This window comes from Ignatzschineria sp. 22MB058224 (assembly GCF_058188435.1).
The window spans coordinates 1,152,501-1,267,843 of the sequence record NZ_CP187366.1; the positions used below are offsets into that span (position 1 = coordinate 1,152,501).

Below are 115,343 nucleotides of genomic sequence, written 5' to 3' on the forward strand. Positions count from 1 at the left end.
GGTAAACTTTTTATGCTCATGAGTGATGAAGAAAAGAGCCGTCTTTTTGAAAATACAGCTCGTAATATGGGTGATAGTGATGAGCACATTAAAAAACGCCATATCAATCATTGTTATCAAGCTCATCCAGATTACGGAAAAGGCGTTGCAAAAGCACTCGGGATTGACATTCATACAGTGATCTAAAAGTAGCACGCTTATCAAAATCACACTTAAAGCCCTTCTCATCTGAGAAGGGCTTCTTTTTGCGACTAATTCACTTGAAACACTTTTACGCTCAGCAATGATAGAATATGCTTTTTAAAGCAGAGATACATTTCACATTTAATTTTTTATTACGACTAAATTTAGTAGCCGTAATATCATTCGTTTAATAAAAGAGAAATCGATATGTACTATCAATTAGCCAAACATCGTATTTTAGAAACTGAAAGACTTATTCTTCGCCCTATTACACTTGAAGATGCGCAAGATATGTTTGAATACGCAAGCGATCCTGAAAATACTAAAAATACATTTCCTCCACACCAGTCAATTGATGAAACCCAGTGGCTCATCGCTAATCTTTTTATGAAATCGCCGCTTGGAAATTTCGCAATAGAACTCAAAGAAAATGGAAAAATGATTGGTACTTGTGATCTACGCGTCAACGAAAATGAAAAATCTGCTGAGCTTGCCTACGCGATTAATAAAAAATATTGGGGAAAAGGTTTTGCTCCCGAAGCAGCTCAACATCTAGTTAATTTTGCATTCAATACGCTAAAAGCAGAGCGTGTATGGGCTAAATATGCATCAGAAAATGTAGCTTCTGGACGAGTCATGGAAAAAATTGGTATGCAAAAAGAAGGTGTTTTACGCCATACAAAAAACTTATGCGGTGATTATGTCGATCAAGTTGTTTATAGCCGTATTTCAAAATAGTTAGTGAATCAATAAAAGGAATTGGTCATGATGAATCATGAGGACCGAGCAAATTATAATTTTCAAAAAATTATTCTATTTGTCGCGATTTTTCTATTCATTATCAAGTTTATTGCTTGGTATATCACATCCTCTGTTGCAATATTGACTGATGCGCTTGAAAGCATCACGAATATGCTTGCCGGCGCATTCACGCTATTTAGCCTCTACCTTTCTGCTAAACCTAAAGATGAAAATCATCCCCATGGTCATGGGAAAATTGAATTTGTCTCAGCAAGTGTTGAGGGAATGTTAATTCTTTTTGCCGGAATCATTATTATCTATGAAGGAATTAAGCGTTTAATAGAGCAAGATAGTGGTTTAAATAGCCTTGGATCAGGGCTAATATTAATTACTATTACTGCAGTGATTAATTATGTCGTCGGTTTTTATGCAATACAACGTGGTAAAAAATATAATGTACTTCCACTCATCGCCGGCGGCAAACATCTCCATTCTGATACTTACTCAACAGTAGGGATTATTGTTGGTTTAGTACTTGTATGGATTACCGGTTGGAAATGGTTGGATGCTGTGATTGCGCTCCTATTTGGCGCTATTATTATGCATTCAGGCATAAAAATTATCCGAGAATCGATTGCTGGCATTATGGATGAAGTGGATGAGAACCTCATTGAAGAGTTTGTAGAAGTTATAAATGAAAATCGTTCTCCAAATTGGGTAGACTTACACAAAGTCCGTTTTATTAAATATGGAAACCATGTTCACTTAGATGCGCATTTAACTTTACCTTGGTATCTTAATTTACGCGAAGCACATCTTGAACTAGATAAAATGAAGGCGATTCTTATCCATAAATTTGGGGATAAACATGAAATGTATATTCACACCGATGATTGTAAGGACTTCTCTTGTGAAATATGCCCACTACAAGAATGCGCACATCGTCAAAAACGATTTATTGAACGCATCGATTGGACTGCTAAGCTCATTGCAGAAGATCATCGTCATAGCATTAAAGATATTGCTCAGCAGCGCATTCAGGCATTAGATTTATAGTACTTAACCTTCATCACAAAGACTCAAGCTCTAAAACATAATCAATATAAAATCCCTGTACAGTGAGTACAGGGATTTTATATTCAAAGTTTCAGATTTGAAGATATACTTGATATTAGAGCAACCATTCAATAGGCAACCATGTTAAAAACTTCACAAAACCACGCTCTAAAACAGTTGTGTTAGGTTCGGTATCAAATGTTTTGATTAATGTATGGTTACTGTCAAATACTTGCCACTTTAACTTTCCATCTTCTAATACGACTTTATAAGATCGATCTAGTAGATGCTTTTTAATACGATCAGCAACATCTGCCGCAAGCTCAGAATTAAGAATTACCATCCCCATCTCTGTATTAATTTTTGCCGAACGTGGATCGAGATTAAGTGATCCTACAAATATTCGATCATTATCCACGACGAATGTTTTAGCGTGCAGACTCGAACCCGAACTCCCCACTAATCCTTTATCACGGATATCAGGAACTTCACCATCATAGCTCTTTTTAAGCTCATAGATATCGATCCCCGCTTCCACTAGCTCCTTACGATAATTAACATATCCCGCATGCACAAAGGCGACATCGGTCGCTTCATAGGAGTTTGTTAAGACAGATACTTCAATACCATCTGCAACCACATCTTTTAAAAATGCACTACCAGCTTTAGTTGGAACGAAATAAGGAGAGACTAAGAAAAGCTCTTCCTTTGCCTTTCCAAGTGCATCTTGTAATGGTTTATAAAAATCTTTTTCACTCCAAACACCAAGCGCTTTACTCGGAGGATCAGAAATCAAAAATGCTTCAGACCACTTCCAATCAATCTTATGATCCCGAAGTTTTTCTAGTAATTTTGATTGCTCTAGTGCTGTCTGATAAAGTTCAACATCAGCACGATATTTTACGCGGCGTAATTTTTCAAATGCAGAGACATGATCATCCCCATATTTTTTGGTGATAATTTGACTTGCAGGATACGATAAAACGCTATTCCAATAATTATCAAAATCACGCGACATCTCCGAAACAATATCGCCGATAGCGATCACATCAAGATCAGCAAAAACCATACCATCACCAGCAGCAAAATATTCATCACCAATATTGCGTCCACCTGTAATTCCTGCGATTCCATCTACAATAAGCGATTTATTATGCATACGATGATTAAGGCGCTTGAGATCGATTAAATACCCTAAAAACCGTAATTTACGATTGGTAAAAGGATTGAAAAGGCGTACTTCAATATTGGGATGATTATCTAAGACTGAAATCAAATCATCTAACCCACGTGTATTATTATCATCTAATAACAGGCGGACTCGTACACCACGTTCAGCCGCATTATAGATATCATACAAGAGCATAGTTCCCGATGTATCAGGCCGCCAAATATAATATTGAATATCGATCGACTCTTGTGCCAAATTGAGTAATGCTGAACGCGCTACAAATGCATCGAGCGGATCAGATAATTCCAAAACCCCTGTTAATGTTCGATCTTGGGGATACTCTTTTTTAAGCATCTGTGCGAGCTTTACATCTTCATTAACCGGCAGCGCATAACTCTCCACCTGCTCTAATTTTGGTAAAGGTTTTACAGCACAGGCCGCCAATACCCCTAATGCCACGGCGATAATGACCAAGCCAATAAAAATGAGTTTAATCACGTAAAATACGGTCACTTTTCTTGTCTCTTTATCCATAAATAATTGAATTAATCCGTAGTGATCAATATCACAAGGCTATGAGTGAAGTAGAATAATCTAGAGTACAACTCTAGAACTGATTTTAAAGAATAATGATATCGATTATTACGTCACAAAAAAAGGAAACTTACGCTTTTTACAAACAGATTTATTAAACAATATCAATTCGTTGCAGAAATTCTCTTCTCATCAACTTAAATATCTTTCATAATCAACTTCATTCGTTTTTGGTATTCACGAATTACAGGATATTGAGTTAAATCGATTTTTACACCCATCGCCCAACGCAACGTAACATAGAGATAGAAATCAGCTGCTGTAACCTTGTCTCCTGTTAAGAATAAATTCCCTGTTTTCGTGAGATATTGATCGATATATCGGTAACTCTGATCGATATTTTTATCCGCAACCGCCATCCAATCTTGTCCTACCTCAGTACCAAACAGCGCCCTAAACTTGGGTTGATAAAGCTTATGGATCTCTGTCGCAATAAAGTTGAACCATTCGAGCTGGATGACCAGCGATGTCCCTGATAAAGGAAACAGCGTCTGACTAGATACCAAAGCACAAAGATAAGCAGAGATGGCAACAACTTCCGTAATAACCTCACCATCACTGGTCACTAATACGGGGACATAACTTTTTCCTGCAATTTCTGAAATCGCATTACCTTCTGCTGTTTTACCGGTTTTAAGATCGACAGCAACTTTTTCAATGGTAATATCTAAATAGTCAGCAAGGCTCTCTATCACATCCGAACATGAGCCTGCGGAATAATATAACTTCATAATTATCTTCCTTTATTGATATTGCTTATCCACAGCATAAGAAAAATCTTATACAAAAATAAGAGGTTAACGATAAAATAAAGGTAACTCAATCAATCGATGCACGCAATATTGCATTTGATGTTTTCTATAAAAAGGAGTCAATAAATGAAATCTATGAAAGAAATTTCTGAACAACGTTATACCTGCAAAGAGTATGATTCTACTAAAAAGATTCCACAAGATATTCTCGAACAGCTCTATGCGGTTCTCCAAAATAGTCCCTCTTCTGTAAACTCACAGCCTTGGCATTTCATAATTATTGAATCTGATGAAGCAAAAGAAAAAATAATGCCAGCAATTTTTGAGTTTAACCGTCCACGTGTGCAAAATGCGTCACATGTTGTGCTCTTCTTAGCTCGTAATGATTTTTCAAATGATTATTTAAAAACATTGATTGACCAAGAAGATCAAGATAAACGTTTTCCGGAAGCGTCAATGAAAGAGGCAAATGATCAAGGTCGCCGCTATTTCGTGGATCTCAACAGTAAATCACCAGAGCAACTTGCTGATTGGCAAAATCGCCAAGTCTATATTGCGCTTGGTAATTTACTCTTTGCGGCAGCGGGTTTAGGAGTCGATTCAACACCGATTGAAGGTTTTGATGGTAAACAGCTCGATGAAATTCTCTCACTCAAAGAGAAAGGTTTTAGAAGTCTTGTAGTCGCATCACTTGGATACCGTAGTGAGAAAGATTTTAATGCATCATTACCCAAATCCCGCCTTCCATTTGAGGATCTTTTTACGGTTCTTTAATATTTTTAAACAGCTTTAAAATATTTACAAAATAACAATTGGAAACGCAAAATGCCCAAGTTGGTCTTGATTGATCAACTTGGGCTTATTTTTAAAAAGTGCAACACAGTAATATTTGCTAAATAGCTTGCTACATTTTAGAAAACACACTAAAATTCAGCCCTTGCTGTCGATCAAGAATAAGAGGCCTTTTAGACCCTTCCTTTTTACCATTTATAAAGAGTTTCGCTCTTTACTCAAATGCGGAGGCACTTATGCAACAAAGCCGTTTACATAAAAATGAACCTTGGCGCGATCCTAATTCCGTCCCCCACGTTGAAATTATTGATGTTGTTAAACGTTATGATGATCATCTAGCGGTAGACAATATTTCGCTTGATATCTATAAAGGAGAATTTTTCTCGCTTTTAGGACCTTCTGGGTGTGGAAAAACAACATTACTGAGGATGCTTGCCGGCTTTGAAACCCCAACTTCTGGTAAAATTTTGCTTGAAGGGGAAGATATGTCAAAAATCCCACCTTATGAACGTCCGGTCAATATGATGTTCCAAAGCTATGCGCTTTTTCCCCATATGACGGTTGAAGATAATATTGCTTTTGGATTGAAGCAAGATAAGGTTAAAAAACCCGAAATTCGTAAACGTGTTCAGCAGATGCTTGAGCTAGTACAAATGGAACGTTTTGCTAAACGTAAACCACATCAACTCTCTGGAGGACAACGCCAACGCGTTGCACTTGCTCGCAGTATTGCGAAAAAACCTAAACTTCTCCTTTTGGATGAACCCTTGGGTGCTCTTGATAAACGTCTCCGTGAACAGACACAATTTGAACTGATGACCATTCAGGAAGAATTAGGAATGACCTTTATTATTGTAACGCACGATCAGGAAGAAGCGATGACGGTATCAAGCCGCATTGCCGTGATGGATGCCGGAAGCCTTGCACAAGTTGCAACACCTGCAGAAATCTATGAGTTCCCAAATTCACGGTATGTTGCGGAATTTGTCGGCGATGTAAATATTTTCGAAGGGGTTATTTCGGAAATCTCTTCGAATCGTACCACTGTTGAGAGCTATGAATCCTTAACGCCGCTCGTCTGCGCACAGGGTGTGGGTGCGATCGTAGGTTCTCAAGCTTGGGTTGCGGTTCGCCCAGAAAAACTTGATATTTCTCTTACACCACCGGAAGATAGCTCAATTAACTGCGTACAAGGTGAAGTTTGGGATATTGGGTATATGGGAAATGTCTCGATCTATCACGTGAAACTCGATAATGAGAAGATGATTACCGTTTCACAAATGAATGATACCCGAATTATTGAACAACGAATTACCCACGAAGATCGTGTTTATGTGAGTTTTACTGAAGATTCAGGAATTGTACTCATCTCTTAATTGCTTTTTAATGGAGGTTTGACAATGCCCCATCGTCAACAAGAGATCGGAACATTTACCGGCAAAATGGCTGAGATTGTCTCTCGGATTAGTTTTGCTCATCGTAAATTGCTCCGTTTCGCCCCATACCGTTTTATTGTAAGCCTTGGCCACAGTCATCGCTTTATTATTGGCGTTCCTTTTTTATGGTTAACGCTCTTTTTCTTAATTCCCTTTTTAATTATCCTTCGGATTAGTTTCACCGAAGCTGAAATCGCATCTCCCCCTTTTTCAAATCTTCTTGCGTGGGTAGATGATGGGTTGTTACAAATCACCGTTAATTTTCAAAACTATATAGAGATTTGGAGTGATGGAATCTACATACATGCCTATCTTAATAGTGTCAAAATTGCATTTATCTCTACTATTTTTACACTTTTAGTTGGTTATCCAATAGCACTTGCGATGTCAAGAGCTTCAAAAAAGTGGCAACTCTTCTTAGTGATGCTGGTTATTTTACCCTTTTGGACTTCCTTTTTAATTCGCATCTATGCTTGGATTACCATTCTTTCGCCAACAGGTGTTTTAAATAATTTTATTAATTGGGTTGGAATGGGCATTGGATTGATCGATCCCAATAATCCTGTCACACTGCAAATTCTTCATACGGATTTAGCAGTCTATATTGGCATTATCTACGGTTACCTTCCCTTTATGATTCTGCCACTCTTTGCAACACTTATTAAAATTGATGAGACGTTAATTGAAGCAGCGCTTGATCTTGGATGCCGTCCAATCAAAACCTTCTGGACCATCACATTTCGACTTTCACTCCCCGGTGTCCTTGCGGGCTGCTTCTTAGTCTTTATTCCGGCGATTGGTGAGTTTGTCATCCCCGATCTTTTGGGCGGCTCGAATGTCACAATGATTGGAAAAGTGCTCTATGATACCTATCTCCAAGGCATGAATCTCCCATTGGTTTCGGCAATTTCAGTGATATTACTGATTATTGTGATTATCCCGATCTATATTTTCAACCGCATTCAAGCGAAACAATTTAACTAAAGGAGCGAATCATGCGTAAAAAAATGACAACGCTCAATTGGGCAGCCTTAATTCTCGGTCTATTGTTTCTCTATATCCCGATTATTTTAGTAATTATATACAGTTTTAATGAATCGAAGCTTGTGACCGTGTGGAGCGGATTTTCGACAAAATGGTATAGCGATCTCTTTGAACAAGAAGGCATTTGGTCAGCGACTAAAACAAGTCTACTTTTAGCAGTCGGCACTTCAACATTTGCAGTTATCCTTGGCACAATGGCAGCATTTTCTTTAGTCAAATTTCGCCGATTCAAAGGAAAAGCACTTTTTTCGGGAATCACCTATGCTCCGATGGTAATGCCAGAAATTATTATGGGTAGTGCCTTAGGTTTAACATTTGTTGCACTCAAATTTAGTACCGGATTTTTCACAATGATGATTGCACATATCACCTTTACCATGTGCTATGTCGTCGTCGTTGTGCAATCACGTCTTACAGGATTTGATCGCCATATTGAAGAGGCTGCCATGGATTTGGGTGCTGATGGAATTCGTACCTTTTTCTATATCACACTACCAATGATTCTACCGGCGATTATCTCTGGCTGGTTACTTTCATTCACGCTTTCATTAGATGACTTAGTGATTGCAACATTCACCACTGGCCCCGGCGGCACAACACTTCCGATTTGGATTTACTCCAAAGCACGTCTCGGCGTTAGCCCTAACATTAACGCGCTCTCGACTATTATGATCGGTATTGTTGCAACTGTGGTATTTTTAGTCACACTACTGAATCTCTACCTTGCAAAACGACGAGAAGAAGATGAAAAAAATGCGGCTAAAGAAGCTACGCTTTAAAATGAAAATGCCATTATTAAATTGACTAATAACGGCATTTTTACGGAAAATTTTAATAATCACGGTAAATTTACTGAATTTTTTTCTTAAATTACTTCAATAGTATTTGTCATTCAAAAAATTCAAACACAAGTTTACTCTAACCTTCAGGCCAAATAAACCAACCGGCAATTTCAGGATCTGTCTCAATAAAAGTTCGCATTTTGTCAGATTTAAAGGCCGCTTTTAGATCCTCAATCCATGATGCATTTTGATCTTCTTTTCTAACAGTGACTAAAAGCTCAAGATCCGGCAGAAATGTCTCATGCTCTAAGGCATATTCCGGTCCAATGCCGCTTAAAAGTGCAACACCGCCTGGCATAACACCATAATCCTGCTCCTCAAGCAATCTAGGAATTAGGGCTGAATCTACTTCAGTCAAGTGAAGGTTTTTATTATTTTTAGTGATATCTCTTGCCGTCACCACTGCTAAATCGACTTGAGGATCAAGCTCTATCCAACCAATTTTTTGTAACAATGCATAAGAGCGTGCCGCATTTGAAGGATCATTAGGAACCAATACAGAATCTCCCTCCTTTACCTCTTCGAGTGATTGATGCTGAGTCGAATAGATAAATGCAGGGATTGATGGAGTGTGAACAACAGATACTAACCCCGCCCCAGTCTCGCGATTATAAACATCAAGATACGCTTGATGTTGGGCGGTATGAAAATCAATCCCACCTTCAACTAAAGCGCTATTAGCGTCTCGTAATGTACTGAAATTACGAAAAATAACCTCATACCCTTTCGCCTCTAACTCAGGCTTTACAATCTTTTCCACTAAAATATTATGCGCACTCGGTGGCATTCCCACACGTAAAACTGTGTGATCTGTATCGGATGAGTCGCCGCAAGCCACTAATAAACTACCTAAGAAAAATAGCGCAATGATTTTCATTACCTGCTGTATTTTCTGCCAAATAGATACGTGTCGCGTATTTTTCACAAATAATGTATATCGCTTTATATGGTTATTATCCATATTTTTCTCTTTATTCATTGTATCCGCCTTGTCATTTTAGAGATTATTACCCTGTTCTATTTACTCTGAATATATTGATATTACGACTTATCATGCTCACTAAGTTCTTAAAAAAGAGATTAAATAGAGTAGAAATTAAACTAAACATGTATTTTTTGTATGTTAAATTAAATTAGCATGGTTTCTATAAAAAAAGAAGTTAATTCACAAGACGATCAAGTAGATAAAACCTCGAGATCAGTGCTTTCCTTATTGAATGATTTCTAAGCCGCCTGTGCGGCGGTTAACTGATTAAGCAAAATTGAGGGCATGCCGTTGATTTTCTAAGCCGCCTGTGCGGCGGTTAACGTACTCATCAGAAAAATGAGTTAAAAGAATCTTTTCTAAGCCGCCTGTGCGGCGGTTAACTCTCGCCATTGGCAATCTTTGTGATGGCTGTCTTTCTAAGCCGCCTGTGCGGCAGTGAACACCGTGCAGAAGAAGTACGAAAAACTGCCGATTTTCTAAGCTGCCTATACGGCAGTGAACTTCTTTGCAGTATAATAGACCTTGCCCTATATTTTCTAAGCTGCCTATACGGCAGTGAACTTTTTCATATGAAATTAATTCGTTCCCGTGTTTTTCTAAGCTGCCTATACGGCAGTGAACTCTACAATGACCGTTGTTATCGAACAATCAAATTTCTAAGCTGCCTATACGGCAGTGAACGCGTAATCGCTCTAATTCCTCTGAATTCTTTTTTTCTAAGCTGCCTATACGGCAGTGAACGAGTACAGAGATGAATATGAACGTAAGAAAATTTTCTAAGCTGCCTATACGGCAGTGAACGCGAGAACGCCTTGGGTTTTTCCAAACACATTTTTCTAAGCTGCCTATACGGCAGTGAACATGATGGTAGGTTTCCTGATTTTGTTGTTAAATTTCTAAGCTGCCTATACGGCAGTGAACTTGATAGACTTAAAAGACATTATTAATAAAATTTTCTAAGCTGCCTATACGGCAGTGAACAATTAAAAATAAAACTCTGATTAGTTCAGCATTTTCTAAGCTGCCTATACGGCAGTGAACTCGAACTAGAAACTTCGGCGATTATCGTTATGTTTCTAAGCTGCCTATACGGCAGTGAACCGTTTAAAGCATCGCCATAGCCGTAGCTGAAATTTCTAAGCTGCCTATACGGCAGTGAACACCTCATCTGAACTGCGGTGAATTTTGTGTGATTTCTAAGCTGCCTATACGGCAGTGAACAAGACAACAAAAAAGCCTACAAAATTTTTGTATTTCTAAGCTGCCTATACGGCAGTGAACTTAATAGTACTTAGAAGTTGCTGGCACAAAAATTTCTAAGCTGCCTATACGGCAGTGAACCAATGTTAACAACTCGATTTTATTAAAGTACTTTTCTAAGCTGCCTATACGGCAGTGAACCCCTATAAAATTGTTGCTGCTGGATAGGCTAGTTTCTAAGCTGCCTATACGGCAGTGAACCAATGTTAACAACTCGATTTTATTAAAGTACTTTTCTAAGCTGCCTATACGGCAGTGAACCCCTATAAAATTGTTGCTGCTGGATAGGCTAGTTTCTAAGCTGCCTATACGGCAGTGAACATCAACAGCGCAAAACAACTTAATGCACTTATTTTCTAAGCTGCCTATACGGCAGTGAACGAGAGGGCGTACTAGTATTTGAAGTTGATAAATTTCTAAGCTGCCTATACGGCAGTGAACGTTCGATTTTCTTGAGTTTTTTAACGATTTTTTTTCTAAGCTGCCTATACGGCAGTGAACATATAAAGATCAAAGTTCTTTAGGATTTTTGGTTTCTAAGCTGCCTATACGGCAGTGAACCTTGGAAGGCTAGATCGTCTTTCGCCGTAGCATTTCTAAGCTGCCTATACGGCAGTGAACGTGTTAAAAATATGATTTCAGAAAGAAGTTCGTTTCTAAGCTGCCTATACGGCAGTGAACGATGAAGCCGAGCCATTGCCGTACACTTGTGCTTTCTAAGCTGCCTATACGGCAGTGAACTTTTAGATGCTTTTGCAAGATCAAGAGTAGATTTTCTAAGCTGCCTATACGGCAGTGAACGCTCGTCAATGCCGATAAACGCCGCAAGTCTTTTTCTAAGCTGCCTATACGGCAGTGAACGGTTCAGAGATATCGCTAAATCTACAAAGAATTTTCTAAGCTGCCTATACGGCAGTGAACAATACCTGTAATTAGTTTATGTAGCCCGGAATTTTCTAAGCTGCCTATACGGCAGTGAACCAAATTACACAGCACAAGACTTACAAGCGTATTTTCTAAGCTGCCTATACGGCAGTGAACGTTAAAAGAGGAGAATAAAGGCTCTTGGAATGTTTCTAAGCTGCCTATACGGCAGTGAACCACCTCGCAATAACTCAATAAGCTCTTGTGATTTTCTAAGCTGCCTATACGGCAGTGAACTCAATAAAGATGAAGCTCTTTGTTTAGTTGCCTTTCTAAGCTGCCTATACGGCAGTGAACACATCAGCATCGCGAAAGTCCACCAAGATGGCTTTCTAAGCTGCCTATACGGCAGTGAACGCTTAATAGGCTCATATCAAGCTACCGCAGATTTTCTAAGCTGCCTATACGGCAGTGAACTGGAGCGTTGACTGAGAAGTTCCCAAAAACATTTTCTAAGCTGCCTATACGGCAGTGAACTTTAAGCTTTTCTAAACGCGCAAGTGCTTCTTTTTCTAAGCTGCCTATACGGCAGTGAACTTATAGATGTTGATAGAGAGGCATCATAAGCTTTTCTAAGCTGCCTATACGGCAGTGAACCATATAACTTAATCCAACCTGTTTGCATTTTATTTCTAAGCTGCCTATACGGCAGTGAACAAGTAGCTATTAAACTTTCTCCAGACATTAAGTTTCTAAGCTGCCTATACGGCAGTGAACAAGGCGGCAGAGTTGAATCAGGTCATTTTGCTTTTCTAAGCTGCCTATACGGCAGTGAACAAGTTACCAAAAGACTAGAAAAAGAGATGTTATTTCTAAGCTGCCTATACGGCAGTGAACGCGAAGTCCTACGTTTATGAACTCTGTGAATATTTCTAAGCTGCCTATACGGCAGTGAACACATTTTCAATATTACTCATTAATTGATTAATTTTCTAAGCTGCCTATACGGCAGTGAACGTACTCATTTAACTACCTATAAACGAGTAGATTTTCTAAGCTGCCTATACGGCAGTGAACGTTGTTGATAGCTACCGTGATGTTGTCAAAAATTTCTAAGCTGCCTATACGGCAGTGAACCCCTTGACGTTGAAAATTTTACAAGCCCTTTATTTCTAAGCTGCCTATACGGCAGTGAACAGAAGATTATAGACGTAATGGTTCAGAATATTTTTCTAAGCTGCCTATACGGCAGTGAACCAATGAAACTAAACTTTAAACACAGCTATACATTTCTAAGCTGCCTATACGGCAGTGAACATGTAGGATTCGATTTTGTATCTATTGGTTTATTTCTAAGCTGCCTATACGGCAGTGAACCTTTATTTTTAGTCATTGCAGGGTTCATTGTATTTCTAAGCTGCCTATACGGCAGTGAACGAACAAGTTTTACGCAATGATTTACAAATGAATTTCTAAGCTGCCTATACGGCAGTGAACGCAGGCTTTTTAAATGTGAGCGTTGACACTTTTTTCTAAGCTGCCTATACGGCAGTGAACGATGTGTTTAGATAGCCGTTTTTGTCGGGAGTTTTCTAAGCTGCCTATACGGCAGTGAACGCTTAATAGGCTCATATCAAGCTACCGCAGATTTTCTAAGCTGCCTATACGGCAGTGAACCACTCCGATTCTTCCCATCAGAACCACGCACATTTCTAAGCTGCCTATACGGCAGTGAACGCACAAATATCTCTGTGCTGACAGGCGGTATTTTTCTAAGCTGCCTATACGGCAGTGAACAAGAGATTCAATTTTCACAACTTAAAAGCGTATTTCTAAGCTGCCTATACGGCAGTGAACATACAAAGGACTGGTTTAATCTTACGCCGTTCTTTCTAAGCTGCCTATACGGCAGTGAACTTAATAAGACGTTTTTTCCGCCCATTCGAGGGTTTCTAAGCTGCCTATACGGCAGTGAACATCCATGCGCTAAGCCGTTGCCCTCAATGAGTTTTCTAAGCTGCCTATACGGCAGTGAACTTTTTAAGAGCTACTGGTCTCTATAATCAGTTTTTCTAAGCTGCCTATACGGCAGTGAACTTGTCCAATTTGTGATTGGAGAAGATCATTAATTTCTAAGCTGCCTATACGGCAGTGAACAACCCAAATCGGTACAACTACGATGCCTTTCGTTTCTAAGCTGCCTATACGGCAGTGAACTCTTTTTTTCACATAAGATTTGGAAGTATGTTTTTCTAAGCTGCCTATACGGCAGTGAACAAGTTCGTTAGTTGCGGCTGCCTGTGCCACTGTTTCTAAGCTGCCTATACGGCAGTGAACAATAGATTAAAATCCAAAAAGAAAGGAAAAATCTGGCTCAAGGGCTATTTTACCTTAAAATACCAATGATTTTCCCCTTTTTTATAACCTATTGAATTATAACTAATTTTTTAAAGAGCAAAAAATAATGGTTAAAACTCGGGAACAACTCCCCCAGCAGATAAACCATAGGTTGTAAAGAGTTGATTAAAACTATTATCTGAATCCACATTAACAATTTCTTTTTTAATAAAAAGTTTAAAGTTTTGATCAGATTGTAAACTTTTTATTTGGATATAAGGAAAATTGACTTCTCTTCTTTCCCAGTGAGAATATCTGTTTAAGGCTTCTTCGATAGAGACAGAGTTTTGTTGAGCGTAATGTTCAGCATATCCTCTTCTTTCCTTCTCTAACCGAGCATCCCCTTTAGACTGATAGCGCTGATATTTCGCATAACTCTCAATTTTATTAGGTACTTCCTTAATTGATTGAATATGAACATAATCCGACAATCGCTCTAACCACTTTGGAAGCATAAGAAGAAACAGTTCCTCTTTGGTCTCTGCAAAAATGCGAATTTTTTTCCCTAACCCAGACTTTTTATCTTCATGATAATATTCCGGAAAAGAGAGTCCATAACGGACTCTATTATCTTTTCCTTTTTGTTCAACAAATGCTAAATGCAGTTGTCCAAAAACACGAGACAAAATGAAATAGGGAGATATCTCTACATGATCAATTAAAGTAATCTCTTGATAATACTTCATAAACTCCCCTTATTTTGAACTACTAAATACCCCACCACGGATCAAATTACCAACAATATAAGATTGCTCTTCTATTGCTAGATCTTTACCATTAATCCAATCTACCATTAAGGAATATAGATCACCTTCCTTTTTATTTTTACGAAAAGCATCTCCAATTTGGGTTACAGCTCCAAAGGGTTCGATAGCAATAGGTGTTTTCATATCGTCATAACGAGTATACCAAGTATCTATTGTACGAATAGCATTTCCTATTTTAACATTATGCATTGCTGCACCGCCGCCTAATTGAAACAGGGTCTTCCCTTTTTCTCCCATATTCATCTCTTGAGAGGGGAAAACGTGCTGTAATTTCCCTAATTTTACAAATGCCTCGACTTCTATCAGTGCAAAATTTTGATGATCGCTCTTTAGCGCATCTGAGATAATAGCACCCAACTTTTGTAGTTCTTGATTTTCTTTATTTTTATCAAAATCAGTTAATGAAAAATCATAAGCTTTGAACTCAAACTTCTCATCTCCAACCTTTACTTTAATAAGAATCTCTTCTGCCCCAACGCGATTACGCCATAGAAATCGTCCATTTGCAATATTATAGGCATAACGATACCCAAGAATATCAATTCCTTCCCCGGCTTTAAATTCCGTCACTCTATCTTGTATAGCCTCACTAAATTCTGGTGAATTACAACCAAAGGGGATACCTAAATTACCAATAATTCGCATGCTAAAACTTACCCTTAGTGTATCGTGTTCTAATGGTAAATTAGCATCATCACTATCAGATGAAACTGGATTCGGCTGATTTTTCTTATCATCTGGAGTCCCCTCAGCACTTTGTGTAGACCGATTTTGCCGTTTAGTGATTGGAATTTTTTGCCAGTTTTTAATACTTGCAGCCTCTTTTTCATCTTGAAGATTAGAAATAGTACTCCAATCGCCTGAAAACATTAATGCATCTGAAGTTTCAAGTTTACGCTCAAAAGAGAGCATGCTAGGTAATTTAATAGCCATGTTATATCCTTTTATATCTAAATATTAATAATAAGCATCATCATCTAAGAGATATTCTGTTTCTGCTGTCATCTCAATGCTCGATGATTGTCTACATAAATACCACTTTAGGTCATGATAATAAGTCCATACACTTCTCTGCCAATCTGCTAATTCTTTCAAACGATGGACACTTTGCCACTCTCCAATCGAGTGAACTGATTCAACAAAACATAAATCTGTTTCTATATCTCTAGCTCCGTCAACTTCACCTGCGGGGAAAAGCTCAGTAATCGCCTTATAGCCCACCATAATAGGAACTAAAAATCCTGAATTAGGTTTTCTAACATATTCCCATTGAGCATCTGTTTTCTCGGTAGGCATTAAGTAATTTTGCCACTGCTCGTATAGTTTTTTATTAAATTGCTTGGAAAGTTGGTCTTGAATATCCTTTTCAGTCATTGCAATGCTTTCCTCTGTCGAGAAATACTCAATCAACTCTTGAGGTACCTCTCCCTTCCGGTAAGGTTTCTCTTTATGAGCCAACCATAGATCATTGAGTGCCAAAAGGACTTTAAGTTTCTCTCTCTCTTCTTGACTTTTTTCACGCAACTTTTCTAATACTCTTATTTCATCTAAAAAGTGACTATCTATTAAGTCGCAAACCGGTCTTGCTACCTGTTTTAATGCAATAAAATCAAACCAAGCATCTAACAAGTCGCTATTAGGATTATTTTTTTGAAGATTTAAGTAATGCTCTTCTAAATAAGTAGATCTGTCCTGTAATACAAAACCTGGTAATAATCTATTTCTAATAGTCTTCAAGTTATCAGGTTCTGATAACTCTACTAGTTCGATATTTTTAATCTCTAAAATAGTCCCGCCTGCTAGTCGTTGAATAAGACAAATTCTCTTTAGGAAACCAATGAATTCCTCTTGCTCATAAACACCACCTATATAACCTGATAGAGGAATAAGGAGGGAAACCGTCATATTCATTTTGGCTTCTTCGACAATGGCAGGGTCCTTTAAAATACCCTTTTCAAATTTCAGGCCTAAATATTGAGCGGTTTTATACTGAGTAAACGCCATTGATCTCCCTTCTTGATATGTGTGTACTTGTTGCTCATGAGCAATCACTACACACCCCTGAAGAGAGATTTCTTGAAAATTAGTTTCTTTATATAATTTGCGATTAAGATTATGAGTAAATCCTAAAAAATGAGTTACAGCAGGAAAACCCCAAGTAAACCCTGATACTGCATTCGCATTTTGTACTTTAACTCTCTCAATCAGTAGATACTGTCCCATCTTTATTGGCCCTCCTCGCTTGCAAGATACTTAATATTTAAAACATCTCTAAAATTGGTTTTGAATAATTTCATCCAAAGTTTTGTATGCGCATCTTGTGGCGTAAACTTCTCATTCGCTCTACGTAATCTATAATTAAGCCAATGAGCAAAATCTTGAATAATAACCTCTTCCCAATCAAAACTATTTCTCTCATGAATAAAAAATTCATCATCTCGATTACAATCTAATAATAATTGATGGGCGAGTTTAAGTTTAATATTTGCTGTTTTTGACCAACCTGCAGGTAATGTTTGAATAGTTTTAACATAAACTAACACCTCATCACTGAGGTTTTCCAACCAATGTTCCAACCACTTCATTCGTTTAGGATTTTTAATACTTAACTGTAAATTTTCAAATCGACTCAAAAAATCTGCTAAATATTGAATAATTTCTCTTACTTCAAAGCTTCGAGATAATTCATAAAAAAAACTACTTTTATAAATGGGTGGCTTTAATTGGCTTTGCCATATTGGTGGCTGACTTGAAACTAAATTTAAACGCCCCCCTCTTTTCCCATTAAGCTGAGAGGCATTGCCATGATTACTGGCAGTAATAGAAATATTTGCGCGATTTAAAAAGTTGAAAAATTCATTAGGTGAATATTTTCGATTGCTTTTTAATTTATAGTCTATATTTGTATTCCGACGCATAAACTCAAATATTGCCTGAGCTTGGGATGAAGAAACAACATTACAAAGTAGATGATACCCATCCTTAGCAATAGGAAAGTAAACTTGCTTTAAGAGCGAATGAGCAGTTGGTCGTCCAGTGCTTAATGCCGCAGAAAATCCTTTATTCCACTCTAAACTCTGCATTTTATCTCTTGCGAAATCTTCTAAAATATTTGTCTCTAAATCTTCAAAGACACTAGCTAATTTTTTTCCATTTCGTTCAAGTTCTAAAAATTGATAGACTGGCGCATATTGATTTCCTCTTACGGCACCATCTATCGCGATTGATTTTAATTTAGCAGTAGTCAGGTAGCTATCTTTATCCGCAGTTGTATTATCCAAAAAAGCACTACTATCAATAATTGAATGCGTTAATTTCGGAACATGTGTCGCAAAAACAACGTTTTGAGCATTTTTCGCCACCCACGTCAACCAGATTTCTGGATGATATTTTTGTTTAAGCTCCTGTTTCTTAACATTAATCTCCATTTTTTGAGATTCAAAATTTAAAGTCTGAGGCTTAATGTCCATTTCAGCTAACTTATCTAGTTGCGCCAAAATAAACTGAGATTCTAATTCTCCTTCTTCTCGCTTGTTTTTCCTTGTATTAAAAATAAAAGCTATCTCCTCGTCTGCGGTCAATTCTTCTTTTTGATAAGCTACCTCCACACTTTTAAATACTTCCTTTAAATATTTCACAAAATCAGTTTCAAATTTCTCTAGCAAAAAAGCTTTGATCAGACCTTGCCACATATTTTCACTATCCATTGTACTCATCCTATTACCTCTCGATAAATGCCAAAATTCTTCATATAACGATATTGATTGATATCATTCTTCTTGTAACTTACTAAGCGGATCTCTCCAAAACGTCGAGATATCTCCTCAAGGCTTACATTAAAATCCTGCGCTAACTGCTGATAGATATTGAACGGATTTAAGTCAAACCAAAAGCTAAATCCTATTGATAACGGTGGTTCTTCCTCTTCGACTATTTCAATGCCTGCACCTGAAATAGCACCCATTTTTGGAGGGTAAACTGATTCATCTAACCACTGCCAATAGAGCTTATGATCATCTGCTAAGAGATAAAGCGCTTCATCTTTTACAGATTCCCTAAAGGGCTGTCTTTTTTGTAAAACAGCTGACCAATGCGCTTGCTCCTTCCACCACAGGCTCGCTGATAAATCAGACCTAAAGAGCTGCATAAAAAGCGCCTTATGTTCAAGTCTTCCTAAATTGTCATCCGATCTTGTTTGTTTCTCTACCCGCTCTATCGCATTAATGTTTTGATATTGACTCTCTTCTAATATATCTAAAAGATGATGACTATTTAACTTTATCTCTAGGTGCTCAACCTCAAATCCTGGACGATTAAAACAACGAACACTACCTTTTAATGATTTGATATTTTGATTAATCAAAAGAATATTTTCTCGCTGAGGAAGAATATCTCGATGCCGAAGAATCCGTCCTGCTATTTGGATAATAGAACGCATAGAACTGGGCTCAACAACAGCCCAATCATAATCATGGTCGCGCCCTACCTCTGCTACTGGTGAAGCTAGAACAAGAAATATTTGCTGAGATGCATCTGTCTGCTCAATAAGCTCCATCATCTCTTTGGTCGGCCAATCATCTTTTCTATTCAACGCACCATCTAACTTTTCTTCCAAATAAGATCGCACCGCAAGCGGATAGCGACTATGATAAACAGCAAGATGAATATGGGTATCTACTGGCAATTGCTCTTGTATTAGATGTTTTGCTACTGCAACTAATGGATCAATATTGGCCATACGAACCAATCCAATAGAGATTTTTTTCCCTTTGAGCTCTGTATGATTATCTTGATGTAACTGTAAAACCCCTTGTAAAATTGTTTGAGCAAAATCGTGATAAATATCCCCTGTTCCTGTTAAATTCTCTAATATTTTTCCTTTATGTTTAACAAGTAAGTTTTCAAGAAGATATTGCACCCGTTTATTGACATAGCTATCGTAATTTGTTCGAAAAGTATTAAAATCTTTAACTTCACAAGAGACAGCGCCATTATCACGTTCATCAAAAAATGCACAATTAACAATCTCATTCCAATTATCTACATTGGTTTTGGCATATTCCGTCCAACCCTTTTGATAAGCTAAAAATGTGGCATATGCTAAATCTGGAGAAATAGTGGCTGTTGAAAGTAAAACTCGACTGCCCAACATCCCCGCCCAATAAACTAAACGACACAGTGCGGGTAGATCTTTTAAATCAAAATCATCTGGCTCATCAATCACTAAATCAGAGGTTAAAAGCCGGAGCATTGGTCCTATCTGTTTTCCGCCTTGTGTCCCTTCTGTTGCAGGCATTAAATGATCAATGGTACAAACTAAAGCGGGTGCTTGTATTAGCTTTTCAATACGCTTATTATTCTTCGTCCACAAATGAAGGGAATGTTCTACTTCAGCCACCTCATAATCTAAAAAGAGATTTGGATCTAGAAAGTCTTCAGCTGACTCACTACCACTAGAAAATTCTTCTTCCGCCTTTTTCTTCCGTTCACTATTTTCAAATAATGCCTTTGTAGCTACACCACCCACAGCAATTGCTAACTCTGCATCCGTTAAGCCTAATAATTTCCGATACTCTTTACCTGTTTGTAGCGTTAATGTCCTTAGACCTAAAGCTACGGTGAAACGGCAATCTTGCTCCTTATCCGCTAAAGCGTACATAATCTTGGCATTTGCCAAAGTCTTCCCTTTTCCAGTAGAAGCCATATTGATGCCGAAAAAACCTTGTTTTACACTGCTTTCACTGAGTGATTGAGCTACTTTTTGTGCTTTAATTTGCCAAGCATATTTAGGGGAAACAGTCCGGTGACTCTTTAAAAAATCATTATCCTCTATGGTATTTAATTCTCTTTTTAAACGTGGTAAAGCCTTCATTATTTCTAAGGCATTATGGGCAACACCAATGAGATGCTCATCTAACTGTTGCTTTAACTCTCCCGTATCTCGGTCTGTGTTAGCATAAACCTCGTAATCACTCGCTCTCCATTCGTTTGTAACTTCAGGAGTGGCCGAATAGAAATGATCCGCTAACATTAATACCATTCGACTGATATGCGTTGTAAATAACTCATCATGTAATAGATTTTGTTGCTTATCTCTTACCTTTCTGAGGGCTTGTAACGCTTGATCTGCAAATTTTATTGCTTTTAATCGCCATTTATAACTTTTATAAGGTAAACCTTTCGCATGAATTTTCCAGTTATCCTCATATAATTCAGGAGAATCTTCATCCTTAAAATTGTAAGAATTCCAATGGATACTTAACTCAATATCAAACCAAGTCTCTAATAGACTCTTTTTCTCTTCGCTATTTTTATCTGGCTTTTTAGGTCTAGTTTCCTGCACAAGCGTCTTCTTCCAACTTGGAACAACCGGCAATTTATGATGACTTACAATGAGCCATCCTACTAATTGTGCAAAAGGAGGCAGATCTTTCAATGGATGTTGCCTACCTTGACTAATACCATCTTTAAAAAACTGATCTTGGTGATTTTTCTCTATTTCTGCAAGCTTCAATAGCCACTCTTCATCGGTGCAATCCCCAACAAAAGCTTGAAATATCCGGAGAGAGACCCATTCATGCCTCACAGGCTCATAACGATTTTTACTTTCACCACGTAGCTTTGCTTGGAATAACGTATTCGCTTTACCAATATCATGAAATAATCCGGCAATAGCAACCGCGCTCTTCATGACCTCCAAGCTTTGCCACTGTTCATGATCCATAAATTGCTCAATATTTGCTTCTGTATAATTCACCGGCACATATCCCATCTCATTAAAGCGGTTACGATTTCCTACAACCCATAAGAGATCACTTCTTGAACGAGAGCGTATCCAGTGACAACTGACAGCTGTATTTTTAGAGGCGGTGCGACGCAGAAGTTTCTTGACCATTAATAAGCCTTCTTCTGTAATAATCGTTTGCCAAACATTATCACCAATGCGATTCGCGTAGGCATCTAATACACGTCGAGTACGATTTAATGCCTTCTTTTCACATTGACTAATAAAGGTTACCATCATAACTACTCACCTCGTTCCGCTTCTTCCGATCGATCAACGTCTTCCCACGAACGAAGCGCACCCTTTTTAACTTCCTCAAACATAAAATCGAGGCACTTATGTTGTGTAAATTTCTGCAATATCTGTTGCCTAAATTCTTGCTCTGTGGCTCGCTCTTTAGCACAGATAAAAGCCCATGGGAGTACTATCGAATCCTTAATGAGATCAGCTACATCAAAGACTAATGCGCCTCTTCTTGTCTTTCCATGCATCACTGCAAAACCATGAGGAATTCCTAATACCCAAAGCGTACAAGCAGCTAGCCCATAAGCAAGATAATTACCATGATTGAGGAAATCATTTGCATCATCATTTCCTTCATGATTACGGCTAAAGTCATGCAGGCCTGTCTGCTTTCCTACAATTTTATAGAGTTGCTTTGTTAGGAGAGCTTCTGCAAGAAGAAGATCTCCAACCCTATTTATTTTAGGAATCTTTGATTCAAATACGGATAAAGCAGCAGCTAAATCAGGAAGATCGAGTGTCAATCCCTCTTGATGTAGATCTCGATCTTTCGCCCAGACATGGCGAAGAAAATTGATACGTGACTCTTGAAAGGATTTTGCAATCACTAACCTTTTCTGTTCATCAAACCAAAATCCTAACCAACCTTGAAGATATTCCGTTGGTCGATACTCACTCTATGGTGTCATCCATTCAATCTCTGTCCCCATAAAAAGAGGCGTTCCCCCGCCACCACAAAAACCGATTAAGACACCAGCTGACGCAAGCATTCTAACTGCCGCTTGAGTGATAGACGTTCCCGTACCAAGTAGAATTACAGTCGTATTAGCAATCGGAATATTGTAGTAATGATTCTCCCGCTTCGCCTCTGTAAGATAGAGAACGCGTCCATCTTTCTGCATCACCCGGCAATATTCCAAGTAATAGATATTCGCACGTTTCGAGTGGAGAATCGCTTTTAAATCAGAACCGTGAAGATAGTCCATAATTGATCCTTAATAAAAAAAAGCTCTTTTATACTAACAGATTTTCATTGAGGAATATGGGTTTAAGTCATAAACTTTACAATTAAAATAAAAATATTATTGATATATATTATTAATAATTTTTACCATATAACTTTTGCATCCAGATACGTGATTGTAGTGGTTTACCATCTAAAAGAGGCGTTATTAAATAGCGCATCATATTCCGAAATTGAATGGATTCTTCACGATTAAGAAATGATTTTTGGGAAATTTTTTCTATTAGCGAACCACTAATAGCATAGGTATTTCGTAATTTAATGGGTAAAAGTCCCTCTTCAAAAGAGAGATAATATATTTTTGAAGACTTGATAAGATCTCCTGAAGCATCTGTTGTTAAATCAGGTAGAATCCCTAATTCCATTAAAAGCGTTAACTCAAAATCCCGTAAAAAAGGCTCAATCTCTTTTGATTCATACAATGCAGTTAAAGCTCGATAATAAATATTAAACAATTTTTCAGATGGCTGATCTTTGGGATAAGTGCGAAGTAATAATTCGTTGAGATAATACGCTGTCCAAATGGCTTTGCCAGAAAGGCGAAATGTATATCGATAATCCACTTCCTCAACAAAATAAAAAACAGCCCCCTCTTTTAAATGCCAAGCACTATAAGTAAAAAGTTCTAAATGGTTTAATGGCTTTTTAGCATTTGCTCGCCCTCGTGCAAAAAGCGTTATTCGTCCGAAATCTTTGGTAAAAAGTTCCACTAAAAAACCGGACTCTTTATAGGCTTGTTTCTTTAGCACAACCCCTTCAGTCCGGTTTAAAATATGATTCTGCATATTACAATAAATTTAAAAGATAAGATTTTCTAATCAAACAATCACAACCTTCAAAATTTAGTCCAAAAGTGATTTTGGTTTAAACGATGATTCTGCTGAATCGTCATCCGATTTTGAATCATCATTTTTGCTTCCACCACTAAAAGATGCCATTAATTGTCCAATTAAGCGCTCCATCACAAATGCATCCTGCGTCATGCGAATGCGATCCCCATTTTGCAGATCCTTCTCAGAACCACCGGGATCTAAAGCGATATATTGCTCTCCCACTAGGCCGGATGTATTTATTGCAGCAATAGTATCTTGTGGAATAGGTGTTGAACTATCCAAAGAGAGAGAAACAACTGCTTCGAAGTTATCAGGGTCTAACGCAATACCCGAAACTTGTCCCACACGAACTCCCGCAATCATCACCGGTGCTTTGACCTTTAATGAACCAATATTGGTAAATGATGCCGTAACATTAATAGGCTTACCTCCACCAAATCCTGTTGTTGCATTACTTGCATTAAATGCTAACCAACCGAATGCTACAATACCGCTGAGCACAAATAGACCAACAATAAAATCAAGCCATTTAGAATTCTTCATTTTTGACCTTTATCTATGAAATATTTCAACTATTCTACTATGTTTGGATCCCATTGTCTTTAACCCGACGATGAGAAAAACAGTATTCTAAGCTTTGTGAGCATCAAACAATAACTTTCTAATCGGCGCAAATGATTTTCGATGAATCTTCGTTATACCAAACTTTTGCAATGCTGCTAAATGCTCTTTTGTACCATATCCCTTATGTTTTGCAAAACCAAATCCAGGAAATTGCTGCTCAGCAGCTATCATTGACTCATCTCTTGCAACTTTTGCTAAAATTGATGCTGCACTAATTTCGGGGTAGAGTGAATCCCCTTTGATAACGGTTACAGCTCGGATTGAGCTTTGAGGATCTTGATTGCCATCCACGCGAAGTAACGTTGGCTGAATTGATAGTTTATCCACCGCACGACGCATCGCTAGCAAGGTTGCTTGCAATATATTAATAGTATCAATCTCCTCAACCGTACTACTAGCAATCGCCCATGCTTGCGCTTTTTCTTTTATCTCTTTCGCCAGGATCTCTCGTTTTTTTTCTGTGAGCTTTTTAGAGTCATCTAATCCATCTATGGGTCTATTTGGATCCAAGATAACAGCCGCGGCAAAGACATCTCCACATAATGGACCACGCCCTGCTTCATCAACACCCGCAATAATCTGTTCATCATTCATATCTTCAAAAAACAATAAGGTCTGCTCTATCATTAGTTGCGTTTCTTCTCTAGCAAAGATTGTACAGCTCTTGCTGCGGCTTCATCAGAATTTTTACGAAGCTGAAGATGCAATGCTGAAAACTCCGCTAAAGTAGCGCTATTTTCAGGCGTTTTCTGCATAATTTGATCAACTTCTTGGGCTATATTTTTCGGAGTCACCATACTTTGAAATAATTCAGTAACCAATGGTTCTTTTGCGAGGATATTGGGAAGGGAAAAATGGCTAATATTGACAATTTTGGGAGCTAACCATGCAGTAAACCCATTAAAACGATAACAAACAACCATTAGTTTATTCAGTAACATCGCCTCTAAAGCAGCCGTTCCTGAAGCTAATAAAACAGCATCAGCAGCTCCCATCACTTCGCGAGATTGCCCCTGAAAAAGAGATATTTTAGACTGTAAATTATTTGGAAGCGTATTTACTTGTGCTTGAATCATTTCTAACAAAGCAGGCGTTGCCGCAGGTATTAAAAATTGTAATTGTGGTCGTTGCTGACTAATCAATTGCAGTGATTGTAAAAATATCGGCAATAAACGAGAAATCTCCCCTCGCCGACTTCCCGGTAAGACAGCTAAATATTGACTATTTTCTGAAAGTCCTAGTTCTTTACGATAATCAGCACTATTGTAATCAAGAGAAATCTCATCCCCAAGCCTGTGCCCTACACAAACAGCATCGACCCCATGTTGACGATAAAACTCTACCTCAAATGGAAAAAGACAAAGTACCCGATCAATCACCTTACGAATGGTTTTTACTCGCCCTTCGCGCCAAACCCAAACAGAAGGTGAAACATACTGAAATGTTGTCATTCCAAGTTTTTTAAGATCTTTTGCTAGTCGTAAATTAAAATCAGGAGCATCAATGCCAATAAAGCAGATAGGCTGCCGCTCTTTCGCTTCATTCACTAATCGTTTTTTAACTTTGAAAAGTTTAGGAAGTTCTTTTAAAACCTCCACAAGTCCCATAATCGAGAGTGTTTCAAGCGGTTCAATAGAATCTAATCCTTCAGCAATCATTGAAGGGCCACCAATACCGAAAAAATACGCATCAGGATAGATTTGTTTCAATGAGCGGATCAATCCACCACCTAAAAGATCACCCGAAAGCTCACCTGCAACGAGCATAAAAGAAGGGGAAGATTCCGATTGAAAGCTTTTTACTCTACTTTTTTCAATCATTATCTTCCCCTTTGTTATTACATTTAATCATGTTTGATTAATCGTTCAGTGTAACCAAATACTAAAAAGTATAGTGTTACTTAGCGTACGATGCCGCGATCTTCAGTCTCTTCAAGAAATTTCACCATCTTTTTAAGATGAGGGGCTTCTTTGGCCAGTTCTTTTATCTCACCAATTGCTTCTTGCAATGGTAAATCTTTACGGTATAGCGCCTTATAAGCATCTTTGGTTGCCTTTATTGCTTCTGCTGAAAAACCACGGCGACGCAACCCTTCTGAATTTATACCCGATGGTACAGCACGGTATCCTGCAGCTGTAATAAATGGCGGCACATTGCGGTGGATTCCCGATGAGAATCCTGTAATCGCGCCTTCACCAATTCGACAACGCTGATAGATCATTGAGTATCCACCCAAAATAACGTCATCTTCAATAATTGCATGACCCGCTAATGATGCACCATTAGCAAAAATCGTACGGCTACCCACGATACAATCATGCGCAATATGACACGTTGCCATAATCCAGTTGTCATCCCCAATTTTAGTAAGTGAATGATCTTGAACCGTTCCACGACTAATACTGACATATTCTCGAATAGTATTACGATCTCCAATTTCCAAGAATACTTCATCACCTTCTTTAAACTTTTTATCCTGCGGCACTTCACCAATAGAGCAAAACTGATAAAAAGTATTATCTTCCCCAATTGTTGTAGGCCCTTGAATCACAACATGTGACATCAAAACCGTACCTTTTCCAATCGTCACATTAGGGCCAATAATTGAATAAGGCCCTACTTTTACTGTCTCATGAAGCTCTGCGGTAGGATCAATAATTGCAGTAGGATGGATTAATGGGTTACTCATTATTCAAAAGCCTCACGACGTGTACACATTAATTCTGCTTGGCAAACTAACTGTCCATCGACATATGCTTTTCCTTCAAATGCCCAGATTCCACGTTTTGCACGTAAAAATTGTACTTTTAAATCCAACGTATCTCCTGGCTCTACTGGGCGGCGAAAACGTGCTTTATCAATTCCCACAAAATAGTAGATTGATTGATCTGTTGAATCATAATCTTCAACAGATTTAAAACTTAAAATTCCAGTCGCTTGTGCAAGTGCTTCTAAAATCATTACGCCAGGCATAATTGGTTTTACTGGAAAATGACCTTGAAAAAAAGGCTCATTAAATGTCACGTTTTTTCGGGCATGTAATGTTTCGTTTGGGGTGTAATCTAGTACACGGTCGATCATTAAAAAAGGATAACGATGGGGCAAATATTGCATTATCTCGTTAATATCAATCACTCTATTTTCACTCATAATTATTATTCTCTTTATCTATGATTACTGATTATTCAACTGCAAGATTACCGTTTTCAAATGCTATCGTTAATCTATTTTTCTTCATGCTTATCAAGTTTTTTTTCAAGCTTTTTCACTCGGTCAAAAAGTTCGCCTAATCGCTTAATTCTTGCACTATTGTAACGCCATTCTTTATTCTCTAACACTGGGGGAATAGAAGAATAAACTTTGCCGGCCTTTAAAGGTTGGCTTACTTGCGTACCGCCCGTGACAATGACGTTATCTTCAATCTTCATATGACCGTTCATACCAACACCGCCACCAATCACCACATTGTTACCGATATCTGTTGAGCCTGCAATTCCTGTATAGCCCGCAATTACCGTATTTTCACCTACAATACAGTTATGCCCTAATTGCACATGATTATCGATTTTTGTGCCTCTACCGACAATCGTATCTTCAATTGCGCCTCGATCAATACAACTTCCAGCACCAATATCCACATCATCATGTAAAACAACTGCCCCTAACTGAGCAACCTTAATATATCCCTTTGAACTACGGGCAAAACCAAAGCCTTCAGCGCCAATAACCGCATTAGGATGCAAGACAACTCGATCTCCCAACTGACACTCGTAACGGACGGTGACACTTGAAAATAGGTAACATGCTTGTCCAATCTTAACATCTCGTTCTATCATACAATGCGCATCAATATAGGTATTATCACCAATCTCAACATTATCACCAATAATGCTATAAGCACCAATAGTGACATTTTTACCAATTTTTGCTGAAGGTGAAATAATCGCTCTAGAATCTAACCCAGAAAAATTGTGATAATTCTTTTGAAAAAGTTGAGTAACATACGCCCATGCTGCATGCGTATTACCACAAATAACTGCAGGTAAGTGAACATGTTCAAAATTGCGCTCGTCTACCAATATCGCCGCAGCTTGAGTATTCTCTAAATATTGTCGGTAACGCGGATTATGGAAGAATGAAAGTGTTTTATCTTTTCCATGTTGAATAGTCGATAATCCCTCAATTTCAACATTGCCATCTCCGTGAAGTTCAACTTTTTCACCTTTCTCCCGGAGATACTCAAATATTTCTTTTAATAACATTATTCTTCCTTGGACTTATCCACCAACGTTTGAAATATTGGTTCTGTCAAATAGAGCGCTTCTTTCGCAAAGAGAAGACCTGACTCCAAGATAAGATCATAGTCATTATCTTGCGCATATTGCAAAATAGCATTGTTAATTTCGCGCTGTAATTTATATAACTCTTCATTTTTACGAAGATTAAATTCTTGCCGAGTGTCATTACTCAAACGCACAAATTCACGCTCTAAATTCACAATATCCCGTTCAAGTTCACGTGTAGAATTCTGCTCATTACTGCTTGCTAGTAAATCGCGACGCAAATTTTCAATTTGATCACGTTTTTTTAAAAGATACTGATCTTGTGCGAAAAACTCTTCATTGAGTAAAGAGTAAATATCCTTCTCTTCAATATACTTTTCGAGCAGAATATTAATATCTACAACACCAATTTTTAGCTCTTTAGACAGACCAGAAGATGGGATAAAGACCAATGAAAAAAATAACAAAATAAATGTTAAGATTCTTTTTTTTTCTAAAAAACAATTAGTCATTATCTCACCTTCTTGCAAAGTTATACTCTGTCTTTAGCGACATTAATAAGGGATACCAATTGAGAATTGGAATTTTTGTTCCCGATCATCATCTTTTACTTTAAAAGGTTTCGCATATGAGAATGAAAGTGGCCCTAATGGTGAAATCCATACAAAGTTAATCCCCGCAGAATATTTCGTATCACCAAAATCTGGTTTTTTCACTTTCTCTGTAACATTCCCCGCATCAAAAAAGATGCTCCAACGTACATTATTATTATCGACAAAGCCAGGGACTTTCATAATCATTTCAGCAGTGGCATTGTATCTAAATGCACCACCCTTTGAATCATTAGTTCCAGGATATTTAGGACCGATAGAACTACCTCTAAATCCACGTACGGTTCCTAACCCTCCCGCATAATAATTTTCATAGAATGGAAGACTTTTTGTAGAACCATATCCCCAACCCGCCATTGCATCTGCACGTAAAGAGAATACATAATCTTCAGTATCTGTTAGTGGATAATAACTCTGATGTTTCAGGTGTAATTTATAAAATTTATCAGTCGATCCAGGTAAAGTTCCCGAGAATGTCGCGCTATTAAGCGTACCATCTGAAGCAAATACAGTTCTATTACGTGTATCACGGTATATACCAATATTCGCTCGATACAAATTACGCTTACTCTTATAAAGAGGCGTGTCATTCGGACAAAACGCACCATTCCCGCAGTTAATACCACTAATCGCTTCTACCACTTCGCTTGGTGATGAATGCGTCGTTTTGAGATTTAATCGCTCATAACCTATACCGGCACGAATACCTGAATACTCACTAATAGGGTAACCAAAGTTAAACATGAGAGCCAAACCATCGGCGATATAGTTACCTGTATCATCATAGTCATGTTTCTGTTTATTATAGCTTAGCGAAACCCCTGCACTTAGACCATCTTTTGTAAAATATGGATTGAGGTACTCAATGCTATAATAACTACCACTTTTATTAGTTTCGGCCTGTAGATTTAGCTCATTCCCTGTCCCCATGAAGTTCGGCTGATTAAATCCACCATTAATACCAAACTTACTATCCATACCATAGCTCAAACCAAATGTAATAGAACCAGCACTGCGCTCTTTTACCCGATAGGTAAGATCAACAACACCTTCGGTCACAGGTTCTGTCATTACTTCAACATCTTCCACATGGCTTAAACGCTGAATACGAATACGGGAACGCTCAATATCACTGGCAACAAATGCACCGCCTTCCATCTGACGTAACTCACGACGGAATACTTCATCTTGTGTTCGCTCATTTCCTACAATATTGATACGATTTACGTAATAACGCTCACCTTGGTCAATAGAAAATACATAGTTAACAGTATCAGTCGCTTCATTAATTCGAGGAATAGCATTGACACGTGCTTGTGCATATCCTTCATTTCCGAGACGTTCTTGAATCGCCGCAACACTGGCATTTACATCTCTTGCACGATATAATTTTCCATCTTCTATCTTGATTAAAGACATCAACTCTTCTTTATCAACACTTGGATAATTTCCAACGATATCGAAGGTTCCAAAATGGTATTTTTTTCCTTCATTAATATCAATATCAAGATAAATAGTCTCTTTATTAGGACTGATCGTTGCACTTGAATAGTTTACTTCCGCCTTCAAATAACCATTATTACGATAATAATTTTGCACATTATCCAATTCATCTTGAATGGTGTAAGGATCATAGCGGTCACCTGAAGAAAATATAGTCTTTAATCCGGACTCACGCACGCGCATCTGACGCAGTAATTTGCTATCAGAGATAGAATCATTACCAGTAAAATTAATTTTTTTGATTAAACCAGTACGCCCTTCAGAAATATCAAAAACAACTTCTGCACGATTACGTGGCAGCTCAATAATTCTCGGCTCAATTTTTACAGCATATTTCCCACGCGTTTCATAAGCTTTGAGCATATTATTTTTAGCATTTTCAAGGGCAGCCTCTTGCAAAGAATCACCCGCTCTTAGGTTAGCAGCTTTGGTTATCTCACCTAACTGTCGATCTTTAAGATCACGATTACCTTTAAATGAGACCTTCGATAACACAGGAAACTCTTCAAGCTCTATCACTAAGTTCGAACGAATAGTGGTCTCCCGTGGTTGGCAACGAGGATCTTCTAGAGTACAAGGGATTTCCTCATAAACATACTCGATCTCTGGTTCTTGTGACTCAGTACGAATATTACCAAATACACCACCTTGACTTACTGAAGACTGTTTAGGTCTTGCTACCTGTACAGTAATTGACTTTGGACGAGTTCTGCCAAGAATCTGACCATTCTCTGTTTTTACCGTAATATTTTTAAAAAGACCCGTTGCATAAAGTTTTTCAACGAGATCTCTAACGTTCCCCCGTTGTAATTCAGCATTTGGATCTAAATTGAGCGTCGTAAAGACTGCACCTGGATTGATCTGTTCGAGACCTTCAACACGAATATCTCTAACTTCATAATTTTGGGCCCAAGCCGCTGAACCTAAAATCATACTTGTTGCAAAAAACACTTTCTTTATATCGACAATCGCCATCTTAAAATTCTCTATTCATTTGGGCATAGAAATGCATCAGTAAACTGCGTTAATATACCGAATTACTCCAAAAAAAACCAATAATTATCCCTTTAAAACCATTTGATAACATCATAAAAAATCACAAACGCCATAAATGTAAATAGGAAGAATCCTCCTATTTGCATAACTAAAAGCGATATTCGTGGCGAAATTTTATTTTTACCAATAACAGCCTCAACCCCTAATCCAACCAAACGTCCACCATCTAAAACAGGAATAGGAAGTAAATTCAAAATACCTAAATTCACACTAAAAATAGCCATTAACTGAATAAAATAGATCCAGCCTGCATCTAATTTTTTTCCTGCTACATCAGCAATCGTAACGGGTCCTGCCATAACATTAGGGTGAACCTCTCCAGTAAACATCCGTCCTATAAATTTAAAAATTAAAAGTGAATTACGATAGGCATCCGTAACAGCATACTTAAATGCATTCACGACTGAATATTTTTGAACAGTCTTAATGGATTCTAACTCTGCGATCATTTCAGGTGTTAATTCACTAACCCCGACACCTAATAAAAATCGGCCATCCTCACCACGTTGTGTAACTATTGGCAATTCAATAAGCTCATTATTTCTTTCTATCGTAAAATTTAAGGTAACTTCATTACTATTAAGTCGATTAAGCTCTGCCATAAATTGTAAAAGATCTTGCCAAGTTCCAATAGCTGTATCATCAATCAATACTATCCGATCACCTGTTTGTAATTTCCCTCTAGCAGCAATACCATCAGGAGTGATCTTATCAATAATAGGTGGTATTTGTGGCATAAACAATGCAATACCGAGTTGCTCATCAATATATTCTCCTGCTCTCAAGCGCAAAGGATTTTCCATCTCGATGACCAATGGCACAATACGCCCATTTCTTAAAACCTCTACATTCGCTTGCCCATCATTAAGATACTCGACAAATCCCATCATCATCTCTTCAAACGTCTTTATCGATTGACCTTCAATAGTCACAACTTCATCGCCTCTCTGAAATCCTGCTTGCGCGAGTGTTGATTGTGGAAGAGGAGTATCTAATTTAGCTTTAAAAGCCGGCATACCGTAAAGATAAAGCCCAAATAATAAAGTTACTGCTAACAGTAAATTAACAAAAGGCCCTGCTGCAATGACTAATGCCCGTTTCCAAACAGGTTGTGCATTAAAGGTAAGATGTTTTTGCGCATCAGGCACATCATGCGCCCGCTCATCAAGCATTGCAACATAGCCACCTAAAGGAATAAGACCAATTCGGTAGACAACGCCATCTTTACCTTTTCTTGACCAAAGTTGCTTCCCAAAACCAATACTGAATGTAAGTACTTTAAACCCTAACTTTTTTGCTACCCAAAAATGTCCAAACTCATGCGCCGTTACAAGAACGCCCATCAAGAGTAAAAAACCAATAATGGAACTCAAAAAAGAAGCAATCATCTATTCAATTCACCTATTTAAAATATATTTTATATAATATCAATTCAGCATATTCGATGCGATCTGTCTAATTTCAGAATCATATTCTAATAATGCTTCTTTCGTTATTAATCGACTATTCGAAATCGAAACTTGATCTAATACTTTCGCCACATTATCAGCAATATCAACAAATCGGATCTTTGACTGTAAAAACTGCTCAACAAAAACCTCATTACTTGCATTTAATGCTACTAAGTGTGATGTTCCTTCATTAAGAGCTTCCTGAGCCAAACGTAATGCCGGAAAATTTTCCAAATCAGGCTCTTCAAAGGTCAGTGCAGATAGTTGAGTCAAATCTAATTGAGCGGCCCCCGACTGCACTCGACAAGGATATGCTAACGCATGCGCTATTGGAATTGCCATATCCGCTGCACCCATTTGTGAAAGCAGTGACCCATCAACGTATCGAACTAACGAATGAATCATACTTTGTGGATGAACGACCACTGAAATTTTTTCAGGATCGATATTAAAAAGATAGTGGGCTTCTATAAATTCTAAACCTTTATTCATTAAACTTGCTGAATCAATAGTAACTTTTGCACCCATGGACCAATTGGGATGTTTTAATGCATCTGCTAATGTCACTTTTTCTAACTGATCACGAGTATAGCCTCTAAAAGGTCCTCCTGATGCCGTTAAAATCAGTTCTTCTACGCCATCTAACGAATACGATTTATCATCTTTTTTAGGAAGAGATTGAAATAGCGCATTATGCTCGCTATCAATAGGTAAAATCGTAGCTCCATTCTCTCGAGCAACGCTCATAAATAACTCACCCCCAATAACAAGCGTCTCTTTATTAGCTAAAAGAATTGTTTTCCCAGATTTAGCAGCTGCTAAGCTTGATAAAAATCCCTTTGCTCCGACAATTGCAGCTACAACAACGTCAACGGAGTCCATCTCGACAATATCAATAACGGATTGATCACCCGCTAAAACAGTCGTTGACAACCCTAGCGCTTTCACTTTCAATGACAATTCTTGTGCGAATTGTCCATCAGTAAGAACCGCATACTTAGGTGAAAACTCCACACATAACGCCAGCATCGCTTCGACACTTTGATGTGCAACTACCCCAAATACCTCGAATCGTTCGGGGTTATGTCGTATAACTTTTAAAGTAGAGTTTCCGATAGAACCTGTTGCACCGAGAATAACGACCTGCTTTTTCATACAAATGATAGCCCCACAAAAAAGAGAGGAGCAGCGGCTGTTAAGGCATCAATACGATCAAGAATACCACCGTGCCCAGGTAATATTGTGCCACTATCTTTCATTCCTGCATGACGTTTTATAACACTCTCAAATAGATCGCCTGAAATCGATACTATCACCACTAATGCACTCAATGAGACGAAATTTAAAATTGTTACTATTCGATTTGACGAACTAAGTAATGCATTATCACCTGCACTCATAGAGACAACAAAGAGCAATGAAAAAAGTACGCCTAACAAAATCCCCCCCATTGCTCCTTCAATACTTTTACCGGGACTAATTGTTGGCGCTAATTTCCGTTTACCGAACTTGCGCCCTACAAAGTAGGCTCCACTATCAGCAACAATCACAAGTACAATAAGGTAAAGCAATAAAACGACCACTTTTTGAAGTGTGATCACCGTTACAATCAGCGCTGCTAGAGTAAGGATACTTGCAATAAATAAGAAGAAAGGATTTGTCAAAAAAACAATCGGTCTTCGTGCATATATAGATAAAATAAACGGCATACAGAGCCAAAAAATAGCAACAACTATTAGAAAACCATGCAGAAGATAACTGTTGAGAACAAAATACATTAGACTAAAATCACCCAGCGGTTCTGCTCCTTTTGCCCCTAGAAGCATCACTAATGTCACAATAAATAGCGTAAAACCACCTACTCCTAAATAGAGTAGTTTCTGGGATCCTTCAAATTTGAGTAGATTGCTCCACTCGTACAAGCCCATTAAAGCTATCAGAAAAATAACAAGTGAAAATAACAGGGTTGGTAAGCATAAAATAGCTAAGAGTGCGATAACCCCAAGAATAACCCCAGTAATAATACGTTGTTTCATAAAATTATCGTCCTCCGAATCGTCTTTCCCGATTACTAAATTCTTCTAATGCCGCCGTAAACTCTTTCTCTCCAAAATCTGGCCAATGACAATCTGTAAAGTAAAATTCTGCGTAAGCCAATTGCCACAATAAAAAATTACTCAGACGTTGCTCTCCACTTGTACGAATTAAAAGATCAACCGGTGGAAATTGGTGCAAACCAAGATGGGCGGATAATAAATTTTCATCAATCTCATCAAGCGTAATCTCAGAGTCGACAATTTTTTTACTAATAACCTTACAAGCATTCACAATCTCTTGCCGTCCACCATAATTAAGCGCCACGACCAAATCAAGCGTTTGATTATCTTTAGTCAATTCCAACGCGTTTTTTAGTTTCTCTTGCAAAGATGGTGATAATGTTGAAATATCGCCTATAAATGAGAGACGGACATCTGCTTTATGAAGATCGACTAATTGTTTCTCAATTGTCTGATGAAAGAGCTCCATTAAAAAGGAGACTTCATCTTTTGGACGTTTCCAGTTTTCTGTTGAAAACGCATAAACTGTGAGTACCTTCACTCGATGTTTAATTGCACTTTCAACACTTCGTCTAACAGCCTTCACTCCGGCGCGATGCCCTAGTGCTCGTGTTAATCGGTTTTTTTCTGCCCAACGTCCGTTGCCATCCATAATGATGGCAACATGTTGACAGTTTGAGGAGCTCCCATTCACGCGACAACTCCTACTAAATTTCCATTAGTTCTTCTTCTTTCTGTGCAAGCACTTCTTCTATTTTTTTGATAGTTGCATCTGTTAACTTTTGGATTTCATCTTCCGAACGACGCTGAATATCTTCAGAAATCTCACCCGCTTTTTCCATTGCCGAAATTTGGTTATTGGCATCACGACGAATATTACGTACTGCAACTTTTGCTTGTTCAGCTTCTCCACCCACAACTTTCACAAGATCTTTACGTCTCTCCTCTGTTAAAGGAGGAAGAGGGATACGAATTAATGTTCCCGTTGTTGCGGGATTCAGACCTAAATCACTATCAATAATTGCTTTTTCAATAGGTCCCACCATTGTTTTTTCCCAAGGTGAAACTCCTAAAGTTCTAGAATCCTGAACAGTTAAATTAGCCACTTGACTTAATGGCACCAATGAGCCGTAATATTCTACTTCGATATGATCTAAAATAGAGATATGCGCTCTTCCGGTGCGGATTTTCCCTAAAGCAACACTTAATGCCTCAACAGATTTTTCCATTCGTGATTTTGCATCTTTAATAATATTTTGTGTCATTTGTAAGTTTCTCCAATTTCTCTAAATAAGTAGACGCTCAAATGTAATGTCATAAGAGCGTCCCTTTTCAATATCTTTTAAAATTTAGTTAATAATCTCATTTCATCACTTCTTATTGATAACTATGATGATATTATCACAGTTATCAAACGGGCACTTCTTCTGAAACTAAGGTTCCAACATTTTCGCCCTGAACCACTTTCATTAAATCGCCTTCATTAAAAATGTTAAATACTTTAATGGGAAGATTATTTTCACGACACATCACGAGCGCTGTTGCATCCATAACTTCAAGGTTTTGAGTCAAAGCATCAGTAAAGGTAATGTGATTATAACGCGTTGCGCTTGGATCTTTTTTAGGATCCGCAGTATAAACGCCATCTACTTTTGTTGCTTTAAGCATAATGTCTGCATTAATCTCGATCGCTCTAAGCGCCGCTGCTGAGTCTGTTGTAAAGAAAGGATTACCTGTACCTGCGGCAAAAATTGTTACACGTTTTTTCTCTAGATGACGAACAGCTCTACGACGAAGATAATCTTCACACACTTCATTAATACGAATTGCACTCATAACACGGACATAAACATCACGAGATTCCAATGCATCTTGCAGAGCAAGTGAATTCATTACAGTTGCAAGCATTCCCATGTGATCACCTGCAACGCGATCCATTCCGGCTTCTGCTAGCCCCGCGCCTCGAAAAATATTTCCACCACCAATTACAACACCAACCTCGACACCAATACGATTCAGCGCTTTAATCTCATCTGCAATTCGTCCAATAGTTGCGGGATCAATCCCATAATCCGCATCTCCCATTAAGGCTTCACCACTTAACTTCAATAAAATACGCTTATATTTCGGGGCTTGACTCATAACTATCCATTCCTTTAACTTAGATTTGAGACTCGGTAAATTGGGAATATATTACTCTATTTATCGATAGTTGGGTAGCATTGAAAATTAGCGATTAGTTTCAAAATCTTACCCATTAAAAAGATCTTATAGGTGTTCATCCTTATCATTTAACTCAATCACAGCAGTCTCTTCGATAACCATTTCACCGCTATTTATAGTTTCGAGTTTCGCGATCATAGCTTCGAGCGCTTCAACTCTTTTTGTTAAAATCTCGAGTTTCTCTCGCGTCTTTAATAAGATCTTTTGTTGGATCTCAAACTCATCATACTTCACAAATTTAAAGTTCGATGTTGCAGAGTCAACGCCCTCTTTGACAAATCGCTCAATTTCACCTTGAGCATTTTTCACACCTTCTGGCAGAGCTTCTTGAATTTTATCGGCGATATCCTGAATAAAGTTTTTTGCCATATTGCGCTTTCTCCCTTAGAAAGTTGGTATAATCTCTCATTTTAAAATATTTTATATTCGTTTAATTTTACCACAAAGAGATCTGAATTAATGCAGTTAACAAATCCATTAGACGCGATCAAAATCGTGATGGTGAATACCTCTCACCCTGGAAATATAGGCTCTGCTGCAAGAGCAATGCGAGTAATGGGGCTCTATAATCTTACATTAGTGAATCCTCGTAAATTTCCTAACAGTGAGGCCATAGCACTTGCAAGTGGCGCTCTTGATGTTTTAGAAAATGCCGAAGTAACTGAAACACTACATGAGGCTATTAAAGACTGTCATTATATTTTTGGCACGAGCGCAAGAAGCCGACATAGCGCCAAGCCTGAACTCGCAATTAACGATGGCGCTACCGAAATCAATCAAATTTTAATGCAACAAAAAGATGCTAAGATCGCGATTTTATTTGGTACAGAACGTACAGGACTAACCAATGAAGAAGTTGATCTTTGTAAAAAACTTTTCTATATTCCTACCGAAAATAACTATAATTCGCTAAATATTGCATCAGCTATTCAGATTGTTGCCTATGAGTTGCGTAAAAAAACAACTAAAGACTCCCGCTTGGATGACAAAAAAATAACACAATATCTTGGCGAGCTACCGGCATCAAATGAAGCAATTGAAGGTTTTTTTGAACATCTAGAAAAAAATATGATTCTAAATAATTTTCTAGATCCTACAAATCCTAAACATCTTATGCGAAAAGTTCGTAATCTCTATCAAAAAGCGCAATTAACCCAAGAAGAAGTAAATATTCTTCGTGGCGCCTTAACGGCCTCTGAAAAGAAGCGAGGTTAAAATAATGTTCAAAACAATCAAAGACGATATCCAAAATATTAAGAAATTTGATCCTGCCGCACGTGGTACTTTCGAGATTTTGCTCGCTTACCCTGGTCTTTGGGCTGTTTGGATTCACAGAATTGCTCACACACTCTGGAATAAAAATATCAAAACCGTTGCTCGTTGGATCTCTACCTGGAATCGTTTTCTTACCGGCATCGAGATTCATCCCGGCGCACAAATTGGTAAACGGCTTTTCATTGACCATGGAATGGGAGTTGTAATTGGTGAAACGGCAATTATTGGCGATGACTGTACGCTCTATCATAGCGTTACGCTCGGTGGCACAAGTTTAGAAAAAGGAAAACGACATCCCACACTAGGAAACCACGTAATTGTTGGCGCGGGAGCAAAAGTATTAGGCCCGATTACGTTAGGAAATAATTCGAGCGTAGGGGCAAACTCTGTGGTAGTAAAATCAGTTCCGGACAATACGACCGCTGTTGGTATTCCAGCACGCTTTTCCAAACCCGACAAACCAAATCTCAAAAAAGAGATTGCAAATAAACTCTTCAATGCTTACGGCATGAGCCACGATATTGATGATCCTGAAGCTAATGCAATTAACCTTCTTCTCAATCACATTGAAAAATTGGATAAAGCGCTCTGTAAAATGCAAAAAGAACTCAAATCTCAGGGAATTTCGCTAGATATAGAATGGCCAACAATCCAAGATTGTTCATTTGATGATACAGGTCTTCATTTAAACAAAGAAATTGAAAAAAACGTACGCAAACAAGATGATACGAACATTGAGGATGAAGCTGCAAAAGATAATTAATATTTAGTTATAACGCATTAAAGAAAAGCGCCTATAATCCGGAGCTTTTCTTTTGCCAAGAATATAAAAATCACCAATTTAAATTGTAATAACATGATTAAGATTAACTGAAAAATTTAGCCTTTAGGGCAATACACAGTTTTTAGCAAATTGACAATATCCTCATGATGAGCCGCTAAAACATTTTCAACCTTTTCAAAATCTCGCGCCTTAAGGGCTTCTATAATTATTTTATGCTCTTGCACAGGCTTGACTAATTCGCCTTCGTTACGAGCATACATTTCGTTTTGCATAAATGCCGCATTCGTAAAAAAAGAGGGATAACGGTCAATCAAAACTCGACTTCCCGAGTATTGAATAAACTCAAAGTGAAATTGATAATTTAAAAACGCAATCTGAAAAATATATTCAAGCTGTTCTTCTATCTGCTGATTCCACATCTCTAATCGAGCAACTAACCCATCAATATCTCGATTTTCACGTAATTTAGAGAGTGCTTGCTTTTCAAGGAAAAAACGAATATTAAAAAGATCTAGCTGTTCTTCTAAAGTGTAGTCATTAAGGTATGTGCCCCTATTTTCAATCTTTGTCGCAATACCATCGCACACCAGCATAAAGATTGCCTCTCGTACAGACGCCCGGCTTGCCCCCATTTTTTTAGCATATTTTTCTTCAAGGATTTTTTGATTCGGGCGAATTTCACCCATCATAATATCTTTGATAATTTCATCTTTAATAGTATTTGGGAGCGTTCGCTCTTTTTTCTGGATCATAATTACGTCCCATTTTTGAGTAATTAGTAACTAATTATAACAAATAAATACATCTATAAAATGAATAATTAGCGTTTCAAATAACGCTAGATTCAGAGACTTTCTTGATACGTCGTAAAGCAAAATTTTCCAAAAAAATCGCCAAAACAGTCCCAACAATCAAGCCATTACTTAAAATCGATACGACTAAAATAGGTAAATTTGCAAAGGCAGTACTAGGTACAAACATAATACCAATACCGATGAACCATGCAACAGCCACCACAAAATTTCGCACTTCAATATTTTGAGCCAATGCTAACTGATTTTTAGCAATAATAATTGTTCCAAAACCAAATGTCGGTACTAAGGCAGCAAAACCAACGGCCGTCGGTAACGCCGCAAAAATAGCTGTGACTTTTGGCGATAAACTGATAAGAATTATCAAAATATTCCCTACAACAAAAGGGAGTTTTTGTATCATCCCCGTCTGTGCAACAAAAGCAGCAGACCCCGAAATAGGCACTGGTCCGATCGTCCCCAAAATACCCGATAATATATGCACAAATCCAGACATAATGCCTGACTGCTTCAAATGCCCATCAACTTTTACAGAAAATTTCTCTAACGTTACTTGAACCGCTTTAACACTTGCCATTAAATTCGTCATTAAAAGGATCGTCAATAGGATTACATTTGGAATCATGCTCCACTCAAAACGAGGAAGACCAAATGGTAAAATATCGGGGAATTGAAAATAATGAGTTGTTTCTGTGATCGCGTTACTTCGCCCAAAAGCAATAAAGAGCCCCCAACCGACGATAATAGAAACTAGCGTACTATAAGAAGCTAAACTCTTATAACGTTTAACATAAAAAGCGGCAGCTATTGTTACAATAGATAGTAACATCACAGTTAAATCAATCGACGCGTGACTCTGATCAATACCGAACATTCCTTTTATAAAAGTCCCCGATAATTGCACAACCATTAGCAATAGATAGATGCCAATAATCGTCGGTGTAAATAGTTTTGCCAACCTTTCAATCCAGCCAAGATACGCAAAAATAATAAAGACAAATCCGCTTAAAATAAAACAAAATCCTAAGACCCTCAATGTCTCCACATTATCATCATTGCCGGGACCAAACATAGATGCTCCCACACCTAAATAGAGCACAAAAACCGCCCACCAAACTCCAGCAGGCCCCTCAATAATAGGCATCCTGTGTCCGAAAAAAACCTGCAAAAGCCCAGCAACGCCTAATACAAAAAGTGTCCTTGAAACAAATGCAACTAAATCATCAGCAGTTAAACCATACATTGAGCCAACGGCGACCGGGACGACAATACTTCCCATTAGAATAAAGAGCATCCATTGAAATGACGCTAATGAAATTTTCACATCTCCTCCTACCATTTCCCCGTAATTTACCAATCACTTTGTCAAACATGTGAGAAATTTATATATTTTAAAAAAACATAAGTTAAATAGCCTTCAACATATTGTCGACAATATATTGTACTACTCAATAAAGGGCTTTTTGTCACATTTATTTTTTTTTACATTTTAAAAAGCCCCTCTGAAAAGACAGAAGGGCCACCATCATTTTAAAAATGACTATTTAAATTATCATTAAAGCTGTTTTACAGTAAAGCCGGCTTCCTCTAATGGTGCTTTAGGCCCTAAAACTGCCGTATGCGTATCACGATTAGCAAAATACTCTTTTGCTACGCGTTTAAGGTCATTAATTGTCACTTTTAAGACAGATGCTCGATATGCTTCAAGATCTTCAGGTGAACGGCCATAACGATTCATAAAGTATCGATCCCCATACTCTGCAGCGGGCGCTTTAGGGCGATCAATCGCACTTATAACACCCAAAATCGCCTCCTCAAGTTGTTGTTCATCATGATCCGTATTAAGTAACCAATCAATTGATGCATCAAAATCTTTTAACGTTTCAAGAAGACGAGGATCACGATAACTAAAGAAGCTAAAAGCCCCCGATGCAGCATTATAAGTTGCGCCACCACCATATGCCCCACCTTGCTCACGAATCGCACGGTGGAGATAACCATTGCGTAAAAATCCTGTTAAGACTTGGAAAACAGGAGAATCCTTATGATCACGGGTTACTGTTTTATAACTTTTGGCACAATAGAATACGGGTGCATTAATAGCCCAACCTAAATGGATTTTCTCTGCCTCTTTTGCTACAAAAGGAACCTTAAAGTCTTTTTGAGACTCATTCACCTGATGCGCCATCACTTTTGCAAAAAGATCTGCTTCGGTGCGAATATTTTCCGAGTCATTGAGAACAATAACTTCATAACGAGCCGATTGAAGTTTTTGTAGAAGTTTACTTAATTTTTCTCCAAATGCACGACATTCAGTCTCATCTTTCATCTTGGTTTCAATACCACGGAAGTCTTTGATAGATTGCATTCCACTCAAACGCTGATCGAGCTGCGAAATTAGTGAAATATTTTGACTTGCAACACCCATGGCATAACTATGGCCATTACTAACAATCCCTTGCTCTCGCCCGAGTTTAATTTGTGCCAAAATCTCTTGCATACGTTTTGTTTCATCGAATCGGGCATTGAAGAGGATATCCTTGAGAAGCTCACCAAGTTTTTGGTGATTTTCAAGCAACGCTTTTCCTGAAAGAACCCAGAAACCTTTAATATCCCCTTCGTGTGGTTGATACATCGTACGTGCAGAAACACCACCGGTAATAGCTGAAATACGTGCTTGCTGCTCAAGATAACTGCGATTACCAGCACCCATTTCAGTAATAAATGCGTCTAAAAATGGTAATATTTCCATCTCTTCTTCCGTCAATGCTGGAAGATCTACCACAATCGATTGATAAGTCATACCGTTTGTTGTCGGAGATCCCATAACAATTGACTGCTGACTATAATCGAGCTCTGGGAATGTGAGTTTTTTCGGAATATCATCACGCGTCACCATCGGTAGAATTGAATCATCATCTTCTTGTGATTGGCGTTTTTGTAATGCTTTCGCATCATCGATAATTTTTTTGATATCTGCATCAGTAAGATTTTTTTGAATATCCGCTAATTTTGTTTTCTCTGCTGCCACTAACTCATCGGCCATTGTATGACTAGGGTTAAGCGTTAACATCACTTTATGAGGATTATTGAGTAAGAGACGATCCACGAGATTAGGAATAAACTTACGATCTTGAATCTCTTCACGCATCTTTTTAAGTGACTCATCAAATGAAAGTGTGTCAAATGCCTCACCGCCATGCAGTACCGGCGTTAATGTATCGACAATCAGACGTAATCCATATGGATAACGATCCCCAGAAATCTCACGCGATGCAAGTTCTAACTGGTGAAGAGCAGACTCAATACTCGCCTGAGGAACACCTTCATCACGTACTTTCATCAAAGTATCCGTAATCAACTGATTAATCTTATCCGTATCTTCCCCATTAGCCCCTTCTAAACCACATGAGAAAAAGGCTTCTCTGGTACCCTCTTCTAGGCCACAAAACATCGATGGCGCAGTACCAAGATCTGTCGTTTCTAGCGCCAAACGAAGCGGTGAACTCGAATTATCAACTAAGACACTACTTAAAATACGCGCCCGCATCAACTCATCGGCATCGGTAATTTTATGCAACAACCATGAATTAATGACATGACTCTGTTTCTCTAATGGCTCTTCTTTTGGAAGTGGGTACTCTGCGGTGAATGATTTTGGCTCAGTAAAACGTTTTTCATCTGGCACACTAAAATCAAAATCTTGAAAATTGAACTTCGAAAGAACTTTCTCTTCAAAAACTTTCTGGTGCTCCAATGGATTCATATTGCCATAGGTCATAAAGACACTATTGGATGGATGATAATGTTTCTTATGAAAATTAACGAGCTGTTCATGCGTTAAATCGGGAATATCTTTAGGATCACCGCCCGAGTTATTGTGATAGGTAATTGTAGGGAATAACGCTTTCGTCAACTCTTGATAAAGCACCGAGCTAATCGAACTCATTGCACCCTTCATCTCATTGAATACTACGCCTTTATACACAAGTTCACTCTTAGGATTATCGATTTCCGTAAACTCTAGGCGATGTCCCTCTTGTAGAAAATCCAAGTAATCGAGTTTTGGAAAGAATGCAGCATCTAAATAAACATCTAAAAGATTATAAAAATCTTTTTTATTCTGGCTCGCAAATGGATATGCCGTCCAGTCAGATGAGGTAAATGCATTCATAAACGTATTGAGTGAACGACGAATCATCATAAAAAATGGATCACGCACAGGATAATTTTCGGAACCACAAAGCGCTGTATGTTCAAGAATGTGTGCTACGCCAGTTGAATCTTCAGGAACTGTTAAGAAGCCGACTAAGAAGACATTATTCGTATCATCACACGCTAAATGAATATGCTTTGCTTTCGTAACATTATGTTCATACTCTTGAAGCGTGATATTTAAGGATGGAAGAAATGTTTCTTTTGTTTTAGTAAATGCTTGTGTCATTAATCCTCTCTTCTCGTATTTTTAAAGATACGTTTTATAAATTCATTTGAAACGATGCGGGAATGATTCCCACTCTATTCATATAATGGCTTATCATAACAACATTATTGACAACAAGATATTCACCATTACATGTTCATTTTCACTTGTGTAGACCAATACAATGGGGCGTAATTCCAAAATCTCAATTCTTCACAACGTAAAATTCCTTCAAGAACCTTGGTTGAAATCTTATTTAGTGCTTAAAATCTCTTCCCTATAATTTTATTTGGTTATTTAAAATCTCACCTTAACCGCTTTAATTTGCTAAGATAGAGCTCTTTTAAAAAAAGATAATTCACCTTTATTACATAGAAAGAATCGATGAAGAATATTAGAAACTTTTCAATCATTGCCCATATTGACCATGGTAAATCCTCCTTGGCCGATCAATTTATCAAGATTTGCGAAGGCTTAAGCGAACGCGAAATGGAAGATCGCGTCCTCGACTCAATGGATCTTGAGAAAGAACGGGGAATTACGATTAAAGCACACTGTGTTTCCCTCGATTACAAAGCGGATAATGGTGAAGTTTATCACCTCAATTTTATCGATACACCTGGACACGTTGACTTCTCTTATGAAGTATCACGCTCACTCTACGCCTGTGAAGGGGCATTATTGGTTGTCGATGCAGCACAGGGGGTTGAGGCACAATCTGTTGCAAACTGTTATACAGCGCTTGATCAAGGACTCGAAGTTATTCCAGTTCTCAATAAGATCGATCTTCCAGCTGCCGAGCCAGATCGTGTTGCGATGGAAATCGAAGATATTATCGCCATTGAAGCAATGGATGCTGTACGCTGTTCTGCAAAATCAGGGATTGGCGTCCGCGATGTTCTTGAAGATATGATCAAAAAAATTCCCGCTCCTGTGGGTGAAGTCAATGCACCGTTAAAAGCACTGATTATCGATTCTTGGTACGATCAATATGTAGGCGTTGTCTCACTTGTCCGGCTGTTTGATGGTGAAATCCATAAGGGCGATAAAATTAAGATTATGAGTACCAAAGATACTCATGAAGTGACTCATGTAGGCGTTTTCACCCCGAATAGACTCGATAAACAGAAACTTTCTGCCGGCGAGGTTGGATTTGTCATTGCAGGAATAAAAGAAATTGATGGAGCCCCCGTAGGTGATACAATTACGCTTGAGAAAAACCCAGCATCCTCTCCTGTTCCGGGTTTCCAAACAGTACAACCTCGAGTATTTGCTGGACTATTTCCGGTGGATTCTGAAGAGTATGAGGATCTCCGCGAAGCACTTAAAAAACTCAGATTAAACGACTCATCACTCCATTTTGAGCCAGAAACATCGCAAGCATTAGGATTTGGATTCCGTTGTGGTTTCTTAGGGATGCTCCATATGGAGATCATTCAAGAACGTTTAGAACGAGAATATAATCTCAATCTTATCACGACAGCACCAACTGTAATTTATGAAGTTGAGAAAAATAATGGGGAAGTGATCTATGTCGATAACCCCGATGGTTTACCGAAAGTCACGCTGATTAAAGAGATCCGTGAACCTATTATTGAAGCGAATATCTTAACCCCACAAGACTATATCGGTAATATCATGAAACTCTGTATTGAAAAACGGGGTGTTCAGCTCGATATGGTTTATGCCGGTAACCAGGTACAGCTTCGCTATGAAATCCCGATGAGTGAAGTGGTTCTCGACTTCTTTGATCGTTTAAAATCAGTATCTCGTGGCTATGCATCATTTGATTACAAATTTGTCCGTTTCCAAGCTTCTGATCTTGTAAAAGTCGATGTCCTAATCAATGGTGAACGCGTCGATGCACTTTCACTCATTACCCATAAAGATAATGCTCAATATCAAGGGCGTAAACTTGTTGAAAAAATGAAAGAGCTGATTCCTCGTCAACAATTCGAAATCGCGATTCAAGCTGCTATTGGCGCTAATATCATTGCTCGTACCAATGTTCGCGCACTTCGTAAAGATGTTACTGCAAAATGTTACGGAGGCGATGTCAGCCGTAAACGCAAATTATTAGAAAAACAGAAAGAAGGTAAGAAACGAATGAAACAAGTGGGAAGCGTTGAAATTCCACAAGAAGCATTCCTTGCCGTACTAAAAGTTAACGAAGAGTAAACATTATGTCAATATTTGCCAACTTTACCCATTACCTCTCGATTGCTATTATTTTAGCAATTCCTATCACTGGTCTTATCTGGTTAATTGATTCCCTTTTTTATAAGAAAAAACGCCGTGCAGATAAAAAACTTCCATGGGTTGTTGACTGGGCAAAGTTCCTCTTCCCAGTTGTGCTTTTTGTCGGAGTACTTCGCTCTTTCATTGTTGAGCCCTATGTGATTCCATCAGGATCTATGCAACCAACACTCTATGCTGGCGATATGATTGTAGCCGATAAATGGTCTTATGGCATTCGTATGCCTATTACCAATCAACGGCTTTTCTCTGAACCTGGCGAGGGAATCGAGCGTGGAGATGTTGCAATCTTTAAATTCCCAGGTGATGAGCGCGTAAATTATATTAAACGCGTTATCGGCGTTCCTGGCGATATAATTGATTACAAAAACAAACAGCTCACCATCAATGGCGAGCCGCTGGAATACAAATATATTGGTGCTGCTCGTGAACCTGAAGAGGATGAGATCTTTGTCTCTGAACGCTTTCCTGTTGGGCCTGTTGGTAACAATGAATATAAAGAACACTTGATTCAAACATCAAAAACAATTACAGCAGCAGACCGAGGAATTGGTCTACATCAACGTTTTCCATTTACTATTCCTGAAGGAAAATTTCTCATGATGGGTGATAATCGTGACAATAGCTACGATGGTCGTTTCTGGGGATTGGTAGATGATGAAAAAATTCTTGGTAAAGCCCGTTATATTTGGATGAATTACAATTGTGTCACCTCTTTTGAAGATTGTGACCATATTTTTACCACGATAGACTAATATGCAAATTATTGAGCAAAAATTAAATTATACCTTTATGGATAAACGCCTTTTAAAAAGAGCCTTTATCCATCGCTCTTATTCACAAGATAATAATGAGCGGCTCGAATATCTCGGGGATGGTTGCTTAAACTTCATTATCGCCGAAGCACTTTTTCATAAGTTGCCTGATGCAAATGAAGGTGAGTTGAGTCAACTGCGTGCCCACCTTGTTAAAGAAGACACTTTAGCAGAAATTGCACTCAAATTAGAGCTGAATAAATTTCTGATTTTAAGTATCGGTGAAAAAAATAATGACGGTGAGTTTCGTCCGAGTATTCTAGCAGACTGTTTAGAGGCTCTTTTCGGAGCACTCTTTTTAGATTCTGATTTTGAAACCACCCAACTTGTCGTTCTCTCACTCTATGAACCCTATTTTCAATCAATTATTGAGAAAGCGAAGAAAGATCTCGGAGAGATTTTTAAAAGCCCGAAAAGTCGTTTACAAGAGAAACTACAAGCGCTTAATCGAGAAATCCCAAACTATGAAGTGATCGATATTTCAGGACGCGATCATGAAAAAGTCTTTAAAGTACTCTGTACTTTTGAAGATCTACATACAATTGCCGAAGGCACTACAAAAAAACGCGCCGAACAGCGCGCTGCAGAATTAATGTTGGAGAAAATTTAAGATGACAAAAGCCGGTTTCGCTTCCATCGTTGGTCGCCCAAATGTTGGGAAATCAACGTTAATGAACCGTATCTTGGGGCAAAAAATTAGTATTACCTCAAATAGACCCCAAACCACTCGCCATGCAATTACTGGCATTTACACCGATAAAGAGACACAAATTATTTTCCTCGATACTCCAGGGATTCATACCAACATGCAATCAGCACTCAACAAGCAGCTGAATCGTACAGCTATGAGTTCAATTGCTTCAGGTGATGTTATTATCTTTATTGTAGAAGCACTTAAATTTACTAAAGATGATGAAAAAGTTTTATCAAAGCTTAAAGGCATTGAAGTTCCGGTGATTCTTGTAGTCAATAAGATTGATCATGTTGAGAAAAAAGAAGATCTCTTCCCTTTTATTGCTGAGATGAGTGAAAAATTTGAGTTTGCAGATATTATTCCGCTTTCGGCAAAACAAGAGAAATCTGGCAATCTTTTAGTAGGGGTGATTGAAAAATATCTCACTGAACAACCATTCCCTTATAGCGAAGATGAAATTACCACCGTTTCAAGTGCCTTTTTAGCGGGCGAAGTACTTCGTGAAAAACTGACTCGAAGACTTAATCAAGAACTCCCCTACACTATTGCAGTAGAGATTGAAGAGTTTAAAATCGAAGGGAATCTCTACCGAATCTTAGCGGCTATCTCCGTGGAGAAAGAGAGCCAGAAGGGAATTGTAATTGGTAAAGGTGGTTCTGTATTAAAAGAAGCAAGTACACAAGCAAGAACAGAATTAGAACGTCTCTTTAATGCTAAAGTATTCTTGCGTGCCTTTGTTAAAGTACGTGAAGGTTGGTCTGATGATGAGAGAGCATTGAATGCTCTTGGCTACAAAGATCTCCTATAAATAGTCCTCATAAAAGATCTTCCCTCGGGAAGGTCTTTTTCGTTCACCTTTGCCAATCTTCTTTCTGAAGGTCGTTATGTTCCAGAAACTGCAATATCTTCTGCATCGCTATACTGACAATCAGCACTACACCTTACATGGTGCGGTATGGATGATTGTCGCTGGCATCACCTTTGCCGGAGCCAATGTTTTAACCCCGTTAATTTCGGAACACTTTGTTATTACCTCAAGCTGGATCGCTTTTTATCAATATTTCTTTGCATTGCTCTGCATGTTACCATTCCTCCTTAAAATGGGAATTTCAAAAATTCTTTATACTCAGCATTTTATGACGCACTTCTGGCGGATTATTGCCGCTGTCATTGGGATTCAATTTTGGGTAAAAGCTCTCTCCATCCAATTCCCTATTGGAGAAGGTGTCGCGTTACTCATGACTTCACCGCTTTTTGCGAGTTTAGGAGCATTTCTATTTCTACGGGAAAAACTGACCATCGCCCGCGTCATCGCAACAATGCTCGGATTTGGCGGCGCAATTATAATTCTCGCACCCAATAGTGCTCATTTTAATTCTGCTGCAATTTTTCCTATTTTAGCAGCGTTATTTTGGGCCATTCATGCACTATTAATGAAACATCTCTCTGATAAGGATCATCCATTGACGATGGTCAGTTATCTCTATATTTTGATGGTACCGATTAATCTTTTTATCGCATTCACCGATAACTTTTCCCATCTACCTAATCTGCTCTTCGTTCCAGATATCGATCTATTAGGACTCTTAATTTTATTAGGAATTTTAACTGCGATTGCTCAATATGCTATTGCAAAAGCTTATTCTCATGCTGATGTGATTTTTATCCAACCTTTTGATTATCTCAAGCTACCCATCAATACTTTTTTAGGTTGGCTGATCTTTGGTTGGGCAGTCACTACCCAGTTTTGGGTTGGGGCAATGATTATGATTCTTGCCCTTCTCTCCATTAGCTATTTTGAGATCAAAAAACGATAAATTTCTTCAATATTATTTCAGTGTAAAGAGATATAACTGCTATATGAATTTTTTAACAAAACCTGAAGCACTCACTTTGATGAATCAATTAGGGAGTGAAAAGCGACCTTTTTTCTTTATTATTTCCTATAATCAAGCGCAAAATATTGTCATTCCACTTGATAAAATCAATCCGCTCAATGTTGCTTTTGATTTTCATGGCTCAATTTCCAATTTTAACCAATTTCTTACCGCCTATCAGTTCGCAAATCACACGCCAAAAACTGTTCATTGGGAACGATCACCAATCGACTTTTCAATCTATTCTAGTGCATTTTCGCCCTTACTCTCCCTACTAAAATCGAAGGAAATACATCTCGCGAATCTTACATTTCCAACACCCATTACTTGTAATCTCTCACTTCCAGAAATCTTTTCGAGAACCGACGCAAAATACCGTATCTTTTTAAAAGATCATTTCTGCTCCTTTTCACCCGAAACATTTGTCACGATCAAAAATAGGAAAATTGCCACTTTTCCAATGAAAGGAACAATTAATGCAGCACTCCCAAATGCTGAGAAACAATTACTTGAAGATCCTAAAGAACTTGATGAACACAAAATAATGGCAAATGAAGCGGTAAATGATATTTCGCTTGTTGCAAAGAATGCTCATATCGCGCGCTTTCGTTATGTTGATCGAGTCACAAAAGGCAATGGAACAATTTTACAGACGAGCTCTGTTATTGAAGGAGATCTTTCGGATGATTACAAAATGCACTTAGGAGATATCTTCTTTACCCTTACACCCGCGAGCTCTATTACGGGTGCTGATCGACAAAAGGCCACCGATATTCTTAGAAAAATTGAGACTTATCAGCGTGGTTTTTATTCTGGTATTGCCGGTATTTTTGATGGCGAAAATGTCGATAGTACCGTTCTAATTCGTTACATAGAAACGTCCCAATCATCACCAAAGCTCGATAACAGTAATCAATGTGACAAAATGGTTCATCAATCACCGCTTGAACTCTTAACAGAAAATGAGATGATTTTTAACTATACCTTTAAAAGTGGCGGTGGAATTACTGCCCAAAGTGATGCTGAGAGTGAATACCATGAACTTATCGAAAAAATCTACTTACCTATTTCTTGAAACAATCCATCTTGAAGGAGGATTTTTTTCAGCTCTCTCTTATCATCAAGAACGGATGGATCGAACGCGTAACTCTTTTTATAAAAATTGCGCCCCCCTTTCGTTGCCGCTTGCATTAATGAAATCGGGTTCAATCCCCCCCAAAGGAAACTATAAAGTTCGTGTTGTTTATGGAGAATATATTGAGTCTATTGAATTTATCCCATATGAAAAACGTGAAATAACATCCCTTCGTTTAATAGAAGCGTCAATTGAGTATGCCTATAAATATGAACGCCGTGCAGAACTAAACACGCTTTTTCAACAAAAAAAGAAGTGTGATGATATCCTCATTTCTAAAGATGGATTTATCACCGATACCTCAATCGCTAATGTTGCACTATTACAAAATGACATATGGTATACACCCGAGACGCCGCTCTTAAAAGGAACAAAACGAAGCGCTCTACTGCATCATGGGCTTATTCAAGAACGCTCCATTCATCAAGATGATTTGTCTAAATACAGTGCTATCCGCGTGTTTAACGCTATGATTGAATTTGGTGAGATCGAGTTGCCTATAAAAAATATCGTGATCTAAAAGTAGCTTGTGAGAACCCAATAGGATAATAAAATCCCTAAATCATAAATGAATATAAGCCAGTATTTTTTAAAATACTGGCTTATATTCATCATTTAACGTATAACGACGCATAAGTTACTGGTTAATTTCAGGAAACGCTGATGTATCTGCAATAAAGCTTGCCAAACGTAACTGCATTTTTTCAGTCATTGCAGCATCCCAATCAAAGAATTTTGCCATCTCAGCAATCACTTCTGATTTTTCCTCATGAACAGCAGAAATATTAAAGAAGAGATTTCCAGTACGACGAATAAAGAAATCATCAGGATAAAGCACCGCCTCGTGATTCAATGCATACCAAAGACGCAGTGCCGTAAGTCGAGATAAGCCGGGTTTATCTTCATAAGGATGCTCTTTAAAATGTGCAAACAAGATATTAGAGTTAGTACCATAATAACGCGCTAAAAAACGACTCTCATCTTCATTGAGCCCGGCATTAACGCCTTTGGCTACTTGCTCACGAACAAATGATGGAAATTTATCCGAACCACCGACATCGCCACCAGAAATAGGTAGATGCTTGGTTTTACAACGTGGAAAAGAGCGTTGGTAATCGCGTTTTAATAATTCACTTAAACGATCCACGATCTCTTCCGCCATATGTCGATATCCCGTTAATTTACCACCAGCAATCGTCAACAGACCTGTATCAGATTCCCAAATTTCATCTTTACGAGAAATCTCTGATGGATCTTTTCCTTCTTCCCAAATTAACGGACGAATTCCTGCCCATGAAGATTCAATATGTTCTTTAGTAAGTTTAATCGTTGGAAACATATAATTTACCGCCTTGAGAATATAGTCTCGATCTGCACTCGTGGCAATCGGATGTGCCTTATCTGCCTCATAAACTGTATCCGTAGTGCCAATATAGGTTTTTCCATCACGAGGAACAGCAAAAATCATACGCTTATCATTTTCGGTATCAAAATAGACCGCTTGTTTTAAAGGAAAATTGGCTTGATCCACCACGAGATGAATCCCTTTGGTTAAACGAAGATGTTTATTATTCGTTTTCCCTTTATCGAGTTTTCGCATCTCATCGACCCAAGGCCCTGTTGCATTAATCACTTTTTTAGCTTTGATTGCAAAAGAGTGATCACTCACCAAATCTTTAACCTGTATCCCATCGACTTTATTACTATCATCATACAAAAAGGATTCCACTTGCGCATAATTGAGTATTATTGCACCAAGATCAACCGCTTTTTTCATTACTTCAATTGTTAAACGCGCATCATCTGTTCGATATTCCACATAATAACCCGCCCCCACTAAACCATCTTGTTTTACGAGCGGTGCTTTTTTAATCGTCTCTTCCCGATTAAGCATTGACCGACGTTCATCTTTTTTCACGCCAGCTAAAAAGTCGTAAACCATTAAACCAATCGATGTTGAAAAAGGTCCAAATGTTCCACCTTTGTGCATCGGAAGAAGCATCCATTCGGGTGTTGTAACGTGCGGCCCATTTTCATAAACAACCGCTCGTTCACGACCAGAATTACGTACCACGTTAATCTGCAACTGTTTTAAATAGCGTAAGCCACCATGAATTAATTTTGTTGAACGGCTGCTTGTTCCGGCAGCAAAGTCTTGCATCTCAACCAAAGCGACTTTCATTCCTCGTTGAGAGGCATCTAACGCAATTCCAGCACCCGTGATACCGCCACCGACGACCACAACATCATACATTTCTGATTCAAGCTTTTGAACAGTCTCCTGACGATGTAAAGCTGAAAAAAACATAGTTTACTCCTTTTGATACAGTCAATTGTATCGATATTCAAAATGATGATAGGCAAGCAGTATTCTCTGCACTCCACCTATCATCGCTATTTTACCCCAAGTCCTGACTGAAGGGCTATTCTGGTTTAAAAGCTTGCGTCGCTTTTATGGCGCATTGCCAGCCATGGTAGCGTTTTTGACGATCATCTTGCCCCATTTTAGGCATATATTTTTGATCAAGCGCCCAGATTTTTTCAATCTCTTCTAGTGATTCCCAATATCCCACAGCTAATCCCGCTAAATATGCTGCTCCGAGAGCTGTCGTTTCACTAATTTTAGGGCGATCAACCTCAACGCCTAAAATATCGCTTTGAAATTGCATTAAGAAATTATTCAGTGATGCACCACCATCAACACGAAGCGAACTTAAACTTAAACCTGCATCTTGTTCCATCGCTTTTAAGACATCACAAGCTTGATATGCGATTGATTCCAAGGTTGCACGAATAAAGTGCTCTTTTTCTGTACCACGAGTAATACCAAAAATTGCGCCGCGCGCTTCAGGGTCCCAGTAAGGCGTTCCTAAACCGACAAATGCAGGTACAACATAGACACCATTAGTTGAATCAACACGACTTGCATAATCTTCTGATAATCTTGCGTGTTGGAACATTCGTAGCCCATCACGCAGCCACTGTACTGCCGAACCAGCAACGAAAATCGAGCCTTCTAACGCATATTGAACTTTTCCATCAATCCCCCAAGCAAGCGTTGTTAAAAGGCCATTATCCGAACGGACCTGCTTCTCGCCGGTATTCATTAACATAAAACAACCTGTTCCATAAGTGTTTTTAGCCATCCCTTCTTTAAAGCAGGCTTGCCCGAAAAGTGCTGCTTGCTGGTCGCCAGCAGCGCCTGAAATCGTAATGGACTCACCAAAAAAATGTTGTGGTGATGTGGTTCCATAAACTTCAGAAGATGAGCAAACTTTTGGCAACATTGAAGCGGGAATATTTAAAATATCCAATAATTCTTCGTCCCATTTCAAATCATAGATGTTATACATCAATGTACGACTTGCATTGGAATAGTCAGTCACATGCACTGCACCGCCTGTCAACTTCCAGATAATCCAAGTATCAATCGTTCCAAAAAGTAGCTCACCTTTCTCCGCCCTTCTACGCGCACCATCAACACGATCTAAAATCCATGCAACTTTCGTTCCAGAGAAATAAGGATCGATTAAGAGACCGGTCTTAGATTTAAATATTGCTTCGTGACCTGCTTTACGAAGTGAATCACAGATCTTTTCTGTCTGACGAGATTGCCAGACAAGCGCATTATAGATTGGCAAACCTGTCGTTTTATCCCAAACAACTGTTGTTTCGCGCTGATTAGTAATGCCAATTGTCGCAATCTGTTTCGGACTAATACTATTTTCCGCTAAAACTTCGGTCACAACAGAAAGGACGCTCGCCCAAATTTCAGTAGGGTCATGTTCTACCCATCCCGGTTGAGGAAATATTTGGCGAAACTCTCGCTGAGATGTACCTTTAATATTGCCTAACTTATCAAAAATAATTGCTCGAGTACTTGTTGTACCTTGATCTATTGCCATTACATACTTTTGCATAGCCGCTCCTTTGTATCTTTGTCTTGCTAAGCAGATGATATTCTGCTCATATAAAATGCTGTTTCAATGGGATAATTCAAAATAAAAATCACTGCTTAATATTGATCAGGACTCTCTTCCACAACATGATATTCCTTAGCTTTCTGCTTAGCATATCGAAGTAATGCATAAGTTGCACCGATTCCAATCACTAACCATACTAAACTTTCAAAAATCCCCATTCCATTATCTGCGCCAACACGATAAACAAGTCCGTAGAGCGACGAACCTAAAATAGTCCCTACAATCGGTCCTAAAACGGGTACAAATGCATATCGCCAATTAGAATCTGTTTTCCCAGGAATTGGTAACAGTGCATGCATAATGCGCGGACCAAGGTCTCGAGCGGGATTAATTGCATACCCTGTTGTTCCACCTAAACTTAAACCAATTGCCATAATTAAAAACCCAACCACAACAGGTTGTAAACCGCCGGTAAATTCATTGATTCCGATAAAGAGAATGGCAAAAATCAAGATTGCAGTCCCAATAATTTCCGACACAACATTATTCGGGTAATCCTCAATTGCAGGTGTAGTGCAAAAAATATCGCGTTTAGCAATGGCATTATCGGTTACTAAGAAGTGTGGTTTAAAATGGAGCCAAACAAGATGAGCCCCTAACATTGCTCCAAGCATTTGTGCAATGATATATCCTACAACATGGAGCCATGGAAACTTACCTGTAATTGCAAGGCCAATAGTCACCGCTGGATTAAAATGACCACCACTATATTTTCCAACAGCAAAAACGCCTAACATTACTGCAAATCCCCAGCCCATAGCAATGACGATCCATCCTCCCCCCGATGCTTTTGATCTATTTAACACAACGTTTGCTACAACGCCGCCACCAAAAAGGATCATAATGGCTGTCCCGATTAATTCTGCAATATAACTTGGCATAAATCCCCCTTTCAAACAATTTATTTATTAATGTTTATAGTGAATAAAAAGTCGCTAATTTGCCTTTTATTTTCTTACTATGACGATAACAAAATCACCAAAATAAAAAATGATTTATTTCATAATATCGCTAATTATTTTTATGATATCCTCTTTAATTTTTCATCATCAAAGCAAAACCAATCGACAAATACAGAGAAACCCAAATAGTTTTAACTATTTGGGTTTTACTTTTAATATATGGCAATCCGTATGTATTACTAGATACCTTGACCTAACAATGTTCCATTAACTTCAACACCATAAAGATTAATGCCATCATTTGCATGATATTTTTCGCGCGTTTTCTCTATTGAACCATCGATTAAACGAGGATCTTGTGGACGTTCATGACTATTCATAAATGCAGCAACGTCCCAAGCTTGTTGATCCGTTAACGCCCCACCTTTTCCAAGTGGCATATTCGCTTTAATAAAGTCTGCTGCTGTATTAATACGATGCATGCCCGCTCCCCAGTTATAAGAATCTTTACCCCATAACGGTGGAAAAACATAGTTATCACCCACTTTCTGTCCTAAACCATCTTTTCCATGACAAACAGCACAGTTTTCAGCATAAACAACTTCACCACGCTCAATACTGTAACCCGATTCTGGTTGAGGGACCGCTGGGTATCCTCGTCCTGGAAGCGATACACCGGTAGGTGCATTTTTAGCTAACCAGTAAGAGTAGGTGATTAAAGCCGTCATCACTTCGCTATCAGCAGCGGGTGGCGTTCCATTCATACTAAACTCAAAGCAGCCTTGAATTCGTTCTGCGTATGTATTAACTTTATTATTTTTACTACGATATGCAGGATACATTGTATATGCACCCCATAATGGCGCAGCATTTGGCATTTTTCCTTGATCCATATGACAATTCACACAGTTCATACCATTACCAACATATTCAGGAGCTTGACGCTTAGTATCAACAAAAATAGCTTGTCCACGCTTAATCATCTCACCAAAAGCATTATCTGGGATCTCACTATCGTTTGGGGGTTGATGATAATTTTCACCTGTTTGAATTTTAGGTGCTTGCGGTAATTGTGATTGATCATCCATCGATACAACTGCCGTTTGTGCAAATGCAACACCTGAACAGATAAGTGAAATCGTTGATGCGATTAATAATTTTTTCATAATTTATTTATCCCCATTTCCTAAACTAGCGAAATATGCAGCAACAGCTTTAATTTCATCGTCTGTCAATGATCTTGCAATATGCCCCATAAGATCGGCTTGATCATTCTTGCGAGTACCATTTTTCCAAGCATTCATCTGATTAATAATATAGAGCTCATTTTGACCCGCTAATTGTGGAAATGAAGTACCAACACCAATCCCTCCAGGACCATGGCACGCAACGCATTCAGGAACATTTCGGCTCCAATCACCCCGAAGCGCCAAACGGCTTCCTAAATCAACGGGTTGAACGGCTCTCGTAATTTCTGGGATCTCGTTATGTGGTAAGTCCTGCATATAAACAGTTACAGCAACGATCTCATCATCACTCAATGCTTTTGCAATACCATCCATTACAGGATGAGTTCGCGTTGCATCTTGAAAATCATGAATCTGCTTTGCAAGATATTCTGCATTTTTACCCGCCATTGCTGGATAACCGGCCGCTGCAAGACCTTCCCCATTCATCCCATGACAAGTCATACAGGCAATTGCCATCGGATTTTCACCACCTTTCATATAGATCTTTTCACCATCCGCTTGTGCATTTACTGCAAACGGCAAAATGGTAAGAAGTGCTACATAAGTCACTTTTCTGACTAACTTCATTACTTCCTCTTCTATTTTTCCCTAAGAATTTCATTTTTTATACTAATTTATGATCTGTGATCTGTGAACATTCTTAAATCACTAAAATCGTCGATCGATATCTATCACCATGAGATGATTTATTCGATAAGATTTATTAATTATTTCGACAGTTTAGCTGAAAATTTAAAAAATTAAAAAAATATTTTTAGTAATTATTTAATAGAGAATTTTATTCTCGGTGATATGGATGATTATTAATAATGCTCCAAGCTCGAAAAAGTTGCTCAGCAATAATCACACGCACCATCGGATGGGGTAATGTTAATTTTGATAACGAAATCGACTGTTGAAAAAGTGCTTTAACCTCAGATGAAAAACCCTCAGGTCCGCCCACTAATAATGCAACATCCTGACCTAACTGCATCCAACTTTCGAGTCGTTTACTCAATTCTGGGGTCGTCATCTCTTTACCGATAACATCTAATCCCACAATAAAGCAATTTTTAGGAATTGCTTTAAGTAGCTTTTCACCCTCTTCTCTGGAAATTTTCTTAATATCGGCATTTTTTTTACGAGCAAGCGCTGGAACCTCAATAAGTTTTAACTCAACATCATTGCGTAATCGTCCAGCGTACTCATCAAAGCCTGTTTTTACCCACTGTGGCATATTGTTTCCCACAGCAACGAGATAAATGACCATTTTCTATTTACTCGTCTATTCAGCGCGTACAAAAATCTTCTCAAGATTATAAAAATCACGCTTCTCTTCAGTAAATAGATGAAGGACAATATCGCCAAAATCAATTAAAATCCATTCTGATGCATTATTAATACCTTCTACCCCAATAGGTTTTATTCCTTCCTTAAGCATTGCTTCTTCAGCCTTACGCACTAACGCTTTCAAATGCGGGCCTGAGTTTGCAGAAGCAATAACAACCCAATCCGCATAGCTCACAATTCCTTCTACATCAAATGCTAAAGGATTAATCGCTTTAACTTCATCAAGTGCTTCTACTAATTTATCTTTTACATCTGCAATCATTTATTGATTCCTTATTATCGTATATGCCTCGCTATTGTAGTGAATTTCTCTCTGTTGAACAAATCGAGATTTAGCTCCATAATAAGCATATCGTTTTTTAAACACTTAATTTCTATAACCCAAGATAATAAAGGATCAATTATATGAGTCAATTTGATGAATTATACCGTGAAGCCCAAGAATATATCCCGGGTGGCGTAAACTCGCCTGTTCGAGCATTTAAGCAAGTCGGCGGTGCTCCGGTATTCTTCAAAAAAGGGGAAGGCGCTTACGTATACGACGAAGCGGGCAAAAAATATATTGATTATGTCGGCTCTTGGGGTCCGATGATCGTCGGTCATGCTCATCCTGAAGTTATCGAAACTGTTGTTGAAACAGCTAAGAATGGTCTCTCTTTCGGAGCACCAACAGTGTCTGAAACAATCCTTGCTAAAAAAGTATTAGAACTTGTGCCATCAATGGATCAAGTACGCATGGTGAGTTCTGGTACAGAAGCAACAATGAGCGCTATCCGCTTAGCACGTGGTTACACAGGCCGTGACAAAATCGTTAAATTTGAAGGTTGCTACCATGGGCATTCTGACTCTTTATTGGTCAAAGCAGGCTCTGGTCTTTTAACCTTTGGTGAACCATCTTCTCCGGGCGTTCCTGCTGATTTAACTCAGCATACTATTGTAATTGAATACAATAATCCCGAAGCAGTTAAAGAAGCATTTGTAAAATATGGCGATGAAATCGCTTGTGTTATCGTTGAACCAATTGCGGGTAACATGAACTGTATTCCGCCACAACCGGGATTTTTAGAAACAATTCGTGAGTGTTGCGATCAATATAATTCTGTTTTTATTATTGATGAAGTCATGACCGGCTTTCGTGTTGATAAATACTCGGCACAAGGACTTTACAATGTAAAACCTGATCTTTCCACTTTCGGGAAAGTAATTGGTGGAGGTATGCCTGTTGGGGCGTTTGGTGGAAAGAAAAAAATCATGGATCATCTTTCACCTAATGGTGCGGTTTATCAGGCGGGCACATTATCAGGAAATCCTGTTGCAATGGCTGCTGGTATCAAAACATTGGAACTCATCTCGAAAGAAGGTTTTTATGAGGATCTAAAAGCAAAAACTGATTACCTTATCAAAGGAATTAAAGAAGTCTTTGCTAAACATGGTCAACCACTTTTCACTAACCATGTCTGTGGGATGTTTGGACTATTCTTCACAAATGATGAGGTAAAAACCTATTCTGATGCGACAAAATCAGATATCGATTTCTTCCAAAAATTTTATCATGGACTGCTTGATGAAGGAATTTACCTCGCCCCGAGTGCTTTTGAAGCAGGATTTTTGTCAAGCGCTCATACCTATGCGGATTTAGATGAGACGATTGCAGCAATGGATCGAGTACTTACTAAATTGCAGTAAGTTCAATTAAAAGAGCTCATATGAGCTCTTTTTAATACGCGCCTGAATATCTGAAACAAGAGATCGAATTATAAATATTATTTCATCAACCTATCATAAAGAATTTCCTATGAAACAACCTTACTGGATTGCCCCCTCTATTCTCTCTGCTAATTTTGCCAAATTAGGTGAAGAAGTTGATGCCGTACTTGCTGGTGGCGCTGATATCATCCATTTTGATGTGATGGATAACCATTACGTCGAGAACCTGACCTTTGGCCCTATGATCTGCAAAGCGTTACGGGATTATGGTATTTCCGCTCCGATTGATGTACACCTTATGGTTTCACCGGTTGACCGAATGATCGAGGCCTTTGCTAAGGCCGGTGCGACATATATTTCATTTCATCCTGAAGCATCACTACACGTCGATCGATCATTACAACTGATCAAATCTTTTGGCTGCAAAGCAGCTCTTGCATTGAATCCCGCTACGCCACTAAATGTTCTTGATCATGTTTGGGATTATTTAGATATGATTTTAGTCATGAGTGTTAATCCTGGTTTTGGTGGGCAAAAATTTATCCCTACGAGCCTCGAAAAATTAAAAACGCTTCGTCAAATGATTGACTCACAAGATCGAGAAATCCGTCTTGAAATTGATGGGGGCGTCAATGCCAACAACATTCGCGAAATTGCTGATGCCGGGGCTGACACATTTGTTGCAGGGAGTGCAATATTTAATAGTGGGACAAGCTATCAAGATATTATTGGTAAAATGAAAGGTAAATTATAACAAGATTATTTCACGAAGCTTCCCTTCACGCCGCAACTATAATAATCATCAAATGCTCTCATTGACTAAACACTTTGAGGGCTTTTTTATAACTATTTAAAACTCAGTTAACGTTCTATTACATTTATCATTCCCTATCCTACTAAATTTATCTATCAGATAAATCTAGAGAATAACCAAAAATGCTTCAGAAACTTTTACAGTTTGCACAGAAACAAGCTGCGTCAGATCTACACTTAGCGCCTAACAGAGCTGCATATATCCGTAAAAAAGGTGATCTAATCCCTATCTCTAAGAATATTTTTACAGAAGATGCATTAGCAAATATTCTACTTTCGATCCTATCCCCTGATCAGAGAACAACTTTAGACAATGATTACTCTCTTGATTTCAGTTATTCATTTAGCATGCCGAATTTTGTTCTCAGAGTACGAGGCCACTACTTTCAAACAGTAGATGGCATTACGGCTGTTTTCCGACTTATTTCGCACACAACAAAAACGCTTGAGGAGCTTCATGTACCAAAAATTTTCGAGCGTTTTCTCACCCTCAAAAATGGGCTATTACTTATCACCGGAGCCACAGGCTCAGGTAAATCCACAACTCTCACCGCCATGATTCAAGCGATCAATGAGACTGTCTCAAAGCATATCATCACCATCGAAGATCCTATTGAGTACCTATATAAAAATGCTCAATCATTAATCGAACAGCGTGAACTGCATCAGCATACTCCAAACTTTTCTAAGGCGTTAAAAGATGCATTAAGAGCGGATCCTGACATTATTGTCGTTGGCGAACTACGTGATAAAGCATCTGTCCAATTAGCATTACAAGCTGCAGAAACAGGGCACTTAGTTATCTCAACGCTTCATACCCATTCCGCGGCGAAAAGCATTGATCGAATAATGAGTTATTTTCAAGATAGAGAAAGCACACATATTCGCTATCAATTATCTGAATCTCTACGGGCAGTCATATCACAAAAGCTTCTTCACCTACCAGAGAAAAGTCTTGCATGCTTTGAAATAATGATTAATAACCAAGCAATTAGTCATCTTATTCGAGAAAATCAAATCTCTCAAATTCAAGGAACTATCGAAACAAGCAGACAATTGGGAATGCAAACTTTTAAACAACATCTAGAATTTTTAAAAAAAAGTGGTATACTTTCCGACTTGTTAGTCGAAAAGGCTCAAAATTTGCTTAATCCCGAAATCTATTCGTAAAAGTGCTTCAATTATTGCAATAGGGGGAACTTTCCACTATAATTCGTGGATTCAGTCCGTACACAAGTTTTTTAAAGCTGGCGGCCGGGGTTAATATTACAATTAAGATCAGGGTTATTAATCATGAGTAAAGTATGTCAAGTAACTGGGAAAGGACCAATGACTGGTAATAACGTTTCCCACGCAAACAATAGAACACGTCGTCGTTTCCTCCCAAACCTTCAGGTTCATCGTCTTTGGGTTGAGAGTGAGAACCGTTTCGTATCACTTCGTATCTCTCCTGCTGGTCTTCGTACCATTGACAAAAAAGGAATCGATGCAGTTTTAGCAGATCTTCGCGCTAAGGGCGAAAAATTCTAAGGAGTAGATCATGAGAGAAAAAGTTAAATTAGTATCTTCAGCAGGTACAGGTCACTTCTATACGACCACTAAGAACAAACGTACTACAACTGAAAAGTTAGAATTCAAAAAATACGATCCAGTTGTTCGTAAACATGTTCTTTATACTGAAGCCCGCTTAAAATAATATTTAAATATTAACCGGTCTCAGCAAAAACTAGCTTTCGAGCTAGTTTTTTTATGTCTTTTTAAAACAAGTATTCTTATGCAAAAGACGACTAAATAGTGAGTTAATGCTATAATTGTAACAATTTTTTATGCGATTAAATGACTTGGAATCAATAGATGAAACAGAGCTATCAACCAGAACAAATTGAAAAAAAATGGTACCAATTTTGGGAAGAGAATGACCTTTTTAAAGCCAATGGGGATCCGTCAAAAGAACCTTATTGCATCGTTATTCCGCCACCCAATATTACCGGCAGTCTCCATATGGGGCATGCATTCCAAGATACCATTATGGATCTTTTAATTCGTTACAATCGAATGCTTGGTAAAAACACCTTATGGCAACCAGGTACTGACCACGCAGGTATCGCAACCCAAATGGTTGTTGAACGCCAATTAAATGCACAAGGAAAAACTCGCCACGATCTCGGTCGTGAAGCGTTTGTAGAACGAATTTGGGAATGGAAAGAAGAGTCTGGTGGAAATATCACTCAACAACTTCGTCGAATGGGTGCAAGTGCTGATTGGTCCCGAGAGCGTTTCACCATGGATAAAGGTTTATCAAAGGCTGTGCAAAAAGTCTTTGTAGAGCTCTATAAAGATGGTTTGATCTATCGTGGTAAACGCCTTGTTAATTGGGATCCTGTACTAAAGACTGCCGTTTCTGATATTGAAGTTGAGTCTAAAGAAGAATCGAGCTCAATGTGGCATCTTCGTTATCCTATTACAGGTACAAATGAGTATATTGTTGTTGCAACTACTCGCCCCGAAACAATGCTCGGAGATACTGCCGTTGCAGTTCATCCAGAAGATGAACGTTATGCAAAATATATTGGCAAAACGATCGATCTTCCTTTCTGTAATCGCCAAATCTCCATTATCGCCGATGATTATGTCGATCCCGAATTTGGAACGGGTTGCGTTAAGATTACTCCTGCTCATGACTTTAATGACTATGAGATGGGCGTTCGTCATAATCTACCGATGATTAATGTCTTCACCGATGAAGCAAAAATTAACGATGAAATGCCGGAAGCATATCGTGGACTTGATCGTTTCGATGCTCGTAAACAAATTGTGGCTGATTTCGAAAAAGCGGGACTTTTAGAAAAAATCGAACCTCATACATTGATGATTCCTCGCTGTGACCGCACCAATCAAATTGTTGAACCATACCTTACAGATCAATGGTTTGTCGATGCAAAAACACTAGCTAAACCAGCTATTGAAGCGGTTAAGAACAAAGATATCAAATTCATCCCACAAAACTGGGAAAATACCTACTTTGAATGGATGAATAACATTCAAGATTGGTGTATCTCGCGTCAGCTTTGGTGGGGGCATCGAATCCCTGCATGGTATGATAATGATGGAAATATCTATGTTGCCGAAAATGAAGAAGCTGTTCGCCGAGAATATAATTTAGCGACTGATATTGAATTACACCAAGATGAAGATGTATTAGATACATGGTTCTCCTCTGCCCTTTGGCCTTTTTCGACACTCGGTTGGCCTGATAAAACCAAAGAGCTTGAAACTTACTATCCTACCTCCGTATTGGTAACAGGCTTTGATATCATTTTCTTCTGGGTTGCACGAATGATTATGTTCGGCTTGCACTTTATGAAAGAGATCCCTTTTAAGAAGGTCTATTTCCACGGGTTAGTTCGTGATCAAGATGGTCAAAAAATGAGTAAATCGAAAGGGAATGTTTTAGATCCGATTGATCTAATCGACGGTATTGATCTTGACTCACTCATTGCAAAACGAACAACGGGTCTCATGCAACCGCAAATGGCGCCAAAAATCGAGGCTGATACCCGTAAGCATTTCCCTGAGGGAATTCGAGCATTTGGTACTGATGCACTTCGTTTTACCTTTACGGCACTGGCCACTAATGGGCGCGATATTATCTTTGATGTCGGACGTATTGAAGGCTATTCAAATTTCTGTAATAAGATTTGGAATGCGTCTAAATTTGTCTTCATGAATGCTGAAGGGAAACTTGTCAAAAAGGATCTTACGAAGCTGTCACATATTGACTGTTGGATCAATTCTCGTTTGAGTCACATGCTCGAAGAAGTCAATCGCCATATCACAAGTTATCGCTTTGACCTTGCAACCCAAGCACTTTATGAATTTACTTGGCATGAATTCTGCGATTGGTATCTCGAATTGACAAAACCTATCTTAAATGGCGATTATTCTGAAGAAGAGAAAGCAGCAACTCGCTACAATCTCCTTTTTGTATTAGATGCCACGCTTAAAGCACTCCATCCATTTATGCCATATATTACAGAAGAGATTTGGCAAAAACTCGTGGAAATTGAACCAAGCTTTAAAACAGCAATGAGTATCTCTATTACACAATTCCCTGAGGTTGAGATGCGCGATAACGCGCTTGAGCATGAGATTGAATGGTTACAAGAAGTACTATTAGCCGTTCGTCGTATTCGAGGAGAAATGAACATCTCTCCGGGGAAACCGTTAGATGTACTTTATGAAAATGCATCAGCAGATGATCTGGCTCGTATTGAGAAAAATATGCCATTTTTACAACGCATGGGTCGCTTAGAAAGTTTCACAAAAGTGGAAGGGACTGCACCTGAATCTGCGGTGATGGTGATTGGAAAAATGCGCCTTCTTATTCCACTTGCAGGATTAATTGATAAAGAGCAGGAACTAGCCCGATTACAACGTGAAATTGGTAAAATTGAGCCACTCATTAAGGCGCTTACAGCAAAACTATCAAATCCTGGATTTACCGATAAAGCCCCCGCAAAAGTTGTGGAAGGTGAAAGAGTGAAATTAGGTGATGCAGAAAACCAATTGATTGAACTACAACAACAGCTTATCAAGATTGAAGCGCTTTAAAAAAAGCTGTTAGATCAATTTAACAATCAATGAAGGGACTTTTGAGTCCCTTTTCTTTTTCACTATTTAAAATCAATCAACAATTAATTTTTATAGATAAAACTTATTTTTTACTAGTAATATTCCATACAATTTTTTATGCTATATAGTCTTTTGCCGTTATTTTATTGAGTTTTTCAGGAGCATACATGAGTTTTTTTACATGGTTGGTAGGACCCTTTAATGGCTATATTAGCACCTATATCCTTATCCCCTTTCTCATTCTTTTAGGGATCTATTTCACGATCAAAACTCGCTTTATTCAGATTCGTCTATTTAAAGAGATGCTTCGTCTAACTGTTGAAAAAAATCAAACAAGTGATGGCGTATCTGCTTTCCAAGCATTTACAATCAGTGCTGCGAGTCGTGTTGGAACAGGAAATATTGCCGGCGTTGCGTTAGCAATTGCAATGGGTGGACCCGGTGCCATCTTTTGGATGTGGATTATCGCACTCATCGGAATGGCAACCGCCTTTATCGAAAGTACCCTTGCTCAAGTCTACAAAGTAAAAGATGGCGATACATTTCGAGGTGGCCCTGCATACTATATGCAAAAAGCTTTGGGATGGAATAAATTGGGAGTTCTCTTTGCAATTATTCTCATGATCACCTTTGGCTTTATCTTTAACTCTGTACAGTCTAATACCATTGCACAATCCTTTAGCTCTGTATTTGGTTTTGAAACATATGTGATCGGTATTGTGCTTGTTATCGCTACTGCTATTATCATCTTTGGTGGCGTAAAACGAGTTGTACAGTTTACCCAAGTCTGTGTACCGGTCATGGCTGTGTTTTATGTAGGAATTGCTCTTTATGTTCTTATTACCAATATTACAGAAGTACCTACAATGTTTATGCTGATTATCAATAATGCCTTCGGTTTCAAAGAAGTTGTTGGAGGAGGCGTTGGTGCTGCAATTATTCAAGGAACTCGCAGGGGACTCTTCTCTAACGAAGCGGGCATGGGAAGCGTGCCAAATGCAGCGGCAACAGCGAATGTTACCCATCCTGCAAAACAAGGATTAGTTCAAAGCTTAGGGGTATTTTTTGATACCATTGTTGTCTGTTCAGCAACAGCTTTTATTGTCCTTTTAGCGGGACTATATACTAGTGATTCTCAAGCAAGCGGTGTAGTACTCACACAAAATTCTTTAGCAGAACATGTTGGAAACTGGGCTCGCTACTTTATTGCAATAGCAATTCTCTTCTTTGCATATAGCTCAATTATTGGGAACTATTACTATGGTGAAACTAATATCGAGTTTATTAAAGCGAATAAAAACTATCTCTTTATCTACCGCCTATTAGTTCTAGCAATGGTAATGTTTGGTGCAGTAATGAGCATGGAGTTTATCTGGAATCTCGCAGATCTTTTTATGAGCGTTATGACGATTATAAACCTCATTGTTATCACGGCACTTGGTGGAATTGCCTTTAAAGTTGCGGATGATTTTTATCAACAACTCAAAGAGAAGAAGGATCCTGTTTTTAAAGCTAAAAATATTAAAGGCTTAAAAAATACAGATTGCTGGGATTAATAAATCCTCAATCAAATACGAGCGGAATACACTAACTGATAAAGAGTAAAGACCAGCTTTAAACTGGTCTTTTTTATTGCTAATAACAATAATTCATAAAATAAATAACTGGAATAAAAGTATGTAATCTACCGAAATAGGGCAAAATAAGGTAAAATTAAAAACATTATAAATTTAGATAGTTACCCAACTTTTTATGCAGATCTGTGCAACAGATTCCGCTCCATTATCTCAATGAGTTAATGCTTTATGCACAAAGAAAATTCATCGTTTAAAAGCGATCACTACCCAACCCAACGATATGATTATGATGGGATCGCGGGAATGTGGCTATTAATTCCTTCGAAGTTTCATATCTTAGCACTCGCTCTCTTAGTTCCTATTATTCTTTGGGTTCTACCTAATATTCATTTTAAAGGGAGTTTTCACTTTTTTTTACTAGATTACCGCTATTATATCGCGGGATTGATTACGATCTTCTTCATTAGTTCTGCTATTTTAAGCATCATCAAGGCAAAACAAGTGAAGCTCAAAATTAGACCATTGAGCCAAATTAGCCCCCAAGTTACTGAGAAAAAAACTGATAAAAAAAATAGAAACACCCCATCAAAATCAGCTAAAATCGCTCCGAAGATTAATAATGTAAAACAAAATCCCACAACAAAAGGGATGACAAACCCGCAGATCACGATCAAAAAAAGCAATCGCACCGCCGCCCCTTCAAATAGTGATAGCCCCGCAAATAATGGACAAAATACCGATCAAAAAATAGCGATTAAAAAAGATCCCCCTACTTCAGTTAGAGAAAAAACGCCCTCCAAAAAAACTAGCAGTAAAACAAAAATTAATTTAAAAAATCAAAATACTAGCGCAAAAACATCAGTGACAGAAGAGGCAATTGCCCCCCTAAAAGCAAATGAAACCACTGAGGAAAAAATCTCTAAAAAACGTGCGACAAAGAAAAAAGAGAGCACAAAAACAACTACATCGAAAAAAACAACAAAAACAGCATTGACTAAAAAAGCGAAACAATTAGAGTTAGATCTATAATTATTTTGTTTTTTATTAGTATGAAAAAATAGCGATAAACTATTTTTTATGGCTAGCGTCAATAATTGACCCAAAGGAATTACCTTCAATGATGCAAAAAATGATCATTATCAGTGGACTCTCAGGATCTGGTAAATCAATCGCCTTACAGACATTAGAAGATGAAGGCTTTTTCTGTATCGATAATCTTCCTATCACATTCATTCCACAGTTTATTACTGAATTTCAGCAAAAAAATCGTACACAAAAATTAGCGATTGGTGTTGATGCACGAAGCTTTCCGGAAGACTTATCAGAAGCAGAGAGCATTTTGGAATCTATTGAAGAATTAGTAGCATTTAGACCCCAAATTCTCTTCTTAGAAACTAGCGATGATATCCTCATCAAACGTTATAGCCATACTCGCCGCAGGCATCCATTAACCTCCGCACAGCTATCACTTCAAGAGGCAATCAATAGCGAACGTGAAATCCTCTCCCCTATTCGCTCGCGAGCAAATGTGGTGATTGATACCTCCTTTTTAAATGTTCATGAACTACGGGCGATGTTGCGTCAAAGTCTTTTAAATACGACTAATACAACGCTATCTATTCAAATTGTTTCTTTTGGCTTTCGTAATGGTATTCCACTTGATGCGGACTTTGTGTTTGATGCAAGGATGCTCACAAATCCCCACTGGATCCCAGAATTACGAGAACATACAGGACTAGAGCAGGAGATTATCGATTACTTTGCTGAAACTGATGATATCCAAGAATTTTATCGTGATATTATCAATTTTATTACTAAATGGTTACCTACTTTCAAAGAAGGCACAAGGTCCTATCTTACAATCGCTATTGGCTGTACAGGTGGTAAGCATCGTTCAGTATATCTCGCACAAAAACTCTTTAATGAACTACAAGATGAAGCAAACGTTATTGTAAAACATCGTGAAATTACCGCATAGACAAATAGGAGTAAGGCAACTTACTCCTATTTTTTATCCTTCTTAAAAATCCATATCTAATTCTTTCCATAGGAATAATATAATGACTAATTTAATTGATGGAAAAGCTTTTGCACAGAAACTTCGTACCACTATTGCAGATCAAGTTCAAATACTTGAAGCAACCCATAATATTCATCCCGGTTTAGCCGTAATATTAGTGGGAGAGGATCCTGCTAGCCAAGTTTATGTACGAAATAAAGAGAAATTCGCCGTAGAGTGTGGCTTTAAATCAGAGACATTTCGTCTACCAACAGACACAACTCAAAAAGAGCTACTCAACTTAATAGAAACATTAAATAATGAATCCACTATTCATGGGATTTTAGTCCAATTGCCTCTGCCTACACATTTTAATGAGGAAGAGGTTCTCTATAAAATCAATCCGCTTAAAGATGTCGATGGATTTCATCCGATCAATATTGGCCAACTCTCCATTGGAAAACCCTACCTCATCCCTTGTACTCCCCTTGGATCACTTTTACTCTTACAAGATAAACTTGGCAAAGATCTCTCAGGCAAACATGCGGTAATTGTTGGTCGATCCAATATTGTTGGAAAACCGATGATGCAACTTTTACTCTCACAAAATTGTACCGTTACAATTGCTCATTCACGAACAAAAGATGTAGCGAGCCTCTGTCGTGAAGCCGATATTATAGTTGCGGCTGTTGGAGTACCAAAACTTATTAAAGGTGACTGGATAAAAAAAGGAGCGGCAGTCATCGATGTTGGAATTAATCGCATTGAAGAAAATGGAAAAACAAAATTAGTAGGCGATGTCGATTTTGAGGAAGCAGTACATAATGCGGCATATATCACTCCCGTTCCGGGTGGTGTTGGTCCAATGACCATCGCGTGTCTACTCCGTAATACTCTCACTGCTATGTGTTTACAAAACGATATTGAAGATCCTAATAAGCTTTAATTTCAATAAGCTATAAATAGCAAAAAAGCCTTATCTAAAGAGCAATCGATAAGGCTTTTTGATATACAAGAGTCTATCTTTTTTAATTAGAAGATGCTTCTTCAGGAAGACTCACAAACCCAATATTTGCTAACCCTACTTTACTTAAAATCGTGACTATTTTTGCAACTTCCTGATAAGGAACAGAAGCATCAATATGTAACTGAATCATCGGTGATTTTTCACCAGCAGACTCTTTGATCTGTGATAACAGTGCAAGCGCGCTATTTTCATCAACTTCTTCTTCATTAATAAATATTTTAGAATCTGAATTAATCGCAATTAAAACAGGTTTCTCTGAATCTTGCTGCACTGTCTCTTCCTTTAGATCAACCGCTTCTGGAAGCTTTAATTTCACAGATTGTGTCACCAAAGGAGCCGTTAATATGAAGATAACAAGCAGTACTAACATAATATCAATCAAGGGAATCATATTAATTTCTGCTTTTGATTGACTTCCCTGATCTCGTAAACGTCCAAATGACATAATTCCTCCTAGACGTTTAGTGCGATTCTGTGGATGATTTCACTGCATTATCATTATCCAATACTGTCAATAACTCAAACGCAAATGAATCTAAGGCTCCCATTTGTAACCGATTACGACGCACTAACCAGCTATGAGCCATTACCGCTGGGATCGCAACAGCAAGTCCTAATCCTGTCATGATGAGTGCTTCCCCAACAGGTCCTGCAACTTTATCGATCGTTCCGGCACCGGTTGAACCAATCTCAATCAATGCATGATAAATTCCCCAAACTGTCCCAAATAACCCAACAAAAGGGGCGGTTGCAGCAATTGTTGCTAAAACAGTAATACCATTTTCAATCATCAACTGAATCTTATCGAGCGTCACACGAAGCACGCTTGTAAGATATTCTGCGCGCGTACCATTTGCTTGGATTGTATTAAGCCCCTTTTGGTACTTATGAACTGCATCAAATCCAGCCTTCACAAGCATCTCTTGGGGAATTGAGGGACGACTATCAACTAATCTTTCTGCTTGTGCCAATGACTTTGCATGCCAAAAATCGTACATAAATTTCTTAGCGCGTGCACGTGTTGCGATTCCTTGAAATAACTTAAAAAAAATTACTAACCAAGAAAGGATTGACATCAATATTAAGATTGCAAAGAGTATTTTAGTCACAAAATCACCCTGACTAATAAAACTAACAAATCCTAAATTTTCGGTAACGGGTTCCATCTTATTCCTCTATTCGCATATTTTTCCATGGGACTTTAATTTAGATTGATTGTATCTATTCAACTGTACGACACAATAAATTTTACTCATTTTCAACATTACATTTCAAAAACATATTGAATATTAACATTGATTGGTGTTGCAATACCATTGATTAAATAAGGTTTTAATCGTAAACCTTGCGCTGCTTTTGCCGCAGCTTTATCAAGAACATCATGACCTGATGAGCGTGAAATCCTTACAGAACTCGCAGCCCCTTGCGCATTAACAGATACAACAACCTCAACGGTACCCTGCATTCGACGCTGACGGGCAGCTCTTGGATAACTAGGTACAGGCTTACTCAAAACACTCACTTCACTCTCGCTATATACCGCTTTAGCGGTTTGAACTGCACGATTGCTCTCAGCAGCTTTTCGTGGTTGATGCCGTGGTTTTTGAGGCGGTTTACGTTCCTGATGATGACGTTGAATAGCTTTTTCAGGGCGCTTTTCAGCAACTTTATGCTCAGAAGGAGCTTTCGTTGTCACAACTTCTTCTTTCACTGGCTCAGGAGTTTTTTCCACAACTGGTTCTGGTTCTACGGGCTCTGGTGTTTTCTCAACAACAGGCTCTGGAACTTCCGGCTCAACTTCTTTAGGTGGCTCCGGTTCAAGTTCAGGCTTGGGAATAATTTCTGGCTCCGTAGGCGCTTCTTCAACAACAGGTTCATTATGATCAGGAACTTCTTCACTCTCAATTGCGGAATCAGATGCATTACCGTCCATGGCTTCTTCAACTCCTTGGAGCGCGAACTGATGCATCGTCAATGCTGTTGCCCCACCTTCCTGCATCATCATTACAGAACTATTGTTACCAGTCGCAACAAGCCCTGCTAACATCCCTGCATGAACTAAACCCACGCAGAGAATGGCAGATATCAGAGCTATTTGATTACTTCTTCGACCTTTGTTCATTGTTTCCTACTAATATGTTGGGAAATTAAAACTCGTAGTTCATTTTGAGCCATAATTTACGACCCTCTTCTACACGAGCGTAGCGGTTTTGATAACCTTTTCCTCGTAAACCATAAGCTTCCGGCTCGTGATAATCGATAAAGTTCTTATTGAAAAGATTATTCACACCAACATTAATAGAGAGATCTCGCGTAGGCTTATAACTTGCACCGACATTGACGAGTGCATAAGAGCGATAATAGAGTTTCTTATCGAGGGCAAATGTGGTTGCCTTACCTTTTTCATTAACGCCATGACCCATCTCTAAGCCTCGATACTCTTTGGCACGGAAAGAGGCCTCTGCCCAAAGACTCCATTCTGGTGCAATCTTCCAATCTCCTTTTAAATTGACCATATGACGGGGTGTTTTACTAAAAGGAATACGACGTCCGGCATCATCACGATAACGGCTCTGAGTATAGGTATAGTTTGCACTTAAAGCTAAGTTTTCTAAAACTTGATAACGCGCTCCTAGCTCAACACCATACAACTTGGCGTCATCCAAATTTTGATATTGACTAATTTTACTCGCATCTGGCCAATCATTATTTAACTTCTTACAACGAGCACTGTTATCATTTTTACAGATCTCTACTGTATCGATCTTATCCTTAAATCGCGTATAGAAGGCTGTCGCATTAAAGTTAAAGTCATCTAAATTGGTATAAGAAAAGCCGAGCTCTGCAGAGGTTGAGGTTTCAGGTTTTAATTCTGGATTCCCTAAAATAGGGGCTGTTCCTTGCCCTGTAACCATAACAACATCATCATGCATTTGCTGGAGATCAGGCGCTCTAAAGGCACGGCTAACACCTCCCTTAACCTGCCAATTGTCATCAATATTCCAGACAAGATAAGCACGAGGACTAAAATGGCTACCAAAATCCTCATTCTTGTCGTAACGAAGACCAAAAGTGGCAATCAGGTCATCATTAATCATCCACTCATCTTCCGCAAAGAGCGCCCATTGATACTGCTTAACATCTAAAGGTGATTCAACTAGGTTGTCTTTCAATGCTTGATGACGATACTGCATCCCTGCACTGATAAAGTGATCTCCTAAAGCGAACATCCATTTGTTATCGAAGATAATATTGCTATATTTAATATCGCGCGGTAAACCATCATGAGGTTTTGCTGGTTTCGAAATAGGATTTAGGCGCCCGAGTGTTTTCGTCTGATCCCAAAGGAGCCCTGATTCCACAACTACAGCATCTAAATCGATTCTATGAGTAAGACCAACTCGGTCTCGTGTAAAGCGAAGATGGTCAGAGTATCCTCCCCCCGCTTTCCCAGGTTTTACATCTTTATGGAGCGTTCCTAACTGCCCTTCACTATTATCGTAACGCTGTACCCCACGATCGTAACTGAGGACAAACTCTTGATTCTCCGGTGTAAAACTTAAACGCGCGCCATAATTGAAATTACGACGTTCCCCAAAGCCCCCTAATTTATAGAGAGGCGTATATTCATCTTTCGCAGACTGATAAGTCCCTTTAGCATTTCGTTGTGTTTGGAAACTCCCCATTAAGGCTAAGCCTAAAAGATCAGTCTTAATCGGTCCACCAAGATAAAAAGAGGTTGTATTACCACCAGGATATTGACTATCCGTAGGTTCTTCTATGGCAAAGCTGACCTGTCCCCCCCATTTATCGGGAACTTTCTTGGTAATTACATTCACAACACCCCCTAAGGCATCGGAACCGTAGAGCGTCGACATCGGGCCTCTCACTACCTCAATGCGTTCAATTGCAGAACTCGGAGGAATAAAGGCTGAGTCTACATCCCCAAACCCATTGGGACGTGCGCCTGATGTATTTTGGCTCAAACGCTGCCCATCGATCATCATCAAGGTATATTTACTCTCTAATCCTCGAATACCGATATCAACCCCACCTGTTTTACCTCCACGGGTGATATTCACCCCTTCAATATCTCTCAACACATCACCGATATTGGTAAAAGGCTTCTCATTAATACTCTCTTGCCCAATAACAGAGATCGATGCCGGTGCATCTTTAACTTCTTGAGCAAAACCTGAGGCGGTAACAACAACAGAGCCAAGATTCACGGCTTGCGATTGTGAGTAATCGACATCTGTTACTTGGTCATTTTCTTGTGCTGAAAGTGTTGAGATAGACACTATTGATAATAGTAATGCGAGTTTTAGTTGATGAGATAATAGCGTTTGACGCATGATGAGCCCTTTTCCAATATAATATTATCAACCATTGTGTAGGTTGTTTTGACCAAATGTTATAATTTCACTAATAGGAATTATTCCTATTAATTAAAGTAAAGTCAATGCCAATGATAATTATTTTCAATAGAGAAACTAAGTATTTGCTCTATTTAACTCATTTCTTTTATCTTTAAAAGACTTTGCGGTATCATAGCGGTCGAATAAAAAGCCTAATCACTCATTCTATTTTCTATTTTCCGATATGCGCACAATCACGACTTTTTCTTCGCTCTATATTGCGACGCTCTTTATGCTCTTCGCAAATGGACTACTAACGACATATCTTGCCCTCGATTTAGAGAGCAAAGGGGTCAGCGGTCTTCTTATTAGTAGCCTTACATCAGCGTACTATACCGGTCTTGTGATTGGTGCAAAATTAGGTCATAAACTCATTGCACGCGTGGGGCATATCCGAAGTTATGCAGCGGGTGCCGGAATTACAGCAGCAATAGTGATTTTGATGGGATTGGTGGATAATCTCTCTTTTTGGTTAGCAGCTCGCTTTATCATGGGACTGATGATGATGTGCCAATATATGGTGATTGAAAGTTGGCTTAATGACCAAGCTGAACCCTCGCAACGAGGAGTTGTTTTTGGAATTTATATTGCCGTCAGCTCTCTTGGTATTTTATTAGGACAACTAGCAATTTCAGCAATTCCAATTGATATTCGAATTATCATGTTAGTTTCGATGTTTTTTTCGCTCTGCCTTGTTCCGCTTGCCGTGACACGCGCTATTCACCCCATCCCTTTAAAAGCTGCACCTCTCAATATTCTCTACTTTATTAAAACATTACCACAAGTTTTATTAATAACACTATTTGCAGGTATGATGGTCGGTTCTTTCTACGCTCTTGGCCCTATCTTTGCAACGCGTCTCGGCTTAGATACACAAGATGCGGGGATCTATATGGCAATTGCAATTGGTGGATCACTAATTATTCAGTGGCCACTCGGGCTTCTTTCTGACCGAATGAATCGCTTACTTTTGGTCACAATTGTTGCGGTACTACTCATTATTTTCTCTACAATTATTAATCTACCGTGGATATCAAATCTTTATATCGCCTTAGCAAGTTTTGTTGCGATTTCATTACAATTTACGCTCTATCCTCTCTCTGTTGCGATTGCAAATGATAATATTGAAGAAGATAAACGTGTTTCGCTGAGTGCAATTTTATTGATGCTCTTTGGAATTGGTGCTGCTGTGGGTCCGCTTATTGCAGGGTATTTCATGGGATTTTTCGGGGCTAAAGGACTCTTCATTTTTACCCTTATTGTTGCTGGATCAACTGTTTGGCTCAATCTTTTACGTGCTAGCCGTAAACTGCAAACTAGCGTCGAAGATGCTCTACCCCACGTTATTATGCCGGATGTAAACGTCTCTCCAATTGCTGCGGCTACTCTTGATCCTCGTATTGATGAAGATGCCTTTAAAGATGTAATGACTAACGAAGAAGCAAATGAGATTAAAGTTGCCCTTCGAGAAGAGATAGAAGCGGCAGATATTGAAAAAAATAAATCCAAAGTCGAGCGTTATGCCTTGATTCCTTTTGGAGAATATAGCTACGAGATATTCCTTCAAAAATATGGTACGCCCAAACATCCCCCAAAGGATGAGTGATTTTTTCATATAGCAGCATTAACCACGAATAATGCTACTGTATACTGCACAAAAAACCCATAAAAATGCCGAGAAACAACGCTCGGCATTTTACTATTTAACAATATAAAAGCGCTCGAATAATTAACTCGGCTCTTTATAAAAGTTATCACGGGCATGCTTTGCTCGGGCAAATATCTTGCGGAGCACTTCTCGATCTTCATCTTCAAGCGCATGTCGAAGCGTATCAATTTTCTTTTGATACGCGACTAAAACCTCTAAAATTGATTCACGATTTTGTAAACAAATATCCGCCCACAAATCGGGATCCGATGCTGAGATACGGGTAAAGTCGCGAAATCCGCCGGCGGCAAATCGGAATATCTCTGCTCGATCATCAAGATTTGCGAGCGTGTCAACAGTTGCATAGGCTAAAAGATGCGGAATATGAGATGTTGCAGCTAAAACTTGATCATGATGCTTAATCCCCATCTCTTCCGTTTCAGCGCCCGCAGCTTTCCACATTTCATGAATCGTTCGTACTGCATCATGGCTATTTTCTAAATGTGGAATCACTAATGTCCGACGATTATCAAAAAGATTTTCTAAAGAATTCTCAACACCATGTTTTTCTGTTCCTGCAATTGGGTGAGCCGGCACAAAGCGCTCTGGAAGATAACCAATTTCACCTTGAATACTCTCTAATACAGAGCCTTTTGTCGAGCCAACATCACTCATGACGGCATCATTTTTTAGATGTGGTAAAATTTCCCTCACCAATGAACCCATAGCCGTTATCGGGGTTGCGAGAATAATAATATCAGCATTTTCCGTAGCCTTTATAGGGTCAGTATAGACTTCATCTGCAACGCCCAGTGCATATGCTTTTTTTAATGCTTCCGCGTTATAGTCATACGCAATAATCTTCCCAACAGCATTATTACGCTTTAAAGCACGAGCCAATGAGCCACCAATAAGACCAATTCCTAAAATGGCAATTCGCTCTTTAAAAAAGGGTTGCGACAATTCTATCTTCATTCCACTCTATCCTAAAATATTTCTTTATAGGTCAACAATCAATGAGTTTAGCTAATTTCCTTCAAGAGTTCGACTTTTCTCATAAAAAATCCTTCCATGTTGGGAAGGATCAACTATTTTAAATAACTTTACATATATAAAATGACTATTTCCGTGCATGTTCAATTGCTGATAATAAAGTATCGAATGCCCCAACAAATTGATCAATACCCGCTGTTTCTAATACCTGACATTCTTCTTCAAGACTGATGCCAAGTACTTTTAATTCTTCAAGACGGATCTTCGATAATTCAACATCTTTGATAATCGCATCATACAAAGGTGCTTCATCTGCTAAAAAAGCATGATAAGTTTTAGGAGGCACCGTATTTACAGTATCTTTTCCCATCAATTCATGAATATATTTTATTTCAGGATATTCAGGATTTTTCACACTTGTCGATGCCCACAAAAGACGTTGTGGTTGCATACCTGCTTTTTTAAGTGTTTTTGCTCGTTCTAAATTCATTTCAAACAAAAAGTGTTGATATGCCATTTTTGCATTATCCACAGCAATTTTACCCAAAAGATGAGGGGCTTTCTCCGCAACAGCTTGATCAATTACTGCATCAATTCTAGAGATAAAGAAACTTGCAACGGATGCAATCTGTAAAATGGGTAATCCCGCTTTCACACGTTTTTCTAATCCTTCCATATAAGCATTAAGGACTTCTTGATAACGTTTTTGTGAAAAGATCAAAGTCACATTGACATTGATGCCTTCGGTGATCAAAGTTTCAATCGCTGTAATTCCTGCTTTTGTTGCCGGTACTTTAATCATGAGATTAGGACGATTAACCTCCTCCCAAAGCGCTTTTGCTTCTATAATTGTGCCATGCGCATCGTTCGCTAAATCAGGAGATACTTCTAAACTGACATAACCATCACGATAACGCGTTTTTTCATAAGTATCAGCAAAGAGATCACACGCGTTTTGAATATCTTCAATGGCTAATTTAAAAAAGAGCTCTCTTGCCGTTAAGTGCTCATTTTTCTCATCACGAATCGTGGAGAAATAGTCCTCACTGCTTGTAATCGCTTTTTCAAAAATTGCAGGATTAGATGTTACACCTAATAACCCATCTCTTTGAATCATCTGCGCTAATTCTCCATTCGCGCCCAGCATTTTTCGTTCAATATTATCTAACCAAATGCTCTGACCAACAGCCTGCGCTTTACGGATATTTCCCATGATTATCTCTCCAAATTACTATCATTTAGCATAATGATCTCACTTTAATCGCTTCAATTACGAAAAGCAAAGTCAGCAATATTTTCACATAATTTACAATTTACGCGCAAACTATGGTTGAATTTTACTCGGACGATAAAACCCTTGATGCCGTATTCGTTTCATCGTTCCTTTAGGTAACCAAACATCATAACTTGCAGGTATTTCACTGCGATTTGTGACGATATTACGCAGCCATGAAGGATTCAACTCCTCTAATAAGGAGGCCGGCAACTCAACCTCTCTAGCAAGATCTTGTAATTTCATTGGTTCTGTTAACTGTATTCCTTCAATACGACTTTTGGGAAATTGATAACGAAAACCGGGGAAATATCGTTCTGGATTTTTAGCGATACGTTTTGCAGCAATAAATTCTGCATAAAAATTACGGGAGGCAAATTGAAAAGCGCCTTCATTGTAGTGATAGACAATTGTCCCAATATCATGGCCATAACGCTCTTTTGCACGAATCCCATGTCCAATTCCTGAATTATAACCAGTAATGACAAGTGGCCAATAAGGCACCAATCCATGATTATATTTCATTAAACGTGCGGCACCTTGCGCTGAATGATATGGGTCAAATCGAGAATCAATCACATTTGCTCGCATTGGCATAAAACTTCGGGCTGTTGATGGCATAAATTGCCACATGCCTGCGGCTCCTACTTTCGAGCGGGCACCACGATTAAAGGAGGATTCCACATGTGGAAGGTATGCAATTTCTTCTGGTAGCCCCTCACTTCTTAAAACTTTCTTGAAATATGGAAGATACTGCTGACTACGCTCTATCCCCGCTTTAAATTCAGATTTCAAGCCACGCTGACCCCTTAAACGTTCTGGCGCACCAATAATTGCCGCTTGCCCACCTGCTTTTAGAAGCATGTTTTTAAGCCGATTTTGGCTGTGCGTCAAATGTTTAGAACTTGTTAATGATTCTTCTACTGCTACTAAATCTTGATAAATTAATTGTGATGTTGCATCCCACATTGCCCGATCCCCTTTAGAAATCACAGCGATATCATAGATCACATCCATGTAATAATTATCATGAAATACTACAACTCCTGTATCCCATGTTGCGTAGACATTTTCCCAAAAAGCAATCATGGGCGCCATCTTACGCGGTTCGTCGAACCCATCATGTGCAACGCGAGGGCTACTAGCACAACCCACAACAATCAGCGCAAGTATCGCCAAAATTATCAGTTGTTTAATACGAACTAACTTATTGAAAAAAAACATTGAAAACCTTTTATTAAAATATCTAAACAAATGCCGTATTGTAACGAAATTTTTAAAAAAACAATGAGTTATTGATTTTAAAAATCAATTATTCACTAATCATGGCTCAATATGCCACACCTCTCGTAAAAAAATGCAAGCCAATAAAAATGGACTAACCCCTATTTGTGCGGTTAATCCATTTTATAATGTTTTTCAACAAGTTCTCATACAGAATACGATTTAAATAATTTTTTTAGCACGATCAATTGCCGCTAAAACTTGTGTTGGTGCAGTGCCGCCATAATGATTTCGAGCAGCCACTGAGCCTTCTAATGTTAAGTAATCAAATACATCATCGGCAATCAGATCAGAAAACTGCTGTAACTCAGAGAGCTCCATTTCAGCTAAATCACGACGAGTCTCAACACCCAACCGAACAGCATTACCGACAACTTCATGCGCATTTCTAAATGGCATACCTTTACGCACAAGATAATCGGCTAAATCGGTTGCAGTTGCAAAACCTAATTTGGTACGGGCATACATATTCTCGCTCTTACTAGAAATTGCCGGAATCATATCGGCAAATGCACGAACAGAGCCTAAAATTGTATCGACAATATCAAAAAGAGGTTCTTTATCTTCTTGGTTATCTTTATTGTAAGCAAGTGGCTGGCTCTTCATCAACGTTAATAAGGAGAAGAGATGCCCATATACTCGGCCTGTTTTACCACGAACGAGCTCTGGCACATCCGGATTTTTCTTCTGTGGCATAATTGACGAGCCCGTACAAAAACGGTCAGGAAGATTAATAAAATCAAAGGCTGGCGTTGCCCAAAGAACAAGCTCTTCTGAAAAACGCGATAAATGCATTGATAAAATAGAAGCATCTGCCGCAAACTCAATAGCAAAATCTCGATCTGATACAGAATCGAGCGAGTTTTCTGAAGGCGCACTAAACCCTAAGAGTTTTGCACTTAAATGACGATCAATCGGATAGGTTGTACCAGCAAGCGCGGCAGCACCAAGGGGTGAGATATTGAGACGTTTACGACAATCTTGAAAACGCTCACGATCACGCTTGATCATCTCAAACCACGCCATGAGATGATGACCGAAAGTAATGGGTTGCGCGACTTGTAAATGTGTAAAGCCCGGCATAATTGTATCGTGTTCTTTTTCTGCGACGATTAAAATACCTTCTTGCAGGCGTTTTAACTCAGCATCAATACGATCGAGCTGATTACGAAGCCAAAGACGAATATCAGTCGCCACTTGATCATTACGAGAACGCCCCGTGTGCAAACGTTTTCCAGCAATACCAATTTTTTCTGTCAAACTTGATTCAATATTCATATGAACATCTTCAAGCTCAATAGACCAAGGAAAATCCCCTGCTTCGATTTCTGCTTTTACCGCTGCTAATCCTTCTTTAATAAGTTTAAAATCTTCTTCTGACAATATACCTTGAGTAAAGAGCATTTCAGCATGGGCAAGCGAGCCCGCAATATCTTCTGCGTACATGCGTTGGTCAAAATCTACCGATCCTGTAAATGCTTGAACAAATGCATCGGTACTTTCTGAAAAACGTCCACCCCACTGTTTATTTACTTTGCTACTCATTAGTATTTCCTTCCTCTATCTCTTGATATATTGGCAATATAACTTCTATTTGCGTCCCTATTCGATCACTACCGGAATAGATCGCAATTTTTCCATTATGTTCTTCTACAATTTTTTTCACAACTGATAAACCAAGCCCTGTTCCCTTCTCTTTAGTTGAAACATAGGGCTCAAACATTCGATTAATCAAGGTATCATCAATACCGCTTCCATTATCGGTTACCGTTAAGCGCATTAAATGCTCATCTAATTCTTCGATCTCCACCCACACTTTTCCATCGAGATTCTCTTTCACTTCCTCGCACGCTTCTACTGCATTTTTAATTAAATTATGTAGCAGTTGCCGCAAACGCACCTCATCACCATTGAGGTAGAGTAATTGATTAGGTCTTTCTAGAAGAACTTCCACACCTCTTGCATAATCACTATAAAGGAAAGTCACCTCTTCAGCCAAAGCATTAATATCGATTTTTTTAAGGGCTAATTTAGGAGCTCTTGCATATTGACTAAAAGCATTAACCATCTTCTTCATCGCATTGACCTGCGTGATAATCGTTTGCGTTGATTTTTCCAGTAATGCTTGATCTGTCGCTTCAAGTTTTGGTTGCAACTTAAAGGCTAATCGTTCTGCGGATAATTGAATCGGTGTTAATGGATTTTTAATTTCATGTGCAAGGCGCCTTGCAACCTCACCCCAAGCCGCTTCACGTTCAGAATTGATAAGCTGCGTAATATCATCAAATACAATCGCATAACCACTGGGTAGACTTCGATTTTCTAATGGTTCTGAGATGCGTATAGAGATCATCTGCGAAATACCTTTTTCAACACGCATGACCTCTAAACGATCCTGCTCATGGCCTTGAGATTTTTGCATTAAATATTCATATAACGGCGTAAAGAAGAAGTGAAGTGACTCATCAATCGACGAAGGTTCTTCCAAAACAATGCGTTGTAAAAAAGTACGATCTGTTCGTAAAATTGTGATTGCAGCTTCATTATAAGTACGAATTTTGCCGTGATTATCGAGTACAAGCACCCCAGAAGAGAGATTTGCCAGCACTGCCTCTAAGTAAGAGCGCTGTGCAACTAGAAGACGTTGGGATGCTTTCTCTGCTTCATTCGCTTGACGTAACTTAATAATCATTTCATTAAATGACTCTGTTAAGAAGCCAATTTCATCATTGGATTTAACGGCAATTTCTCGGTCAAAATTCCCTTCAGAAACAGATTTAGAAGCTAAGGATAAGCGCCGAATCGGATTGACTAATCGACGCGTTGCAAAATAAGAGCCGCCTAGTGCAAGTAAAATTGCCAACATCGACACTAACGTCAAAGTTGCCATTAACTGCCCTTTAAGAGATTGTTGCAGCGTTTTATACTGTTTATAGCTCTCCACCGAACGCTGCGTTGAAAGCCCCAACTCTGTGTAACGTGGAGGTATCTCATAAATTGCCTGTACAACTCTCGGTGCAGCAGAATCAACACGAATAATGACGCGTACCTGTAACTCATCATCACCGACAGGCTCTAGCCAAACGTAATCCATATCGTTAAAAACACTCATTAATACAATATCATTTGGCAGTTCTGGTAAATTGACGGTTGTATTACTTGCGCTTGTAGCCAAAATACGACCTCGATGATCAAAAACAGTTAAATCTCGAGCATTTGCATCAAAACGGAGATTTTCCAACTCATAAGCTAAATCGAGCGAGTTTAGATCGGCAATACGACTACCTATTGATTGGGTGATCTCTAGCGCATCAATACGCCGAGTTTCAAGCGCTGATTGTGCAAGCGTTAGCGCATCATCAAAGCCTTGATCCAGTGATTCATCGAACCAACTATCAATTCCTCGTTGAATCATAATCCCTGCAAATAGAAAAAGAATCACGATAGGCACAATAGAAAGCCCTGAGAAGAACATCATCATCCGCGCATTGAGTCTTGCTCCAAGTCGCTTCTTTCGCACGCCTTGAAATAGTTGCACCAAAAAATAAAGAACCAACAGCATCAAAGAGATAAAACAAAACACCCCAGCAATAATGACCCACGTGTAATAACGCGAATAAAGTACCGCCGATTCAATCGAACGAACCATGACGCCTAAGATGATGGTCAATAAAAATGAGAGCAATAAAAAGAGTATAAATGCGTGTTTACGAATAAAATTCATCATAATTTTAGCTCCCACTTAAACCAAGAAGAATTCAACCACCAATTAGAAGAGAGATACGCAGGAATACGTAATGGAGTGGGAAGCTCTTCGATATCAAGCCATAACTTTGCTCTACCTTCATAGTTATTCATATTAAAACCATTCGGATCTTCAAGGGGAATTTCAATCCCAGAAGGTGTAGAGATTGATAAAATTGCTAAACTTAAAGTAGGATAACTATGCTGCTCTTTAGTAAAAGAATTTCGAACAACAAATTGTTTGGAAAGACCATGGTAATAGAGCCAAAAACGTATCTCTTCGACATATTTATTGCTCGACCAAAACCCCTTCTCTTGTAGACGAATGTCATACACAAAGGTCAATGGAATCCCATTCAGCAAAATCTCTTTTTGAGCATCACTCATCACAATTTCACTCTTGAGCGACAGCATAATATCTACTGCTTTAAGAGATCCATCCGTTAAAATTTCAATATCTCTTATTCGGTGCATGCCCTGTGTTGGAAGATAAAAAGTACTATTGACCTCTTCAATTTCAAGTGAAGATTGTTGTGCAAAGAGTGGCGACATCACAATGCTTAGAGAAAAAAGCCAGCTACCTACGATATTTCGCAGCCTTTTGTCGATATTGCTCGTTCCTTTCTTCATCAATAGTACGTCCTCTAAAGGGGCATTACAATACAGCAACTTTTTCGAGTAAAGCATAGAAAAAACCATCCATACTTTTATCGGAATCAAAGTAAATTGGTAATATTTGTAACCCAACATCTCTCATTTCACCAAATGAACGTTCGATAGGAACAATCCTTGCTGAAGGTTCATTTTTAATAAAGTGGCGAATTTGTTGCTCATTTTCATCTTTTAAAATAGAGCAAGTGGCATAGAGGAGCTTCCCTCCCACAGCTAGTTGGGTCCATGCATGCTCTAAAATACCCTTCTGAACATCACGAAGTTGATGAATATCTGAGGATTGACGTAATCGTTTAATATCAGGATGACGATGCATAATCCCTGTTGCTGAACAAGGGACATCTAATAAAATACGATCAAATTTTTCGATTGCCTCATATCTCTCACAAGGGATGTCTTCAATTGTCACAAAGCTCGGCACTTCTCCATAAATACGCTCAATATTTTCAGCCACTCGTTCAAGTCGTTCTTTGGAACTATCAAGCGCCACTAATTTTGATAACTGCCCAACACTCTCTAAAATTGCCGTCGTCTTACCACCAGGTGCCGAGCAAGCATCTAACACCCGCATGCCCTCTTGAACATCTAAGAGTTGGGAAGCTAATTGTGCTGCGGCATCTTGAATCGTGACACTTCCTTCGAAAAACTCTGGTAAACGATCTACAACAACCGGCTCATCGAGTACAATAGCCGTCTCAATAAACTGATGAGGCGTCGCATCTATACCGACATTCACCAATTTTTTTAGGTACTCTTCACGGCTATTTTTCTGTAAGTTAACGCGTAAGATCATCTCGGGATGCAATTGATAAAATGTCCCAATATTTTCTAATATCTCTTTACCCCATTGATTCTCGATCCGCTTTGCAAACCAACTTGGTAAATTGCTCATCCCTGCCAATGTTTTTGCTGATGGTAATTGCCCTCGTTGGATATTACGTAAAATAGCGTTCGTTAAGCCCGCGGCCCACTCTTTATCCATTGCTTTAACCAGATTCACCCAATTATTTAAAATCGCATGTTCAGCAGTTGCCATCGCAGTTAACTCATACGCAGCTAAAATTTGTGCAACTTTTACTTCAATTTCAGAAGACTTGATTGGTTTTGAAAGCATTTGTGAAACACGATCTTCCAACGAATCATATTGACGAAGCGCTCCAAAAATCAGGTGCTGGACAAAGCGTCGATCATTATCAGGTAATTGCGCCGTCATTTTTGGCAATAGATCCGTTAAAGATCCTCCTTCTAAAACGCCACATATCGTCTCTACCGCGACAAAACGAGGGTTTTTAAGGAGTTTAGGATAAAGTGCTTCTTTAATAGCCATCTTATCGACACACCTTTTGGTCAACATCGTAACCTGTCATAAATTGTGCACTCTCCATTTTTCGTTTACCTGCCACCTGTAATTCATTAATTTTTAAGGACTTACCATCCCCGACCATTACATAAAGTGTATCATTTTCTATAAATAAAGTTCCTGGTCGCGCCATAATAGAGGCTGAAGCCAACTCGACTTTAAAGATCTTTAACAATTGCTCATCAAGTGAAGTATAAGCCCCAGGAAAAGGATTAAAAGCGTGAATTTTTCGCATAATTGTCTGTGCATCTTGCGACCAATCGATTCTCGCTTCCTCTTTACTAATTTTTTCAGCATATGTAATACCATCTGCTACTTGTGCAGTTGGCTCATGACTACCAGAAATTACCAAGGGAATGGTTTTAAGTAGCAGATCAGCCCCTTGCTCTTTAAGAAGATCATGCAATTCCCCTGTTGTCATCAGAGGTGTAATTTCAACTTTAGCTTCTGACCAAACTGCTCCAGTATCAAGTCCCTTATCCATCTGCATAATCGCCACACCACTCTCAGCATCTCCCGCCTCAATCGCTCGATGAATGGGTGCAGCCCCACGCCAACGAGGAAGAAGCGACGCATGGATATTTAAACATCCAAAATGCGGGATATCTAATACTGCTTGTGGCAGTATTAATCCATAGGCAACAACAACCATCAAATCTGCATTTAATGCTTTGAGCTCGGCTTGCGCTTCTTCATTACGCAAAGATGTGGGCTGATAAACAGGAATATTATGGCTTACAGCACACTCTTTAACTGGTGTAAATTGTACCTTTTTACCGCGTCCTCTCGGACGATCAGGCTGTGTATAGACAGCCACAACCTCATGATTACTTTTCACTAAAGCTTCTAAAGTAGGAACAGAAAAATCAGGTGTCCCCGCGAAAATAATTCGTAAGCCCATTAATGACTCCTTCATCATCATTTGATGGTTATTTAAATACCGTTTTTTTAATGATTAAATATAATTGTGCCTATTATCCTTCTTCAGATTGACGATCTTTCAGCACTTTTTCTAACTTTTTCAAAATACGTTGCTGCTTCATTCGCGAAAGATAATCAATGAATAACACACCATTTAAATGATCAATTTCATGCTGAATACAACGACCTAATAGCTCATCCGCCTCTAACTCAAAAAACTCACCATCCACATTCTGTGCTCGAACTTTAACACATATAGGACGGATAATCGGACCACCATAAAGTGTTGGTAATGATAAGCATCCTTCTTCTGCGGGTTCTTCCTCTTCTGATTTTGCGATAATTTCAGGATTAATAAAAACCAATGGCTCATTACGCTCTTCCGAACAATCTGCCACAAATATGCGTTTTAATACATTAACTTGATTTGCTGCTAACCCCACGCCTTTCTCGGCATACATAGTTTCAAGCATTGCTTCTGCAAGCTGCTTAATCTCTGCATTAAACTCCGTAACTGGTAATGCTTTTTCACGTAATGTAGGATGAGGAACGGTAATAACCTCTAAAACTGCCATAAAATACTCTCTTTTAATTCTTATGAAATGATGATGATAAATTGATATAAGCAAGATATTTTACACCAAATACTCAAGGCTCGGTAGCGATGAAAAGAGGCATTTTGCGATTAAACCTCCAATAACGTACAGTTTTATCCTAAAGTTTCAAAATAAAAAAACAAAAGAAAATATAAATCAAAAACCAATGAACTTCTCACCATTTTTTTATAAAAGAGTGATATAACTATCCATTACAGTAATTTATTAAGGTTTTAAGCCAAATTTCTTTTAACTGACCAATAATTAGAATAATTCATAGGAGGCAAACAGTTATGTATGCATTAGTCATCAATTGCGGAAGTTCCTCATTAAAATTTGCACTACTGACGACAAAAGAGCGTGAAACAGTCATAAGTGGTACAGCAGAGCAACTCGAAACACCCGAAGCAACGCTCACAATTAAGCACCAAGATAAAACAAAAACAATGCTTGAAGATAATACACATTTAGGTGCTTTTAAAACTGTTTTTTCCTACTTACAAGAACACGGTTTTGCCGATAAAATTATTGCCGTCGGGCATCGTGTAGTTCATGGAGGGGAATACTTTCAAGAATCTGTTGAAATTACCCCGGAAGTTATTGAAATCATCAAAAAATGTGCGCCACTTGCTCCGATTCATAACCCTGCAAATCTTACGGGGATTCTAGCTGCGAAAGAAGTATTGCCAACCCTTCCACAAATTGCTGTATTTGATACCGCTTTTCACCAAACAATGCCAGAAGAAGCATATCTTTACGGATTACCTCTCGAAATTTACCAAAAATATAATATCCGCCGTTATGGATTCCATGGAAGTAGTCATCGTTATATCACAGAAAGAACTTCAAAAATTTTAGATATCCCGCTCGATAAGTTGAATCTTATTAGCTGCCATCTCGGTAACGGAGCTTCTGTCGCAGCAATAAAAAATGGAAAATCTGTCGATACAAGTATGGGATTAACACCTCTTGAAGGATTGATGATGGGAACGCGTTCTGGCTCACTCGATCCTGGTTTAATACCGTATTTAGTCGAATGCTTAGATTATGATATCTACGAAATGGACAACCTTCTCAACTTTAAAAGCGGCCTACTCGGCATCTCTGGCGTTTCCAATGATTGTCGTATCTTAGAAACAAAAGCAAAAGAAGGTCATGCTCGCTGTCGTTTAGCCCTTGATATGTTTGGTTACCGTGTTGCTAAAACGATCTCCTCCTATCTACCCGCACTTCAAAAAATGGATGCCATTGTCTTCACCGGTGGTATTGGAGAAAACTCAGCTTATATTCGCGAACTCATTATGAGCCAATTAGCATTTCTTGGCTTTCGTTTTAGTAATCCCTCAAATAGTTACTGCACCGGCGGGAAAGAAGGCGTAATCGCAACAAGTTCTAACTTTGGAAAAGCCCTAGTAGTTTGTACCGATGAAGAAGGGATGATTGTTCAAGATACGCTTGAGATTGTTGCTCAAAAAGCAAAAGAGCAATAACCAATAATCTTCATTTGAAATATGATGAATATATAGCAACATTCCAAAAGGATGAATAGATGAAAACCATTTTTATTGCCCCCACAGGAAATATTGAAAGTCTGAGCTCAATCTCCCTTGCTCTTGTAAAATCACTACGAGAATCAGGGATTAACGCGGGTTTTGTCCGCCCAATCGGTGAGGATGGTAACCGCTCAGAAACACTCTACCGTGATCTCTTTAATGATGAGCTACCATCACCGATTTTAGAGGGGCAAGTCAGTCAGATGATTCGTCAAAATGAATATGATGAATTGTTAGAACTCATTATCGATCGAGTAGCTGAAGCAGGAAAATCTTATGACATAGTTGTCGTTGAGGGACTAACCTATCAAAGTAGCCGCCCTTTCACTCATGAATTAAATGCAGATATTGCAAGAACGCTCTGCTCTGGTGTTGTCTTTGCCGGTAATTCTATCGCAAATACCCCCGAAGAAGTTGCCGCTCACTTTGATTTAAATGCCTATATATATAGCGAATCACATGTTTGGTTTGCCGGTTATATCATTAATCATGTCCATGAGAATGCGGGTATTGAGAAAACTGTCCATTATTGTCAAACTGATTTTTGTAAATCTCTCGATATCATTGGGCTCATTCCTGAAAATAGTACATTAAAAAATGATATTGCGGTCATTAACTATATTGCAGAGCATCTTTCGGTTACTAAATTAGTTGAACAATTAAAGCTCCCTTCACAAAATCGTATGCCCCCTTCTGCTTTTCGTTATAAACTTCTTAAAAGCGCTCAAAAAGCAAATCGTCGCATCGTTCTTCCTGAAGGAAATGAACCAAGAACATTAAGAGCGGCAGCGATTTGTACAGAACGTAATATTGCTCATTGTGTTTTACTTGGAAAACTAGAAGAGATTCAAAAAGTTGCCAAAGAACATAATATTCATCTCCCAGAAAAGGGAATTGAAATCATTGATCCTGCTGCAATCGCTGAAAAATATGTAGCGGGTTATATCGAACGACGCAAGCATAAGGGCGCTACTGAAGAGATCGCACGTAAAGCACTAACTGATTCTGTGGTTGTAGGAACTATGATGCTCGCTGAAGGCGATGTCGATGGACTTGTCTCTGGTGCGGTACATACAACTGCCGATACCATTCGCCCGGCCTTTCAACTGATCGGAACAGCTAAAGATTCCAAACTTGTATCAAGCATCTTTTTCATGTTGATGAAAGATCAAGTCCATGTCTATGGTGATTGTGCTGTTAATCCAGAACCCACACCAGAGCAGCTAGCAGATATTGCGATCCAATCGGCAAATTCTGCTAAAACATTTGGGATTGAGCCTCGCGTAGCAATGCTCTCTTACTCGACAGGAACATCCGGTGCTGGCGCACAGGTTGAAAAAGTTGCTCAAGCGACTGAGATTGTTCGTGAAAAAGCACCTAATTTACTTGTCGATGGTCCATTACAATTTGATGCCGCAAGTGTTTTGAGTGTTGGCCGTCAAAAAGCACCCAATAGTAAAGTCGCGGGCCGTGCAACGGTCTTTATTTTTCCAGACTTAAACACAGGAAATATCACCTATAAAGCAGTTCAAAGAAGCGCCAATGTCGTCTGTATCGGGCCAATGCTTCAAGGGCTTGCAAAACCTGTCAATGATCTCTCACGCGGCGCTTTAGTAGACGACATCGTCTATACAATCGCAATCACTGCTCTGCAAGCAACGCCAGAAAAATAAGTGGTCATATCTGCTTTAAAAGCTTCTTTCTTTACAAAGCAGTAAGAAAAAAGAAACTTTTTTGATATACTGTGGAGCTACTCATAAGAGTAGCTCTATTTTATATGACGTTTAGTTCAATTGAGGATTGTTGTGCCCATTATTCGTAAATCACAAAAGGAACCCTTCTCTGCTCAACAGATGTACGAGCTCGTCAATGATGTGGATAGCTATCCAACATTCTTGCCATGGTGTAAAGGTTCACGCATTATTAAATCTACACCAACCATGATGGAAGCCTCAATTTTAACAGCGAAAGGCCCGCTTAATAAATGGTTTACAACTCGTAATGATCTGACTCTCAATGAACGTATTACACTCAATTTAATAGATGGACCTTTTAAACATCTACGCGGAGAATGGCGCTTTGAAGATCTACCAGAAGGTGGTTCACAAATTCATCTAATGATCGATTTCGATTTCTCTTTTGGCCCGGCAAGAATGCTCTTAACACCTATTTTTGAAAATATTGCCTCAAGTATGGTTTCTGCATTTAGCGCTCAAGCACGAGTCCGATATGGTAAACAACTTGCATAATTCAACCGCTCACTTTATTACAATTGAGTTTGTCCTAGCCTTACCTAATTCGCAAAAAATTGAAATACAAAAATTTCAAAAAGGAATGACGCTCGAAAATGCGCTGCCTTTCTTTGCACTTTATCATGAAACATTAACAATCATTGAAGAACCAATTTATGGTGTTTTCAATCAAAGAGTCGATTTAGATTACGCTTTAAAAGATGGCGACCGAATTGAAGTCTACCGTCCGCTAATCATCGATCCCAAAAAAGCACGACAAATCAGAGCATCACGAGATCCTCAATTCAAACGAAAAAAATAAAGGCATTTTAAAAAATGCCTTTTATTGTTTAAATTATCTGATCCACTTTCGTTTATAGAAAACCATTCAACAAATTACTCGTTAAACTCAAATTGCCGCCACGCCTCATAAACTGCAATAGCAACTGAATTTGAAAGATTCAAGCTTCTTCCTGCATTATCGACCATTGGTAATCGTAAACGTTGCTCCGATGTTAACCCAAAAATAAAATCTTCCGGTAACCCGCGCGTTTCAGGCCCAAAAATCAGTGCATCATTATCTTCAAATCTGGCTTCAAAAAAATTACGGCTTCCTTTTGTGGTCATTGCATAAATCCTATTCGGTTGAATCTCCATTAAACAGTGCTCTAAATTAGGCCAAACACTCATATCCGCCCATTCAGCGTAATCAAGCCCTGCTCTGCGTAATGCTTTTTCTTCAAGATTAAATCCTAGTGGTTCAATGAGATGTAATTTTGCGCCACTATTAGCACATAGGCGAATAATATTTCCCGTATTTGGAGGAATTTCCGGCTCAAAAAGAATAATCGAAAGTTTTTTATTCATAATATTTTTTAATAAACTCTTAATAAAAAACTCCCGAAAAATAGCTTCCGGGAGTTTTAAATAAATCTTACATTAATCAGTTTGCATTTTTTGCTGCTTTCACAAAAGCAATAAAGAGTGGATGTCCATCACGTGGTGTTGATTTAAACTCAGGATGTGACTGTGTTCCGACAAACCAAGGATGATCTTTTAATTCCACAAAATCGATCAAACCACGATCTTTCGTGCGACCTGAAACGATAAAATTACCATCTTGTAACTGATCGATATACTCGAGGTTTACACCATAACGATGGCGATGACGTTCACTAACATCTTTTTGCCCATAAGCTGCAAATGCTTTCGTACCTTCAAGTAAGGTTGCTGGCTGCGCACCCACAGTCATATATCCTTTAAACTCATCTGTTTCACTATCTCTTTGGGGATCAAGCATCTGAATCACAGGATATGCAACAGTTGGATCAACTTCACTCGTATTCGCGCCTTCTAACCCTAATACATTACGCGCATATTCAACAACCGCTAACTGCATTCCTAAGCAAAGACCTAAATAAGGAATATGGTTTTCACGTACATATTTAATTGCACGAATCTTACCTTCAATACCACGTTCACCAAAACCACCAGGAATCAACACTGCATCCACATCAGCAAAGACGCTTGCAAGCTCTTCTTCGTTCATTGTTTCCAATGATGCAGCCTCAACATAATGAAGTTTCACACTTGTTTTAGTCTGAATACCCGCATGGAATAACGCTTCATTAATTGATTTGTAAGTATCATTAAGCTCAGTATACTTGCCAACGATTAAGATATTTACATCTGTATTTGCAGAAGCAATATTATCTAATACTTGATCCCATTCAGAAAGATCAGCCTCTTTCGCTGTAATATTGAACTGATCTAGCACGATTTGATCAAGGTTTTGATCGTGAAGCATCCGTGGAATTTTATAAATTGAATCAGCATCAACACAGGAAATAACGGCTTGTTCGGCAACTGATGTAAACAGCGCGATCTTACGACACTCATCTTTCGGTAAGGCTGCCTCAGTACGACAAATCAAAATATCGGGTTGAATACCGATGGAACGGAGCTCTTTCACAGAATGTTGCGTCGGCTTCGTTTTCACTTCACCCGATGCTTTTAAATAGGGTACTAATGTTAAATGAAGGAAAAGCGAATGGCGAGGACCAACCTCGGTGCGAATTTGACGAATCGCCTCTAAAAATGGAAGTGATTCAATATCCCCAACTGTGCCGCCGATTTCAATAATCGCGATATCAGAATTTTCCGCAACTTTATAGATACGGTGTTTAATTTCATCCGTAATATGAGGAATCACTTGAACTGTATTGCCATGATATTCGCCCGCTCGTTCACGCTCAATAACGGTTTTATAAACACGTCCTGCGCTCACACTATTACGGCGAGTTGCTGTCATACGAACAAAACGTTCATAATGGCCTAAATCGAGATCTGTCTCTGCACCATCATCGGTGACAAACACTTCCCCATGTTGAAATGGGCTCATTGTACCTGGGTCCACATTGATGTAAGGATCGAGCTTCATCATTGTTACCTTAAGGCCTCTCGCCTCTAAAATTGCACCTAAAGAAGCTGCTGCGATGCCCTTACCTAGCGATGAAACAACGCCACCTGTGACAAATATAAAATGTGTCATGAACCCACCCTGAATGTATGTGAATAAAAAGTCTATCAGGGATCATATTGTAATCTATTTTTCTCTGAATTTCGATAATATTCGCCACTCATTTTTCATCCAATAAGACGCAAGAGGAAAAGAGCTTTTTTCATGAAGATTGCGTATAATCGAAAGCTATATTCTTTGTGTTTACTAAAGGTTAAATTTTTATGATGTCGAAGATGAATAAACAATGTGCAAATGCTATTCGTGCGCTCAGCATGGATGCTGTTCAAAAAGCAAACTCAGGCCATCCTGGCGCACCAATGGGAATGGCAGAAATGGCAACTGCACTTTGGGGTTTAAACCTATCACATAATCCTAATAATCCTCACTGGATTAATCGTGACCGTTTTGTGCTCTCAAATGGCCATGCATCCATGCTCCTTTATTCACTTTTACATCTAACAGGTTATGCTCTATCCATCGAAGATTTAAAAGATTTCCGCCAACTTAATGCTAAAACAGCAGGTCACCCTGAATATGGTTTTGCAGATGGCATTGAAACAACGACAGGCCCTTTAGGTCAAGGTATTGCTAATGCGGTTGGTTTTGCGTTGGCTGAAAAAATGATGGCTGGCACTTACAATACAGAAGAATATCCAATCATTGATCATTATACTTATGCGTTTCTCGGTGATGGCTGCATGATGGAAGGAATCTCTCATGAAGCATGTTCCCTCGCAGGTACTTTAAAGCTTAACAAATTAATCGCTCTTTATGATGATAACGGCATCTCGATTGATGGCGATATCAAAGGATGGTTTACCGATAACACGAAACAGCGTTTTGAAAGCTACGGTTGGAATGTTATTGGTCCGATTGACGGCAATGATATTGAATCCGTTGATAAAGCGATCAAAGAAGCGAAAAAATCTGACCAACCCAATTTAATTATCTGCCGTACGCTTATTGGAAAAGGTTCACCGAATAAAGAAGGCTCTGAATCAACACATGGTTCACCATTAGGTGCAGATGAGATCGCTGCGACTAAAGCACATATTGGTTGGAACTATGGACCATTTGAGGTGCCCAAAGAGATCTATGAAGCTTGGGATGCTCGTAAAGAAGGTGATGCTCGCGAAGAAGCATGGAATAAACTTTTTGATCAATATGTGACTGCAAACCCTGATAAAGCTGATGAACTCCTTCGTCGTATCAGTGGTGAACTGCCTGAAAATTTTGCCGAAAATTTTGCAAATGCGCTTAAGACTGTGGACGAAAAAGCCGATAATATCGCAACGCGTGTTGCAAGCAAAAACGCACTTGATCTTCTTGCAACGAACCTTGCTGAAATCGTGGGTGGCTCTGCAGATTTAACACCGTCAAACAACACTTTCTTCATAGGAAGCAAGGATCTTGATATCACCACCGGCGAAGGAAACTACATCCGCTTTGGCGTGCGTGAATTTGGGATGTCGGCAATTATGAATGGACTTGCGCTTTATGGTGGTTTTATTCCTTATGGTGCAACATTCCTTGTATTCTCTGATTATGCACGTAATGCTATCCGCATGAGTGCACTTATGGAACAACGTGTTATCTACGTAATGACCCATGACTCGATCGGCCTTGGTGAAGATGGTCCAACCCATCAACCTGTTGAGCATGTAGAATCATTACGTCTTATTCCAAACTTAAACGTATGGCGCCCATGTGATGCCGTTGAGACCCTGGTTGCTTGGGGGAATGCACTCCAATCAGAAAGCACCCCTTCACTTTTAGCACTCTCTCGTCAAAATTTACCACACCAAATTCGTGATGCTAAAACACTTAGCAATATCGAGAAAGGTGGCTATGTGCTCTTAGAAAATAATGATGCAGATATTACATTACTAGCGACAGGTTCTGAAGTCGAGCTTGCTATGAACGCAGCAAAAGAACTTAATGCCCGCGTTGTATCGATGCCATGTGTTGAGCGTTTCAGAGAACAAAATAAATCTTATAAATCTGACGTACTCGGCGATAAAAAAGTGCTTGCGATTGAAGCAGGGGTTACACGTGGTTGGTATGAATTTGCCGATGCAGTTGTTGGAATTAATACATTCGGTGCATCTGCGCCTGCAAAAGAGCTTTTCCAAACATTTGGGTTTACCGTAGATAATATTATTGAACAGGCACAGAATCTTCTTGCTGAATAATACTTAAAAAAGTCTTAAATACTCAACAACCCCTTCAAAATCCTGTCATCAAAATGGCAGGATTTTTTATACGCTCTGATTAATGACATTCTCTTAAATTTAGCATTAAAAATACTCTCTTCGCGCTCAAATAGCGGTATTCTTTACAATTTTTAATAATATTTCCTGTATGATTTAGAAAAAATAGTCACTTATAAACGGTTTCTAGAGTTTAAGATCGCCATATATCCCTCGAATTAACGCGGATCAATTAGGCGGATCGAAAAATATAATGTTAGAATGTCGGGCTATAATTCTATTTTTAACTCAATTTTATGGGAGCATTTAATGAAGCGTTTAATGTTAGCTTTATCAGCTGTAGTCGTTTCTCCAGCGTTTGCACAAGCACAAGAACCTCAAAGCATTGTACCGACCCTGATCCTTTTCGGTGGTATGTTTGTTGTGATGTATTTTTTAATGATTCGTCCACAACAAAAAAGAGCGAAACAACATCGTGAACTCATCAACTCTCTTAAAGTGGGTGATGAAATTTTATTAAGCTCTGGATTCGTAGCACGTATTCGCGGCATTGATGACAACTATGTAAGCGCAGAAATCGCTCCAAATGTTGTGATTAAAGCTCAACGTCAATCAATTAGCTCTTTATTACCAAAAGGTACATATAAAGAGAAAGTTGACGCTGCTATTGAAAAAAACAACTAACATTCAATGCAGTTTTCCTGAAGATCGCAAGCCTTTGAGCTTGCGATCCATTTTTAATTCACTTAGATAAAAGTAACCCTGTATTATGCTTAATCGATATCCGCTTTGGAAAAATATCCTTATTTTTGGAGTGATTATTATCTGTACCATTTTGGCGCTTCCCAATTTTTTTGGCGAAGATCCTTCAATACAGATTTCTCCAACGAGAGATACCAAGATTGATCAATCTGTTGTTCAACATGTCGAGTCAGTTCTTAAAGAGAAGAACTTTGATGTTAAAGGCATTGAAGAAACAGATGGCCAAATTCTTGTTCGCTTTAGAGATACTGAAGAACAGTTAAAAGCAAAAGATCTACTTGACAGTACCTTGCAAGATCAATATCTCACGGCGCTTAATCTCGCACCTGATATGCCAAACTGGTTATCAAAGCTTGGGCTACAACCAATGTATTTAGGTCTCGACCTTCGCGGTGGCGTTCACTTCCTTCTTGAAATTGACATGGAAGGTTTGATCACCCAGCTCACCAACAGCTACGCGGAGAGTATCCGATCAACACTAAATGACAAAGGTATTAAACCGCTTATCGAGGTGACGGACCCTCAAACAATCCATATCGCTTTTGGTAATAGTAACGATGCAAATCGCGCTCGTAATCTTTTGACAACAAACCAAGCATTTATCGAGCTCAATTTCGATATTACAGGCAATGATATGATTGCACAAATCAGTAATAAAGAGATTAATGAGCGTAAAGCAAGCGCTGTTACACAGAATATTACAACACTTCGTAAACGCGTTAATGAATTAGGTGTTGCAGAACCCATTATTCAACAACAAGGTCTTGACCGCATTGTTGTTCAACTTCCAGGTATTCAAGATACAACTCGCGCAAAAGAGATCCTCGGAACAACCGCAACACTTGAGTTCCGTATTGTCGATGATCGTTCACCAATGGAAGCTCGCAAAGCTCTTGAAACAGGGCGAGCACCACTTGGTACCAAACTCTATCTTACCCGTGACGGTGTACCATACCTTTTAAAAAGACAGATTATTTTAACCGGTGATTCAATTGTTAAAGCAACAGCCGGCGTTAATCCTGAAACTAAACTACCTGAAGTCTATATTACACTTGATTCAAAAGGCGCAGATCGTTTTGCGGAGGGTACAAAAGCCAATATCAAAAAACCAATGGCAACAGTGTTTATCGAGAATAAACTGCAAACCTCTATTGATGAAAATGGCAATGAAGTTCGTAAAAGCATCACAACTGAAGAGATTGCTAACGTCGCAACAATTCAAAGTCAACTCTTCTCAAACTTCTCCATTTCAGGCATTAACTCATTACAAGAAGCGAATAACCTCGCAATTACACTAAGTTCTGGAGCATTAGCAGCGCCAATTCATATCATAGAAGAACGTACCATTGGGCCGAGTGCCGGTAAAGAAAACATACAGCGGGGGATAGATGCGGCTGTTTATGGACTCTTAATGGTGATGGTCTTCATGATGATTCGTTATCATGGTTTTGGTCTTGTGGCGAATGTCGCCTTGGTTGCGAACTTAATTTTAGTATTAGCTGTTCTTTCGCTTCTACAAGCGACATTAACACTTCCAGGGATTGCCGGTATCGTGCTCTCGCTCGGAATGAGTGTGGATGCCAACGTTCTAATTAATGAACGGATACGAGAAGATCTACGAAAAGGCAGCACACCGCAACAAGCGATTAATAACGGTTTTGGAAAAGCATTCGGTACAATTATGGATGCAAACCTTACCAGCCTTTTCTCGGCAATTGCCCTCTTCTTTATTGGATCAGGCCCGATCAAAGGATTCGCCGTTACACTCTCAGTTGGTATTATTACCTCTGTATTTACAGCAGTCTATTTCAACCGTGCAATTATTAACCTCATATATGGTGGTCGCCGCACAATTAAGAAATTATCTGTTGGCGGTAAAGAACGTCTGAAAATTTTCTCAGGTGAGACGTCATATGACTTCATGAAATATGCAAAATTTTGGGTCGTGACTTGCTTTGTTATTTGTATTCTTGCTGTGGGCATTTCCGTTACTAAGGGCTTTAAACTCGGGTTAGACTTTACCGGCGGTACTGAAATTGAAGCAGTATACACAGAAGCGGTCGATATCGATACTGTCCGTGAACGCTTAGAAGCTCAAGGCTTTGAATCGGTTGTTGCACAACATTTTGGTTCTGCGAAAAATGTGTTAATTAACATTCCCACCAAGGAAGATGTGGAAGACTCCACTACGGTAACCGAAGAATTAACACAAGCGTTAAGCCTTCCTGATAATCCAATGTCCATTCAAAAAATTAACTATATCGGTGCAAAGGTCGGTAGCGAGTTAGTAACAGATGGTGTTATGGCTTCAGCGTTAGCGATCTTCTTGATCCTTGTATATATCTGGTTCCGATTCGAGTGGAAACTGGCATTAGGCACAATCTTATCCACAGTGCATGATGGGCTTTTTGTAGTTGCAGCATTCTCTATACTTGATTTAGAGTTTGACCTCACATCACTTGCAGCAATTCTCGCAGTTATCGGTTACTCGGTAAATGATACCGTTGTTATTCTCGATAGAATACGCGAAAATTTCAAACTCGATCGTACTAGCTCTCCAAAAGAGATTATCGACGCATCAATTAACCAAACACTTTCAAGAACAGTGATGACCTCTATCACAACGTTCTTAGCCGTACTTGCTCTGTACATCTTCGGCGGCCAAGTGATTAACTCCTTTGCGTTAATTATGTTAATTGGTATTGTCGTAGCGACTTACTCATCAATCTTTATCGCAGCAGCCGCGGCATATGTCTTTGGTTTAAAACGTGAAGATCTTATCCCTGCACCTGTCAACAAAGAAGATGGAGCTATTATTGAAGAAGGTGATTTAACAAGCACTAAAGATCCTCTTTCATAAAGATCAGAGTCGAAAACTTTAAAATAAAAAACCTTTACATCTAATCGGTGTAAAGGTTTTTATTCATAGGGCAATTTGCTAGAATAGATGGGCTATTCACTTGATTTTGGATAGCAAATAGACGATAAATATTTCTTACTTTTTGTTCAGATAAACTCATTAGCAAAAGGATTATATCTTGCGACAGGCTGTTCCCAAAAAACCAAAAACTTCGACTGTCATTTTTTCATTCTTTTCTAAAGCTGTCGGAGCTGTACTTTTCGGTGCGACATTGATCATATCCCTTATCATGATGGTAAGCTTTTACAGTTATGATCCGCAAGATCCTGCATGGAGCAGCGCGACCGATTCAGATGTTGTCCATAACATTGCCGGCGAACAAGGTGCCTATTTTGCCGACATTATGTTTTCTGCAATTGGATATGCTGCATGGTTAATTCCTTTTTTATTGATTGGCTTTGCGTACCAACTCTTTTTAAAGCGAAAAATACTTACGGTATCACTCGATAAAGTGAGTTTTTGCCTGCTTGGTGTCTTGATTACCGTTTTTTCATTATCCGCTCTCATTGATCTTCAAAATGGTAATGGTGGCATGATGGGCAGTTTTATTGGAACAGAATTAACCACACTGATATCAACAATCTTCTCGATTGAACAAAAAACTCTTATTTACTTCACAAAAGTCTTTTTCGCTGTCTTAACATTTGTCGGATTTTATCTTATCACCGGCCGTGGACCGATTGGCTGGGCCGATTATTGTGGGATGGTAATACTGACTGTTTTAGGAATTTTAGGCTTCAAAAAGGAAGAGAAGCATGAATTTAACAATACAGCGATTCCTTCCCACAATGGCACCATAGAGCAAGACAATATTGATCGAATGCTTGATCGCGATGAACGAAAACAACCGGGCTTTTTCAATAAGATATTTGCACCAAAAGAAGATGCTAAAGATTTTGATCATCATGAATTTATTGAGATCGATGAATCACTCTTGACAGAAGATGAGTATGAAACAAATGCTCCTATTCAAGATCAAACATATAACAGCTACAACTACAATCCCGTCGATGAGGAGATTCGCACCAATAGTGAAAAATCGATGAACGATAATAGTTGCAATTCCATTCCTCCGATTTTCAGAAATCTTCAACGCCCATCAGAAAATGCTCAACTACAAGAATCCAAGAGCTCAGAAAATTTAAATATTAATTCTCTTGCACCTGAAATGGAGCAATGGGATCAATTTATTCGCAATCCTCAGAAAGAAGAAGCACCAGTTGCGAATGATATTGAAAAAGAAGACAAAAATGAGAAGAAAGGCATTCCTTCAATTTTCAGAAATCTCTTTAAAGCGCGTAAGCGTAAAATAGTTGAGGAAGAAAAACCTGAAAATGCAAAAATAGAGCCTTCTTTAGCCAGTAATGTTGCGCACGAACCTATAACTACTGCGCCAACAGTGGATCGGCCTTCAATCTCAACCAATCTCACATCAACACAAAATTATAGCGCAACAACACAAGCACCCTCTTTTGCATACGATAACAATGGTGAATTTGTACCATCTGCATTGCAGTTTTCGATTAGCGATGGTTCTGAAGAGGCATCACTAACTGAAGCTGAAAACGTCAATGAGACTTACCATACACCAGAAACTGTTCATTCACCCTCGAATCCACTTGCCGCTAGCATCACGACTGAACAGGAAGAAGTCATCATTAATCCTGTAATACCGGCAGCTCCGGTTTCCGAAAAATCTCAGTCAGAGCAATCTAAAAAATTCCCTATGGCTGGAAAATTACCCGGACTTGACCTTCTAGGAAATCCACCACCTGTAACTGAAAGCTATGATGAAGGCGAGCTTCAGGCTTTGGCATCACTCATTGAAGAGCAATTTAAAAACTTCAATATCGAAGTGCGAGTCGTTAATATCGAACCTGGCCCTGTTATTACGCGCTTTGAGCTTGATTTAGCTCCGGGAGTTAAAATCGCGCAGATTAATAACCTCAATAAAGATATTGCTCGTGCACTATCGGTAACAAGTGTACGCATCGTTGAAATTATCCCCGGAAAACCTTATATCGGCTTAGAAATCCCGAATAAAAAACGTCAAATTGTCTATTTTAAGGAAGGTCTATACGCAGATGCCTACCGTAACAGCAAACATCCTCTAACGATTCTGCTAGGAAAAGATGTTTCAGGCAATCAAGTTGTTGCAAATCTTGAAAAAATGCCTCATCTTCTGATCGCAGGGACAACAGGATCTGGTAAGTCTGTTGGACTCAATACCATCATTTTGAGTCTACTTTATAAGGCATTTCCTGAAGATCTTCGTCTCATTCTGATTGACCCTAAAATGCTTGAACTTTCTGTCTACGATAATATCCCCCATCTTCTCGCACCAGTTGTGACCGACATGAAGGAATCTGCCAATGCACTTCGCTGGGCTGTTGTCGAGATGGAACGCCGCTATATGTTAATGAGCAAACTTCGCGTACGTAACATTACTGGATTTAATCAGACTGTGCGTAAAGCGATTCAAGAAGGCCAACCAATTCTTGACCCGCTTTGGGATCCTGCTCGAGAAGTATCTGATCATGCAACAGCGCCAGAACTCAAACCACTACCCTACATTGTGATCGTAATTGATGAGCTTGCTGATATGATGATGAGTGTTGGGAAAGCTGTTGAAGAACTAATTGCTCGTTTAACACAAAAAGCACGTGCGGCCGGAATCCATCTTGTGGTTGCCACACAACGCCCATCTGTGGATGTTATTACCGGTTTAATTAAAGCAAATATTCCAAGTCGTATTGCTTTTCAAGTATCGAGCAAAATTGACTCACGAACAGTTCTTGATCAGCAAGGCGCGGAGAATCTACTTGGACATGGGGATATGCTCTATTTCCCTACTGGCGAATCTTTTCCAATTCGTGTGCATGGTGCATTTGTGGATGATAACGAAGTCAATCGTGTAGCGGATTTCTTGCGCTTAACAGGCGACACCGATTATGTAGATGATATTCTTAAAGATCCAACAGAGGAGATCCCTGGGCTTTCAGAGAATGCATCTGGATTTGTTCCATCGCCTGAAGATGTCGAGGACGTTCTCTATGATGAAGCAGTAAAAATCGTCCTTGAAGATCAACGTCCAACAATCTCATATGTTCAACGTAAATTGCGTATTGGCTATCAACGTGCAGCAAGATTAATCGAAACAATGGAAGAACAAGGAATTGTTTCAGCACCAGCCTCTAACGGTAATCGTGAAATTCTCGTGAAATATGATCAATAATCGATCTTCACGAAACAATATTATAAGAATAAAGGAATAGCCTCATTATGTTACAAACTGAATTAGAGCATCTCTATACTGGCTCTCAAAAAAATTGTATTACCATCGAATTTGCAACATCGCTCGATTCTTTAAACTTGACGCCAGCCCAGAAAAATCAGTTAAAAACACACAAAACAAATAATGATTTAAAAGCACGCGAAGTGATCGCTCTTCATAATGATAAAGGGAATCTTGAGCGTGTTATTATTGGTGTTGACACCAAGGAGCTTTTTTTTACACTCGGAGAGGCATATTCCAAACTTCCATTTGGTCATTACAAACTCGATGACTCCCTCTCGGAAGATGAACAATACCAGCATCTATTAGCCTTTGGTTTAGGTGCTTATCAATTTGATCAATACAAAACACGCATTCAGCGTGACATAGTTTTCTATCTACCGAAAGCGCTAAATAATCGTGTTAAAAATGCTTTAAAAGCGCATTATCTCACACGAGACCTGATCAATGAGCCGGCAAATGCCTTAACACCCGATAACTTCGTGACACAAATTCGTGCAGAATTTGCCGACCTAAAAGTAGATATCAAAGAAATTGTCGGAAATGAATTACTCAAACAAAACTTCCCATTAATCTATACTGTCGGCGCCGGTAGCCGCTATCAACCACGTCTTATAGAAATCACTACTGATCGAAAAAATGCACCATTTCTGACATTAGTTGGTAAAGGCGTTACTTTTGATTCTGGCGGCTTAGATATTAAACCATCAAGCGGCATGCGCCTAATGCAAAAAGATATGGGCGGTGCAGCACATATGTTAGCGCTTGGTAAATGGATTCTTCAAGAGAAGTGGAACGTATCCCTTAGAATATTACTGCCGATTGTTGAAAATAGTATTTCTGAACGAGCCATGCGACCTGGCGATATCGTAAAAAGCCGCAACGGCATGTCGGTTGAAATTGATAATACAGATGCCGAAGGTCGCCTAATTCTTTGTGACGCATTAACTTACGCATTAGAAAAACCTTGTGATCTTTTAGTCGATTTTGCAACATTAACAGGTGCCGCACGCGTCGCTTTAGGACCTGAAATTCCAGCACTTTTTACCAATAATGATTATTTCTCTGAGCTAATGTTAAAAGCAGGGGTCGAAGAAAATGATACCGTATGGCGCCTTCCTCTACATGCTCCTTACAATGATTGGATTGATTCGGAAAATGCCGATATCAGCAACTCTGGCAGCGTTCCTTATGCAGGTGCAATTACTGCTGCACTCTTTTTAGAACGTTTTGTAGCCAAGAGTAAAATACCTTATGCGCATATCGATGTAATGGCATGGAATATCCGCAATCGTCCTGGACGACCTAAAGGCGGGGAAGCAATGGGATTACGAGCCGCTTTCACAGCTCTTAAACGTTACTTTAAAATTTAATCACTATTTTTTAGCTAATCGCCCATAAAAGTTAAAGAAGTTTAGATGCTATATGACACAATAATCTTTAATTTTTAAGGTAAAATAAATTATAATTATTCTCAGGTGCTGAATATTACTCTAATATAATGATTTAGCAGTTATGTTCAAAAGGATATGAGCTAAAATTAAAAAAATATTAAGGAGCTCTTTTTAACTCCTCCCATCAATCTTTATCATTGAAGCTACAACGTATGAAACAGCATTTTCGTTCCTTTTTTACCGTTATCCTCATGTTTTATAGTATCGCGATATTTGCGTTCGCAGAAACAGGATTTTCGGCCTTTGTAGTTGATCATCGTACCGGCAAAACGATCTATGAACACGATGTCGATGCTAGGCGTTATCCTGCATCATTAACTAAAGTCATGACACTCTATATCGTTTTTGAAGATCTTTCAAAAGGAAAGTTAAAGCTTAATACTAAAATTCCATTCTCCGCAAAAGCAGCCGCTCAACCGCCATCTAAAATAGGGGTTCCGGCAGGACAATCTATCACTCTTGACACGGCTATTCGGGCTCTCATTGTAAAATCGGCCAATGATGTTGCACTTGCTGTTGCAGAAAAGATCGGTGGATCAGAAGAAGGGTTTGCTCGAAGAATGAATGCCACTGCTAAAAAACTTGGGATGCACAGTAGTAACTTTGTCAATCCTCATGGATTATTCAATGAACAACAATATACTACTGCGCGCGATATGATTAAACTCGGCATAGCGATTCATAATCATTTCCCTAAGTACTACCCGCTCTTCACAACAGAATCATTTGATTATAATGGTGTGACGTTTAAATCACATAACCGTGTAAATAAAGATTTCCCCGGCGCTGATGGAATCAAAACAGGCTATATTCGAAAATCTGGATTTAACCTTTTGACCAGTGCTAAACGCAATAATAATCGCGTATTTGCTGTTGTTTTAGGCGGTCGAACGACTCAGCTTCGAGATAATTTAATGATCTCAATGCTCGAAGAGAGTTTTACCAACGGCTATCGTGGGCGTTCTGTACGAGAGATATCCCCTGTCATTACACGTGATATGACAGTGTTATTTACCCCAACTAAAACCAAGCCTAGTGATAAAACTATTTTAGCAAATAATAAACGTTCTTCTCCTGCTAATCGTGCCGTTGCAGTTGCACCACCAGTTAAAGTCCCAAAAAGCCCTGAACTTATAATGCCTTCACTTGTATTAGAATCGACATCCGATACAATCGCTGGTGATTATCAACCTGGATATGAACCAATTCAAGGACAAGTAATTAGTGCTTCAGCACTTTCACACGCAGTACAAGTGGGGGCATTTAAAGATTATAATGCTGCGCGAAATAGCGCACGTAAAGCGTATGAGCAAGTCCGAAAAGGTACTGTTCAAGTTTTTAATACCGGAGAATATTATCGTTCACTTCTATCGGGATTAAATGAGACGGAAGCGGAAGCAACATGCGCTGCACTGCGTCAGAAAAAAACTGAGTGCTTTGTCATTGTTCTTTAAAGAAAATTACTGACAGACCTAGAAAGCCACGTTCTTGTGGCTTTTTTATTGCCATTTAATACCGTTTATCAACGATATCAATAAGAATCCGTTAATTGCCATTCAATAGGTTCTTTACCCACTTCTTGCAGATAATTATTGGTTTTTGAAAAAGGTTTCATCCCCCAGAATCCTCGATATACAGAGAGCGGTGAAGGATGTGCACTTTCTATAACATAATGTAGATTTCGATCGATATTCGCCCCTTTCTTCTGAGCATATTTTCCCCATAAAATAAATACCAAGTGCTGATTATACGCAGCGAGTACCTCGATGACACGATCGGTAAAAATTTCCCAGCCAATATTCGCGTGTGAATTTGCATTACCGGACTCAACAGTTAAAACACTATTGAGCAGTAATACCCCCTGTTTACTCCATTCAGATAAATTACCATGATTAGGAATTTTAAATCCCGATATATCTGTTGATAGCTCCTGATAGATATTACGAAGAGAGGGAGGAATATCTATTCCTTTTTCTACCGAGAACGCAAGGCCATGTGCTTGACCTTTACCATGATAAGGATCTTGCCCAAGAATGATGACTTTTACCTTGGAAAGTGGCTGCTCAAAAGCAGTAAAGATTCTATCAGAAGACGGAAATACTTCGATACCTGATTCCTGTGCATGTCCTATCTTTGTAACCATTTGTTTAAAGTAGGGTTTTTGCATCTCTTTTTTGATAAAATCTCTCCATTCAGGATCAATTTTTGTAATATCGATCTGCATTCTATTTTCCTTTTGATAATCCATTACTAAAGCTATTGAGGGCGAGATATGCCAATTTTACTACAAAACCTTGTTATTGTAATGATCGGAGCTGCGCTTGGCGGTGGGTCACGTTATCTCTTTACCCTTATCGAAACCAGACTCACCACTCCGATTCAAATTTCAACGTTACTCGTCAACATTATCGGTGGCTTTCTTGTCGGCTTAATCGCAAGTTATCTTCTCCAAAAACCCGATCAAACTATACGTCTCTTTCTGATCGTCGGTTTCTGTGGGGGATTAACCACCTTCTCCAGCTTTTCTTTAGAGACTTTAGGTTTGCTACAAAACCGAGAATATCTCTACGCACTGATGCTAATCGTTTGTCATTTAACGGGGGCTATTTTTGCAACTTTTTGTGGATTTATCTTAATGCAAAAACTATTAACGAACTAATGAAATAATACGAAATTAAAATCATAACCTACAAAAAAGCCTCGATCGAATCGAGGCTCATGCATTTATGATTGTTTAAAAAAGAATTACACATTAAAACGGAAATGAATAATATCACCATCTTGCACAATATATTCTTTCCCTTCTAAACGCATTTTCCCTTTCTCCTTAGCGCCGTTTTCGCCGCCAAATTCGACAAAATCATTATAAGCAATGACTTCTGCGCGAATAAATCCACGTTCAAAATCAGTATGAATAACACCAGCAGCTTGTGGAGCGGTTGAACCTTTTTTAATCGTCCATGCACGTACTTCTTTTACTCCTGCGGTGAAATAGGTTTCAAGATTTAATAACTGATAACCACCGCGAATTACACGATTAAGGCCTGGCTCTTCAAAGCCCATATCGGCTAAAAACATCTCTTTGTCTTCATCTTCAAGCTGCGAAATCTCCGCTTCAATTGCAGCACAGATAGGAACAACAAATGAATTTTCAGCAGCGGCATACTCTTCGACTGCTTTTAAAAGCGGATTATTCTCAAATCCATCTTCATTCACATTTGCGATATACATCACAGGTTTTAACGTTAAGAAATGGAAATCTCTTAAAAGTAATTTTTCATCATGATCAAGACCTAACGAACGAAGGCTCTTCCCTTCGTTTAATACTGGGAGCGCGCGAGTTTTAAGAAGCTCAACTTGTGCAATCGCCGTTTTATCGCCCCCTTTTGCAATCCGCTCTAATCGTTGCACACCTTTCTCTGCACTTGCTAAATCAGCAAGTGCTAACTCGGTGTTAATGACTTCAATATCATTAATTGGATTAATTTGACCCGATACATGCACAATATCATCATTTTCAAAACAACGTACCACATGTGCAATCGCATCAGTTTCACGAATATTAGCAAGAAATTGATTTCCAAGCCCTTCTCCTTGCGAAGCACCCGCTACTAACCCTGCAATATCAACAAAATCAATATAGGTTTGTTGAACACGCTCAGGATTGACAATTTTAACTAATGGGGCAAGACGCTCATCAGGAACATTTACACGTCCGACATTGGGTTCAATAGTACAAAATGGATAGTTTGCGGCATCAATGCCCGCATTCGTTAATGCATTAAAAAGTGTCGATTTACCAACATTGGGAAGACCTACAATTCCACACTGAATCGCCATAACAAATTCCTTTCAAAATTATTTTCGATGAAGCTCATTCATCGCTTTTTCATATTCACCGACAACAAATTCGGGTAATACCCTTCTTGCTGCATCTATTGCAGAATAAATTGCATCTTCATCTGCTTGTGGCGTCTTAGTCAATACATAACTTGAGACAAGTGATGCATGGCCAGGATGCCCTACGCCAATACGTAACCGCATAAAATTATTAGAGCCTAATTGAGCAATAATACTTTTTAATCCATTATGCCCACCATGACCACCACCTTTTTTAAATCGCGCAACACCCGGTGGTAAATCAAGCTCATCATGCACTACTAAAATCTCTTCTGGCATAATTTTATAAAAAAGTGCTAGAGCAACCACTGACTCGCCACTTTTATTCATAAATGTTTCTGGCTCTAACAAATAAACTTTTTGAGAACCAAACATCTCTTCACCCACCAAGCCTTTAAAACGATTATTTAAAGCTAGTGGAGAATTTCTAATACTTTCAATAAACCAAAAACCCGCATTGTGGCGGGTTTTTGCATATTGAAGCCCTGGATTTCCAAGGCCTACAATCATTTTAATCATATTGAATACTCAAGTAGAAAGAGCGAATTACTCTTTATCTGCCTCTTCTTCAGCTGCCGCTTCAGTTGATTCTTCTGCATCACCCTCTTCAGCGCTTTCTTCAGTTTGTACGCGTGGTTCTACAATTGCAACAACAGGTTGGTCATTCATCTCATCTTCATTCATGATGTTTACAAATTCAACACCAGGAATCGCAGGAATATCAGAAATCATGATATGCTCACCCACATCTAAATTCGCGATATCAACAACGATCGCATGAGGAAGATCTTTCGGTAAACATGAAACTGCTAATGTTGCTTCATGAAGCAATACAATACCACCGTTCACAACACCTTTCGCTTTTGCATCATTCACTAATTCGACAGGAATCTCAACAACAATTGCTTCATTTGCACGAACACGTAAGAAGTCTAAATGTGTAATGATTGGTTTGTATGGATGACGTTGTACATCACGTAGAATTACCGCTTCTTCTTTACCATCAACTTTTAAAGTCAAGATTGATGTATAAATTTCAGGATTACGGAAGTGTCTTAAAACCGCATTGTGGTTTAAAACAAGGCTTGCAGCATCTTTATCTGCGCCATACACGATTGCAGGAATATCACCTTGACGACGTAGGCGGCGGCTCGCACCTTTACCTAAATCTGTACGAAGGGTTCCTTCAAAAATAAAATCTGACATTGGTTACTCCAATTAGTAATGTTTAAAATTCGTTATAACCGCGACCAGTTATAACCGTCAAGCTCGTGATTATACGGGGATTAACCTTTATTTGCAATGGTTATTGATTTTAACTTCAGATTTAAACGTAATTCTTTCCCACGCTTACCTCGCTCATCAATTAAAATTTCCCACTCGGGCGGTGTTAATTGGAATTTTCGTTTGCCATATTCCACTTCTAACGTATCTTCTTTTGAAATGACTAGCATTCCTACAAGCGAATCTTTTTTGGCTTTAAACTGAGCGCCAGGAATCCCCATTAACTGATTTCCCTTCCCTTTTGCCATGATTGGAAGCTCTATTAGAGGAACGACTAAGAATCGACCTTGATCAGAAACGACAATAACAAATTGCGAGTCAATATCCTCAATTTTTTGAGGAGGCAATAATTCCGCGCCTTCCGCGAGATTTACTGTCGATTTACCGGCTTTCTGACGAGTTAAGAAATCACTATATTTTGAGATAAACCCATAGCCATTTGATCCTGCGAGTAAATAATGACTATCCTCTTTATCGAGAATAATATGCTCAATTTTAGCGTTATCGGCTAATGTTATTCTCGTCGTAATTGGTTCCCCAGCAGTTCTAGCTGTTGGCAATGTATGAGTTGGAGTGCTAAAAGTACGACCTGTATTATCAAATAACACTAATTGCTGGTTATTACGCCCAATGCAAGATGCAAGATAACCATCACCTGTTTTATAATTGAGACTTTCAGGGTCAATGTCGAGTGATTTTGCAGCACGAACCCAACCCATTTTTGAAATGACAACCATTACTGGTTCATTCGAGACTAATGCAGACTCATCAATTGCTTCAGCAGCCTCACGTTCAATGACCTTAGAACGACGATCATCACCATATTTTTCGGCATCTTCTTCAATTTCCCGCTTGATAAGATCATTGATCATTTGTGGATTAGAAAGATGAGCAAGGATATCATTCAGTTTTGCACGAAGCTCCGATTCTTCCCCTTTGATCTTCATCTCTTCTAGTTTTGCTAACTGACGAAGTTTTGTCTCTAAAATATAATCAGCTTGAGCTTCGCTTAGGGCAAAACGCGCGATCAATTCCATTTTAGGTTCATCTTCAAATCGGATAATTCGAATCACTTCATCGAGATTTAAAAAGGCGATTAAAAGTCCTTCCAAAAGATGAAGACGTTTTTCAATGCGATTTTTATGGAATGTTAAACGTTTAATCACCGTATCACGGCGGAATACAATCCATTCGGTTAAAATCGTGGTAAGTCCTTTTACTTTAGGCTTAAGATCGAGCCCAATCATATTAAGGTTTACACGAAACGATTTCTCTAATTCTGTTGTTGCGAAAAGATGATTCATCACCATTTCAACATCAACGCGATTTGATTTTGGAATTAGAACAATCCGTACCGGCTCATCATGATCCGATTCATCACGAATATCTTCAATCATCGGTAATTTTTTCGCTTGCATTTGAGCGGCAATATCTTGCTGAATTTTTTCGCCAGATACTTGATATGGTAATTCGTAGATGATGATTTCATCATTTTCAACACGATAACGAGCTCTAACACGCACAGAGCCACGACCATTTTCATAAATCGTTAACAGCTCTTTCTTCGGCGTAATAATCTCGCCTCCCGTTGGGTAATCAGGCGCAGGTATAATGTGAGAGAGTTCAGATAAAGTCATTGCCGGATTATCAATTAATGCACAAACTCCTTTCGCCACTTCTCGAAGATTATGAGGCGGGATATCGGTAGCCATTCCCACAGCGATTCCTGTCCCGCCATTCAGAAGAATATTGGGTAAACGCGCGGGCAATAACTTTGGCTCTTCTAATGATCCGTCGAAATTTGGAATCCAATCGACGGTGCCTTCACCTAATTCTTTGAGTAATGTTTCAGAATACTTTGAAAGCTTTGACTCCGTATAACGCATTGCCGCAAACGATTTCGGATTATCGAGCGAACCGAAGTTCCCTTGCCCATCAACTAGTGGATAACGATAGGAGAATGGTTGCGCCATCAATACCATCGCTTCATAACAAGCACTATCACCATGAGGATGATATTTACCGAGCACATCCCCAACCGTACGCGCCGACTTTTTAGGTTTTGAACTCGCATTAAGTCCAAGCTCACTCATCGCATAGACAATACGGCGCTGAACCGGTTTCAAACCATCACCGATATATGGTAATGCCCGATCCATAATGACGTACATCGAGTAATTAAGATACGCCTCTTCGGCAAATTCTGCCATTGGACGAACTTCAAAGTTTTTATTAGACAAATTACTCATATTTCTCTCATTTAAATTATCAGCTTACATTGATTAATACCCTTGATCTAAAAAGGAAATAATCAATCTTTTGAATTTCAAATTATATTAAAAATAGATTTTAGAACAAATCTACCAATAAAGCTTTAAACAAAAAACCCATCTACTCATTTCATAGATGGGTTTTCGCAAATTCTCAATGCCTAATAGGCCGTTGCGATCCCGCTGTTTACACGTTAAGCAGCTAATGCGGAATATCGCCTCAAAATACAAATTCAGCTTTATCTTCAAAACCAACTAGACGTTCAAGCGCTCTCTCTAACAGTGGCTCTTCGCGAATTTCACCCGCAATTTTTGTGAAAAGTGTAATGCTCATTGCATCTTGCTTTCCTACAACCGCAAGAATCCGTCCTTTCTCATTTAACAAACCATAAAATTCTTCAGGCATTGCAGGCATTGAACCAGTAAAAATCACCGCATCAAATGTGCCAAGTTCAACATAAAGATCGCGAATATCGCCCGTTTTATACTCAATATTCACAAATCCAAGTTCTCGGGTTACATTCTCCGCCGCAGTGTTGAATTGTTCCACAATATCAAGGCTCACAACCTCTTTACCTAAACGAGATGCACATGCTGCTAAAAATCCGCTGCCAGTACCGATAACTAATACCCGCTCATGGTCTTGAATACCGATCTCTTGTAAAAAACGTCCTTCAAATATAGGCGATAGCATTGAATGCTCTTCACTTAAAGGAATACGCGCTTCAGAAAATGCAATGGCTTCATACTCTTTAGGTACAAACTGATTACGCGATACCGTATCGAGAACGTCTAAAACTCGCTGATTTAAGATATTCCAAGGTCTTAACATCTGTTGAATCATATTGGTACGAGCTTGCTGAATTTTAAGTTCGTTATCTAACATTTCCCCACCTTTTAAAAGAGACTTTTCATTGGTTTAATCTTGCGATATTTGATAATTAATTTATAGCATAATACCACTATTCAAAAGCGGGTTGAAATTATTAACCACAACACTTGCAAGGGGGATAGGGAAAAACTAAACTAACTAAGCACCACATCTTTATTCTTAACCGCTAAGGAATGAATCCATGTTTAAAAAAATTTCTCTCAAAGAGTTTGATCCCGCTCTATTTGATGCAGTTGCGTTCGAAAATAGACGACAACAGGATCATATCGAGTTAATCGCTTCTGAAAACTACTGTTCACCACTTGTAATGGAATTACAAGGATCTCAACTTACCAATAAATATGCCGAAGGTTATCCACATAAACGTTATTACGGTGGTTGTGAGTTTGTAGATATAGCAGAAGATTTAGCGATTGAACGCGCTAAAAAACTCTTTGGTGCTGATTATGCAAATGTCCAAGCCCACTCAGGTTCTCAAGCAAATGGTGCAGTCTATTTAGCACTCTTAAATCCTGGCGACACCGTTTTAGGGATGAGCCTTGATCATGGTGGACATTTAACGCATGGAGCCAAAGTCAACTTTTCTGGTAAAACATATAACGCGGTTCACTACGGCGTTGATAATAATGGTTTAATCGATTATGACGAAGTTGAACGCCTTGCACTTGAACATAAGCCCAAAATGATTGTTGCAGGTTTTTCTGCATACTCAAAAACATTAGATTTTCCACGTTTCCGTGAAATTGCGGATAAAGTCGGCGCATATCTCTTCACAGATATTGCACATGTTGCAGGTTTAGTAGCGGCGGGGCTCTACCCAAATCCTATCGATTATGCAGATGTTGTCACAACAACAACCCATAAAACACTTCGGGGTCCTCGCGGTGGTTTAATTTTAACTAAAAACCGTCCCGAACTAGAGAAAAAACTCAATTCTGCCATTTTCCCAGGCATCCAAGGGGGCCCATTAATGCACGTTATCGCGGCAAAAGCGGTTGCATTTTTAGAAGCGCTTCAACCTGAGTTTATAGATTATCAAAAACAAGTGCTCGCAAATGCAAAAACAATGGCTCGCGTGTTTCAATCGCGTGGTTATAAAATTGTATCTAACGGTACCGATAATCACTTAATGCTTGTTGATCTTATTGATCGTGGATTAACTGGAAAACAAGCTGATGAGGCTTTAGGACGTGCAAATATTACAGTAAACAAAAACTCCGTACCCAATGACCCTCAATCACCATTTGTAACATCAGGTATTCGTATTGGAACACCGGCAATTACAACTCGCGGTTTTAAAGAAGCACAGTGCGATCTTCTCGCAAACTGGATTTGTGATGTGTTAGACAATATCGATGATGATTCAGTGATTGAACGCGTTGCAAAAAATGTTGTTTCGCTATGTGAGAAATTCCCTGTCTATCCTGATTCAGTGGTGTAATTCGGTTTGATTAAAATCAGACATTATCAAAAGCTCCCGATGACTATTTCTTCGGGAGCTTTTCTTTATTCACAAATGTAGATAAAAAATATACTAACGAATAACTCTCGCTCTGCAATCAATCCCTTTAATCGGACGGTTCCAAATCTGATCAACGGCAACTTTTGCAACTTCTCGTTTGACTGCAATATATGCTTTCATCGGCAGAAGCGTAATTTTACCAACATCACTGCCGGCAATTCGACCATTTGCCGTTAAGGCGCCTAAAATATCACCGGCACTAATCTTTGCTTTCCGCCCTTCATTGATTTCAATAGTCACCATTGGTGCAAGTAGTTTTATCGGTTGCGCATTTCGAAATTGTGTTTCTTCAACTCGTTCAAGAGTTTCACCTAGTGCTTTTTCAATGGATTCTAAGCGATGTTGCTTCGTTGCAAGTGACAAAGTTATTGCCAAGCCTTTTTTACCAGCTCGCCCAGTGCGCCCAATTCGATGAACATAAACTTCAGGATCAAAAGGCACATCATAATTGATAACCATTGTTAAATCATCAATATCAAGTCCTCGAGCCGCCACGTCTGTTGCCACTAATACTCGGCAACTACGATTACTAAATTGTACTAGAACCTGATCACGATCTTTCTGCTCAAGATCACCATGGAGTGCTAAAGTATCAATACTTTGATCTTGTAAAAACTCCATAATCTCAATCGTTGTTCCGATTGTGTTACAGAAAATCACCGTTGATTCTGGTTGATAAGTAAAGAGGATATCTGCCGTTACTAAGGGTTTATCACGACCATCTTCCACGATCACAGCTTGTTGTATGATC

Annotated in this window: 95 protein-coding genes, 1 pseudogene and 1 CRISPR repeat array (2 of these 97 cut by a window edge); of the genes and pseudogenes, 39 read left to right on the top strand and 57 right to left on the bottom strand. The window is 38.8% G+C overall.

The genetic code is table 11. From position 1 onward, the window contains the following. The 3 genes from ACPF7B_RS05010 to ACPF7B_RS05020 all read left to right on the top strand — a co-directional run. Positions 1-186, top strand: the final stretch of a protein-coding gene (locus ACPF7B_RS05010) for a catalase (RefSeq protein WP_490504734.1). The gene continues 1,272 nt to the left of window position 1, outside the view; the window shows 186 of its 1,458 coding nt (coding positions 1,273-1,458); the start codon falls outside the window, past its left edge; the stop codon is at positions 184-186. 204 nt (positions 187-390) lie between these two features. After that, positions 391-921 carry a GNAT family N-acetyltransferase gene (locus ACPF7B_RS05015; protein WP_490504736.1) on the top strand — a complete coding sequence of 177 codons (531 nt, stop codon included), beginning with the start codon at positions 391-393 and terminating at the stop codon, positions 919-921. A 27-nt stretch (positions 922-948) separates the two neighbouring features. Next, the gene (locus ACPF7B_RS05020) at positions 949-1,980 is read left to right on the top strand and encodes a cation diffusion facilitator family transporter (protein ID WP_490504737.1); all 1,032 of its coding nucleotides are present in this window, start codon (positions 949-951) and stop codon (positions 1,978-1,980) included. 115 nt (positions 1,981-2,095) lie between these two features. On the opposite strand, the gene ACPF7B_RS05025 is transcribed toward ACPF7B_RS05020, so the two are convergent. Then, positions 2,096-3,685 carry a phospholipase D family protein gene (locus ACPF7B_RS05025; protein WP_490504739.1) on the bottom strand — a complete coding sequence of 530 codons (1,590 nt, stop codon included), beginning with the start codon at positions 3,683-3,685 and terminating at the stop codon, positions 2,096-2,098. A 197-nt stretch (positions 3,686-3,882) separates the two neighbouring features. Continuing rightward, positions 3,883-4,476, bottom strand: coding sequence for a glutathione S-transferase C-terminal domain-containing protein (locus tag ACPF7B_RS05030; RefSeq protein ID WP_490504741.1), 594 nt, complete (start codon positions 4,474-4,476; stop codon positions 3,883-3,885). Between the two features lie 147 nt (positions 4,477-4,623). Between ACPF7B_RS05030 and nfsB the strand changes: the two genes are divergently transcribed. From nfsB to ACPF7B_RS05050, 4 genes are all read left to right on the top strand, one after another. Next, a complete protein-coding gene (gene nfsB / locus ACPF7B_RS05035; RefSeq protein WP_490504743.1) occupies positions 4,624-5,271 on the top strand; it encodes an oxygen-insensitive NAD(P)H nitroreductase in 648 nt (215 codons plus the stop codon). 254 nt (positions 5,272-5,525) lie between these two features. Next, positions 5,526-6,665 carry an ABC transporter ATP-binding protein gene (locus ACPF7B_RS05040; RefSeq protein WP_490504745.1) on the top strand — a complete coding sequence of 380 codons (1,140 nt, stop codon included), beginning with the start codon at positions 5,526-5,528 and terminating at the stop codon, positions 6,663-6,665. Between the two features lie 24 nt (positions 6,666-6,689). Further along, positions 6,690-7,709, top strand: coding sequence for an ABC transporter permease subunit (locus ACPF7B_RS05045; protein WP_490504746.1), 1,020 nt, complete (start codon positions 6,690-6,692; stop codon positions 7,707-7,709). A gap of 11 nt (positions 7,710-7,720) precedes the next feature. Continuing rightward, positions 7,721-8,548, top strand: a complete 828-nt coding sequence (locus ACPF7B_RS05050) for an ABC transporter permease (RefSeq protein WP_490504747.1) — start codon at positions 7,721-7,723, stop codon at positions 8,546-8,548. Positions 8,549-8,687: 139 nt separating this feature from the next. On the opposite strand, the gene ACPF7B_RS05055 is transcribed toward ACPF7B_RS05050, so the two are convergent. The 23 genes and pseudogenes from ACPF7B_RS05055 to ACPF7B_RS05165 all read right to left on the bottom strand — a co-directional run bounded on the left by ACPF7B_RS05055 (position 8,688) and on the right by ACPF7B_RS05165 (position 37,948). Beyond that, a complete protein-coding gene (locus ACPF7B_RS05055; protein ID WP_490504748.1) occupies positions 8,688-9,590 on the bottom strand; it encodes a MetQ/NlpA family ABC transporter substrate-binding protein in 903 nt (300 codons plus the stop codon). Positions 9,591-9,832: 242 nt separating this feature from the next. Further along, positions 9,833-14,060: a CRISPR direct-repeat array (repeat unit 28 nt; unit sequence TTTCTAAGCTGCCTATACGGCAGTGAAC). A gap of 131 nt (positions 14,061-14,191) precedes the next feature. After that, positions 14,192-14,806: a type I-F CRISPR-associated endoribonuclease Cas6/Csy4 gene (gene cas6f, locus ACPF7B_RS05060; RefSeq protein WP_490504749.1), complete on the bottom strand. Its 615-nt coding sequence runs from the start codon at positions 14,804-14,806 to the stop codon at positions 14,192-14,194. A gap of 9 nt (positions 14,807-14,815) precedes the next feature. Beyond that, the gene (gene csy3, locus ACPF7B_RS05065) at positions 14,816-15,820 is read right to left on the bottom strand and encodes a type I-F CRISPR-associated protein Csy3 (protein WP_490504750.1); all 1,005 of its coding nucleotides are present in this window, start codon (positions 15,818-15,820) and stop codon (positions 14,816-14,818) included. A 24-nt stretch (positions 15,821-15,844) separates the two neighbouring features. Continuing rightward, a complete protein-coding gene (csy2, locus tag ACPF7B_RS05070; protein WP_490504752.1) occupies positions 15,845-17,110 on the bottom strand; it encodes a type I-F CRISPR-associated protein Csy2 in 1,266 nt (421 codons plus the stop codon). Between the two features lie 2 nt (positions 17,111-17,112). Beyond that, positions 17,113-18,594 (bottom strand): type I-F CRISPR-associated protein Csy1, encoded by a 1,482-nt coding sequence (gene csy1 / locus ACPF7B_RS05075; protein ID WP_490504753.1) that lies wholly within the window; start codon positions 18,592-18,594, stop codon positions 17,113-17,115. Positions 18,595-18,599: 5 nt separating this feature from the next. After that, on the bottom strand, positions 18,600-21,911 hold the full coding sequence (gene cas3f / locus ACPF7B_RS05080) for a type I-F CRISPR-associated helicase Cas3f (RefSeq protein WP_490504754.1): 3,312 nt from the start codon (positions 21,909-21,911) through the stop codon (positions 18,600-18,602). Between the two features lie 2 nt (positions 21,912-21,913). Continuing rightward, a pseudogene (cas1f, locus tag ACPF7B_RS05085) lies at positions 21,914-22,900 on the bottom strand (type I-F CRISPR-associated endonuclease Cas1f). 112 nt (positions 22,901-23,012) lie between these two features. Further along, positions 23,013-23,723, bottom strand: coding sequence for a DNA repair protein RecO (gene recO, locus ACPF7B_RS05090; RefSeq protein WP_490504755.1), 711 nt, complete (start codon positions 23,721-23,723; stop codon positions 23,013-23,015). Positions 23,724-23,780: 57 nt separating this feature from the next. Continuing rightward, positions 23,781-24,314 (bottom strand): outer membrane lipid asymmetry maintenance protein MlaD, encoded by a 534-nt coding sequence (gene mlaD, locus ACPF7B_RS05095; RefSeq protein WP_490504756.1) that lies wholly within the window; start codon positions 24,312-24,314, stop codon positions 23,781-23,783. Between the two features lie 87 nt (positions 24,315-24,401). After that, a complete protein-coding gene (gene rnhB / locus ACPF7B_RS05100) occupies positions 24,402-25,022 on the bottom strand; it encodes a ribonuclease HII (protein ID WP_490504757.1) in 621 nt (206 codons plus the stop codon). Beyond that, a complete protein-coding gene (gene lpxB / locus ACPF7B_RS05105) occupies positions 25,022-26,215 on the bottom strand; it encodes a lipid-A-disaccharide synthase (protein ID WP_490504758.1) in 1,194 nt (397 codons plus the stop codon). Before lpxB ends, rnhB begins: the two co-directional genes overlap by 1 nt. An 80-nt stretch (positions 26,216-26,295) precedes the next feature. Then, the gene (lpxA, locus tag ACPF7B_RS05110; RefSeq protein WP_490504759.1) at positions 26,296-27,084 is read right to left on the bottom strand and encodes an acyl-ACP--UDP-N-acetylglucosamine O-acyltransferase; all 789 of its coding nucleotides are present in this window, start codon (positions 27,082-27,084) and stop codon (positions 26,296-26,298) included. Continuing rightward, positions 27,084-27,548 carry a 3-hydroxyacyl-ACP dehydratase FabZ gene (gene fabZ, locus ACPF7B_RS05115; RefSeq protein ID WP_490506502.1) on the bottom strand — a complete coding sequence of 155 codons (465 nt, stop codon included), beginning with the start codon at positions 27,546-27,548 and terminating at the stop codon, positions 27,084-27,086. Before fabZ ends, lpxA begins: the two co-directional genes overlap by 1 nt. Positions 27,549-27,619: 71 nt before the next feature. Beyond that, complete coding sequence (lpxD, locus tag ACPF7B_RS05120) at positions 27,620-28,657, bottom strand: UDP-3-O-(3-hydroxymyristoyl)glucosamine N-acyltransferase (RefSeq protein ID WP_490504760.1); 1,038 nt, start codon at positions 28,655-28,657, stop codon at positions 27,620-27,622. Continuing rightward, positions 28,657-29,190 carry an OmpH/Skp family outer membrane protein gene (locus tag ACPF7B_RS05125; protein WP_490504762.1) on the bottom strand — a complete coding sequence of 178 codons (534 nt, stop codon included), beginning with the start codon at positions 29,188-29,190 and terminating at the stop codon, positions 28,657-28,659. The genes lpxD and ACPF7B_RS05125 overlap by 1 nt, the downstream gene beginning before the upstream one ends. A gap of 42 nt (positions 29,191-29,232) precedes the next feature. Further along, positions 29,233-31,767 (bottom strand): outer membrane protein assembly factor BamA, encoded by a 2,535-nt coding sequence (gene bamA / locus ACPF7B_RS05130; protein WP_490504764.1) that lies wholly within the window; start codon positions 31,765-31,767, stop codon positions 29,233-29,235. Between the two features lie 92 nt (positions 31,768-31,859). After that, positions 31,860-33,236, bottom strand: coding sequence for an RIP metalloprotease RseP (rseP, locus tag ACPF7B_RS05135; RefSeq protein WP_490504765.1), 1,377 nt, complete (start codon positions 33,234-33,236; stop codon positions 31,860-31,862). Between the two features lie 39 nt (positions 33,237-33,275). Continuing rightward, a complete protein-coding gene (gene dxr, locus ACPF7B_RS05140) occupies positions 33,276-34,454 on the bottom strand; it encodes a 1-deoxy-D-xylulose-5-phosphate reductoisomerase (RefSeq protein WP_490504767.1) in 1,179 nt (392 codons plus the stop codon). Then, positions 34,451-35,335, bottom strand: coding sequence for a phosphatidate cytidylyltransferase (locus ACPF7B_RS05145; protein ID WP_490504768.1), 885 nt, complete (start codon positions 35,333-35,335; stop codon positions 34,451-34,453). The genes dxr and ACPF7B_RS05145 overlap by 4 nt, the downstream gene beginning before the upstream one ends. A gap of 4 nt (positions 35,336-35,339) precedes the next feature. Next, complete coding sequence (uppS, locus tag ACPF7B_RS05150) at positions 35,340-36,050, bottom strand: undecaprenyl pyrophosphate synthase (protein ID WP_490504769.1); 711 nt, start codon at positions 36,048-36,050, stop codon at positions 35,340-35,342. 13 nt (positions 36,051-36,063) lie between these two features. Beyond that, positions 36,064-36,621, bottom strand: coding sequence for a ribosome recycling factor (frr, locus tag ACPF7B_RS05155; protein ID WP_490504770.1), 558 nt, complete (start codon positions 36,619-36,621; stop codon positions 36,064-36,066). Between the two features lie 145 nt (positions 36,622-36,766). Beyond that, a complete protein-coding gene (gene pyrH, locus ACPF7B_RS05160; RefSeq protein ID WP_490504772.1) occupies positions 36,767-37,498 on the bottom strand; it encodes a UMP kinase in 732 nt (243 codons plus the stop codon). Between the two features lie 126 nt (positions 37,499-37,624). Further along, on the bottom strand, positions 37,625-37,948 hold the full coding sequence (locus ACPF7B_RS05165) for an accessory factor UbiK family protein (RefSeq protein WP_490504773.1): 324 nt from the start codon (positions 37,946-37,948) through the stop codon (positions 37,625-37,627). A 90-nt stretch (positions 37,949-38,038) separates the two neighbouring features. Between ACPF7B_RS05165 and ACPF7B_RS05170 the strand changes: the two genes are divergently transcribed. Then, positions 38,039-38,794 carry an RNA methyltransferase gene (locus tag ACPF7B_RS05170; RefSeq protein ID WP_490504774.1) on the top strand — a complete coding sequence of 252 codons (756 nt, stop codon included), beginning with the start codon at positions 38,039-38,041 and terminating at the stop codon, positions 38,792-38,794. A 4-nt stretch (positions 38,795-38,798) separates the two neighbouring features. Further along, positions 38,799-39,617, top strand: coding sequence for a serine O-acetyltransferase EpsC (epsC, locus tag ACPF7B_RS05175; protein WP_490504775.1), 819 nt, complete (start codon positions 38,799-38,801; stop codon positions 39,615-39,617). A gap of 116 nt (positions 39,618-39,733) precedes the next feature. Here epsC and ACPF7B_RS05180 read toward each other — a convergent pair whose 3' ends face one another. The 3 genes from ACPF7B_RS05180 to ACPF7B_RS05190 all read right to left on the bottom strand — a co-directional run bounded on the left by ACPF7B_RS05180 (position 39,734) and on the right by ACPF7B_RS05190 (position 44,894). Then, positions 39,734-40,390, bottom strand: coding sequence for a GntR family transcriptional regulator (locus ACPF7B_RS05180; protein ID WP_490504776.1), 657 nt, complete (start codon positions 40,388-40,390; stop codon positions 39,734-39,736). A gap of 76 nt (positions 40,391-40,466) precedes the next feature. Next, entirely contained in the window at positions 40,467-41,774 is a 1,308-nt protein-coding gene (locus tag ACPF7B_RS05185) for a purine/pyrimidine permease (RefSeq protein ID WP_490504777.1), read from the bottom strand. Positions 41,775-42,005: 231 nt separating this feature from the next. Continuing rightward, complete coding sequence (locus ACPF7B_RS05190) at positions 42,006-44,894, bottom strand: insulinase family protein (RefSeq protein ID WP_490504778.1); 2,889 nt, start codon at positions 44,892-44,894, stop codon at positions 42,006-42,008. Positions 44,895-45,257: 363 nt separating this feature from the next. Between ACPF7B_RS05190 and lepA the strand changes: the two genes are divergently transcribed. The 7 genes from lepA (at position 45,258) to ACPF7B_RS05225 (ending at position 52,170) form a co-directional block, all read left to right on the top strand. After that, the gene (gene lepA / locus ACPF7B_RS05195; protein ID WP_490504779.1) at positions 45,258-47,051 is read left to right on the top strand and encodes a translation elongation factor 4; all 1,794 of its coding nucleotides are present in this window, start codon (positions 45,258-45,260) and stop codon (positions 47,049-47,051) included. A 5-nt stretch (positions 47,052-47,056) separates the two neighbouring features. Next, a complete protein-coding gene (gene lepB / locus ACPF7B_RS05200) occupies positions 47,057-47,884 on the top strand; it encodes a signal peptidase I (RefSeq protein ID WP_490504780.1) in 828 nt (275 codons plus the stop codon). 1 nt (position 47,885) lies between these two features. Continuing rightward, positions 47,886-48,554 (top strand): ribonuclease III, encoded by a 669-nt coding sequence (gene rnc / locus ACPF7B_RS05205; protein ID WP_490504781.1) that lies wholly within the window; start codon positions 47,886-47,888, stop codon positions 48,552-48,554. 1 nt (position 48,555) lies between these two features. Further along, positions 48,556-49,446 carry a GTPase Era gene (era, locus tag ACPF7B_RS05210; RefSeq protein ID WP_490504782.1) on the top strand — a complete coding sequence of 297 codons (891 nt, stop codon included), beginning with the start codon at positions 48,556-48,558 and terminating at the stop codon, positions 49,444-49,446. A 76-nt stretch (positions 49,447-49,522) separates the two neighbouring features. After that, the gene (locus ACPF7B_RS05215) at positions 49,523-50,455 is read left to right on the top strand and encodes a DMT family transporter (protein WP_490504783.1); all 933 of its coding nucleotides are present in this window, start codon (positions 49,523-49,525) and stop codon (positions 50,453-50,455) included. 43 nt (positions 50,456-50,498) lie between these two features. After that, positions 50,499-51,590 carry an aminodeoxychorismate synthase component I gene (locus ACPF7B_RS05220; protein WP_490504784.1) on the top strand — a complete coding sequence of 364 codons (1,092 nt, stop codon included), beginning with the start codon at positions 50,499-50,501 and terminating at the stop codon, positions 51,588-51,590. Further along, the gene (locus ACPF7B_RS05225) at positions 51,553-52,170 is read left to right on the top strand and encodes an aminotransferase class IV (RefSeq protein WP_490504785.1); all 618 of its coding nucleotides are present in this window, start codon (positions 51,553-51,555) and stop codon (positions 52,168-52,170) included. The genes ACPF7B_RS05220 and ACPF7B_RS05225 overlap by 38 nt, the downstream gene beginning before the upstream one ends. A gap of 117 nt (positions 52,171-52,287) precedes the next feature. Here ACPF7B_RS05225 and ACPF7B_RS05230 read toward each other — a convergent pair whose 3' ends face one another. The 7 genes from ACPF7B_RS05230 to rsfS form a co-directional block, all read right to left on the bottom strand. Continuing rightward, a complete protein-coding gene (locus tag ACPF7B_RS05230; protein ID WP_490504786.1) occupies positions 52,288-53,958 on the bottom strand; it encodes a glycerol-3-phosphate dehydrogenase/oxidase in 1,671 nt (556 codons plus the stop codon). Between the two features lie 115 nt (positions 53,959-54,073). Beyond that, entirely contained in the window at positions 54,074-55,570 is a 1,497-nt protein-coding gene (gene glpK, locus ACPF7B_RS05235) for a glycerol kinase GlpK (protein ID WP_490504787.1), read from the bottom strand. A gap of 95 nt (positions 55,571-55,665) precedes the next feature. Further along, entirely contained in the window at positions 55,666-56,514 is an 849-nt protein-coding gene (locus tag ACPF7B_RS05240; protein WP_490504788.1) for an MIP/aquaporin family protein, read from the bottom strand. A gap of 260 nt (positions 56,515-56,774) precedes the next feature. After that, entirely contained in the window at positions 56,775-57,701 is a 927-nt protein-coding gene (locus ACPF7B_RS05245; RefSeq protein ID WP_490504789.1) for a c-type cytochrome, read from the bottom strand. A gap of 3 nt (positions 57,702-57,704) precedes the next feature. Then, on the bottom strand, positions 57,705-58,352 hold the full coding sequence (locus ACPF7B_RS05250; RefSeq protein WP_490504790.1) for a c-type cytochrome: 648 nt from the start codon (positions 58,350-58,352) through the stop codon (positions 57,705-57,707). 211 nt (positions 58,353-58,563) lie between these two features. Further along, entirely contained in the window at positions 58,564-59,034 is a 471-nt protein-coding gene (rlmH, locus tag ACPF7B_RS05255; RefSeq protein ID WP_490504791.1) for a 23S rRNA (pseudouridine(1915)-N(3))-methyltransferase RlmH, read from the bottom strand. 15 nt (positions 59,035-59,049) lie between these two features. Continuing rightward, complete coding sequence (rsfS, locus tag ACPF7B_RS05260; protein WP_490504792.1) at positions 59,050-59,376, bottom strand: ribosome silencing factor; 327 nt, start codon at positions 59,374-59,376, stop codon at positions 59,050-59,052. Positions 59,377-59,519: 143 nt separating this feature from the next. Between rsfS and hemL the strand changes: the two genes are divergently transcribed. From hemL to folD, 10 genes are all read left to right on the top strand, one after another. Beyond that, positions 59,520-60,800 (top strand): glutamate-1-semialdehyde 2,1-aminomutase, encoded by a 1,281-nt coding sequence (gene hemL, locus ACPF7B_RS05265; protein ID WP_490504793.1) that lies wholly within the window; start codon positions 59,520-59,522, stop codon positions 60,798-60,800. A 109-nt stretch (positions 60,801-60,909) separates the two neighbouring features. Continuing rightward, positions 60,910-61,575 (top strand): ribulose-phosphate 3-epimerase, encoded by a 666-nt coding sequence (gene rpe / locus ACPF7B_RS05270; RefSeq protein WP_490504794.1) that lies wholly within the window; start codon positions 60,910-60,912, stop codon positions 61,573-61,575. Between the two features lie 182 nt (positions 61,576-61,757). Beyond that, on the top strand, positions 61,758-62,804 hold the full coding sequence (locus tag ACPF7B_RS05275; RefSeq protein WP_490504795.1) for a type IV pilus twitching motility protein PilT: 1,047 nt from the start codon (positions 61,758-61,760) through the stop codon (positions 62,802-62,804). A 123-nt stretch (positions 62,805-62,927) separates the two neighbouring features. Continuing rightward, positions 62,928-63,164: a 50S ribosomal protein L28 gene (rpmB, locus tag ACPF7B_RS05280; protein ID WP_242146997.1), complete on the top strand. Its 237-nt coding sequence runs from the start codon at positions 62,928-62,930 to the stop codon at positions 63,162-63,164. 10 nt (positions 63,165-63,174) lie between these two features. Next, a complete protein-coding gene (gene rpmG, locus ACPF7B_RS05285) occupies positions 63,175-63,330 on the top strand; it encodes a 50S ribosomal protein L33 (protein ID WP_026879695.1) in 156 nt (51 codons plus the stop codon). Between the two features lie 158 nt (positions 63,331-63,488). After that, positions 63,489-66,245, top strand: a complete 2,757-nt coding sequence (locus tag ACPF7B_RS05290) for a valine--tRNA ligase (protein WP_490504796.1) — start codon at positions 63,489-63,491, stop codon at positions 66,243-66,245. 188 nt (positions 66,246-66,433) lie between these two features. Further along, positions 66,434-67,822: an alanine/glycine:cation symporter family protein gene (locus ACPF7B_RS05295; RefSeq protein ID WP_490504797.1), complete on the top strand. Its 1,389-nt coding sequence runs from the start codon at positions 66,434-66,436 to the stop codon at positions 67,820-67,822. 249 nt (positions 67,823-68,071) lie between these two features. Beyond that, positions 68,072-68,872, top strand: a complete 801-nt coding sequence (locus tag ACPF7B_RS05300; protein WP_490504798.1) for a hypothetical protein — start codon at positions 68,072-68,074, stop codon at positions 68,870-68,872. Between the two features lie 88 nt (positions 68,873-68,960). Then, positions 68,961-69,821, top strand: coding sequence for an RNase adapter RapZ (gene rapZ, locus ACPF7B_RS05305; protein ID WP_490504799.1), 861 nt, complete (start codon positions 68,961-68,963; stop codon positions 69,819-69,821). 82 nt (positions 69,822-69,903) lie between these two features. Beyond that, positions 69,904-70,788 (top strand): bifunctional methylenetetrahydrofolate dehydrogenase/methenyltetrahydrofolate cyclohydrolase FolD, encoded by an 885-nt coding sequence (gene folD, locus ACPF7B_RS05310; RefSeq protein ID WP_490504800.1) that lies wholly within the window; start codon positions 69,904-69,906, stop codon positions 70,786-70,788. Between the two features lie 82 nt (positions 70,789-70,870). Here folD and ACPF7B_RS05315 read toward each other — a convergent pair whose 3' ends face one another. The 4 genes from ACPF7B_RS05315 to ACPF7B_RS05330 form a co-directional block, all read right to left on the bottom strand. After that, complete coding sequence (locus tag ACPF7B_RS05315) at positions 70,871-71,314, bottom strand: ExbD/TolR family protein (RefSeq protein WP_490504801.1); 444 nt, start codon at positions 71,312-71,314, stop codon at positions 70,871-70,873. A 16-nt stretch (positions 71,315-71,330) separates the two neighbouring features. Further along, positions 71,331-72,035 (bottom strand): MotA/TolQ/ExbB proton channel family protein, encoded by a 705-nt coding sequence (locus ACPF7B_RS05320; protein WP_490504802.1) that lies wholly within the window; start codon positions 72,033-72,035, stop codon positions 71,331-71,333. Positions 72,036-72,133: 98 nt separating this feature from the next. Continuing rightward, positions 72,134-72,991, bottom strand: a complete 858-nt coding sequence (locus tag ACPF7B_RS05325) for an energy transducer TonB (protein WP_490504803.1) — start codon at positions 72,989-72,991, stop codon at positions 72,134-72,136. Positions 72,992-73,016: 25 nt separating this feature from the next. Then, positions 73,017-75,224, bottom strand: coding sequence for a TonB-dependent receptor domain-containing protein (locus ACPF7B_RS05330; RefSeq protein ID WP_490504804.1), 2,208 nt, complete (start codon positions 75,222-75,224; stop codon positions 73,017-73,019). Between the two features lie 247 nt (positions 75,225-75,471). On the opposite strand from ACPF7B_RS05330, the gene ACPF7B_RS05335 reads away from it, so the two are divergent. Beyond that, the gene (locus ACPF7B_RS05335) at positions 75,472-76,893 is read left to right on the top strand and encodes an MFS transporter (RefSeq protein ID WP_490504805.1); all 1,422 of its coding nucleotides are present in this window, start codon (positions 75,472-75,474) and stop codon (positions 76,891-76,893) included. A gap of 123 nt (positions 76,894-77,016) precedes the next feature. Here ACPF7B_RS05335 and ACPF7B_RS05340 read toward each other — a convergent pair whose 3' ends face one another. The 9 genes from ACPF7B_RS05340 to def form a co-directional block, all read right to left on the bottom strand. Continuing rightward, on the bottom strand, positions 77,017-77,910 hold the full coding sequence (locus ACPF7B_RS05340; protein WP_490504806.1) for a prephenate dehydrogenase: 894 nt from the start codon (positions 77,908-77,910) through the stop codon (positions 77,017-77,019). Between the two features lie 145 nt (positions 77,911-78,055). Continuing rightward, positions 78,056-79,141 carry a transaldolase gene (gene tal / locus ACPF7B_RS05345; RefSeq protein ID WP_490504807.1) on the bottom strand — a complete coding sequence of 362 codons (1,086 nt, stop codon included), beginning with the start codon at positions 79,139-79,141 and terminating at the stop codon, positions 78,056-78,058. A 111-nt stretch (positions 79,142-79,252) separates the two neighbouring features. Continuing rightward, a complete protein-coding gene (locus tag ACPF7B_RS05350) occupies positions 79,253-80,425 on the bottom strand; it encodes a lytic transglycosylase domain-containing protein (RefSeq protein ID WP_490504808.1) in 1,173 nt (390 codons plus the stop codon). A 222-nt stretch (positions 80,426-80,647) separates the two neighbouring features. Further along, entirely contained in the window at positions 80,648-82,030 is a 1,383-nt protein-coding gene (argH, locus tag ACPF7B_RS05355; RefSeq protein ID WP_490504809.1) for an argininosuccinate lyase, read from the bottom strand. Next, positions 82,023-84,212 (bottom strand): sensor histidine kinase, encoded by a 2,190-nt coding sequence (locus ACPF7B_RS05360; RefSeq protein WP_490504810.1) that lies wholly within the window; start codon positions 84,210-84,212, stop codon positions 82,023-82,025. The genes argH and ACPF7B_RS05360 overlap by 8 nt, the downstream gene beginning before the upstream one ends. Next, positions 84,209-84,859 (bottom strand): DUF4390 domain-containing protein, encoded by a 651-nt coding sequence (locus ACPF7B_RS05365; RefSeq protein ID WP_490504811.1) that lies wholly within the window; start codon positions 84,857-84,859, stop codon positions 84,209-84,211. The genes ACPF7B_RS05360 and ACPF7B_RS05365 overlap by 4 nt, the downstream gene beginning before the upstream one ends. Before the next feature lie 25 nt (positions 84,860-84,884). Then, positions 84,885-86,228: a 16S rRNA (cytosine(967)-C(5))-methyltransferase RsmB gene (gene rsmB / locus ACPF7B_RS05370; protein ID WP_490504812.1), complete on the bottom strand. Its 1,344-nt coding sequence runs from the start codon at positions 86,226-86,228 to the stop codon at positions 84,885-84,887. A gap of 1 nt (position 86,229) precedes the next feature. After that, positions 86,230-87,162: a methionyl-tRNA formyltransferase gene (gene fmt, locus ACPF7B_RS05375; protein WP_490504813.1), complete on the bottom strand. Its 933-nt coding sequence runs from the start codon at positions 87,160-87,162 to the stop codon at positions 86,230-86,232. Positions 87,163-87,235: 73 nt separating this feature from the next. After that, on the bottom strand, positions 87,236-87,757 hold the full coding sequence (def, locus tag ACPF7B_RS05380) for a peptide deformylase (protein ID WP_490504814.1): 522 nt from the start codon (positions 87,755-87,757) through the stop codon (positions 87,236-87,238). 314 nt (positions 87,758-88,071) lie between these two features. On the opposite strand from def, the gene ACPF7B_RS05385 reads away from it, so the two are divergent. The 4 genes from ACPF7B_RS05385 (at position 88,072) to ACPF7B_RS05400 (ending at position 91,884) form a co-directional block, all read left to right on the top strand. After that, the gene (locus ACPF7B_RS05385) at positions 88,072-89,268 is read left to right on the top strand and encodes an acetate/propionate family kinase (RefSeq protein WP_490504815.1); all 1,197 of its coding nucleotides are present in this window, start codon (positions 88,072-88,074) and stop codon (positions 89,266-89,268) included. 59 nt (positions 89,269-89,327) lie between these two features. Then, positions 89,328-91,004 carry a phosphate acetyltransferase gene (pta, locus tag ACPF7B_RS05390; RefSeq protein ID WP_490504816.1) on the top strand — a complete coding sequence of 559 codons (1,677 nt, stop codon included), beginning with the start codon at positions 89,328-89,330 and terminating at the stop codon, positions 91,002-91,004. 132 nt (positions 91,005-91,136) lie between these two features. Beyond that, positions 91,137-91,580 (top strand): type II toxin-antitoxin system RatA family toxin, encoded by a 444-nt coding sequence (locus ACPF7B_RS05395; RefSeq protein ID WP_490504817.1) that lies wholly within the window; start codon positions 91,137-91,139, stop codon positions 91,578-91,580. Next, positions 91,561-91,884, top strand: a complete 324-nt coding sequence (locus ACPF7B_RS05400) for an RnfH family protein (RefSeq protein WP_490504818.1) — start codon at positions 91,561-91,563, stop codon at positions 91,882-91,884. Before ACPF7B_RS05395 ends, ACPF7B_RS05400 begins: the two co-directional genes overlap by 20 nt. Positions 91,885-91,958: 74 nt before the next feature. Here ACPF7B_RS05400 and ACPF7B_RS05405 read toward each other — a convergent pair whose 3' ends face one another. After that, positions 91,959-92,429: a tRNA (cytidine(34)-2'-O)-methyltransferase gene (locus ACPF7B_RS05405; RefSeq protein ID WP_490504819.1), complete on the bottom strand. Its 471-nt coding sequence runs from the start codon at positions 92,427-92,429 to the stop codon at positions 91,959-91,961. 76 nt (positions 92,430-92,505) lie between these two features. After that, positions 92,506-94,113, bottom strand: coding sequence for a CTP synthase (pyrG, locus tag ACPF7B_RS05410; protein WP_490504820.1), 1,608 nt, complete (start codon positions 94,111-94,113; stop codon positions 92,506-92,508). Positions 94,114-94,307: 194 nt separating this feature from the next. Between pyrG and tkt the strand changes: the two genes are divergently transcribed. From tkt to ACPF7B_RS05440, 6 genes are all read left to right on the top strand, one after another. Continuing rightward, positions 94,308-96,275: a transketolase gene (gene tkt, locus ACPF7B_RS05415; protein WP_490506503.1), complete on the top strand. Its 1,968-nt coding sequence runs from the start codon at positions 94,308-94,310 to the stop codon at positions 96,273-96,275. Positions 96,276-96,602: 327 nt separating this feature from the next. Continuing rightward, positions 96,603-96,977, top strand: coding sequence for a preprotein translocase subunit YajC (gene yajC / locus ACPF7B_RS05420; RefSeq protein ID WP_490504821.1), 375 nt, complete (start codon positions 96,603-96,605; stop codon positions 96,975-96,977). Between the two features lie 85 nt (positions 96,978-97,062). Next, positions 97,063-99,915, top strand: a complete 2,853-nt coding sequence (gene secD / locus ACPF7B_RS05425) for a protein translocase subunit SecD (RefSeq protein WP_490504822.1) — start codon at positions 97,063-97,065, stop codon at positions 99,913-99,915. Positions 99,916-100,093: 178 nt separating this feature from the next. Beyond that, on the top strand, positions 100,094-103,210 hold the full coding sequence (locus ACPF7B_RS05430; protein WP_490504823.1) for a DNA translocase FtsK: 3,117 nt from the start codon (positions 100,094-100,096) through the stop codon (positions 103,208-103,210). Between the two features lie 47 nt (positions 103,211-103,257). Beyond that, complete coding sequence (locus ACPF7B_RS05435; protein ID WP_490504824.1) at positions 103,258-104,643, top strand: leucyl aminopeptidase family protein; 1,386 nt, start codon at positions 103,258-103,260, stop codon at positions 104,641-104,643. 233 nt (positions 104,644-104,876) lie between these two features. Beyond that, positions 104,877-106,178 carry a serine hydrolase gene (locus tag ACPF7B_RS05440; protein ID WP_490504825.1) on the top strand — a complete coding sequence of 434 codons (1,302 nt, stop codon included), beginning with the start codon at positions 104,877-104,879 and terminating at the stop codon, positions 106,176-106,178. A gap of 77 nt (positions 106,179-106,255) precedes the next feature. Here ACPF7B_RS05440 and ung read toward each other — a convergent pair whose 3' ends face one another. After that, entirely contained in the window at positions 106,256-106,948 is a 693-nt protein-coding gene (ung, locus tag ACPF7B_RS05445; protein ID WP_490504826.1) for a uracil-DNA glycosylase, read from the bottom strand. 48 nt (positions 106,949-106,996) lie between these two features. Between ung and ACPF7B_RS05450 the strand changes: the two genes are divergently transcribed. After that, a complete protein-coding gene (locus ACPF7B_RS05450; RefSeq protein WP_490504827.1) occupies positions 106,997-107,383 on the top strand; it encodes a fluoride efflux transporter FluC in 387 nt (128 codons plus the stop codon). Between the two features lie 86 nt (positions 107,384-107,469). Here the strand turns inward: ACPF7B_RS05450 and ychF are convergent, their stop codons facing one another. From ychF to ACPF7B_RS05475, 5 genes are all read right to left on the bottom strand, one after another. Continuing rightward, a complete protein-coding gene (gene ychF / locus ACPF7B_RS05455; protein WP_490504828.1) occupies positions 107,470-108,564 on the bottom strand; it encodes a redox-regulated ATPase YchF in 1,095 nt (364 codons plus the stop codon). Positions 108,565-108,582: 18 nt separating this feature from the next. Continuing rightward, positions 108,583-109,143: an aminoacyl-tRNA hydrolase gene (gene pth, locus ACPF7B_RS05460; RefSeq protein ID WP_490504829.1), complete on the bottom strand. Its 561-nt coding sequence runs from the start codon at positions 109,141-109,143 to the stop codon at positions 108,583-108,585. 27 nt (positions 109,144-109,170) lie between these two features. After that, positions 109,171-109,830: a 50S ribosomal protein L25/general stress protein Ctc gene (locus tag ACPF7B_RS05465; protein ID WP_490504830.1), complete on the bottom strand. Its 660-nt coding sequence runs from the start codon at positions 109,828-109,830 to the stop codon at positions 109,171-109,173. 80 nt (positions 109,831-109,910) lie between these two features. Beyond that, complete coding sequence (gene parC / locus ACPF7B_RS05470; RefSeq protein ID WP_490504831.1) at positions 109,911-112,157, bottom strand: DNA topoisomerase IV subunit A; 2,247 nt, start codon at positions 112,155-112,157, stop codon at positions 109,911-109,913. 241 nt (positions 112,158-112,398) lie between these two features. Continuing rightward, on the bottom strand, positions 112,399-113,064 hold the full coding sequence (locus ACPF7B_RS05475) for a protein-L-isoaspartate O-methyltransferase family protein (RefSeq protein WP_490504832.1): 666 nt from the start codon (positions 113,062-113,064) through the stop codon (positions 112,399-112,401). A gap of 187 nt (positions 113,065-113,251) precedes the next feature. On the opposite strand from ACPF7B_RS05475, the gene glyA reads away from it, so the two are divergent. Continuing rightward, positions 113,252-114,511, top strand: coding sequence for a serine hydroxymethyltransferase (gene glyA, locus ACPF7B_RS05480; RefSeq protein WP_490504833.1), 1,260 nt, complete (start codon positions 113,252-113,254; stop codon positions 114,509-114,511). Positions 114,512-114,604: 93 nt separating this feature from the next. Here glyA and dbpA read toward each other — a convergent pair whose 3' ends face one another. Continuing rightward, positions 114,605-115,343: the 3' portion of an ATP-dependent RNA helicase DbpA gene (gene dbpA / locus ACPF7B_RS05485; protein WP_490504834.1), read on the bottom strand. Its footprint extends 653 nt past the window's final position; 739 of the gene's 1,392 nt are visible here — the last part of the coding sequence; its start codon lies off the right edge, out of view; the stop codon is at positions 114,605-114,607.

Coding starts and splice junctions, on each gene's coding strand:
- ACPF7B_RS05015 (WP_490504736.1), top strand. CDS start 391: ATGTACTATCAATTAGCCAAACATCGTATTTTAGAAACTGAAAGACTT.
- ACPF7B_RS05020 (WP_490504737.1), top strand. CDS start 949: ATGATGAATCATGAGGACCGAGCAAATTATAATTTTCAAAAAATTATT.
- ACPF7B_RS05025 (WP_490504739.1), bottom strand. CDS start 3,685: ATGGATAAAGAGACAAGAAAAGTGACCGTATTTTACGTGATTAAACTC.
- ACPF7B_RS05030 (WP_490504741.1), bottom strand. CDS start 4,476: ATGAAGTTATATTATTCCGCAGGCTCATGTTCGGATGTGATAGAGAGC.
- nfsB (WP_490504743.1), top strand. CDS start 4,624: ATGAAATCTATGAAAGAAATTTCTGAACAACGTTATACCTGCAAAGAG.
- ACPF7B_RS05040 (WP_490504745.1), top strand. CDS start 5,526: ATGCAACAAAGCCGTTTACATAAAAATGAACCTTGGCGCGATCCTAAT.
- ACPF7B_RS05045 (WP_490504746.1), top strand. CDS start 6,690: ATGCCCCATCGTCAACAAGAGATCGGAACATTTACCGGCAAAATGGCT.
- ACPF7B_RS05050 (WP_490504747.1), top strand. CDS start 7,721: ATGCGTAAAAAAATGACAACGCTCAATTGGGCAGCCTTAATTCTCGGT.
- ACPF7B_RS05055 (WP_490504748.1), bottom strand. CDS start 9,590: ATGAATAAAGAGAAAAATATGGATAATAACCATATAAAGCGATATACA.
- cas6f (WP_490504749.1), bottom strand. CDS start 14,806: ATGAAGTATTATCAAGAGATTACTTTAATTGATCATGTAGAGATATCT.
- csy3 (WP_490504750.1), bottom strand. CDS start 15,820: ATGGCTATTAAATTACCTAGCATGCTCTCTTTTGAGCGTAAACTTGAA.
- csy2 (WP_490504752.1), bottom strand. CDS start 17,110: ATGGGACAGTATCTACTGATTGAGAGAGTTAAAGTACAAAATGCGAAT.
- csy1 (WP_490504753.1), bottom strand. CDS start 18,594: ATGGATAGTGAAAATATGTGGCAAGGTCTGATCAAAGCTTTTTTGCTA.
- cas3f (WP_490504754.1), bottom strand. CDS start 21,911: ATGATGGTAACCTTTATTAGTCAATGTGAAAAGAAGGCATTAAATCGT.
- recO (WP_490504755.1), bottom strand. CDS start 23,723: ATGCAGAATCATATTTTAAACCGGACTGAAGGGGTTGTGCTAAAGAAA.
- mlaD (WP_490504756.1), bottom strand. CDS start 24,314: ATGAAGAATTCTAAATGGCTTGATTTTATTGTTGGTCTATTTGTGCTC.
- rnhB (WP_490504757.1), bottom strand. CDS start 25,022: ATGATAGAGCAGACCTTATTGTTTTTTGAAGATATGAATGATGAACAG.
- lpxB (WP_490504758.1), bottom strand. CDS start 26,215: ATGATTGAAAAAAGTAGAGTAAAAAGCTTTCAATCGGAATCTTCCCCT.
- lpxA (WP_490504759.1), bottom strand. CDS start 27,084: ATGAGTAACCCATTAATCCATCCTACTGCAATTATTGATCCTACCGCA.
- lpxD (WP_490504760.1), bottom strand. CDS start 28,657: ATGTTATTAAAAGAAATATTTGAGTATCTCCGGGAGAAAGGTGAAAAA.
- ACPF7B_RS05125 (WP_490504762.1), bottom strand. CDS start 29,190: ATGACTAATTGTTTTTTAGAAAAAAAAAGAATCTTAACATTTATTTTG.
- bamA (WP_490504764.1), bottom strand. CDS start 31,767: ATGGCGATTGTCGATATAAAGAAAGTGTTTTTTGCAACAAGTATGATT.
- rseP (WP_490504765.1), bottom strand. CDS start 33,236: ATGATTGCTTCTTTTTTGAGTTCCATTATTGGTTTTTTACTCTTGATG.
- dxr (WP_490504767.1), bottom strand. CDS start 34,454: ATGAAAAAGCAGGTCGTTATTCTCGGTGCAACAGGTTCTATCGGAAAC.
- ACPF7B_RS05145 (WP_490504768.1), bottom strand. CDS start 35,335: ATGAAACAACGTATTATTACTGGGGTTATTCTTGGGGTTATCGCACTC.
- frr (WP_490504770.1), bottom strand. CDS start 36,621: ATGACACAAAATATTATTAAAGATGCAAAATCACGAATGGAAAAATCT.
- pyrH (WP_490504772.1), bottom strand. CDS start 37,498: ATGAGTCAAGCCCCGAAATATAAGCGTATTTTATTGAAGTTAAGTGGT.
- ACPF7B_RS05165 (WP_490504773.1), bottom strand. CDS start 37,948: ATGGCAAAAAACTTTATTCAGGATATCGCCGATAAAATTCAAGAAGCT.
- ACPF7B_RS05170 (WP_490504774.1), top strand. CDS start 38,039: ATGCAGTTAACAAATCCATTAGACGCGATCAAAATCGTGATGGTGAAT.
- epsC (WP_490504775.1), top strand. CDS start 38,799: ATGTTCAAAACAATCAAAGACGATATCCAAAATATTAAGAAATTTGAT.
- ACPF7B_RS05180 (WP_490504776.1), bottom strand. CDS start 40,390: ATGATCCAGAAAAAAGAGCGAACGCTCCCAAATACTATTAAAGATGAA.
- ACPF7B_RS05190 (WP_490504778.1), bottom strand. CDS start 44,894: ATGACACAAGCATTTACTAAAACAAAAGAAACATTTCTTCCATCCTTA.
- lepA (WP_490504779.1), top strand. CDS start 45,258: ATGAAGAATATTAGAAACTTTTCAATCATTGCCCATATTGACCATGGT.
- lepB (WP_490504780.1), top strand. CDS start 47,057: ATGTCAATATTTGCCAACTTTACCCATTACCTCTCGATTGCTATTATT.
- rnc (WP_490504781.1), top strand. CDS start 47,886: ATGCAAATTATTGAGCAAAAATTAAATTATACCTTTATGGATAAACGC.
- era (WP_490504782.1), top strand. CDS start 48,556: ATGACAAAAGCCGGTTTCGCTTCCATCGTTGGTCGCCCAAATGTTGGG.
- ACPF7B_RS05215 (WP_490504783.1), top strand. CDS start 49,523: ATGTTCCAGAAACTGCAATATCTTCTGCATCGCTATACTGACAATCAG.
- ACPF7B_RS05220 (WP_490504784.1), top strand. CDS start 50,499: ATGAATTTTTTAACAAAACCTGAAGCACTCACTTTGATGAATCAATTA.
- ACPF7B_RS05225 (WP_490504785.1), top strand. CDS start 51,553: ATGAACTTATCGAAAAAATCTACTTACCTATTTCTTGAAACAATCCAT.
- ACPF7B_RS05230 (WP_490504786.1), bottom strand. CDS start 53,958: ATGTTTTTTTCAGCTTTACATCGTCAGGAGACTGTTCAAAAGCTTGAA.
- glpK (WP_490504787.1), bottom strand. CDS start 55,570: ATGCAAAAGTATGTAATGGCAATAGATCAAGGTACAACAAGTACTCGA.
- ACPF7B_RS05240 (WP_490504788.1), bottom strand. CDS start 56,514: ATGCCAAGTTATATTGCAGAATTAATCGGGACAGCCATTATGATCCTT.
- ACPF7B_RS05245 (WP_490504789.1), bottom strand. CDS start 57,701: ATGAAAAAATTATTAATCGCATCAACGATTTCACTTATCTGTTCAGGT.
- ACPF7B_RS05250 (WP_490504790.1), bottom strand. CDS start 58,352: ATGAAGTTAGTCAGAAAAGTGACTTATGTAGCACTTCTTACCATTTTG.
- rlmH (WP_490504791.1), bottom strand. CDS start 59,034: ATGGTCATTTATCTCGTTGCTGTGGGAAACAATATGCCACAGTGGGTA.
- rsfS (WP_490504792.1), bottom strand. CDS start 59,376: ATGATTGCAGATGTAAAAGATAAATTAGTAGAAGCACTTGATGAAGTT.
- hemL (WP_490504793.1), top strand. CDS start 59,520: ATGAGTCAATTTGATGAATTATACCGTGAAGCCCAAGAATATATCCCG.
- rpe (WP_490504794.1), top strand. CDS start 60,910: ATGAAACAACCTTACTGGATTGCCCCCTCTATTCTCTCTGCTAATTTT.
- ACPF7B_RS05275 (WP_490504795.1), top strand. CDS start 61,758: ATGCTTCAGAAACTTTTACAGTTTGCACAGAAACAAGCTGCGTCAGAT.
- rpmB (WP_242146997.1), top strand. CDS start 62,928: ATGAGTAAAGTATGTCAAGTAACTGGGAAAGGACCAATGACTGGTAAT.
- rpmG (WP_026879695.1), top strand. CDS start 63,175: ATGAGAGAAAAAGTTAAATTAGTATCTTCAGCAGGTACAGGTCACTTC.
- ACPF7B_RS05290 (WP_490504796.1), top strand. CDS start 63,489: ATGAAACAGAGCTATCAACCAGAACAAATTGAAAAAAAATGGTACCAA.
- ACPF7B_RS05295 (WP_490504797.1), top strand. CDS start 66,434: ATGAGTTTTTTTACATGGTTGGTAGGACCCTTTAATGGCTATATTAGC.
- ACPF7B_RS05300 (WP_490504798.1), top strand. CDS start 68,072: ATGCACAAAGAAAATTCATCGTTTAAAAGCGATCACTACCCAACCCAA.
- rapZ (WP_490504799.1), top strand. CDS start 68,961: ATGATGCAAAAAATGATCATTATCAGTGGACTCTCAGGATCTGGTAAA.
- folD (WP_490504800.1), top strand. CDS start 69,904: ATGACTAATTTAATTGATGGAAAAGCTTTTGCACAGAAACTTCGTACC.
- ACPF7B_RS05315 (WP_490504801.1), bottom strand. CDS start 71,314: ATGTCATTTGGACGTTTACGAGATCAGGGAAGTCAATCAAAAGCAGAA.
- ACPF7B_RS05320 (WP_490504802.1), bottom strand. CDS start 72,035: ATGGAACCCGTTACCGAAAATTTAGGATTTGTTAGTTTTATTAGTCAG.
- ACPF7B_RS05325 (WP_490504803.1), bottom strand. CDS start 72,991: ATGAACAAAGGTCGAAGAAGTAATCAAATAGCTCTGATATCTGCCATT.
- ACPF7B_RS05330 (WP_490504804.1), bottom strand. CDS start 75,224: ATGCGTCAAACGCTATTATCTCATCAACTAAAACTCGCATTACTATTA.
- ACPF7B_RS05335 (WP_490504805.1), top strand. CDS start 75,472: ATGCGCACAATCACGACTTTTTCTTCGCTCTATATTGCGACGCTCTTT.
- ACPF7B_RS05340 (WP_490504806.1), bottom strand. CDS start 77,910: ATGAAGATAGAATTGTCGCAACCCTTTTTTAAAGAGCGAATTGCCATT.
- tal (WP_490504807.1), bottom strand. CDS start 79,141: ATGGGAAATATCCGTAAAGCGCAGGCTGTTGGTCAGAGCATTTGGTTA.
- ACPF7B_RS05350 (WP_490504808.1), bottom strand. CDS start 80,425: ATGTTTTTTTTCAATAAGTTAGTTCGTATTAAACAACTGATAATTTTG.
- argH (WP_490504809.1), bottom strand. CDS start 82,030: ATGAGTAGCAAAGTAAATAAACAGTGGGGTGGACGTTTTTCAGAAAGT.
- ACPF7B_RS05360 (WP_490504810.1), bottom strand. CDS start 84,212: ATGATGAATTTTATTCGTAAACACGCATTTATACTCTTTTTATTGCTC.
- ACPF7B_RS05365 (WP_490504811.1), bottom strand. CDS start 84,859: ATGAAGAAAGGAACGAGCAATATCGACAAAAGGCTGCGAAATATCGTA.
- rsmB (WP_490504812.1), bottom strand. CDS start 86,228: ATGGCTATTAAAGAAGCACTTTATCCTAAACTCCTTAAAAACCCTCGT.
- fmt (WP_490504813.1), bottom strand. CDS start 87,162: ATGGGCTTACGAATTATTTTCGCGGGGACACCTGATTTTTCTGTTCCT.
- def (WP_490504814.1), bottom strand. CDS start 87,757: ATGGCAGTTTTAGAGGTTATTACCGTTCCTCATCCTACATTACGTGAA.
- ACPF7B_RS05385 (WP_490504815.1), top strand. CDS start 88,072: ATGTATGCATTAGTCATCAATTGCGGAAGTTCCTCATTAAAATTTGCA.
- pta (WP_490504816.1), top strand. CDS start 89,328: ATGAAAACCATTTTTATTGCCCCCACAGGAAATATTGAAAGTCTGAGC.
- ACPF7B_RS05400 (WP_490504818.1), top strand. CDS start 91,561: ATGGTAAACAACTTGCATAATTCAACCGCTCACTTTATTACAATTGAG.
- ACPF7B_RS05405 (WP_490504819.1), bottom strand. CDS start 92,429: ATGAATAAAAAACTTTCGATTATTCTTTTTGAGCCGGAAATTCCTCCA.
- pyrG (WP_490504820.1), bottom strand. CDS start 94,113: ATGACACATTTTATATTTGTCACAGGTGGCGTTGTTTCATCGCTAGGT.
- tkt (WP_490506503.1), top strand. CDS start 94,308: ATGTCGAAGATGAATAAACAATGTGCAAATGCTATTCGTGCGCTCAGC.
- yajC (WP_490504821.1), top strand. CDS start 96,603: ATGAAGCGTTTAATGTTAGCTTTATCAGCTGTAGTCGTTTCTCCAGCG.
- secD (WP_490504822.1), top strand. CDS start 97,063: ATGCTTAATCGATATCCGCTTTGGAAAAATATCCTTATTTTTGGAGTG.
- ACPF7B_RS05435 (WP_490504824.1), top strand. CDS start 103,258: ATGTTACAAACTGAATTAGAGCATCTCTATACTGGCTCTCAAAAAAAT.
- ACPF7B_RS05440 (WP_490504825.1), top strand. CDS start 104,877: ATGAAACAGCATTTTCGTTCCTTTTTTACCGTTATCCTCATGTTTTAT.
- ung (WP_490504826.1), bottom strand. CDS start 106,948: ATGCAGATCGATATTACAAAAATTGATCCTGAATGGAGAGATTTTATC.
- ACPF7B_RS05450 (WP_490504827.1), top strand. CDS start 106,997: ATGCCAATTTTACTACAAAACCTTGTTATTGTAATGATCGGAGCTGCG.
- ychF (WP_490504828.1), bottom strand. CDS start 108,564: ATGGCGATTCAGTGTGGAATTGTAGGTCTTCCCAATGTTGGTAAATCG.
- pth (WP_490504829.1), bottom strand. CDS start 109,143: ATGATTAAAATGATTGTAGGCCTTGGAAATCCAGGGCTTCAATATGCA.
- ACPF7B_RS05465 (WP_490504830.1), bottom strand. CDS start 109,830: ATGTCAGATTTTATTTTTGAAGGAACCCTTCGTACAGATTTAGGTAAA.
- parC (WP_490504831.1), bottom strand. CDS start 112,157: ATGAGTAATTTGTCTAATAAAAACTTTGAAGTTCGTCCAATGGCAGAA.
- ACPF7B_RS05475 (WP_490504832.1), bottom strand. CDS start 113,064: ATGTTAGATAACGAACTTAAAATTCAGCAAGCTCGTACCAATATGATT.
- glyA (WP_490504833.1), top strand. CDS start 113,252: ATGTTTAAAAAAATTTCTCTCAAAGAGTTTGATCCCGCTCTATTTGAT.